108 protein-coding genes, 1 tRNA gene, 1 other RNA gene and 2 pseudogenes (1 of these 112 running past the window's edge) are annotated in these 115,343 nt (G+C 43.3%); 60 read left to right on the top strand and 52 right to left on the bottom strand.

Annotated elements, in window-relative coordinates:
- Nucleotides 1-212, top strand: partial view of an adenosylcobinamide-GDP ribazoletransferase gene (gene cobS, locus AC6RV6_RS11175; RefSeq protein ID WP_500240915.1) — the end only. The gene continues 586 nt to the left of window position 1, outside the view; 212 of the gene's 798 nt are visible here — the last part of the coding sequence; its start codon lies off the left edge, out of view; the stop codon is at nt 210-212.
- 284 nt (nt 213-496) lie between these two features.
- Here cobS and AC6RV6_RS11170 read toward each other — a convergent pair whose 3' ends face one another.
- Both AC6RV6_RS11170 and AC6RV6_RS11165 read right to left on the bottom strand, forming a co-directional pair.
- Nucleotides 497-2,860, bottom strand: coding sequence for an adenylate/guanylate cyclase domain-containing protein (locus AC6RV6_RS11170; RefSeq protein WP_500240914.1), 2,364 nt, complete (start codon nt 2,858-2,860; stop codon nt 497-499).
- Nucleotides 2,861-2,904: 44 nt separating this feature from the next.
- Nucleotides 2,905-3,990, bottom strand: a complete 1,086-nt coding sequence (locus AC6RV6_RS11165) for a sugar ABC transporter substrate-binding protein (RefSeq protein ID WP_500240913.1) — start codon at nt 3,988-3,990, stop codon at nt 2,905-2,907.
- Between the two features lie 142 nt (nt 3,991-4,132).
- Here AC6RV6_RS11165 and AC6RV6_RS11160 point away from each other — a divergent pair, with 142 nt between their 5' ends.
- Entirely contained in the window at nt 4,133-4,816 is a 684-nt protein-coding gene (locus AC6RV6_RS11160) for a lecithin retinol acyltransferase family protein (protein WP_500240912.1), read from the top strand.
- A 32-nt stretch (nt 4,817-4,848) separates the two neighbouring features.
- Nucleotides 4,849-6,354, top strand: coding sequence for an ArnT family glycosyltransferase (locus AC6RV6_RS11155; RefSeq protein ID WP_500240911.1), 1,506 nt, complete (start codon nt 4,849-4,851; stop codon nt 6,352-6,354).
- A 32-nt stretch (nt 6,355-6,386) separates the two neighbouring features.
- On the opposite strand, the gene AC6RV6_RS11150 is transcribed toward AC6RV6_RS11155, so the two are convergent.
- Complete coding sequence (locus tag AC6RV6_RS11150; RefSeq protein WP_500240910.1) at nt 6,387-8,525, bottom strand: response regulator; 2,139 nt, start codon at nt 8,523-8,525, stop codon at nt 6,387-6,389.
- An 82-nt stretch (nt 8,526-8,607) separates the two neighbouring features.
- Complete coding sequence (locus tag AC6RV6_RS11145; protein ID WP_500240909.1) at nt 8,608-13,086, bottom strand: response regulator; 4,479 nt, start codon at nt 13,084-13,086, stop codon at nt 8,608-8,610.
- A 250-nt stretch (nt 13,087-13,336) separates the two neighbouring features.
- Between AC6RV6_RS11145 and AC6RV6_RS11140 the strand changes: the two genes are divergently transcribed.
- Nucleotides 13,337-13,870 carry a GNAT family N-acetyltransferase gene (locus AC6RV6_RS11140; RefSeq protein WP_500240908.1) on the top strand — a complete coding sequence of 178 codons (534 nt, stop codon included), beginning with the start codon at nt 13,337-13,339 and terminating at the stop codon, nt 13,868-13,870.
- A gap of 8 nt (nt 13,871-13,878) precedes the next feature.
- Here the strand turns inward: AC6RV6_RS11140 and hpxO are convergent, their stop codons facing one another.
- Together hpxO and AC6RV6_RS11130 are read right to left on the bottom strand one after the other, a co-directional pair.
- Nucleotides 13,879-15,042 (bottom strand): FAD-dependent urate hydroxylase HpxO, encoded by a 1,164-nt coding sequence (hpxO, locus tag AC6RV6_RS11135; protein WP_500240907.1) that lies wholly within the window; start codon nt 15,040-15,042, stop codon nt 13,879-13,881.
- A 122-nt stretch (nt 15,043-15,164) separates the two neighbouring features.
- The gene (locus AC6RV6_RS11130) at nt 15,165-15,950 is read right to left on the bottom strand and encodes a peptidoglycan-binding protein (RefSeq protein ID WP_500240906.1); all 786 of its coding nucleotides are present in this window, start codon (nt 15,948-15,950) and stop codon (nt 15,165-15,167) included.
- 115 nt (nt 15,951-16,065) lie between these two features.
- On the opposite strand from AC6RV6_RS11130, the gene AC6RV6_RS11125 reads away from it, so the two are divergent.
- Complete coding sequence (locus AC6RV6_RS11125) at nt 16,066-17,124, top strand: cation diffusion facilitator family transporter (RefSeq protein ID WP_500240905.1); 1,059 nt, start codon at nt 16,066-16,068, stop codon at nt 17,122-17,124.
- Nucleotides 17,125-17,161: 37 nt separating this feature from the next.
- On the opposite strand, the gene AC6RV6_RS11120 is transcribed toward AC6RV6_RS11125, so the two are convergent.
- On the bottom strand, nt 17,162-17,668 hold the full coding sequence (locus AC6RV6_RS11120; protein WP_500240904.1) for a dihydrofolate reductase family protein: 507 nt from the start codon (nt 17,666-17,668) through the stop codon (nt 17,162-17,164).
- A 221-nt stretch (nt 17,669-17,889) separates the two neighbouring features.
- Between AC6RV6_RS11120 and crtD the strand changes: the two genes are divergently transcribed.
- Nucleotides 17,890-19,461 (top strand): C-3',4' desaturase CrtD, encoded by a 1,572-nt coding sequence (gene crtD / locus AC6RV6_RS11115; protein WP_500240903.1) that lies wholly within the window; start codon nt 17,890-17,892, stop codon nt 19,459-19,461.
- Between the two features lie 33 nt (nt 19,462-19,494).
- Here the strand turns inward: crtD and hpf are convergent, their stop codons facing one another.
- Nucleotides 19,495-20,172 (bottom strand): ribosome hibernation-promoting factor, HPF/YfiA family, encoded by a 678-nt coding sequence (gene hpf / locus AC6RV6_RS11110; RefSeq protein ID WP_500240902.1) that lies wholly within the window; start codon nt 20,170-20,172, stop codon nt 19,495-19,497.
- Between the two features lie 506 nt (nt 20,173-20,678).
- Between hpf and lipB the strand changes: the two genes are divergently transcribed.
- A complete protein-coding gene (lipB, locus tag AC6RV6_RS11105; RefSeq protein ID WP_500240930.1) occupies nt 20,679-21,338 on the top strand; it encodes a lipoyl(octanoyl) transferase LipB in 660 nt (219 codons plus the stop codon).
- A 31-nt stretch (nt 21,339-21,369) separates the two neighbouring features.
- Here the strand turns inward: lipB and AC6RV6_RS11100 are convergent, their stop codons facing one another.
- Entirely contained in the window at nt 21,370-22,134 is a 765-nt protein-coding gene (locus AC6RV6_RS11100) for a DUF1350 family protein (RefSeq protein WP_500240901.1), read from the bottom strand.
- 81 nt (nt 22,135-22,215) lie between these two features.
- On the opposite strand from AC6RV6_RS11100, the gene AC6RV6_RS11095 reads away from it, so the two are divergent.
- The 3 genes from AC6RV6_RS11095 (at nt 22,216) to AC6RV6_RS11085 (ending at nt 24,556) form a co-directional block, all read left to right on the top strand.
- Nucleotides 22,216-23,151, top strand: a complete 936-nt coding sequence (locus AC6RV6_RS11095; RefSeq protein ID WP_500240900.1) for a hypothetical protein — start codon at nt 22,216-22,218, stop codon at nt 23,149-23,151.
- Between the two features lie 35 nt (nt 23,152-23,186).
- Nucleotides 23,187-24,443 carry an efflux RND transporter periplasmic adaptor subunit gene (locus AC6RV6_RS11090; RefSeq protein ID WP_500240899.1) on the top strand — a complete coding sequence of 419 codons (1,257 nt, stop codon included), beginning with the start codon at nt 23,187-23,189 and terminating at the stop codon, nt 24,441-24,443.
- Between the two features lie 28 nt (nt 24,444-24,471).
- A tRNA-Ser gene (locus AC6RV6_RS11085) sits at nt 24,472-24,556 on the top strand.
- Between the two features lie 33 nt (nt 24,557-24,589).
- On the opposite strand, the gene AC6RV6_RS11080 is transcribed toward AC6RV6_RS11085, so the two are convergent.
- Nucleotides 24,590-24,778, bottom strand: a complete 189-nt coding sequence (locus tag AC6RV6_RS11080) for a hypothetical protein (RefSeq protein WP_500240898.1) — start codon at nt 24,776-24,778, stop codon at nt 24,590-24,592.
- A 53-nt stretch (nt 24,779-24,831) separates the two neighbouring features.
- Between AC6RV6_RS11080 and cbiE the strand changes: the two genes are divergently transcribed.
- The 3 genes from cbiE to AC6RV6_RS11065 are packed head-to-tail and all read left to right on the top strand — an operon-like array spanning nt 24,832 to nt 26,751.
- Complete coding sequence (gene cbiE, locus AC6RV6_RS11075) at nt 24,832-26,091, top strand: precorrin-6y C5,15-methyltransferase (decarboxylating) subunit CbiE (RefSeq protein WP_500240897.1); 1,260 nt, start codon at nt 24,832-24,834, stop codon at nt 26,089-26,091.
- A gap of 60 nt (nt 26,092-26,151) precedes the next feature.
- Nucleotides 26,152-26,511, top strand: a complete 360-nt coding sequence (locus AC6RV6_RS11070) for a hypothetical protein (protein WP_500240896.1) — start codon at nt 26,152-26,154, stop codon at nt 26,509-26,511.
- Nucleotides 26,512-26,538: 27 nt separating this feature from the next.
- Nucleotides 26,539-26,751, top strand: coding sequence for a hypothetical protein (locus tag AC6RV6_RS11065; RefSeq protein WP_500240895.1), 213 nt, complete (start codon nt 26,539-26,541; stop codon nt 26,749-26,751).
- A gap of 21 nt (nt 26,752-26,772) precedes the next feature.
- Here the strand turns inward: AC6RV6_RS11065 and AC6RV6_RS11060 are convergent, their stop codons facing one another.
- Both AC6RV6_RS11060 and AC6RV6_RS11055 read right to left on the bottom strand, forming a co-directional pair.
- Complete coding sequence (locus tag AC6RV6_RS11060; RefSeq protein WP_500240894.1) at nt 26,773-27,084, bottom strand: DUF4926 domain-containing protein; 312 nt, start codon at nt 27,082-27,084, stop codon at nt 26,773-26,775.
- Nucleotides 27,081-27,212: pseudogene (locus tag AC6RV6_RS11055) on the bottom strand (DUF6883 domain-containing protein); the annotation flags it as partial. The gene AC6RV6_RS11060 and the pseudogene AC6RV6_RS11055, both read right to left, overlap by 4 nt.
- A 186-nt stretch (nt 27,213-27,398) precedes the next feature.
- Here AC6RV6_RS11055 and AC6RV6_RS11050 point away from each other — a divergent pair.
- Nucleotides 27,399-29,267: a BamA/TamA family outer membrane protein gene (locus tag AC6RV6_RS11050; RefSeq protein WP_500240893.1), complete on the top strand. Its 1,869-nt coding sequence runs from the start codon at nt 27,399-27,401 to the stop codon at nt 29,265-29,267.
- A gap of 46 nt (nt 29,268-29,313) precedes the next feature.
- On the opposite strand, the gene AC6RV6_RS11045 is transcribed toward AC6RV6_RS11050, so the two are convergent.
- The gene (locus AC6RV6_RS11045; protein ID WP_500240892.1) at nt 29,314-29,898 is read right to left on the bottom strand and encodes a phycobiliprotein lyase; all 585 of its coding nucleotides are present in this window, start codon (nt 29,896-29,898) and stop codon (nt 29,314-29,316) included.
- A gap of 124 nt (nt 29,899-30,022) precedes the next feature.
- On the opposite strand from AC6RV6_RS11045, the gene AC6RV6_RS11040 reads away from it, so the two are divergent.
- Entirely contained in the window at nt 30,023-30,817 is a 795-nt protein-coding gene (locus AC6RV6_RS11040; RefSeq protein WP_500240891.1) for a pentapeptide repeat-containing protein, read from the top strand.
- Nucleotides 30,818-30,959: 142 nt separating this feature from the next.
- Here AC6RV6_RS11040 and AC6RV6_RS11035 read toward each other — a convergent pair whose 3' ends face one another.
- Nucleotides 30,960-31,754, bottom strand: a complete 795-nt coding sequence (locus AC6RV6_RS11035; RefSeq protein WP_500240890.1) for a phycobilisome rod-core linker polypeptide — start codon at nt 31,752-31,754, stop codon at nt 30,960-30,962.
- 345 nt (nt 31,755-32,099) lie between these two features.
- Between AC6RV6_RS11035 and AC6RV6_RS11030 the strand changes: the two genes are divergently transcribed.
- Nucleotides 32,100-32,831 (top strand): 15,16-dihydrobiliverdin:ferredoxin oxidoreductase, encoded by a 732-nt coding sequence (locus tag AC6RV6_RS11030; RefSeq protein WP_500240889.1) that lies wholly within the window; start codon nt 32,100-32,102, stop codon nt 32,829-32,831.
- Nucleotides 32,832-32,869: 38 nt separating this feature from the next.
- A complete protein-coding gene (locus tag AC6RV6_RS11025; protein WP_500240888.1) occupies nt 32,870-33,616 on the top strand; it encodes a phycoerythrobilin:ferredoxin oxidoreductase in 747 nt (248 codons plus the stop codon).
- 98 nt (nt 33,617-33,714) lie between these two features.
- Here the strand turns inward: AC6RV6_RS11025 and AC6RV6_RS11020 are convergent, their stop codons facing one another.
- Nucleotides 33,715-34,308, bottom strand: a complete 594-nt coding sequence (locus AC6RV6_RS11020) for a bilin-binding protein (RefSeq protein ID WP_500240887.1) — start codon at nt 34,306-34,308, stop codon at nt 33,715-33,717.
- Nucleotides 34,309-34,332: 24 nt separating this feature from the next.
- Entirely contained in the window at nt 34,333-34,548 is a 216-nt protein-coding gene (locus AC6RV6_RS11015; protein ID WP_500240886.1) for a DUF8630 family protein, read from the bottom strand.
- Nucleotides 34,549-34,919: 371 nt separating this feature from the next.
- Between AC6RV6_RS11015 and cpeB the strand changes: the two genes are divergently transcribed.
- The 3 genes from cpeB (at nt 34,920) to AC6RV6_RS11000 (ending at nt 36,873) form a co-directional block, all read left to right on the top strand.
- The gene (cpeB, locus tag AC6RV6_RS11010; protein WP_500240929.1) at nt 34,920-35,474 is read left to right on the top strand and encodes a phycoerythrin subunit beta; all 555 of its coding nucleotides are present in this window, start codon (nt 34,920-34,922) and stop codon (nt 35,472-35,474) included.
- 72 nt (nt 35,475-35,546) lie between these two features.
- On the top strand, nt 35,547-36,041 hold the full coding sequence (cpeA, locus tag AC6RV6_RS11005; RefSeq protein ID WP_500240885.1) for a C-phycoerythrin subunit alpha: 495 nt from the start codon (nt 35,547-35,549) through the stop codon (nt 36,039-36,041).
- Between the two features lie 223 nt (nt 36,042-36,264).
- Nucleotides 36,265-36,873, top strand: a complete 609-nt coding sequence (locus AC6RV6_RS11000) for a HEAT repeat domain-containing protein (RefSeq protein WP_500240884.1) — start codon at nt 36,265-36,267, stop codon at nt 36,871-36,873.
- Nucleotides 36,874-36,911: 38 nt separating this feature from the next.
- Here the strand turns inward: AC6RV6_RS11000 and AC6RV6_RS10995 are convergent, their stop codons facing one another.
- Nucleotides 36,912-37,382 (bottom strand): hypothetical protein, encoded by a 471-nt coding sequence (locus AC6RV6_RS10995; RefSeq protein WP_500240883.1) that lies wholly within the window; start codon nt 37,380-37,382, stop codon nt 36,912-36,914.
- 257 nt (nt 37,383-37,639) lie between these two features.
- Here AC6RV6_RS10995 and AC6RV6_RS10990 point away from each other — a divergent pair, with 257 nt between their 5' ends.
- Nucleotides 37,640-38,233 (top strand): hypothetical protein, encoded by a 594-nt coding sequence (locus tag AC6RV6_RS10990; RefSeq protein ID WP_500240882.1) that lies wholly within the window; start codon nt 37,640-37,642, stop codon nt 38,231-38,233.
- Between the two features lie 53 nt (nt 38,234-38,286).
- On the opposite strand, the gene AC6RV6_RS10985 is transcribed toward AC6RV6_RS10990, so the two are convergent.
- On the bottom strand, nt 38,287-38,811 hold the full coding sequence (locus AC6RV6_RS10985) for an SH3 domain-containing protein (RefSeq protein WP_500240881.1): 525 nt from the start codon (nt 38,809-38,811) through the stop codon (nt 38,287-38,289).
- 200 nt (nt 38,812-39,011) lie between these two features.
- On the opposite strand from AC6RV6_RS10985, the gene AC6RV6_RS10980 reads away from it, so the two are divergent.
- Nucleotides 39,012-39,614 carry a glutathione S-transferase family protein gene (locus tag AC6RV6_RS10980; protein ID WP_500240880.1) on the top strand — a complete coding sequence of 201 codons (603 nt, stop codon included), beginning with the start codon at nt 39,012-39,014 and terminating at the stop codon, nt 39,612-39,614.
- Nucleotides 39,615-39,633: 19 nt separating this feature from the next.
- Nucleotides 39,634-40,509, top strand: coding sequence for an alpha/beta fold hydrolase (locus AC6RV6_RS10975; RefSeq protein WP_500240879.1), 876 nt, complete (start codon nt 39,634-39,636; stop codon nt 40,507-40,509).
- A gap of 299 nt (nt 40,510-40,808) precedes the next feature.
- Here AC6RV6_RS10975 and AC6RV6_RS10970 read toward each other — a convergent pair whose 3' ends face one another.
- Nucleotides 40,809-42,194, bottom strand: a complete 1,386-nt coding sequence (locus AC6RV6_RS10970; protein ID WP_500240878.1) for a serine/threonine protein kinase — start codon at nt 42,192-42,194, stop codon at nt 40,809-40,811.
- Between the two features lie 396 nt (nt 42,195-42,590).
- Here AC6RV6_RS10970 and AC6RV6_RS10965 point away from each other — a divergent pair, with 396 nt between their 5' ends.
- Nucleotides 42,591-44,234: a high affinity choline transporter 1 gene (locus AC6RV6_RS10965; RefSeq protein ID WP_500240877.1), complete on the top strand. Its 1,644-nt coding sequence runs from the start codon at nt 42,591-42,593 to the stop codon at nt 44,232-44,234.
- 365 nt (nt 44,235-44,599) lie between these two features.
- On the opposite strand, the gene secG is transcribed toward AC6RV6_RS10965, so the two are convergent.
- Nucleotides 44,600-44,836 carry a preprotein translocase subunit SecG gene (gene secG, locus AC6RV6_RS10960; protein ID WP_500240876.1) on the bottom strand — a complete coding sequence of 79 codons (237 nt, stop codon included), beginning with the start codon at nt 44,834-44,836 and terminating at the stop codon, nt 44,600-44,602.
- Nucleotides 44,837-44,868: 32 nt separating this feature from the next.
- Here secG and lipA point away from each other — a divergent pair, with 32 nt between their 5' ends.
- A complete protein-coding gene (gene lipA, locus AC6RV6_RS10955; protein ID WP_500240928.1) occupies nt 44,869-45,771 on the top strand; it encodes a lipoyl synthase in 903 nt (300 codons plus the stop codon).
- Between the two features lie 78 nt (nt 45,772-45,849).
- Here the strand turns inward: lipA and AC6RV6_RS10950 are convergent, their stop codons facing one another.
- Complete coding sequence (locus AC6RV6_RS10950; RefSeq protein ID WP_500240875.1) at nt 45,850-46,422, bottom strand: Uma2 family endonuclease; 573 nt, start codon at nt 46,420-46,422, stop codon at nt 45,850-45,852.
- 217 nt (nt 46,423-46,639) lie between these two features.
- Here AC6RV6_RS10950 and AC6RV6_RS10945 point away from each other — a divergent pair, with 217 nt between their 5' ends.
- Nucleotides 46,640-48,031, top strand: coding sequence for an ABC transporter substrate-binding protein (locus AC6RV6_RS10945; RefSeq protein ID WP_500240874.1), 1,392 nt, complete (start codon nt 46,640-46,642; stop codon nt 48,029-48,031).
- A 98-nt stretch (nt 48,032-48,129) separates the two neighbouring features.
- On the top strand, nt 48,130-49,518 hold the full coding sequence (locus tag AC6RV6_RS10940) for an ABC transporter substrate-binding protein (RefSeq protein WP_500240927.1): 1,389 nt from the start codon (nt 48,130-48,132) through the stop codon (nt 49,516-49,518).
- 95 nt (nt 49,519-49,613) lie between these two features.
- Here AC6RV6_RS10940 and AC6RV6_RS10935 read toward each other — a convergent pair whose 3' ends face one another.
- Nucleotides 49,614-51,551: a CHASE2 domain-containing protein gene (locus AC6RV6_RS10935; RefSeq protein WP_500240873.1), complete on the bottom strand. Its 1,938-nt coding sequence runs from the start codon at nt 51,549-51,551 to the stop codon at nt 49,614-49,616.
- A gap of 292 nt (nt 51,552-51,843) precedes the next feature.
- Here AC6RV6_RS10935 and AC6RV6_RS10930 point away from each other — a divergent pair, with 292 nt between their 5' ends.
- From AC6RV6_RS10930 to AC6RV6_RS10905, 6 genes are all read left to right on the top strand, one after another.
- The gene (locus AC6RV6_RS10930; protein WP_500240872.1) at nt 51,844-52,794 is read left to right on the top strand and encodes a glycosyltransferase family 2 protein; all 951 of its coding nucleotides are present in this window, start codon (nt 51,844-51,846) and stop codon (nt 52,792-52,794) included.
- 106 nt (nt 52,795-52,900) lie between these two features.
- Nucleotides 52,901-53,647 (top strand): WecB/TagA/CpsF family glycosyltransferase, encoded by a 747-nt coding sequence (locus tag AC6RV6_RS10925; protein ID WP_500240871.1) that lies wholly within the window; start codon nt 52,901-52,903, stop codon nt 53,645-53,647.
- An 81-nt stretch (nt 53,648-53,728) separates the two neighbouring features.
- Entirely contained in the window at nt 53,729-54,481 is a 753-nt protein-coding gene (ftsE, locus tag AC6RV6_RS10920; protein ID WP_500240870.1) for a cell division ATP-binding protein FtsE, read from the top strand.
- A 182-nt stretch (nt 54,482-54,663) separates the two neighbouring features.
- On the top strand, nt 54,664-55,488 hold the full coding sequence (locus tag AC6RV6_RS10915) for an alpha/beta fold hydrolase (RefSeq protein ID WP_500240869.1): 825 nt from the start codon (nt 54,664-54,666) through the stop codon (nt 55,486-55,488).
- 328 nt (nt 55,489-55,816) lie between these two features.
- The gene (mrdA, locus tag AC6RV6_RS10910) at nt 55,817-57,625 is read left to right on the top strand and encodes a penicillin-binding protein 2 (protein ID WP_500240868.1); all 1,809 of its coding nucleotides are present in this window, start codon (nt 55,817-55,819) and stop codon (nt 57,623-57,625) included.
- 109 nt (nt 57,626-57,734) lie between these two features.
- The gene (locus tag AC6RV6_RS10905; protein WP_500240867.1) at nt 57,735-58,997 is read left to right on the top strand and encodes an SPFH domain-containing protein; all 1,263 of its coding nucleotides are present in this window, start codon (nt 57,735-57,737) and stop codon (nt 58,995-58,997) included.
- Here the strand turns inward: AC6RV6_RS10905 and AC6RV6_RS10900 are convergent.
- From AC6RV6_RS10900 to AC6RV6_RS10885, 4 genes are all read right to left on the bottom strand, one after another.
- A complete protein-coding gene (locus AC6RV6_RS10900) occupies nt 58,994-60,505 on the bottom strand; it encodes a cyclic nucleotide-binding domain-containing protein (RefSeq protein ID WP_500240866.1) in 1,512 nt (503 codons plus the stop codon). The two genes, AC6RV6_RS10905 and AC6RV6_RS10900, sit on opposite strands and share 4 nt — an antisense overlap.
- 5 nt (nt 60,506-60,510) lie before the next feature.
- Nucleotides 60,511-62,037, bottom strand: coding sequence for a cyclic nucleotide-binding domain-containing protein (locus AC6RV6_RS10895; protein ID WP_500240865.1), 1,527 nt, complete (start codon nt 62,035-62,037; stop codon nt 60,511-60,513).
- 159 nt (nt 62,038-62,196) lie between these two features.
- Entirely contained in the window at nt 62,197-63,195 is a 999-nt protein-coding gene (locus tag AC6RV6_RS10890; protein WP_500240864.1) for a DnaJ C-terminal domain-containing protein, read from the bottom strand.
- Between the two features lie 206 nt (nt 63,196-63,401).
- Nucleotides 63,402-64,265 (bottom strand): fructosamine kinase family protein, encoded by an 864-nt coding sequence (locus tag AC6RV6_RS10885; protein WP_500240863.1) that lies wholly within the window; start codon nt 64,263-64,265, stop codon nt 63,402-63,404.
- A 94-nt stretch (nt 64,266-64,359) separates the two neighbouring features.
- Between AC6RV6_RS10885 and AC6RV6_RS10880 the strand changes: the two genes are divergently transcribed.
- Nucleotides 64,360-66,222: a sodium:solute symporter family protein gene (locus AC6RV6_RS10880; protein WP_500240862.1), complete on the top strand. Its 1,863-nt coding sequence runs from the start codon at nt 64,360-64,362 to the stop codon at nt 66,220-66,222.
- A 58-nt stretch (nt 66,223-66,280) separates the two neighbouring features.
- On the opposite strand, the gene AC6RV6_RS10875 is transcribed toward AC6RV6_RS10880, so the two are convergent.
- A complete protein-coding gene (locus tag AC6RV6_RS10875; RefSeq protein WP_500240861.1) occupies nt 66,281-66,880 on the bottom strand; it encodes a hypothetical protein in 600 nt (199 codons plus the stop codon).
- Here AC6RV6_RS10875 and AC6RV6_RS10870 point away from each other — a divergent pair.
- Complete coding sequence (locus AC6RV6_RS10870; protein WP_500240860.1) at nt 66,879-67,124, top strand: hypothetical protein; 246 nt, start codon at nt 66,879-66,881, stop codon at nt 67,122-67,124. The two genes, AC6RV6_RS10875 and AC6RV6_RS10870, sit on opposite strands and share 2 nt — an antisense overlap.
- A 101-nt stretch (nt 67,125-67,225) precedes the next feature.
- Nucleotides 67,226-67,816 carry a peptidoglycan-binding domain-containing protein gene (locus tag AC6RV6_RS10865; RefSeq protein ID WP_500240859.1) on the top strand — a complete coding sequence of 197 codons (591 nt, stop codon included), beginning with the start codon at nt 67,226-67,228 and terminating at the stop codon, nt 67,814-67,816.
- A 285-nt stretch (nt 67,817-68,101) separates the two neighbouring features.
- On the opposite strand, the gene AC6RV6_RS10860 is transcribed toward AC6RV6_RS10865, so the two are convergent.
- The 3 genes from AC6RV6_RS10860 to AC6RV6_RS10850 all read right to left on the bottom strand — a co-directional run bounded on the left by AC6RV6_RS10860 (nt 68,102) and on the right by AC6RV6_RS10850 (nt 70,543).
- Nucleotides 68,102-69,292 carry a nucleotidyltransferase family protein gene (locus tag AC6RV6_RS10860; protein ID WP_500240858.1) on the bottom strand — a complete coding sequence of 397 codons (1,191 nt, stop codon included), beginning with the start codon at nt 69,290-69,292 and terminating at the stop codon, nt 68,102-68,104.
- Nucleotides 69,293-69,339: 47 nt separating this feature from the next.
- Nucleotides 69,340-70,128, bottom strand: coding sequence for a segregation/condensation protein A (locus AC6RV6_RS10855; RefSeq protein ID WP_500240857.1), 789 nt, complete (start codon nt 70,126-70,128; stop codon nt 69,340-69,342).
- 82 nt (nt 70,129-70,210) lie between these two features.
- Nucleotides 70,211-70,543, bottom strand: a complete 333-nt coding sequence (locus AC6RV6_RS10850) for a lipopolysaccharide assembly protein LapA domain-containing protein (RefSeq protein WP_500240856.1) — start codon at nt 70,541-70,543, stop codon at nt 70,211-70,213.
- 153 nt (nt 70,544-70,696) lie between these two features.
- On the opposite strand from AC6RV6_RS10850, the gene pdxH reads away from it, so the two are divergent.
- The 3 genes from pdxH to AC6RV6_RS10835 all read left to right on the top strand — a co-directional run bounded on the left by pdxH (nt 70,697) and on the right by AC6RV6_RS10835 (nt 72,843).
- Entirely contained in the window at nt 70,697-71,341 is a 645-nt protein-coding gene (gene pdxH, locus AC6RV6_RS10845) for a pyridoxamine 5'-phosphate oxidase (protein ID WP_500240855.1), read from the top strand.
- A gap of 126 nt (nt 71,342-71,467) precedes the next feature.
- The gene (locus tag AC6RV6_RS10840) at nt 71,468-72,079 is read left to right on the top strand and encodes a VWA domain-containing protein (RefSeq protein ID WP_500240926.1); all 612 of its coding nucleotides are present in this window, start codon (nt 71,468-71,470) and stop codon (nt 72,077-72,079) included.
- Between the two features lie 131 nt (nt 72,080-72,210).
- Nucleotides 72,211-72,843: a hypothetical protein gene (locus tag AC6RV6_RS10835; RefSeq protein ID WP_500240854.1), complete on the top strand. Its 633-nt coding sequence runs from the start codon at nt 72,211-72,213 to the stop codon at nt 72,841-72,843.
- A gap of 209 nt (nt 72,844-73,052) precedes the next feature.
- Here AC6RV6_RS10835 and AC6RV6_RS10830 read toward each other — a convergent pair whose 3' ends face one another.
- Nucleotides 73,053-74,681, bottom strand: coding sequence for a mechanosensitive ion channel family protein (locus AC6RV6_RS10830; protein ID WP_500240853.1), 1,629 nt, complete (start codon nt 74,679-74,681; stop codon nt 73,053-73,055).
- Between the two features lie 224 nt (nt 74,682-74,905).
- Complete coding sequence (locus tag AC6RV6_RS10825; RefSeq protein ID WP_500240852.1) at nt 74,906-76,522, bottom strand: mechanosensitive ion channel family protein; 1,617 nt, start codon at nt 76,520-76,522, stop codon at nt 74,906-74,908.
- A 158-nt stretch (nt 76,523-76,680) separates the two neighbouring features.
- Here AC6RV6_RS10825 and clpS point away from each other — a divergent pair, with 158 nt between their 5' ends.
- From clpS to AC6RV6_RS10800, 5 genes are all read left to right on the top strand, one after another.
- On the top strand, nt 76,681-76,980 hold the full coding sequence (clpS, locus tag AC6RV6_RS10820; RefSeq protein WP_500240851.1) for an ATP-dependent Clp protease adapter ClpS: 300 nt from the start codon (nt 76,681-76,683) through the stop codon (nt 76,978-76,980).
- A 65-nt stretch (nt 76,981-77,045) separates the two neighbouring features.
- Entirely contained in the window at nt 77,046-77,888 is an 843-nt protein-coding gene (locus AC6RV6_RS10815) for a CPBP family intramembrane glutamic endopeptidase (RefSeq protein ID WP_500240850.1), read from the top strand.
- A 20-nt stretch (nt 77,889-77,908) separates the two neighbouring features.
- Nucleotides 77,909-78,628 (top strand): metallophosphoesterase, encoded by a 720-nt coding sequence (locus AC6RV6_RS10810; protein WP_500240849.1) that lies wholly within the window; start codon nt 77,909-77,911, stop codon nt 78,626-78,628.
- A 29-nt stretch (nt 78,629-78,657) separates the two neighbouring features.
- Entirely contained in the window at nt 78,658-79,350 is a 693-nt protein-coding gene (locus tag AC6RV6_RS10805) for a metallophosphoesterase family protein (RefSeq protein ID WP_500240848.1), read from the top strand.
- Nucleotides 79,351-79,374: 24 nt separating this feature from the next.
- The gene (locus AC6RV6_RS10800; protein WP_500240847.1) at nt 79,375-80,787 is read left to right on the top strand and encodes a DNA methyltransferase family protein; all 1,413 of its coding nucleotides are present in this window, start codon (nt 79,375-79,377) and stop codon (nt 80,785-80,787) included.
- A gap of 90 nt (nt 80,788-80,877) precedes the next feature.
- On the opposite strand, the gene AC6RV6_RS10795 is transcribed toward AC6RV6_RS10800, so the two are convergent.
- Nucleotides 80,878-82,116, bottom strand: coding sequence for a bifunctional folylpolyglutamate synthase/dihydrofolate synthase (locus AC6RV6_RS10795; RefSeq protein WP_500240846.1), 1,239 nt, complete (start codon nt 82,114-82,116; stop codon nt 80,878-80,880).
- Between the two features lie 94 nt (nt 82,117-82,210).
- On the opposite strand from AC6RV6_RS10795, the gene AC6RV6_RS10790 reads away from it, so the two are divergent.
- The 3 genes from AC6RV6_RS10790 to trxA all read left to right on the top strand — a co-directional run bounded on the left by AC6RV6_RS10790 (nt 82,211) and on the right by trxA (nt 84,157).
- A complete protein-coding gene (locus tag AC6RV6_RS10790; protein WP_500240845.1) occupies nt 82,211-82,774 on the top strand; it encodes a Uma2 family endonuclease in 564 nt (187 codons plus the stop codon).
- A gap of 265 nt (nt 82,775-83,039) precedes the next feature.
- Nucleotides 83,040-83,696, top strand: coding sequence for a peroxiredoxin-like family protein (locus AC6RV6_RS10785; protein ID WP_500240844.1), 657 nt, complete (start codon nt 83,040-83,042; stop codon nt 83,694-83,696).
- Between the two features lie 41 nt (nt 83,697-83,737).
- On the top strand, nt 83,738-84,157 hold the full coding sequence (gene trxA, locus AC6RV6_RS10780; RefSeq protein WP_500240843.1) for a thioredoxin: 420 nt from the start codon (nt 83,738-83,740) through the stop codon (nt 84,155-84,157).
- A 36-nt stretch (nt 84,158-84,193) separates the two neighbouring features.
- Here the strand turns inward: trxA and AC6RV6_RS10775 are convergent, their stop codons facing one another.
- Entirely contained in the window at nt 84,194-84,334 is a 141-nt protein-coding gene (locus AC6RV6_RS10775; protein ID WP_500240842.1) for a hypothetical protein, read from the bottom strand.
- Between the two features lie 14 nt (nt 84,335-84,348).
- Here AC6RV6_RS10775 and clpP point away from each other — a divergent pair, with 14 nt between their 5' ends.
- Together clpP and AC6RV6_RS10765 are read left to right on the top strand one after the other, a co-directional pair.
- The gene (gene clpP / locus AC6RV6_RS10770) at nt 84,349-84,948 is read left to right on the top strand and encodes an ATP-dependent Clp endopeptidase proteolytic subunit ClpP (protein WP_500240841.1); all 600 of its coding nucleotides are present in this window, start codon (nt 84,349-84,351) and stop codon (nt 84,946-84,948) included.
- Between the two features lie 101 nt (nt 84,949-85,049).
- Nucleotides 85,050-86,333 carry a M16 family metallopeptidase gene (locus AC6RV6_RS10765; RefSeq protein WP_500240840.1) on the top strand — a complete coding sequence of 428 codons (1,284 nt, stop codon included), beginning with the start codon at nt 85,050-85,052 and terminating at the stop codon, nt 86,331-86,333.
- A 47-nt stretch (nt 86,334-86,380) separates the two neighbouring features.
- Here AC6RV6_RS10765 and AC6RV6_RS10760 read toward each other — a convergent pair whose 3' ends face one another.
- Nucleotides 86,381-86,974, bottom strand: coding sequence for a cytochrome b (locus tag AC6RV6_RS10760; RefSeq protein WP_500240839.1), 594 nt, complete (start codon nt 86,972-86,974; stop codon nt 86,381-86,383).
- Between the two features lie 250 nt (nt 86,975-87,224).
- On the opposite strand from AC6RV6_RS10760, the gene AC6RV6_RS10755 reads away from it, so the two are divergent.
- From AC6RV6_RS10755 to AC6RV6_RS10740, 4 genes are all read left to right on the top strand, one after another.
- Nucleotides 87,225-87,932, top strand: coding sequence for a Tic22 family protein (locus AC6RV6_RS10755; protein WP_500240838.1), 708 nt, complete (start codon nt 87,225-87,227; stop codon nt 87,930-87,932).
- Between the two features lie 85 nt (nt 87,933-88,017).
- Nucleotides 88,018-88,212 carry a hypothetical protein gene (locus tag AC6RV6_RS10750; RefSeq protein ID WP_500240837.1) on the top strand — a complete coding sequence of 65 codons (195 nt, stop codon included), beginning with the start codon at nt 88,018-88,020 and terminating at the stop codon, nt 88,210-88,212.
- Between the two features lie 22 nt (nt 88,213-88,234).
- Nucleotides 88,235-89,041 carry a cobalt-precorrin-6A reductase gene (locus AC6RV6_RS10745; protein ID WP_500240836.1) on the top strand — a complete coding sequence of 269 codons (807 nt, stop codon included), beginning with the start codon at nt 88,235-88,237 and terminating at the stop codon, nt 89,039-89,041.
- Nucleotides 89,013-89,303, top strand: a complete 291-nt coding sequence (locus AC6RV6_RS10740; RefSeq protein ID WP_500240835.1) for a DUF2470 domain-containing protein — start codon at nt 89,013-89,015, stop codon at nt 89,301-89,303. Before AC6RV6_RS10745 ends, AC6RV6_RS10740 begins: the two co-directional genes overlap by 29 nt.
- A gap of 43 nt (nt 89,304-89,346) precedes the next feature.
- Here AC6RV6_RS10740 and AC6RV6_RS10735 read toward each other — a convergent pair whose 3' ends face one another.
- Nucleotides 89,347-91,101: a mechanosensitive ion channel family protein gene (locus AC6RV6_RS10735; RefSeq protein ID WP_500240834.1), complete on the bottom strand. Its 1,755-nt coding sequence runs from the start codon at nt 91,099-91,101 to the stop codon at nt 89,347-89,349.
- A 662-nt stretch (nt 91,102-91,763) separates the two neighbouring features.
- On the opposite strand from AC6RV6_RS10735, the gene AC6RV6_RS10730 reads away from it, so the two are divergent.
- Nucleotides 91,764-93,773: a CHASE domain-containing protein gene (locus AC6RV6_RS10730; RefSeq protein WP_500240833.1), complete on the top strand. Its 2,010-nt coding sequence runs from the start codon at nt 91,764-91,766 to the stop codon at nt 93,771-93,773.
- 80 nt (nt 93,774-93,853) lie between these two features.
- The gene (hemJ, locus tag AC6RV6_RS10725) at nt 93,854-94,444 is read left to right on the top strand and encodes a protoporphyrinogen oxidase HemJ (RefSeq protein WP_500240832.1); all 591 of its coding nucleotides are present in this window, start codon (nt 93,854-93,856) and stop codon (nt 94,442-94,444) included.
- A gap of 167 nt (nt 94,445-94,611) precedes the next feature.
- On the opposite strand, the gene AC6RV6_RS10720 is transcribed toward hemJ, so the two are convergent.
- The 4 genes from AC6RV6_RS10720 to AC6RV6_RS10705 all read right to left on the bottom strand — a co-directional run bounded on the left by AC6RV6_RS10720 (nt 94,612) and on the right by AC6RV6_RS10705 (nt 98,059).
- Complete coding sequence (locus AC6RV6_RS10720) at nt 94,612-94,896, bottom strand: Nif11-like leader peptide family natural product precursor (RefSeq protein ID WP_500240831.1); 285 nt, start codon at nt 94,894-94,896, stop codon at nt 94,612-94,614.
- A 135-nt stretch (nt 94,897-95,031) separates the two neighbouring features.
- A complete protein-coding gene (gene dxr, locus AC6RV6_RS10715; RefSeq protein ID WP_500240830.1) occupies nt 95,032-96,231 on the bottom strand; it encodes a 1-deoxy-D-xylulose-5-phosphate reductoisomerase in 1,200 nt (399 codons plus the stop codon).
- 139 nt (nt 96,232-96,370) lie between these two features.
- Nucleotides 96,371-96,767: a transfer-messenger RNA gene (gene ssrA, locus AC6RV6_RS10710) on the bottom strand.
- 98 nt (nt 96,768-96,865) lie between these two features.
- On the bottom strand, nt 96,866-98,059 hold the full coding sequence (locus AC6RV6_RS10705) for a class I SAM-dependent methyltransferase (protein ID WP_500240829.1): 1,194 nt from the start codon (nt 98,057-98,059) through the stop codon (nt 96,866-96,868).
- A gap of 188 nt (nt 98,060-98,247) precedes the next feature.
- Here AC6RV6_RS10705 and AC6RV6_RS10700 point away from each other — a divergent pair, with 188 nt between their 5' ends.
- Together AC6RV6_RS10700 and AC6RV6_RS10695 are read left to right on the top strand one after the other, a co-directional pair.
- Nucleotides 98,248-98,634 carry a hypothetical protein gene (locus AC6RV6_RS10700; RefSeq protein WP_500240828.1) on the top strand — a complete coding sequence of 129 codons (387 nt, stop codon included), beginning with the start codon at nt 98,248-98,250 and terminating at the stop codon, nt 98,632-98,634.
- 105 nt (nt 98,635-98,739) lie between these two features.
- Nucleotides 98,740-99,063 carry a UPF0175 family protein gene (locus AC6RV6_RS10695; RefSeq protein WP_500240827.1) on the top strand — a complete coding sequence of 108 codons (324 nt, stop codon included), beginning with the start codon at nt 98,740-98,742 and terminating at the stop codon, nt 99,061-99,063.
- 159 nt (nt 99,064-99,222) lie between these two features.
- Here the strand turns inward: AC6RV6_RS10695 and AC6RV6_RS10690 are convergent, their stop codons facing one another.
- The 12 genes and pseudogenes from AC6RV6_RS10690 to AC6RV6_RS10635 all read right to left on the bottom strand — a co-directional run bounded on the left by AC6RV6_RS10690 (nt 99,223) and on the right by AC6RV6_RS10635 (nt 113,423).
- Nucleotides 99,223-100,080 (bottom strand): formylglycine-generating enzyme family protein, encoded by an 858-nt coding sequence (locus AC6RV6_RS10690; protein ID WP_500240826.1) that lies wholly within the window; start codon nt 100,078-100,080, stop codon nt 99,223-99,225.
- Between the two features lie 123 nt (nt 100,081-100,203).
- Nucleotides 100,204-100,407: pseudogene (locus tag AC6RV6_RS10685) on the bottom strand (hypothetical protein); the annotation flags it as partial.
- A gap of 45 nt (nt 100,408-100,452) precedes the next feature.
- A complete protein-coding gene (locus AC6RV6_RS10680; protein ID WP_500240825.1) occupies nt 100,453-101,511 on the bottom strand; it encodes an RNA-directed DNA polymerase in 1,059 nt (352 codons plus the stop codon).
- Nucleotides 101,512-101,936: 425 nt separating this feature from the next.
- Complete coding sequence (locus tag AC6RV6_RS10675) at nt 101,937-104,516, bottom strand: SAV_2336 N-terminal domain-related protein (protein WP_500240824.1); 2,580 nt, start codon at nt 104,514-104,516, stop codon at nt 101,937-101,939.
- Nucleotides 104,513-105,574 (bottom strand): AAA family ATPase, encoded by a 1,062-nt coding sequence (locus AC6RV6_RS10670; RefSeq protein ID WP_500240823.1) that lies wholly within the window; start codon nt 105,572-105,574, stop codon nt 104,513-104,515. Before AC6RV6_RS10670 ends, AC6RV6_RS10675 begins: the two co-directional genes overlap by 4 nt.
- A gap of 23 nt (nt 105,575-105,597) precedes the next feature.
- Nucleotides 105,598-107,142, bottom strand: a complete 1,545-nt coding sequence (locus AC6RV6_RS10665; protein WP_500240822.1) for an effector-associated domain EAD1-containing protein — start codon at nt 107,140-107,142, stop codon at nt 105,598-105,600.
- Between the two features lie 88 nt (nt 107,143-107,230).
- Nucleotides 107,231-107,653: a hypothetical protein gene (locus AC6RV6_RS10660; protein ID WP_500240821.1), complete on the bottom strand. Its 423-nt coding sequence runs from the start codon at nt 107,651-107,653 to the stop codon at nt 107,231-107,233.
- 30 nt (nt 107,654-107,683) lie between these two features.
- Nucleotides 107,684-108,733: an effector-associated domain EAD1-containing protein gene (locus AC6RV6_RS10655; protein ID WP_500240820.1), complete on the bottom strand. Its 1,050-nt coding sequence runs from the start codon at nt 108,731-108,733 to the stop codon at nt 107,684-107,686.
- A gap of 116 nt (nt 108,734-108,849) precedes the next feature.
- On the bottom strand, nt 108,850-109,761 hold the full coding sequence (locus tag AC6RV6_RS10650) for an ABC transporter permease (RefSeq protein WP_500240819.1): 912 nt from the start codon (nt 109,759-109,761) through the stop codon (nt 108,850-108,852).
- A gap of 10 nt (nt 109,762-109,771) precedes the next feature.
- On the bottom strand, nt 109,772-111,757 hold the full coding sequence (locus AC6RV6_RS10645; protein WP_500240818.1) for a sensor histidine kinase: 1,986 nt from the start codon (nt 111,755-111,757) through the stop codon (nt 109,772-109,774).
- A gap of 350 nt (nt 111,758-112,107) precedes the next feature.
- Nucleotides 112,108-112,749 (bottom strand): DUF2301 domain-containing membrane protein, encoded by a 642-nt coding sequence (locus AC6RV6_RS10640; protein WP_500240817.1) that lies wholly within the window; start codon nt 112,747-112,749, stop codon nt 112,108-112,110.
- A gap of 74 nt (nt 112,750-112,823) precedes the next feature.
- On the bottom strand, nt 112,824-113,423 hold the full coding sequence (locus AC6RV6_RS10635) for a J domain-containing protein (RefSeq protein ID WP_500240925.1): 600 nt from the start codon (nt 113,421-113,423) through the stop codon (nt 112,824-112,826).
- A gap of 101 nt (nt 113,424-113,524) precedes the next feature.
- Between AC6RV6_RS10635 and AC6RV6_RS10630 the strand changes: the two genes are divergently transcribed.
- The 3 genes from AC6RV6_RS10630 (at nt 113,525) to AC6RV6_RS10620 (ending at nt 115,166) form a co-directional block, all read left to right on the top strand.
- A complete protein-coding gene (locus tag AC6RV6_RS10630) occupies nt 113,525-114,205 on the top strand; it encodes an SDR family oxidoreductase (protein ID WP_500240816.1) in 681 nt (226 codons plus the stop codon).
- 302 nt (nt 114,206-114,507) lie between these two features.
- Nucleotides 114,508-114,651, top strand: coding sequence for a helix-turn-helix domain-containing protein (locus tag AC6RV6_RS10625; RefSeq protein ID WP_500240815.1), 144 nt, complete (start codon nt 114,508-114,510; stop codon nt 114,649-114,651).
- Nucleotides 114,588-115,166, top strand: coding sequence for an RNA-guided endonuclease InsQ/TnpB family protein (locus AC6RV6_RS10620; RefSeq protein ID WP_500240814.1), 579 nt, complete (start codon nt 114,588-114,590; stop codon nt 115,164-115,166). The genes AC6RV6_RS10625 and AC6RV6_RS10620 overlap by 64 nt, the downstream gene beginning before the upstream one ends.
- Nucleotides 115,167-115,343: the final 177 nt, after the last annotated feature.

The following is a 115,343-nucleotide window of genomic DNA, read 5'->3' as shown; positions in this document are numbered from 1 at the left end:
TAGTTGGCGTGAGTGTATTGCATATATCTTTATCTGGAGAAAAATGGTTAATTGCTTTGGGAGTCACGATCGCTGGATTAGTTCTCGCGATCGCAATGGGATATTGGTTCGCTCGTCAACTGGGGGGGCATACTGGCGATACCTACGGTGCAACAGTAGAATGGACAGAAACCTTTTATCTTTGTCTTTTTCTGCTCTTCTCTCAATGGTAAAGGGGAATATCTGAGAATTTTTTTCACCCTCTCCTCAGAGGTAAAGTTTAGTAAAAAGGGTGGTATTCGCCAAAGCTGAAAGCCTTGTCCTACAAGGAATACAGAAATATTCCTTGGTATTCCGTCCACTGAAGCGATCGCAGGGCTAAAAAATATCTGTTTTTACCCGATGAATTAGCCCTAATTGGCGATCGCACTTTAATTCATCCTTATTACTGGAGTGGGTTTACTTTAATTGGCAGCCCGTGGTGAACAGTAAACAGTAAACAGCAAACAGCGAGCAATTATTCATCAGTCATCTTATCCTGACACTGCTTTAAATAAAACTGTGCTGTTCCATCATTGGCGTGAGCTTGCAAGCAGCTTTGAAAGACTTTGGCAGCCTCAAAAAATAACCCCATATGATATAATAAAACGGCTTGTTCAAACTTTGTTTTCATCGCTTTTTTGGCGATACGCAAATCGTCAGGATCGGCATCAAAAACTTCAAATACAGAAATTTGTTCCGATTTTCCCTTGACTAAGACGCGATCGATTAAACGAATTTGATATTGATGAGAAGTAGCAAGACCAAGAAACGTTTGATGGGTAATTAATAAAGAGACATTGTACTGCTTGGTTAACGTTTCTAAACGAGAGGCCAAATTAACAGTATCGCTAATCACCGTACTATCCATACGCTGACTGCCTCCAACGGTTCCCAACATTAACGATCCTGTATTAATCCCAATGCCGATAGAAATCGGAGGGCGATCGGGTCGGGTGCGGGTTTTATTATATTCTCTCAGTCTTCTTAACATGGAAATTCCCGCCCGCACTGCATCGTCGGCGTTACCGCTAAAGAGTGCCATAATGCCATCTCCGACATATTTATCAATAAACCCACCATTCTCAACAATTGAGGGTTCCATGCGGGAAAGATAGGCATTAATAAATTTAAAATTATCCTCGGGGGTCATGCGTTCGCTGAGGGTGGTGAAATTGCGAATGTCGGCAAATAAAACCGACATTTCTTTTTGTACGGCTTCCCCAAGACGAACATCAATAATACTGGTTTTATCAAGAAGTTGGAGAAATTGTTCGGGAACAAAACGTTCGTAAGCAACATTGAGTTGGCTGAGTTGTTCGGTAAAACGCTGGCGTTCAGTTTCGGCTTTTTTGCGTTCTGTGATATCTTGAAAAACCGCGATCGCATAATTCACTTCTCCTTCCACGTTATAAATCGGGGTTCCCCAAATTTCAATGGGGATGCGGCGATCGCTCTGATGAATTTCCATATCCTCGGTATTGGAGGCTTCCCCTCGCAGGGCGCGTAAAATAGGTTGGTTGGCATTGGGATAGAGGCGATTTGTCCCAGCAATATAGGCCTGATAAATCTCGACTAAATTTTCCGCCGAAGCTTCAATATCTACACCTTTTCCCAGTAATTCTTTTGCTTTTTGGTTGGCATAATAGGGCTTGCCTCGGGCATCGACGACAAAAATGCCTACGGGGACGGCTTCGAGAAATTGCGTTAATTTGCGTTCGCTCTGGCTCAAAGCATCGTTTAAAGTTTGCATCTTGGCGTTGTTGCGTTCCAAGGTGGCAAAAGTATCCTGCAATTGTCCGGCCATGTTCTGAAATGAATCGGCTAATTCCCCCAATTCATCAGTATTGGGGATTTCAAAGCGATATTCCCAGTCACCACTACTGAGGCGGCTGACAGCTTCTCGGAGCAGGCCGAGGGGAAGGACGATGCGTTTGCGGGTAAAGCCGATAATGCCATAGATTAGGGCGATCGCGGCCAGCAAGATTGCCAACCAGATCGCTGCGACGAAGAGTAAAGGGGTGAGAAATTCCCGGGCGGGTTGTTCGACAATGGCAAACCATGAAGGCATAATTTCTAAGCGTTGGGCGATCGCGACGACCCATTCCCCTCCCAAACCGCGATAGAAATTAAATCCCGATCGCGCAATATCCAACCCGGAGCGACCGATAATATCTGGGAGGAAAATATCGGGATCTTGTAGTTGTCGGTTGCGAAAAGCGATAATTTGACCTTTCTTCGTCGCTAAAAAGACATAGCCATCTTGACCGACTTGAATGCCAATAATTTTATTCCAGAGGCGATTGAGATCGATAGTCGCCGATAAAGTTGCGATCGGCAGGCCGATCTCATTCGTAACCTCGATCGCCATATCGAGTTGAGGCGTGCGATCGTCAAAGTAAATTCCCCCGACTCCTACCTCCCCAAAACTAATTTTTTGAGCAATGGGCAAAGTTTGAGCGTAGCGTTTGTATTTGGGACGACCGACGCGGCTTTGTTGAACCACAACCTCTCCATTGGGTTGAACTAAGAAAATATCTAACAAAGAAGCATTGCGAGCCAGCATATTTTGCAAGACGGCATTGGGATCTTGGGTTGCAGAGAGAGAGGCACTCGTGGCAATCAGATCGCTTTGTAGATTTAAAATAAAGAGGTCTGTCGTTCTGACGGCTTGAATATTAACTCGCTCTAATTTTCGTTTCACCCGTTCGATACTGGTTGCCAGTCCCAAGGTCATCGCCGTAGCCAAGCTGAGGATGCAGATCGAACTCAAAAAAAATACCCGTCTGACGATCTGCTGGCTAAGGGAGTTAGGAGGACGAGGCGAGGAAACTTTTATCAATGAACAATTATCAATGAAAGAAATAATAGGCAACGGGGGAAAATTTATTTTTCAGCTTTTCCTTGTTCAATAGTATCGCGATCGATGAGAGGGATATCGGGAATTAAGACGCGAGGGGGGAAAGTTTCGCCGTTTTCGAGATGTCGGAGGAGAAGTTGAATGGATAAACGTGCCTGTCGAGCGGGAGTTTGGTCAATGGTGGCAGCGATCGCGCCTTCTGCGATTGATTTTAAGGCAGAGGGCATGGCATCAAATCCAGTGACAATAATTTTATCTTGTCGATTGGCTGCTTTGACCGCTTCGCTGGCACCGACGGACATGGAATAATTAGCGGCAACGATCGCGTCAATGTCGGGATGTTGTTGCAACCACTGTTGGGTAATTTCTTTCGCTTTCTCTCGAGACCATTGAGCCGATTTAGTCTCGATAATATCAATATCACCCGTTCTCAAGCCTGCGAGAAATCCGGCTCGGCGATCGACGGCGTTTTGTTGTTCTAAGGCTCCATCTAAGATTAAAACTCGCCCTTGCCCGCCTAATTTCTTGACCAGCCATTCTCCCATAACTTTTCCGCCAGCCACATTGTCGAAAACTACAAAAGTCAGGAGATTTTCGCTGTTTAAGGGCGTATCCATCGCGACGACGGGAATATTGCGAGCGATCGCCTTCTCGATGACGGGAGCAACGCGAATTGAGTCTGTCGCCATGATAACTATGCCATTAATGTTCCCCGTCTCGAGGCGATCGGCAATGGCGCGGATTTGGTCTTCAACGCAAGTGTGACAAGTATTGGACAAAAGCTCTACATTCACCCCAAAATCTTCACCGGCTTTGACGGCACCAGCCCACACCTGTTCCTGATAGAGGTCGCCATGTTCCTCCGTTTCTGGGTTAAACGTATCTTTCACCACGACGAGAATATTCCAAGGCTTTGTCGCTTTAATTTCGGTTGGGGGAATTTGATATTCGGAGTCTGAAGGAGTCAGAGACGGCGCGATCGCTTCATTACTGGGAGAATGGTTCTGGGTTTGATTTTCCTCTCGCGATTGACTCGTAGAGGTGGAAGGTTGACAACCCATCAAGGCAACTAATACAGTTAAGCAGAGAAAATTCAGGGATAATTTAACCATCTATATCTAACCCCAAAAACGGCATGACATCTCGATTTTTCTCTTCTATCTTAGTCTTTTCGATCGGCGATCGTGAGGAATAACTAAACACAAGCATTCCTTTTTTGAAAAGATAATTGTTTATTGTTCATTGTTCATTGAAATGGCACGAGGCGATCAGATTTATGTTCCGCGAGAGCTTTTCGATCGTGAGGGTCTCTACCAACATCACGGAATCGATCTCGGTGATGGGACGGTGATTCACTATCGTAAACCCAGCGAAACGATCGAACGAACTTCCCTCGCAACTTTTGCTCGAGGTAATCCTGTTTATCGAAAAAATTATCCCACTGCTTTTATTCCCGATACGGTGGTTCGTCGGGCAGAAAGTCGCTTAGGAGAAAAACGTTATAACTTATTATTTAATAATTGCGAGCATTTTGCCACGTGGTGCAAAACGGGAATGAGTTATTCCCAACAAATTAAGGATTTTGTTCCCGCGATCGATCATTTCAATATCGATCGCTTATCCGAACCGATCGAGCAAGCATTACGAGGGACAGACGAGCAAAATGCTCGCACGCTTTTAGATCGCGCTCTCGGGGATATTAAGGTCATTTGGGATGACTTGCAACCCCGATACAAGCAGGCTTTAGCAGAAATGAAGGCATGGGATCGAGTCGCGCGAGAGGCTTTGCAACGCGATCGGGAAGATTTGGCACGGGCAGCCATTCAACGTAAACTCAAATACAAAGAACAAGCTAAAAATTTGGAATCTAAGTTAGCACAATTAGCCAAAATGACCGAAAACCTAATTTACAATAGCCAACATATCAGTAAAGAGTAAAGAGTGAATAGTAAAAAGTTTGATTTTTTAGTATGAAAAAATTGCTTCGTCAGTATCGGGAACTTATTTTTAATTTGGGTCTTCCTGCTTTTTTCTTTGGTTTGGTTTGGTTTGTGATGCCGATCGCAGAAACTTTTCAATTTGATTCTGATGAAGGGCAAGAAATGGTTAAGGCTTTACTCTATTCACAAGGGTTTGCCTTGTACGGGGAAATTTGGAGCGATCAGCCTCCTCTATTTACATTTTTACTTTCTCATTGGTTGAATTTCTTCGGCTTCTTAGGAGATTCTGTTTTTGCTGCTCGTTTGTTGGTTCTCTGTTTTGCAACTCTTTTGATTTGGAGTTTCAGTCACATTCTTCGCCTCAGTCTTGATATTATTCCCGCAGTAATCGGAACAATTTTATTGATTTTTTCCATTAATTTTATGCGGTTGAGCGTATCAATTATGATAGGTTTGCCTTCATTAACTTTAGCAGTCGTTGCTATTTATTTTCTGTTTTTGTATGCTAAAAATAATCCATCTTTTTATTATATAATCCTCTCAGGAATCGCTTTGGGATTGTCTTTACAATTAAAAATGTATACGATTTTCTTATTTCCTTTGCTTTTATTTTATTGGCTGGAACAAGGAAAATCTCAAGAATTAAAATCGAGATTGAGGGGATTTTATCCGGCGACTTTATGGTGTTTGAGTTTTTTGGGAACTTTTGCGATCGCAGGATTTTTTCTCAATTCTCTCGATCTGCAACACTTTTTTCAATTTCATTTAACCAATAATGTTAAAGATGCCTTTCCCAATCAAAATAGTTTTCACGACATCTCGATCATGTATCTGCAAGGTTTAGACTATGGACTATTAGCCATCTTAGGCGTTCGGAAAATCTGGAAATCTCAAGACTCTCTCGCAAAATTTCCCCTCATTTGGTTGATTTTAGCAACGGTTATTTTACTCAACCACAAGCCAATTTGGTATCACCATTATTTGCTGTTGTCAATCCCTCTGGTTTGGCTGGCGACTTATGGAATGATGGCTGCAATTCAGGATTTGCAAGAAACCGGCTGGTTTGCGGCTTTAAAACATCGGAAAATTAGAGATATTTTTAAATTAAGATATGCTGCGATCGCATTAATGTTCTCTTGCTTAGTTTTACCGATTAAATTAAGTTTCATCGGCTTACAAAATCAGAAGTTTATCCAAGAAAGCCGCGATCGCCAAGAAGTATTGCAACATTTGTTGCAATATCAAGATTCAGCCCAGTGGATTTTTACCGATATTCCCATGTATGCTGCTCATGCTGGCTTAAATGTTCCGCCTGAAATTGCCACCTTATCCAGAAAACGAATTGCTTCTGGAGAAATTAGCGATGATTTTTTAAAATCCTTATTTGCTAAATATTCTCCCACACAATGTTTAATTGAAAAGTTACCCGAATTAGAACCGCCATTAGATGCTTATTTCGGTCAAAATTACAACAAAATGCGCTACAAATACGAACATTATTGGACTATTCATTACATTAGAAAAGATTTAATATAATTTTAGTAAAAATACTAGATAACAAATTCAATTTATTCTGGCACTCCCCATAATTTCATTTCTTCATCACTAGCACTGACAATATACCAACCATCCGGAGTGACGGCAACAGCATTCACTGCGAGTTGATGCGCTTTAATACTGCGAATCAGTTCCCCGGTTTGCAAGCTGGTAATTGTTATCATTCCCTTTTCATCCCCACTAATCACTGCTTGACTGTCTGGTGTTATCACTAAAGAAGTCACACCAAAAGATTGAATATTTAATGGTCCTAATAATTCTCCCGTGGCGAAATCCCAATACTTAATATTCGTCTCGTGGGAACTACTGAGAACGGTAGAGCCATCAGGGGTGATGGTAACAGCCGTCGCCCCTAAAGATTCATCGTTGAGAGGTCCTAACAATTCTCCTGAAGCATAATCCCAGAGTTTGAGATTGCTTTTCGCCGAACTGCTGACAACGGTAGAGCCATCAGGAGTTACAGTCAATCCAGTAATACCGAGAGATCCTTCGCTAAAAGTACCGATAAGTTCTCCCGTATTCATATCCCAACATTTAATATTGCTTTTTTCTGCCCCAGTTAGGACGATCGCGCCATCGGGAGTAATCGTCAGGCAATGCGCCCCTTTAGAATAGAGACTAAATTGCGCTTCTTTGCTGAGATCGTACAAGTTCCAACGGTTGAGATAAACCTCTGTACCGCAAGTGACGAAGGTGACACCATCCGGGGCGATCGCGAGTCCTTTTACACCCCGATATTGCACCTCGCTATTAATATGCAAGCATTCAACTTCTGCGTAAGGAATGCCTGTATCGCCGTAGTTTTCCGTTTCTTGAACTTCTAGATTATTATCGATTTCTTGAACTTCTAAAGTGTTATTGATAGGATCTGGAGTATCGAGAATTAAGTCGGGAGTTTCAGGAATTGAGTCTGAAAAATCAGGGACGCTTAATAAATTTTCACTGTCTCCGAGTTCTTCAATACTAAGTTCTTCAAGGCTAAGTTCTTCAATATCTCCGAGTGCTGGGATGTCTGTTTCTTTTTTTTTAGATGCAGGAGATTTTAAGGTTTCTGGCGGTGAAGCAGTGGAGGCAAACGGATCGAGAGGATCGGGGGAACTATCCCGTGTTGGGGCGATCGGCGCATCGGGAGAGGTGAAAAAGGGGTTATTGGGGTCGATCGCGGGAGCTTCTACGGAGACACTATCAGCAGGCGAGAAAAAGGGATCGAAGGCATTGGCATTACGGGTTTCTGCATGGTAACTTGCTGCTAATTCATCCCAATTCTCGCGCATGACAAAGGGATTGGGCAACTCGGCATCATCGTCAAGATCGGGGCTAGGTAGAATTGGTTTCGGTGTATTATCTTCAATATCTGCATCGGCTAAGGATGGCAACTCTGGTTCTGGAGGTGCAGAGATCGCAATATCTGCATCACCTAATGACGGTAATTCCGGTTCTGGCGCAACCGAAGGGGGTGGAGGAGCAATAATATCGGGAATTTCCTTCACTTTTGAGGAAATTGGCGTTTGATTAACAGAAGGTGATGGTGCTGGTTTCGGTGCAGGTGGCGGAGGTGCGGGAATTTTAGCCGCAGGGGGCGGGACGGGTATGGGTTTTGCCGCAGGGGGTGGAGGAGGGACGGGTATGGGTTTCGATGCAGGGGGTGGAGGTGCGGGAATCTTAGCCGCAGGGGGTGGAGGAGGAGCGGGTATGGGTTTCGATGCAGGGGGTGGAGGTGCGGGAATCTTAGCTGCAGGGGGTGAGGGAGAAGATATGGGGAGAGAAGGATTTTTGGCCTTTGCGATCGCTGCCTTCATTGCTGCTTGGAATTGCTTGCGATCGAAGGGATGAACAATCACTTCAAAGCGATCGGCGGGGGGGAGTTTTGCGGCGATCGGGTCGCTGGCTTCGGCCATCAAAACCATCGGAATAGTTTGTAGTTTGGGATGATCTTGTGCTTTTTTGAGAATTTTCCAGCCACTGATTTGAGGCAAATTAAACTTAATCACCAGCAAGCGCAGATTAGCCACTTCTTTTTTAATCACATCAAGGGCAGTTTTTCCGTCTCTTGCTTCCACAACAACAAATTTCCCGCCGGGCAGCATTCCCCGTAAGGATAAGAGCATTTCTTCGCTATCTTCAAGAATTAAAACTTTATTTTTTGCCATTGGTTGTTGATTATTGGTTATTGGTTATTAGTTGTTGATTGTTGCTTAATTCTCTAACTCTTTACTCTTTACTCTTTACTCTTCACTGATAAACGTTTCCCCAGACTTTAATTGTATTATCGCGACTGCCGCTAACAATTGTTTTTCCGTCGGACGAGATCGCGACCGATCGCACTAAATCTGTATGGCCGAGAAGAGTATTAATAAATTCTCCGGTATTAAAATCCCAAATTTTAATACTACTATCCCGACTACCACTAACAATAATCGCACCATCGGGACTGACGGCAACAGAGGTAACAGACTGACCGTGACCGCGCAAGGTTCGCAAGACATGACCCGACTGCATATCCCAAATTTTAATGGTGCGATCGCGACTGCCGCTAACAATCGTTTTTCCGTCGGGACTGATGACCACCGAGCGAATTTCGTCGTTATGACCCCATAGGGTATCGAGGTTTTTCCCGGTTTTAAAGTCCCAGATTTTAATGGTGCGATCGCGGCTGCCACTGACGACTTTATCGCCTTTCGGACTGATGGCTAAATCTGTGACCCCACGAGAGTAACCTTGGAAATTACCTTTGGGTTTTCCTCGATCTAAATCCCAAATTTTAATCGCGGGCGATCGTTTCAACAGCCCGATCAGGCTCAAAAGAGCGCTGACGCGACGAGAGGGAATGCGATTTAAAAAGGCTTCCAAACCGCCATCGTATTTGGGTTTAATGGTGTTATCTGCACTGGCACTCACAAGAGTCTTGCCATTTGGACTCGCAGCCAGCACGTAAATATTGTGAGATTTACTGAGAATGCTATTTAACTCCATTCCCGTGTCCAAACTCCAAATTTTAATCGCGTTATCGGTACCGCAACTGATTAAGCGTTCCTCATCTGCACTAATGGCAACGGAAAGGACGGCGGCTTCGTGACCGTGGAGGGTTCTCATTTCTCGTCCGGTCAATATATCCCAGAGTTTAATCGTTCCGTCTTTAGAGGCGCTTGCAATCGTGCGTCCGTCTGGTGCGATCGCGACATCTTGCACCCAGTAGGAATGCCCTCGCAAGGTATGCAAACATTGCATTGCCGTCCAATTTTCATGGGGGGGTAATACTTGAATTCTGGGTTTTTTCAAGTATTCGATGAGCAGTTTTTCGGCAGTTTGGCGAATTTCTGATGATTCTTCCCGCAAAGCATTAATAATTAAACGATAGCCCGGCTCGTCATAATCAAAGGCTTCTTTGAGAGCGGAAATTTTAACTTCTTCAACAGTGCTTTGATAACGCATCAAGACATCATCAAATCCCGATAAGTTCACTAAATGTGAAATTTCTGTTTCACGATCGCTTTCGGTAAAAACTTTGTTCAGTTGTAAAGGATTCTCTGCTTCTCGATTAATCAGATCGGGATCGGGTGCTTCTCTGAGAGTAAAAGGTTGAGAAGCGAGATCGATGCTTTGTTTATCTTCGAGAACGGTAAACTCATGTTCTGATTCCAAACTATCTGTTTCTTCTGTTGATTTGATTGCAGGTTGGACAATTTCGCGACTGCGCTTATCTTCAAAGATTGTATGTTCTCCTTCCGATTCCTCTAAATTAGTCACAGTTTCAGGAAGGGCAATGGGAGTACTGCGTTTATCTTCAAGAATTGTATATTCTTCTTCTTCGGGTTGGCGATCGCTATCAGTTAATTCGCGATCGAAGTCTTCAATACTGAAAGAATCGGGACTCGATGAATCGCTAACTAAAGACTCATTGGGAGGTGCTTCGGGTTCAAATAAATCTGTTTCTCCTAAAGGAGGAAAGATATTATCGATATCGGCAGAATAAGCGATCGTTTCTTCTGCCAATTGTAAGGAAGGATCGAAGATAGAATCAGATTCATTGCGATCGGATTCATTATTGTTTTGTTCCTCCCAAGGAGGAGGAGGAGTAAAGAGACTTTCAGAAGATTCTACAGATTCATCCGCTTGCAACTCTAAAGGAGTTTGGATTGAGAAAATATCCTCCGCAGGATACTGAATTTCTTCTGTGGGATTGAGTCTTAAAGAAGGATCGAAGAAGTTCTCATTTTGAGATTCATCGCGGTAATAATCCTTGCGAATGTCTTCATCTGATGTATTATAGGATTCGATTTCTTTTTCTAATTCTGCGGGAAAATCATCTGGAAAAGTGCTGAGTTCATCAGATTCATCAAAACTCTCTGTATCTTTTTTCTCTTCTGAAACAGGATCTATCGAGGCAAGAAGATCGCGAGAAACCAAGCGGGTTTCGAGTTCATTTTCATCGATTAACGCATCAGATTCTTCCGAAGAATATTCGGCTGTAAAATTCTCCTCATTGGTTTCATTCGCTTCAAGTAATGACTCTTCTGTCTCTATATCTGCAAAACTCTCATCGATTAACGCATCGGATTCTTCTGAAGAATATTCGGCTGCAAAATCCTCCTCATTGGTTTCATTCGCTTCAAGTAATGACTCTTCTGTCTCTATATCTGCAAAACTCTCATCGATTAACGCATCGGATTCTTCTGAAGAATATTCGGCTGCAAAATCCTCCTTATTGGTTTCATTCGCTTCAAGTAATGACTCTTCTGTCCCTAAATCTGCAAAACTCTCATCGATTAACGCATCGGATTCTTCTGAAGAATATTCGGCTGCAAAATCCTCCTTATTGGTTTCATTCGCTTCAAGTAATGACTCTTCTGTCCCTAAATCTGCAAAACTCTCATCGATTAACGCATCAGATTCTTCTGAAGAATATTCGGCCGCGAAATCTTGCTCGCTCCATTCATGGATTGCTGGTTCTTCTATCGCTAACTCTGGAAAAATTTCATCGTTGAATACATCAGTTTCGTGAGAAAATTCTGCGATCTCAAAAGGAGAAATCTCCTTATCTGGTTGTTGGCGAGCTTGTTCTTTTTCCGGTATTGCTGCAAAAATAGCTGAATCGAGAGAGGAGAGTTCATTAGTTTCTTTATCTAGTTCTTCGGTGTTAAAATCTTCTCTTTCTTCATTAACATGACGATCGAGAGGTCTATCCTCTTCTATCTGTGAATTTTCTGTTGGCTCGATTAACTCTAAATCTTGTACATTTAACTCCTGTTCATCTGGTAATATATATAGATTCTCTTGCGCTTCTTCTGGTTGGTTTTCTAAAGCGATCGCACCTTCATCATTAGCTTGCGATTCTAATTCATTTCCTGAAGTAAATTCTAACTTCAATTCATTGATGTCCGAGTTAAAATTTTCGGTGGATAAGTTAATATCCAAAGAAGGAAACTCATCGATTTCTGGGTTAAGGTCTTCGGTTGATAAATCAATATCCAAAGAGGGAAACTCATCGATTTCTGGATTAAGGTCTTCGGTTGATAAGTTAATATCTAAAGAAGGAAACTCATCGATTTCTGGGTTAAGGTCTTCGGTTGATAAATCAATATCCAAAGAGGGAAACTCATCGATTTCTGGATTAAGGTCTTCGGTTGATAAGTTAATATCTAAAGAAGGAAACTCATCGATTTCTGGGTTAAGGTCTTCGGTTGATAAATCAATATCCAAAGAGGGAAACTCATCGATTTCTGGTGTCTCATCATCAATCGCGGCTGTAATTGCTTCAGAATCAAATTCTGGGTTAGAGAATTCGTTGTATAATTCTGAGGACGGCAGATCGACAGCAGGAAAGTTAACGTTTTCTTCTGCTAATTCTTTGACTCGATCGCCTTCTTCTTGTAAGGTATTAATTTCACTTGTATCAATTGTTTCCTCCGATCCTATCGTATCAAAAGAAAAATCGGCTTCGCAGTCCTCTTTATCGCGATCGAAAGATGTAATTCGATCGATTGCTATTATTTCTTCTTGTTCTCTTGTTTCGCTTTCAACCTCTAATTTTTCTTCGCTATTTTCTTGTTTTTCTGCGGCAGTCGTTGCAACATCTAAAGCAGGAAAATTCAAGCCTAAGGCGGTCATCTCTTCTTTATCGATCGCGTCCTCTGTCCCTGTTGTATCGAAAGAAAAATCGAGTTCTCGTTCCTCTTCAAACTCAGAGCGATCGCGTTCGGATTCAACAAACGATTCAAACATATTATCCAAATCAAGCGCAGCTCCTGCCTCGGAATTTTGCGATGTTACGATAGACGCTTCTAAAATAGGTTCTTCTAACGAGGATGTTTCGCGATCGCTTAACATATTTTGATAAACCGAGATCGCTTTACCAATGGCATTTTTAACAACGGTCTTCAGTTCTTTTTTCTCAAAGGGTTTATGTAAAAATTCCACCATCGGATGAGACGAGGAGGGTGCATCGGTTAACCCTGTCATCATCACCAGAGGAATTTTTTGCAGTTCGGTATCTGCTTGGAGTTGTTGCAAAACGTCCCAGCCATTTACTTTCGGAAGTGCTGAGTCTAAAATAATAAAACGGATATTCGCGCGTTCTTGCTGGATGAGAGATAAGCCGAGTTCTCCATCGCTAGCCTCTTGAATTTCATATTGCCCTTTGGGTAACAATTCTCGAAGTTGCATCCTTGTCGCATGATTTTCATCGAGAATCAGAACTTTGCCACTCACCATAATCCTCTTTTGAGTTACGATTGATTTAACCAAGGCATTAAGCAGGATTGCAAGCCTTGAAGGGAACGTGGAACAGGAAATAGGGAATGGTAGATTTTCCCTACCTTCATCATAGCGCCTCGAATGAGCTAAAATTAATACTACACCTTGGATTGCGGCAACGAATGGATAAGCCTCCCAGTTGGCCTGAAAAAGCGATCGCTGTAAGAAATTGCCTACACCCAGCGTTAACTTTAAAATAAAGGCACAAATGGATATAAGAGAAGCTTTGGATTCAGATCTCGACGATGTAATATTGGTAGAGCGTTTGGCATTTGGTGAGGAAGTTGAAGCGGAACTCGTGAGAAATCTGATGGGCGATCCCACCGCCAAACCGCTTTTATCTCTCCTTGCTTGGCAAAACGAGCAACCCGTCGGACATATTTTATTGACTGCGGCGCGTTTAACGCCAACGGCAAAGATCGCGATCGCCATTTTAGCCCCTCTCGCCGTTATCCCAGAGGCTCAAAAACAAGGCATTGGCGGTAAACTGATTCAAGAAGGAGTAGAACGTTTAGCGCGATCGGGGGTCGCTCTGGTGTTCCTCGCTGGATATCCCGAATATTATTCCCGTCATGGCTTCAAACCCGCCAGCAATCTTGGTTTTGAACCCACTTATCCTATGCCTGAAGCGTATCCCGATGCTTGGATGGTGCGAGAACTTCACCCCGACGCGATCGCTTCTGTTTCAGGTCAAGTGATTTGCTGTGATGCGTTAAACAAGCCGGAATATTGGCGAGAATAATTGAGAATTTAATTGAGAGGTCCGCTTAAAATGATTTTAGCGAGAGCATTGATAACATCCGTGGGATTTTCTTGTTTGAGTTGCTCGTACCATTGTTGAGTGCGATCGCTTTCCTTGCCATAAATGGTATCCGTGCGCTTGCGAGCTTTTAAGACTAAATTAGCCGTGCGTTCTTTGCGGGCGATTTCGTAGCGTTTGAGGGCATCTTCAACGCTTAAATTAGTCGTGAGAAGGTAACGGGAGAGGATATCTGCGTCTTCCATCGCTTGACAGCCGCCCTGTCCTAATGTAGGGGTTGTCGCATGAGCAGAATCTCCCAATAAAACGACTTGACCTCGGACGAGGCGAGGGAGAGGATCGATATCGTGAATCTCTAAACGATTGGTTTGCAACGGATCGAGACTTTGGAGCAATTTTTGTACGGGAGTTGCCCAGCCTTGAAATAATTGTGCCAATTCTTCTCGGCGATTTTCCGGTTTCACCGTACTTCCTTTCGCCATCGGACAGCCAAAAAAGAAATAAAAGCGATCGCCGCCAACGGGCATCATAGAAGCGCGTTTTCCTTCCCCGACATAAATAACCCAATTGTTTTTAGAAGTGAAATCCGGATCGGCTTTCACTAAACCATTCCAGTTTACATAGTTAGCATAACGCAGAGCAATTTCTGTTTCTGTCACATAACGCCGCACTACAGAATGAATACCATCCGCCCCAATGACGAGATCGCCTGTAATCCTGCGATCGCCCTCAAAAATAGCCGTCGCACCGCGATCGCTCTCTTCCACGCCAATGCAACGAGAATTCAAATGAACATTTTCTCGTCCAAACGCATCTAGCAGCAAATTTTGTAAATCGGTACGGGCGACGGGATAAGGGCGCTGTCCCACCTTTGTCACTAAAGGCATGAGATCGATATCATTAAGCAATTCATCGGTATAACTGCGATATTCCATGCGATCCATTTGTCCGCCGATCCGTGCAATTTGTTCTCCCAACCCCAAACGGTTGAGAACTTTTACCCCATTCGACCACAAAGAAATCCCTGCACCCGCCGGACGCAATTTTTTGGCTTTATCATGAATTTCGACTTCATATCCCGCTTGCTGCAACGCAATTCCCGTCGTCAAACCGCCAATTCCCGCACCAACAATAATAACTTTGAGGTTATACATTCTTGACCTTATAAAAAGAATGGGGAATAAAATATAATTCCCCTTTTTCCAATCCATATGCTAATAGAAAATAGCGAACAATGAACAGTAAAAGTCTCTGAATAACTGTTTACTGTTTACTATCAAAGTTTCATTGCTCTGCGAGTTTGAGGACCGACAATCCCATCAACCGTTAATGTATTCTTGGTTTGGAAGGCTTTAACGGCGGCAGCAGTTTTTGAACCAAATACCCCATCAACTGTAATCCCTAATTTTTGTTGAATCTGGCGCACGGCGGCTCCTGTCGAACCTTGCTTGAGAGATACACCCCCAATGCCGCCTGCTGCTTTGGTGTAAGGTCCGTATACCCAGCGACCGCTTGATAGTTGCAACCAATCTCCGCGACTGCTGACAACAGTTTTCAGGGTTGCACCATTGTTAACGCACATATCAATTTTGTAGTTCGTCCCGGGTCCGGTGCGAGCGTTGAGGCAATCACCTTTTGGGGTACTAGCTTGGCGCAGGGTTCCACCCGCACTCAAGCTGCTGGATGCGATCGCAGTATAGGACTTGTAGACCCAACGCCCTGTAGATAGTTTATACCAATCACCTTGCTCGCCCACAATGGGAGCGAGAACGGCTTTATTGGTAACGCAGCTATAAACGCTACTCTTCATGCTTGGGCCGGTGCGAGCATTGAGACAACTTCCATTGGGAGTGCTGACGTAGCGAGTTCCGGGCATGGTTTGCGCTAAACTGGGGGCGACGGTCATCAAGGTAGTTGTAATAATGCCAACCGAGAGCAAACCCAGCCATTTAGCATTGGGAATTGCAGACCAGTTGAAAAATTCAACACTGCTAAAATCGTATTCAATACCTTCAATTTCTTCTTGGAGCGTGCAAGCCAGAGTATAAGTTAAAGCGTCCATAATTGCCTCCTCAACGATAATGATCCAAAATAGTATTCCACTATGCCGCTTATTGTAGCCAGTGGGTGCAATTTATGTCAGGAGGACCGATTAAACTTAACGATCGCGTTAGGTTTTGAGCGATCGCAGCGAAGGCATTCAGAGTCAATCTCATTCCTTATTCTCGATCGCAGCCCTCGATCGCAACAATAAACTCCTATGCGAATATAATGTTAAATTACTCAATTCTTTCTTTTTATTTATTATGTCTACAACACATCACCATCATCACCATCACGAGCATCATTCTAGCAGTGGAAAACGCTTAGGATTTGTTATTTTTCTCAATATTACGATTACAGTTGCTCAAATTATTGGTGGTTTATTTGCTGGGAGTTTAGCACTGCTCTCCGATGCCCTTCATAATGCTAGCGATGTTTTGGCAATGTTTGTCAGTTATATTGCGAATCGTTTAGTTTCCAAACAAGCAACTCACGAGAAAACTTTTGGTTATAAACGAGCGGAGATATTAGCTGCTTCGATTAATGCGACCATGTTAATCGCGATCGGATTCAATCTCGTTTATCAAGCGATTTTACGGTTATCGGGACAAGGTGAATTAGAAGCAATTGATTCGGGGATCGTAATGGGGTTGGCATTCTTGGGCATTTTGGTGAATGGAGGTAGTATTCTCGCACTGTATCGCGATTCTCGTCGTAACTTGAATCTGCGCTCGGCTTATTTACATTTAGCCAGTGATGTTTTAACCTCGGTGGCGGTATTTGCGGGAGGACTCATGATGTATTTTTATCAAATTTATTGGCTGGATAGTCTCCTCACAATTTTTATTGCGATTTATCTGGTTTATGCCTCATGGCAGATTCTCAAGTCTTCTTTAGCAATTGTCATGCAGTTTGCACCTTCCCATCTCAATCTAGAGGAAATTGAAGGGGAGATTTTACAAAACCCAGAAATTGCCAATGTTCATCACGTTCATCTTTGGCAAATTAGCGATCGCGAAATTCATTTTGAAGGACACCTTGCATTTAAAACGAATCTCGCCTTAAGTCAAATGACTTTGATTCTGGGACGGATTCAACAGCAATTAAGAGAAAAATTTGCGATTCATCATATTACTTTACAACCAGAATACGAACCGGATTGCGATGCCAATCTGATTAGAAATCCAGATTAAGTATATCAACTCATTGTTTCATTTTAATGCTACAAATTCAAAAATCATAATAAACTTGCATTAATCCAGAAGGGTAAGTTTTAACATCGCGCAATTTCAATTGAGTTTCCAAACGAGCGTCCTTATTAATTAAAGGAATTCCTTCACCAAGAATGATAGGATGAATAGAGAGAATTAATTCATCAATCCAATGATGTTTGAGAAAATACGCGATCGTTTCTCCTCCTCCGACCAACCAAATTTTGCACGATTTTCGGAATATTTCTCTAAAATCCTCTGAATTTCTATCAACAAACTCTACATTTTTATCTTTCGTTCCTTTGAGAGTTTTGGAGAGAACAAAACTTTGTTTGCCGATATAAGGATAGTCGCCAAATCCGAGAATTTGTTGATAAGTTTTTCGTCCCATGATTACGGTATCAATACTAGCAAAAAATTCTGTGTAACCGTAATCTGCATCGGTAAATAACCAATCGACTGCACCGGATTTTCTGGCGATATATCCGTCTAGACTGGAGGCAATAAATAAGCTAACTTTTTTCATGTTGCGTTCTGTTGTTCAGGTAATGGAAAATATTGCGAGTGACTTGGGTTAGAGATTGTTGAGGGTTGAGGATATCAATCATCCCATCAATCGTGCGATTTCCCAGTCTCGGCAAAAACGAGAGGAAAACAATCTTTGACAACGACGGTTTAGGGAACATTTACTTCAGAAAAATGCTAAAATATCAATTAAATTTTACAAAAATTTATATCAAAAGAATTGTGACTAAACTTCAGAACAACACGACTTTTTCTCGTTGCACTATTGTCATCGGTGCGGGAATTGGGGGACTCACGGCGGCTGCATTGCTTGCCTGTCGAGGCTATAATGTACGGGTTTTCGACCAAGCAATTGTACCGGGGGGATGCGCTTCTACTTTTAAACGAAAAGGCTTTATTTTTGATGTGGGGGCAACTCAAGTGGCTGGCTTAGAACCGGGAGGAATTCATCATCGTATTTTTACAGAATTAGAGGTAGAATTGCCCAGAGCCACATATTGCGATCCGGCTTGTTCAGTATTTTTACCGGAAGAAAAAGAACCAATTAATGTTTGGCGAGATCGGGAAAAATGGCAAATAGAAAGAGAAAAACAGTTTCCTGGTAGCGAACCTTTTTGGCAGTTAATGAATATATTATTTCAGGTTAGTTGGAAGTTTCAATCTCGCGATCCGGTTTTGCCACCTCGCAATTTTTGGGATATGAAACAATTACTCGCAGCAATTCGTTTAGAGACTTTAATCACAGTTCCTTTTACTTTAATGACAGTAGGAGATGCGCTGCGGTTATTTGGGTTATATCAAAATCAACGCTTGCGAACATTTTTGGATATGCAGCTTAAGTTATATTCTCAAGTTAATGCTGATGAAACTGCCCTTTTATATGCCGCAACGGCTTTAGGGGTTTCTCAAACTCCTCAAGGATTGTATCATCTCGAAGGCAGTATGCAGATATTGAGCGATCGCCTTGTAGAGGCCTTAGAAAAATATGGTGGAGAATTGCAAATGCGTCACAATGTCGAACATATTTGCGTTGAAAAAGGAAAAGCAACGGGAGTCACGATCCGCAATCTCAAAACTGGAGAAGTTTGGACAGAAGAAGCAGACGAAATTATCGCCAATGTTACGGTACAAAATTTGCAAAAATTAGTCGCAGATCGGGCGCGATCGCAGCCTTTATATTTTCCCTTCTTACCTCCTACTTCTTTCTTGAATTGGCAACAATATCAATTCCGAATTGATAAACTTCCTTCTCCTTCTGGAGCATTTGTCGTCTATTTAGGAGTCGATCGCGCGGCTATTCCTGAAAATTGTCCGCCGCATTTACAATTTCTCTATGACTATGATGGAGAAATTGGCGAGAATAATTCTCTTTTCGTGTCCGTTAGTAAACCCGGAGACGGACGCGCTCCCAAAGGTCAAGGTACGATCATCGCTTCTTCCTTCGTCGATACGCGACAATGGTGGCAAGGAACAAAAGTAGATTACGAACAATTAAAGGCAAGATATACTCGCGATGCGATCGCTCGTCTGGGAGAATATTTTCACCTTACCCCTGCAACCATCCTCCATCAAGAAACAGCCACTCCTCGCACCTTTACCTATTTTACCGGACGCAAAGAAGGGTATGTGGGAGGAGTGGGGCAGCGCCTTTCCACCTTTGGTCCCTTTGGTTTCGGGACGCGAACCCCCATCCAAAATCTCTGGTTGGTGGGAGATTCTACCCATCCGGGGGAAGGCACTGCGGGAGTCAGTTACTCAGCCCTGACAACAGTGAAACAGATTTGCACTCAATAACTGGTGACTGGTGACTGGTGACTGATAACTGATTTACACCTGTGCTGGGGGAATTTCTGAAGTTTGTTCTTCCTCAGAAACTACTTGAGAAACCTTGCCATTGTTCTCATGGGCATTGTGTCCATTGCCATTGCTTTCGCGAGGTAAAATGACACCATATCCCCCGTGATTCCGCATATAAATCACATTGATTTCATTGGATTCACTATTGCGGAAAACGTAAAAATCATGGTCTACCAATTGCAGTTGTAATAGTGCATCATCAATCGTCATGGGAGGCATGGCAAAATATTTCATGCGAACCACTTCTGGGGGGAGTTCTGGTTGGCGATCGCCAATTAAATCTTTAATATCCGATGCGATCGGAGGTTGTGTGGAGAGTGCTTCCTCTTTCGGGGTTTTATGATTTTTGAGAAAATGTTTTTCTTTGTATTTGCGGAGTTGGCGAGTAATTTTATCGGCTACCATGTCGATACTCGCATATAAATCTTCGCTGCTTTCCTGCGCCCGAATCACCGTTCCATTCGCGTGTACGGTAACTTCTGCTTTGTGGCTGTCGCTGATCCGAGGATTTCGCGCTACAGACAAATGAACGTCAATTTTGGTGGTAATACTTTGAAAGTGCCGAACTGCATTTTCAAGTTTTTCTTGTACGTAAAGATGAATTGCTTCAGTGACGGTAATGTTATTGCCCTGAACTAACAGCTTCATATTGATTACTCCATTAAATAAACTTTAAGTCGCTCCCGAGAAACCAGCACGCAATTAAGAGCTTGGTTTTTTGGGGAAAGGGAGATTTGTTCGTTTGGTTCTGCGAACAACAGGCAAAAACGGAGTTCAAACAGGCTTCTCGATCTACTGTTTCTCTCTTCAGGACACCAACAGAATCTTCTTTAAACAACGAAATGATTTGCATACAATATCTTGACAAATTCACAATCAAGTGATTAGCAAAGATATAGGTCGCAGATAGATTTCTGTTGGTTCGCTGGCTTGCTTCTCCTTGACTAAGGTGGACAGAAAGAGATGCCGTCCTTTTGGCTAGAACCATTTCGTTCGGCGGTTTAACAATCTATTGTGTTGAACGAACTTGTTTCTATATCTATCACCCTAACACTTTGTATTGTAGAGAACTCAACCCTGTGATTTCTCTTTACGATCCTTTGCATCCGTTGACATTTCTTGACAAAAACGCAGATGTGGTATCTAGTAGAATGATGTCTAAGGGAATAAAATGCCGTAAATGTTGTCTAAGTTGGCAAGAATTAGTTCCTTATCGAATTGCATGGGAACAGCAGCGATCGCTTGTTGCAGAAAGACTTGCCGATCCAAAACTTCATGACATTCTGTTATTATTAGAACATCCTCCCGTCTATACTTTAGGAACGGGAAGTCATGAAGAGTTTATCAAGTTTAATCCCCAAGAGAGTGAATGGGAACTCTATCGCACAGAACGAGGCGGAGAAGTTACCTATCATTGTCCGGGGCAACTTGTGGGTTATCCTATTCTAAATTTACGTTATTATCAGCAAGATTTACATTGGTATTTACGTCAATTAGAAGAAGTTATTATTCGCGTTGTTGCTAAATATGGGTTGGTGGGAGAACGAATTTCTGGATTAACAGGAGTTTGGGTGCAAGGATATAAAGTAGCGGCGATCGCAATTAAAGTTAAGCGCTGGATAACGATGCACGGTTTTGCCTTAAATGTATGTCCCGATCTCGCAGGATTTTCTCGTATTGTTCCCTGTGGAATTCAAGATAGACCTGTTGGTAGTTTGGCGCAATTTCTGCCCGATATTCAAGTTGAAACAGTGCGACAAGACATTATCAGCGCATTTGCTGAAGTGTTTGCGATCGAGTACATTATTCACTGATAACTGATAACTGATAACTGATAACTGTTCACTAAAAAGGATTTAACCAGAGGAGAATTTCTTGCTTGAGACGTTGTAAGTCCTTAGTTGTTTCTTGTTTAAACCATTGCGCGATCGCATCGATGGGAGTAAAGTTATCTCCTGCTTGCCAACTGACTTCTTGGTTAATGGGAGTAACATGATTTCCCGGTAAAACTTGTAGGGAAATCATATCGGGAAAGCGTGCTTGTAAAACAGGATGAAGATCGTAGGTTTGATCGATTGCATCTCTTCTAAATTTAATGAGAAAATTGCGGCGTGTTTTATATTCTTGGATAATTAACTCGTTTGTTTCGGCGGGAGAGGGGGTAAATTCTAAATTGAATGTGGGCGTTAATTGTAACTGTTCTGCAAACGGAATAGAGCGATCGACGGGAAAATTATTGTACGAAATGAAAATATTACCTGCCCGTTCGACTTCGTATAAACTGCCAATGAGTAAATGTAACTTACAGCCCAGACTATGCCCTAAACCGTAAATCGGTAAAGCGGTATCGTTGAGGATTTTTTGGGCGTATAAGCGATCGCGAATGGTTTCAAAGCGATTGAGAACATCCCTTGCGATCGCAGCATGATCGAAAGTATTTAAGCAAGGTGTAGTAATAACCACAAAGCCGGCACTGGCGATCTGTTCCAATAAACAACGATAGGTTAAATGCGGCGCAGTGCCGATAAATGCTCCGCCTAAAAAATGAACAATACCAATCGTATCATCGGGAACGATAACCCAATTTCCTGCAATTTCTTGCCAATCCATTTCTTTTCAATGAACAATGAAGCACAATCGATTTTCTTTTTTCGATTGTATTACAATTAAAGAAAACTTGCTGTTCATCTCATGAGCGATATTCGTCAACTTATTAATCAATTGGCTGCTGAAGAGGAGCAGATGAGCGATCGCGAATTTCTTGCGCCTTGTGTGGGAGGTGGGAAGGTTCGTACTTCTATCGGTAATCTAATTTATACTTTTGTAACCCGTCCGACAGATTTTGAAGGCTGGGGGATTTTTCTCCCGGTCGATCGCCAAGTTGCGGAAGCGATCGATGAGGCAAATTTACCCCAACTTACAACTTATTTACAATTATTAAAACCCTTGCGTTTGCGCTTGCTTTATGCACTGCGCAGTCAAACTTGGCTGGCTTACCCGGTCAATGAATCAGATATGAAACAGCGTTTTGGGATAGTTAAACCCGTTGCCGTCCATTTGGTGAACGATGGCGGACAATTGGAGAGTATCATTGCGCGGGTTGATGGCACAATTTGCTGGTTTGATGAAGGCGATCGCCGTGCGGATCCTCAAGCAGGGGAACAAATGCGAGAGGCATTGCGCCAAGAAACATCCCCAGAGAACCTCCGTTTTGCGGGGATGACCCCGGAGATGCAAACCGCTTACGATCTCGCTTGGCAGCGTAGCGAAGCGGGACGGAGACAAATTCAACATCGCCAACAGGTACGGGAAGCGAGACAAAATAGAAGACCATCGCGTCAAAGACCTCGCGATCGCCGACGCGATCGCAACTCAACTCGCCCAATTGAAGGCAATGACGAAAATCGCCTGCAAGAAGCGTTGCAACAAGGCGGAGGACGATTACAAAATTATCGCGATCGCGGTGACTACTGGCAAGTAGAATGGCGAACCGCCGACGGACAATTACACAGTTCTGCTATTGATAAAAGCGATTTAACCGTTGTCAGTTCTGGCGTTTGTCTGAGCGGGCGCGATCGCGATTTTGACCTACAATCTCTCGTGGGTGTCATGCGCTATGAAGGCTAATCGAATATAGTCCGAGAGGATTGTAGGTGACAAAAATGCCAAAACTTAACATAAAAAGTGCGATCGCCTTCTTGTTTCTTCCTTTCCTCATTGTGACAACAGGATGCAGTCCGAAGGAAAATAACGTAGCGCGATCGCAACCCCAACAACAAGACGATCGACCCATCGCCGTCAACGTCGAAATTGCGCGATCGGGACGCTTAGAGAGTCCTATTGAATATATTGGCAGCACCCAACCCTTAAAAATTATCTCCCTTCGTTCTCGCGTGGAAGGGAGATTGTTAGTTTTAGGAGTCGATGTCGGCGATCGCGTTCGTCGCGGGCAAATTGTGGCACGTTTAGACGATAATATTTTAGCCGCCAGTGTCAGCGAAGCCGAGGCGCAACTCGCTGCCTTCAACGCAGAGATAGAACGAGGACGTACCCAAGTGAATAATGCTCGCACGGAACTCGAACGCGCCAAGATAGAATTAGAACAAGCGAAAAATGATGCGGAACGCTACACCAATTTAGCCAAAGATGGTGCCGTTTCTCAGCGAGAAGCCGAACTCTTCCAAACCGCAGTAGAAGTCGCCGCACAAACCGTCAATTCAGCACGAGAGAACATTCGCACCGAAGAAAGAGCCATTGAAGCCAGTTTGGGACAGTTAGCCGCACAACGGGCAATTTTAGCGCGAGAAGTGCAGAGACAAGCCTTTTCCCGTTTAACCTCTCCCATTGATGGCAAGGTGTTAGAGAGGGTCAGCGAACCGGGAAATTTAGTCACGACCGGAGAAGCAGTTCTCACATTGGGGGATTTTAGTCAAATCAAAGCGATCGTTCCTTTATCTGAGTTAGATTTAGCGGGAGTAACAGTGGGTCAAACCGTACAAGTGCAACTTGATGCTTTTGGCGATCGCGTTTTTCCCGGGAGAGTCACCCGCATTTCTCCTGTTGCCGATCCCACGTCTCGGCAAATTCCTGTAGAGGTGACATTTCCTAATTTTAGCGATCGCATTGGTAGTGGTTTACTCGCGCGGGTCACTTTTGCGCCGAGAGGACAGCCGCGAATTATCATTCCTGAAAGCGCCATACAAAAATTAGAAGAGCAACAAGACCCGAAAAAAGGGACTTTATTTATCGTACAAGGAGAAGATCGAGTCGTAGCGCGAGAGATATTTCTGGGCGATCGCACAGAGGGAAAAGTAGAAATTCTCTCGGGGATTTCTGACGGCGATCGCTTTGTTCTCAATAGTGCTAAACCCCTCAAAGATGGCGATCGCATTCGTCCGAGTATTCTTTCCCCTCGTTAGCCATAAATCTGTTATAATAAAACAACTCGGAGAGGTGGCAGAGTGGTCGAACGCGCTCGACTTGAAATCGAGTGAACCGCAAGGTTCCGTGGGTTCGAATCCCACCCTCTCCGCTTTTTTAATGAACAATTATCAATAAAAAATTATCAACGTGACTGTTCTAAAGAGATAACATTATCAATGAGATTGCAAGCATCTTTCAGGGGAATTAGACCGCGTTCAACCGCTTGAATTAAATCTTGACTATCTTTTGCACTTAATAATCCTAACTCGGATTCCAAGTGCTTGATATACTGAAAAAGTTCTTTGCGAGTGTAAGTTTTGAGTACGACCACGACGAATTCTCCCTGATGCTTATCAATTGCTGGTATTACTTTCTACAGAGGGAATGAAGACAGATCGGGAAAATCAGGGAAAAAATCCTCTTAAAGTTATTGGGATCGGGTTAGAAGGGTTGTCCGTACTCGATCGCGTCGCTTTACAACAGATTGAAACAGCAACGGTATTGGTCGGAAGTCGCCGTCATTTGGATTATGTAGCCGAATATCCCGCAAAACGCCTGATTTTGGGGAAAATTGGCGAAGCGATCGCACAAATTGAGGAATTTTGGCAACAAGGCGATCGCATTGTCATTCTGGTTTCAGGGGATCCTCTCTTTTTCGGTTTGGGACGCTTATTATTAGCTTCTTTTCCTCCCGAATGCTTGCAATTTTATCCTCATGTCAGTTCCCTGCAATTGGCGTTTGCGCGAGTAAAAGTTCCTTGGCAGGATGCTAAAATTATTAGCGCTCACGGACGTTCCTTGGATGAATTAGGGCGATCGCTACAGCAAGGACTTGAAAAAATAGCGGTTCTCACCGACGAGATTAATTCTCCCGGTGCGATCGCATCTTTGTATCTCTCTCTCGATATCCCCACTCGCTATCAATTTTGGGTCTGCGAAAATTTAGGAGGAGATGCAGAGAAAGTAAATTGTTATTCTGCGAAATTGCTCCAAAAACAAACATTTTCCCCTCTCAATGTTTTAATTTTATTGCGCCAGGAAGAAAAAGAATTAAATTTAGAACAATTGCCACTTTTTGGACTCCCCGATGAGGTCTTTTTAAGTTTTCGCGATCGCCCGGGTTTAATGACCAAACGCGAGATCCGTATTGCCATTTTAGGGGAATTGGCATTACAACCAGAACAAATTATTTGGGATATTGGTGCGGGGACGGGTTCTGTTGCTATTGAAATCGCCCGTTTGCGTCCTGATTCTCGCATCTATGCAGTTGAAAAAACGGCAATGGGAGCCAATTTAATTCGCAAGAATTGCCAGCGCTTACAGGTGAAAAATGTGACGGTTATTGAAGGGACTGCACCAGAAAGTTTAAGAGATTTACCCGAGTGCGATCGCATTTTCATCGGCGGGAGTGGTGGCAACTTAAGCAAAATCTTAGCTGTTTGTCAAGCAAAATTACGAGATAAAGGATTAATTATTCTTGCCTTTGCCACTCTCGAACATTTGAATTTAAGTATCAGTTGGTTACAAGAACAAAAATGGGATTATCGCCTCTTACAACTGCAAATTTCTCGTTCTGTTCCTATTGGACACCTTACTCGCTTTTCACCGCTCAATCCTGTGACCATTATTACTGCACAACGATAAAATATTGAGAATTTTAAGTTAATTAAATACTGACGAGAGAAATTATGTTAGGAGGTTAATGTGCCAAGAGAAATAACAATTCTTTACAGACCCGTGGGAGCAAAAGAGTTAGAATTAATAGAAAAATCTGGATACTCCGCTTTTCCTCCTAGATTACCCGAACAACCTATTTTTTATCCTGTTTTGCATGAAGAATATGCTAGAAAAATTGCCAGAGATTGGAATGTAAAAGCAAGCAGATCTGGTTTTGTGACGCGATTTTCCATCAATTCTGAATATATCAGAAAATATCCCGTTCAAACAGTCGGTGGCTCAATTCATCAAGAACTATGGATTCCCGCAGAAGAATTAGAACAATTCAATCGGAATATTGTTGGACGAATTGAGGTTATTGCTCGATTTTATCCTGAAACAAACTAATCGACGACGCAAGAGTAGGAAGGAACCATGAACAAAAACCAATTTCCTCGAGGATGGGATGAAATAAGAGTGCAAAGCGTTCTTAATTATTATGAAAAACAAACTGAAGATGAAGCTGTTACAGAAGATGAAGCTATATTTAAAAATGATGGCAAGACATTGATGCAAATTCCTATCGAGTTAGTTCCAATGGTACAAGAACTCATTGCTAAATATGAAATGGCTAAATCTGAAGGCTAACGCGATCGCATTTTTCTAAAACTATCGCGATCGCAAAAAACAAGCAAAATCAAAGACTTCTTTCTGTCTTTCAGAAGATAAATTTTCAAGAATCGCTGCGAGCTTTTCAGATATTGATAAACATCGTTTTGTCTTCGCTTGCCAGACAATGATAAATTGTGGAGAAGAAAGCGATCGCATTGCTAAAGTTTCCCCCTCATCATTAGTGAACTCAACTTCATATTGACCATCTTCATGGTTTTCTACAATTGTTCCTCGATTTCCCGATCGCAGATTATCTTCTGGAATATCTACTAATAATTCAACAACATCAAATAATTCTGGTTTTATCATGATCTTTTTTTGACATATAATGTAACTAATTTAGCAATATTGCTTTCTGGAGCAACTATCCAACCCGTTCGCACAATCTCTTTCTGGCTTTCTTCGATGCCTTGAATTTCAAGATCGACTTGATAACGTGGATCGATCTCAATCTGTTTAGCGACATCTCCTAATTTCATTTTTGTGTTTGCATTCTTAAGAGAAATTATAACTTAAAGCTGTGTCCCTTCTCCTGTGACACCGAAACGATCGCCACACCCAGAGAAACTCTCTCCCTTTCTCTCAGTCAAAGAGAATAACCTACCGGAAAAAGGGAGCAAATCATGCGTTTTTCACACCTCCTTCTCTATACTCTTGTTAGCGTCACGATCGCCACTCCTCGAGCGATCGCACAACCTGCCAATGTGAGTGTAGAAGCCTTACCAGACTTCAGCGAAACCGCTTCGGCGAACCCTTCAACCCAGCAAAACCCCCTACCCGATCTGGCTGTCACCGCTACGGATATTCAAGTAAGAGGGGTAGATGCAGAATTACAAGAGATTGTTCTCAATACGATCGCGACACAATTGGGAAATGTAACCAGCGAAAGCCTCTTGGAAAATGATACGAAAGCAATTCTCAGTACCGGACTCTTTACCGATGCGAAAGCCAGTCATCATGAGAATAAAAACGGCTGGGATATCGTCTATGACGTACAACCCGAAATCGTGCGATCGCTAGACTTAAAGAATGCCAAAGTGTTAGATAGAGAAACCGCCGATCGCATTTTTTCCCCCCAACTCAACCAACCCATTAGCCCCAGTAAAATTAACGCAAGTATCGCCCAATTGAATCAATGGTATGAAGAAAATGGTTATGCGATCGCCCAAGTGAGAGATGTTCGCACCACCGGAGGAGGCGTTTTAAACGTCGATGTCGCCGAAGGAATCGTGCGATCGGTGAATGTGACTTTTCTCGACAAAGAAGGCCAAATTACCGACGGACGCACCAACGAAGACTTTATTAAAGAACATCTGCAAGTCCAACCCGGAGAAGCCTTTCAAGTCGCCACAGCCCAAGAAGATTTACGCAAACTCTACCAACTGGGACTCTTTAAGAATGCAAACATTGCCCTCAATGGCGATGCCAATGAAGTCGATGTGATTTATCAACTCAGCGAAGATTCGACACGAGGAGTGAGTGCGGGCGGGGGGTATAGCGAATCGAGCGGGCTTTTTGGTACCGTGAGTTACAACGATCGCAATATTGGCGGTATCGGTCAAACCCTCGGCTTACAAATTACCGCCGGGACGCGGGATCTGCAATTTCAAGGCAATTTTGGCAGCCCCTATCGCGCTACTAACCCCGATACGCCTGGATATAATGTTAATGCGTTTCGCAATCGCGGCATTTCAACCAACTTTAATGAAGAAGTCCTCTTGGAAAATGGCGATCGCCCTCGTGAGGGACGTTTTGGCGGTGGGGTGAACTTTAACGCCCCCGTCGGCGAATGGCAAGCCAACGCCGGCTTGAATTATACACAAGTGAGTATTCGAGATAGCGATGGGAATCTCAACCCGAGCGATCGCTTTGGCAATCAACTCTCAGTGACAGAAAAGGGCATTGACGACCTCGTGACCCTTCAAGCCGGAATCGCCCGGGATCTGCGCGATAATTCCATTAATCCGACCTCTGGATCCGTCCTGAGCTTCTCCACCGAACAATCTCTTCCCGTGGGTCAAGGCACCATTTTATCCAATCGTCTTGAAGCCAATTTTGCTCACTTTACCCCCACTCAGTTATTTGATGAGAAGAATCCCGAAGTCGTTGCACTCAATGTACAAGGCGGAACAACGATCGGCGATCTCCCTCCTTACCGAGGCTTTAACTTAGGTGGGACGAACTCCATTCGCGGTTATGATTTCGCCGAGCTGGGAGGGGGTCGCAGTTATTTTCTCGCCTCTGCTGAATATCGCATTCCCTTATTTGCTTCTCCCGTTACAGGGGTGCTGTTTGCCGATTTTGGCACAGATTTGGGGTCATCCAGCCCGACAATAGGCGAAGGGGGGGTAGAAGAAACAACCCGAGGAACGGGTTTCGGGTATGGTGCGGGAATTCGGGTAAATTCTCCAGTGGGAGTCATTCGGGCTGATTTTGGCTTAAGCGATCGCGGTGATAGTCGCCTTCATTTTGGCATTGGTCATCGGTTTTAGTGTTGTTCGTTGTTTGTTGCGAAACAAACAACGAATGCTCAATTGACTAAACGGCTTGCATTTCTTGGCGATCGCTCGCAACCATCTCCTCTAACAGTTCTGGGGTCACACAACGACGTTCGGAACAATAAGTCATTAAATTGACCCCATTTAACATTTTTACAGTACTGACCCGAACGCGAAAATTGTCGGTAATAAACCAACATCGTTCCATTCCTTGATTGCGTTCGTACTCAGTTTGAATACTTAATACGCCATCCGGTGCAAATTTATACCGACAGATGACCGGAATGCCTTCAACATAACCTCGATTGCGTAAAAATTTACCCGCTTTCGGGTTGTCAGAGTTGGGAATATCCACAAGGATCGCGGCATAATTGGGATTGACTTCCTCTAAGGTGGCCAACCAATTAAAACTAGCGCCTCCCGATGCCCGAGCGGGATCGACATTTTGCGCTTTGCACACTTCTAAGACTCGCGGATCGTCTTGTTCCAAAACCTCGATCACGATATTAGAGTCGCCCGACTCATCCTTAACTGCATCAAAATGATGAACTGTTCGCTGTGAAAACCATTGTCCTTCACTTTTGCGAAAAAAGTCCATCATGGTCATTGGGGGAGTAAATAGCATTGTTGTTGAGCCTCCTCAAAATTTTGTTAAGAAAAATCGCGTTCGTTCCGGATGTAGCTGGCGAAATCTTATGATAGATCGGGTCACAACCGATTCACTCCGCTACAAATCTTCAGACTCATCTATGAACAACTCATCCACCTACGACCTTGAGAATATTTTGCAGGCGATCGCCAAGGAAGAAAGTTTCACAGGGGTCGATCTCCAAGGAATTAATCTTGAAGGGGTAAACTTAGCAGGAGCAAATCTGAGTGGGGCGAATTTGAATCGTGCCAATTTGCAGGGGGCAAATTGTCAAGGAACAGATTTTCGCGGCACTTTTTTGGTTGAAGCGAATTTGCAAGGGGCGAATTTGCAAAATAGTTTAATGCACCGTACTCAACTGCAAAAAGCCAATCTGGAAGAGGCAAACTTAGAAGGGACAAAATTAGAGCTTTCTTGCTACGACATGGCTACGATTTGGCCGTCAGATTACGATTATAAAAGTTGTGGCGCGATCGGTCCTTATGCCCGTCTGAGCGGTGTTTTTCTCAATACTGCCAATCTTCGCGATGCCGATCTTCGCCATGCGAATCTTCGCGGTGCATATTTGAGCGGCGCAGATCTCACTCGCGCAAATCTTGAAGGAGCAGCCTTGAGTGGGGCAAATTTACAACGTGCGTTCCTCACTGGAGCTTGTTTGCGAGATACTCGTCTCAATGGTGCCGAATTACAAGGAGCGGACTTTCGTGCTACGGACTTAACTGGAGCAAGTTTTGATAATGTCACTGACATTGCTGGGGCTGATTTTAGTCGCGCTCGAGGGTTAACCGAATCAACTCGTAAAATGCTCTGTGGTTGCTTATTCAAAAATATAGAAACTTGGAATGCTTATACTCGCACCCACACTACAGACAGCCTAGGCTGTCAGGAATTTTGATAAGGAATAGACATCTCCATTCGAGTAGAGAGTCTCAGAAAAATACCCCTTTCGCCAGACAAGACGCAAGAGGTATTCTCTCTCAATTTAGGAAACTGTTCTCAGCAAACAGATATAAGTTCGAGAATGTGAAATTTGTCAATTAGGTGGCTTCGGAAATGCTGACAATCTTGCCACCTTGTCGGTGAATCCCTTGAACGATTTGTGACATTTCACTGTAGTTAACGGTGACAGATTGGTTAGTGTACTTCTTGAGTCGAGCTGCAGTACTCGAAGTAGAATAACTAATCTGAAAACGCTTGCCAGTATTAGCATAAGCTGCACCATTGCCCATTGCCAGTTTTTTGATGGGTGTGGGGAGATTCGCACCCAGAGAAGTCACCAAACGAGAACGACCATCGCTATCGTTGGTTGCCGAGCCGCGCAACAAGGAGAAAGTCCGGTTAAAGGTCTCGTTTTTGAATCCAGTTTGACTTTTGATGCTGCGGGGATAAGGAACAACATTTTCTCCAAAGCTAGCGATATATTCTGGGCTATCGATATACGAAATAATCTCAGCTTCGTATCCTTGTTCGTTGTAGATGACAACGTGTTTGGCAATTTCTGCTTGGTCTTGGGGAGGACGACCCAATAAGTGTTTGAAATTTAGTTCAATAAAGCGATATTGGGAAGATTGGTTAAAAAATAACGACTGGTATAAGCTCGATTGAGCTACAAGATTAACGAATCCGCGAACGGAAACATCGCCATTTCGCAAAAAGGCTTCAGCACTCGTCAAGCGATCGCAATCCATGACATGTCCGTTACCCAATACCTGCTTATAAACTGCCCGGATTACGATTTGCAATTCATCTTCGGCAGCATTAGGACGCAATTCCAAAGGTTCCCCTTCAAAGGCATCCAGTCCGAGGGTTGCAGAATTTGTCAGATTACCCATTTTTTTCTCTCAAATCCTTATGTTTTACAAATGTATTAGAAAGCCAACTGACTCGGTCAGCCAAGCCCAATCTTAGGAAATGATGGAAACCTCAGTCCTATTTATGAGGAATAACGTAACAAAACTTTAAGTTGCAATCATTTTTACGGAATTTGGTGCATTCTCTCTGCGTCCTTGTTTTTTCTAGGACGAGGTTTGCCTCGCGATCGCCCGTTTGGCTTGTTTCTCGATCCCTCCAAACCTTCGCTATGTTACAGATTATTGCATTTTTATCGGGGATTCAGATATAAGCGGAGTTTATCTCGTATGCTACTTTTCAGTGAATGGCGGAGAATCTCCCTGATTATGTACAAGCCTTTTCAAAAATATTTAGAACAAGAACTTTTTAAAAAATTCGATCTACAAAATTCCCCTATCCCAACGGGTCTAGAGCGTCAACTGTCCGAACGCGGTAGAAATCCCGCGATGATTCAAAGCTGGTGCTATCAATCTTCTGAGTTTCGCAAAATCCGCTATACCTATATTGATGCGGGAGAATCTGCCCAAGTTTTTAATAGTGTTATTTATCCAGCACACCACTACGATATTCCCATCTTAGGCGTTGATTTTCTCTCTTTTGGCAATCAAAAGAAAAATTTAGTGGTGATGGATTTTCAGCCTCTTTTCAGAGAGGAAGAATATCAAAATAAATACATTGAACCCATGCGATCGCTGCGAGATAAATATGACGATCTCGCACAAAATTTAGGCATGAAATTCTATGATGCCAATCAATATTTTTCTAAGTATTTACTCTTTGCCAAAACCGAACCCGATACGGTAGAGGAACGAGTTTTTCCCGCTTATATCGATTACATTAATCTTTATTGGCAAATCTTAGAAAACGCAACCCCTTTAACCGATCCTGAAGATATCCAGCGTGTTGTCAAAGCACAAAAAGATTACGACCAATACAGTGCCGAACGCGATCCTGCTCATGGTTTATTTAGCAGCTATTTTGGTGCAGAATGGGCTGAGCGTTTCTTATATGAGTTCTTGTTTGCAGACGCGAAACCGTTAGCAGTGAGCAGCAAATAATATTATTGCTCATTGTTCATTCTTCATTGCTCATTGAAATGACCCTTTACCAACCTTTTTTAGATTACGCGATCGCAACCCTGAAAGAACATCTAGACCTCGAACCCTATCCTATTCCAGAAGGGTTCGAGTATAAAAGTGCCATAACGGGAAGCAAGAAAAGACAACAGGAAGTTGTCACGACCAGTTATGCGTATTCTGCACCCAAATTGAGGCAAATTCGCGCTGCTCACGTTCAAGGAGGAGCCGCGTTACAAGTTTTGAATTTTGTTATCTTTCCGCAGTTGAATTACGATCTTCCTTTTTTTGGTGCAGATTTAGTCACATTACCGGGAGGTCATTTAATTGCCTTAGATATGCAGCCTTTGTTTCGGGACGATCCAAGCTATCAAGAAAAATACACGCAACCGATCTGGGAGACATTTCAAGCCCATCAAAAAGATTTACCTTGGGGAGGGGACTTTCCCGAAGAAGCGCAACCCTTCTTTTCTCCAGCATTTCTCTGGACGCGACCGACAGAAACGGAAGTGGTAGAAACAAAAGTTTTTGCCGCATTTAAAGACTACTTACAGGCCTATTTAAAATTTGTTGCGACAGTAGAAGCCGCACCTGACGAACAACTATCTGATATTAAAACTGCACAATTGAGTTATCTGCGCTATCGAGCCGAAAAAGATCCCGCTCGGGGAATGTTTCAGCGTTTCTACGGCTCGGAATGGACTGAAGAATATATTCATGGCTTTTTGTTCGACTTAGAACGAAAATTGGGAATAAGTAATGGTTAGGTTAGGTTAGGTTAGGTTGGGTTGAAACACGAAACCCAACGCTAATCAGAATCGTCAGTCGGTTGGGTTAGGCAAAGCAACACCCAACCAACTTATTCTCATGCGAATTCTTTTAGCTTTTCAATGAGATGGTCAAAACAGGAGATTATTTTTTCTATTGTGTTATTGCTTAAATCTTGCAAACTGGACGCTTTTAAAGATTCCAAGCTGGCCGCTTTTAAAGATTCCAAACCTAATACCATTGCAGGGAGAGGAACTTTTAATTCTTGGTAGAGCAAGTTCATATTTTTAAGTCCTTCGTCACTGGTAAACGAAGAATATTCGCCAGCAATACCATAGGTAACACAGCGCAAAAAATGCCAGAAATCTCGCCAGCAGGCTTCCGCTCGGAAAGGAGGATACAGTTCCCCTCCGGGCTGGGTAATATTAGGAAATTGGGCGAGAACTTGCTCCCGCGCTTCCGTGACAATATCGGTAGCACGATCGCGTAATACTCGAGCAACCTCTAAACCAATCGGCGATCGCAAAAGTTCTTGCAAGGTAACAATATCTGCATCTGTTAAATAGCGCCCTTCGTCATCTGCTTTTTGGAAAAGCGCGATCGCTTCAGAGGCATGCGTGTCTTGCCATGTTGCAAAACTCACAATGCGTGCTTTGGGAATGAGTTGTTTGGCTCTCTCGCTGAGTTGCATTTTCGCTCCTCCAGAATTTTCCAGTTAAGAGGCTTCTTTGGTTGCCGTCTGGCGATCGCGAAACTCCGCGATCATTTTGTCAATTTTTACGATCTCTGGATGTTGCTCCAATCGATCGAGGGCTGATTTTTTACTGGCTTTAACCTTTTTTGCGATCGCGAGGGTATCGTCAACCAAACGTTGCCGATATTCCTCTAGTTCAGCAATTGCTTGAGAAATGGGGATTTGTTCGTCAGACATTGCCTTAACTCCTTAATCGATTCCTGCAAAATTAATGATTTGGGGTAACAGATCCTGGGCCTTGAAACAATACTTTGTCTCAAAGTCGAATATTTGGATTTCATCCAATCCTGTTTTTTATCATCCCACAGATTGAGTCTATAATCTCGACTACAAGGCTGAAGCCTTGATATAGTAGGTATTTTAGCCGAAGTTCTCCCTTGCATCTCAGCCAAAATTCGTATTAAATGTAACAAAATATTACTTTGTTTTTCAAAAACGAGACGAAAGAGGAGGCTTTCCTTTAGGTTAATTACAGACGGATGAGGCAAGCCCAAATTTGCATTCATCCCAATATAAAAAAACTTGTTGCAATTAACGAGGAGAATCGAATGTTAGATGCATTCTCGAGAGCGGTAGTAACCGCAGACACTAAATCCGCTTGTATTGGTGGCGAAGAATTAGCCGCTCTCCGTGGCTTCATCGCTGCGGGAAATAAGCGTCTTGACGCTGTTAACGCTGTTGCTAGCAATGCAAGCTGCTGCGTTTCCGATGCGATCGCTGGCATGATTTGCGAAAACACCGGTTTGATTCAAGCAGGCGGAAACTGCTACCCCAACCGTCGCATGGCTGCTTGCTTGCGTGATGGCGAAATCATCCTGCGCTATGTTAGCTACGCTTTGTTGGCTGGTGATGCTTCTGTTCTCGAAGATCGCTGCTTAAATGGTTTAAAAGAAACCTATAGTGCATTAGGCGTCCCCGCTACCTCTAATGCTCGCGCAGTTGGCATCATGAAAGCTGTTTGTGTTGCTCACATCAACGGAACCAACACCGAAGCACAAGCTGGTGCTAAGTATCGCAAAATGGACACTCCTCAAGGCGACTGCTCTGAGATCGCTTCCGAGTGTGCTGGCTACTTCGACCGCGTTGTTGCTGCTCTCAGCTAACAGCAAAACGCCATTAGCTAAGACAACTTCAATTAAAACCCGATCGAATACAGTCTGGAGATAAACAAAACAATGAAATCTGTTATTACCACCGTTGTTACGGCTGCAGATGCAGCAGGCCGCTTCCCTAGCTCTTCGGATTTAGAATCCGTTCAAGGTAGCATCCAACGCGCTGGCGCTCGTTTAGAAGCTGCTGAAAAGCTCGCTGGTAACCTTGATGCTGTTGCTCAAGAAGGCTATGACGCTTGTATCCGCAAGTATCCTTACTTGAACAATGCTGGTGAAGCTAACTCTACCGATACCTTCAAAACTAAGTGCCTCCGCGACATTAAGCACTACATGCGCTTTGTCAACTACTCTTTGGTTGTTGGTGGTACTGGTCCTCTCGACGAATGGGGAATTGCCGGTCAGCGTGAAGTTTATCGTGCTTTGGGTCTGCCTACCGCTCCTTATGTTGCAGCACTGAGCTTCATCCGCGATCGCGGTTGCGTTCCTCGCGATATGTCTGCTCAAGCTCTGCTCGAGTACAATGCTCTCGTTGACTATGTTATTAACTCCTTATCATAGGATTCAGTTTTCCTGTCCTGATTTTAGATGCTAATTTTAGGGTGGAACTGTAACGAGTGATTTGAAGGGATTCTCTATCGATTGCTTTGCCTGTATTGGGTTGAGTCAACGATCGAGAATCCCTTTGGTTTTTTGGTGCAAATTCGAGATTTGCGCCCAACTTTGCGATCGCATCTCGAGTCGCGATATATTTATCATCTCAGTCGAAAGGAAAGACTAAGTTATGACCAATAATGCTTTATTTGCACAACTCAAGCACCCTAATCCTAATTTAAGAACTCGAGCCATGCGGGAAATTGCTGAAACCCGCGACGAGAAAACTATTCCGCACCTGATGGGGTTATTAGAAGAAGAAGATATGACCTACCGGCGATCGGCAGTGAAAACCCTCGGAGTGATTGGCATGGATGCAGTCCCTTTTCTAGTCGATTCTTTACAAAATAATGATAATGCAACCATTCGCGCCAGTTGTACGAAAGCTCTCGCACAGGTTGCCGTGAACTATCCCGATGAAGCTTTCCCAGAATTGGGTTTGCAGGCTTTAAAAACAGCGTTGAGGGATGTTAATCCCGTAGTTCATATTGCGGCGGCCATGGCTTTAGGTGCAGTGGGTTCTCTGGCGTTAGATATATTAGTGGAAGCGGTAAAAACAACGGAAAATGTGGCAGTTGCTGTTGCTGTTGCTAATGCGATCGGCTCTATTCCCGAGGACAAAGCCAAGGAAACCTTAACAGAATTGGCCAATGATGAATCGCTGGACACTTACGTGCGGGAAATCGCGACCAGTGCTTTATCTCGGTTTGATATGGTCAAAAATGCGGCGAGAGGGTGACGGAATTGCAAAGCGATCGCAATCCGGTAATGAATTCTCTAGATTTTCTTTTCCATGATTATCCCATTCACATCAAGGGTATAAGTTCCACTTGCAAAGTCACCTTCTAAGGGAACGGTTTCTTGAAAGGGAACGATAACTTGTGGACAGAGAGTATCGACAGGAAGTTCTCGATAAAGAGCGATCGTAATGCGATCGCCCTCTTGTTTTTGTTCCATTTTTAAAGGAGCTTCGCAACCATCTTGAAATTGTCCCGTTACTGCAAGGCTCAGTTGCAGAGGAAGGGACTCGATAATATTGACTTCAACCGTTTCGACTATTGCGGGAATTCGCGTTGCTTCAGTCGTACCAATCTCTTGCGGAGAGGATTGGGATAGAGACAGGTCGGAATCTGGAGAGGTTGTATTCTCGACATTAGACGCACAACCTCCTTGTAAGGAAAAAGTGATTAAAACCAAGAACAAACAGAGTTGAGCGAGAAGAGAGTCAGGGCGATTGCGTTTTTTCATGGGTTCTCAGAAATGAAAATCTAAGAAAATTCTAGCGAATTTCTCCAGATGGTCGTCCCACAACCGCAAAAACACCAGAAACGAGATTGACAACAGCGATCGCCAAAATTTCTTGCCGATAGAATAAAGCAAAAATAAAGGAAAAATGATTGTTTTGCCCTCAATAGGGTGCGTTGCAAAAAAATTGCCCTATACTGTGTCTGTGACAGGATCGAGAATCCTGTATTTCTTTGACTAAAAACTCACCGAAGGATAAGATGCGCGTACAGTTTCACAATTCCTTGAAAAAAGCGATCGGCTTGGCCGGCGTTGCCGCAATGGGGCTGGCGTTTTCCGCACCCGCAGCGATCGCAGAAACCAACTTAACAGAAGCCGCAGCAACAACACAAGATTCTTTTCTCATCGCTGACGGTCATCTTCCAGATTTTGATTATTCTTTGACAGGCGAAGAATACGATCCTTTAACCAGCATGAATCAATTCTACAGCTTGGGCGCATGGGATCTCGTTCGCAAAGGTTTTATCTGCATTAATAACCCCAACGAAGAATGCACCGGAGAAGTTCTCGAAGACTTCGATCTCGGTTCTCACAAAGTTCCCACACCTCTCTATGAAGTGACTGAAGAAACTCGCAAAGGGTTTGTTTGCGTTAATAATGTTAATCCTGCTTGTTACAGGCCCATTCACTATGGCGTGATTTACGCAGACCCCGAACCCGAAATTCCTTTGAACGAGCGTATTGCTGCCCTCTGGAGGGAACTCGACGAACTCGCAACCCGTCCCGCCACTCTTCCTGCCCTTGCCCCAGCACCCGAGCCTCCCATTCTCGCTCCGGTTCCTGGTTTATGGTAAGTTTCTCTTTTGAGAGATTAAGTTTAAGGGATGCGATCGCATCCCTTTTTTATTTAAGCAAGGTCTTGTTTTTGCTGGGAAGTGCTTAAGCGATCGCCTCGTCGCGTCCAATCTTCCTGCACCGTAACAGAAGACCCGCCAAATAAAAGGCTGGGTAGTTTTAAAAGCGCTGTTGGTTTATAGCAATAGCGTCCCAAGGGTCTGAGAAACCGAGTAGACACCCAACCCTCGCGAAAATTGGGAGCATTACCAAATCCAAAAGAGCCGATATTGCCAAAGTGACTGGTGACGTGGGTCCAGCTTCCGGTTGAGTCTTTTCCTTTGGTCACAACAGCCCATCCTTTGGGAATTGAACCGATAGAGTCCCCGTTAGGAGTCGATCGCACGCTCAAGGGATCGCTTTCGGTAATCACTCTCGCATAAAATTGCGGATCGGGGCAGTTTTGCTGGCTCAAGTGCAGATCGCGAGAGAGGGATTCTGAAGGAGCGATCGCGCTGGCTGTTTTTAATCCCAACAGCGATAAAACCATCAAGGCGATCGCGGCGATCGCTTGTTTTCCCGTTTTTCTGAGTTTCATAATTTCTCTTGGTTTCGCCTTCCTCATTGTATTAGGTCTCAATCAGTGCGATCGCAATCTTTCGCTCAGTTGTCTGTCTCTCCGCCTTTAGTCTCATCGAGAATGGGTTGCCATTGAGGACTTTTTAACCGATATTAATAAGACAATAGTATTTTGCTTCCCTTGTTCTCTTTAAGCGTAAAATAGCTCTTTAATTCATCATGCTGAAACTTTATCAATCTCAACCTTCTGGAAATTGTTATAAAATTCGTTTGCTCTTAACGCAACTGGATATTCCTTTTGAAAAAATTGAAATTGATATTTTCAAAAAAGAAAGCCGAACCTCAGAATTTTTAGACAAGAATCTTAACGGCAGAGTTCCTGTAATCGAAATAGAAAGCGGGCAATTTTTACCCGAATCAAACGCTGTTTTATTTTATCTGAGCGAAGACACACAATTTTTTCCAGAAGACCGCTTTCAACGGGCGCAAGTGATGCAATGGTTGTTTTTTGAACAGTATAGTCACGAACCTTATATCGCTACCTCTCGTTATTGGATATCCCTACTCGGAAAACCCGAAGAATATCGCGAACAACTCGAGCAAAAACGCGAACCGGGTTATGCAGCATTGCAAGTAATGGATAAGCATTTAAGCGATCGCGAATTCTTTGTGGGAAATTGCTATACGATTGCCGATATTGCTTTATTTGCCTACACTCATGTTGCCGATGAAGGTGGCTTCGATCTGTCTGGGTTTCCTAATATTTTAACATGGATCGAACGCATTAAAGCACAACCCAAATATATTAGTATTAAAGAATAGTTGCAATTTGCATTAATTTATGTCTGTTTTAAATGGATCTTGGCAGCATCAATTTCTCACAGCGAATGGAGTTAAACTTCATTATGTCACACAAGGAAAAGGGGATTTAGTCTTACTCTTACATGGATTTCCTGAATTTTGGTATTCTTGGCGCTATCAACTTCCCGAATTAGCGAAATATTATCAAGTTGTTGCTGTCGATATGCGAGGCTATAACGATAGCGATAAACCCGATCGCAAAGAAGCCTATCGCTTGAAAGAACTCCTTGGGGATGTACGCGGTATGATGAGAGCATTGGGACATCGCCAATGTATTTTAGCCGGACATGATTGGGGAGGATTCATCGCTTGGGAATTTGCTTACGAATACCCGGAGATGGTCAAGAAATTAATGGTATTAAATATGCCCCATCCGGCAAAATTTGGCGAAAGTTTACGCAGTAATCCTCAACAAATGTTGCGAAGTTGGTATATTTTGGCGTTTCAACTGCCTTTTTTACCCGAGTTCGCGTTTCAGTGGAATGATTATGAAGTCATTGCTCAGACATTTCAGGATATGGCGATCGATAAAACAACGTTTAGCCAAGAAGATATTGCGGTTTATAAAGATGCAATGGCAAAACCGGGAGCATTAACAGCCATGTTGAATTATTATCGAAATATTTTACCGGATTTACTGCGCGAACGCAAACGAGGAATATTAAAAATGCCAACTTTGATGATTTGGGGAGAGGAAGATAAGACATTAGGCAAAGAGTTAACCTATGGAACAGAAGCCTACGTTCGCGATTTTACCATTCATTACATCCCGAAGTGCAGTCATTGGGTACAACAAGAACAGCCGAAGTTGGTGAATCAGCATATCTTAGAATTTCTTGGTTATTCTGAAGGTTGAGTTAATATTTCTTTTGATGTATAAATCCATACTATTTCAAACTCACATCCATTTCAAATCATTTTGCTAAATCTCTGACTAATATTTCTAAGGCATCTCACGCAGATTGAAATCGATTTGATAGCGATCGCCGATAATTTCTCCTTTTTCGTGTAAGCTATCCATTAGCGCTTCAATTGTGGGGAAAATTGATATTTCGTAGAAATCGCGAAGACTCCTACGAAATAGGATAGTTAAATTTCCTCAAGTTAACAAGATTGAATGATTGTTGCAATGAAGATGTATTATTACTCCTCAGATTAGACAACTTGTTTTTGCAATCCTTCGAGAAAATCGGAAATTTCTTCAACAATCCAAACTAATTCCGGTCTGCTTAACATTTCACCCATTTTTCGTTCTTTATTTCCTTCCCAAATGGCACAATAAAAACTCGTTCCATTTTTCGATCTGACATCTCCGATCTCAACAAAGGTAATATCTCGAGTTTGTCCTGTTGTCTGAGATTGATGATGAGGAGTTGATTCAGTAATTGAAAAGGATTCTGGATTAATGCTTAGCTCGATTTTCCGACATAAACAATAAAGCAGTGCTAAACCGATCGGAATGGCAATAAAGAAAATCAAAGTGAAACTGAAAATTATTAGTAGACCTGATAAAAATATCCCGATCCCACCGATAATAATTTTTGTAGTTAATGCAACATCGTCAGATTTAAAAAAATTGAATTGAGGGAATTCAATGACTGGGGGAATGGTAACAGAAAAATTGCGATCGCTACGGGCGAGAATCACTCTCGTATTTAGCGGTTTGCGAATTCTGCGAAAGCGATAATCTGTTTTTAAGGGTGCTTTTTTGGCAACGCTAAGGGCATATTTTTGGTGTAATGCTTGCAGTGCTGTGTCTGCGGATAAAAAGCGATCTTCTTTAGCTGGTTCGACCATTTTCTCCAACCAATCAGCGAATGCTGATGAGAGAGACAGGCGATCGCGGAAATCAAAGCGCATCCGTTTTTGGGGTAAATCTGTTGGCGATCGCCGAGTTAAAACGAATAGCAATGTACAACCCAAGCTATACAAATCCGAAGCGGGAATCACTTTTCCACGAAATTGTTCCGGGGAAATATATCCCATTGTTCCCACAAATGTCCCCCCAAAACTCAAAGTATTGCGATAAACTTCTTGCACCGCACCAAAGTCTACTAAGTACACTTTGCCATCAGGACGAACGATAATATTTTGCGGTTTAATATCCCGATGAATGACGGGAGGATGCAAAGAATGTAAATATCTGAGGATTTCGAGAATTTGCGTGGCGATATACTTGACGTGTTTTTCGCTTAACTTCCAACCTCGATTAATTAAAGCTGCAAGAGATTCCCCTTCTACTAACTCTTGAATAAGATAGAAATAGCGATCGCTTTCCGTATCGCAATGAAAGTAATTCAGGTATTTGGGAATTGCGGGATGTTTGAGAGTGGCGAGAACTTTGGCTTCTCTCTCGAATAATTCGACAATTTTCCAATCTTGGACTTGACGTAGAGAGACAGCTTTGACAGCAACACGCTGATGGTTTTCGAGATCGACAGCAGCGTAAGTCGTTCCCATTCCTCCTTGTCCTAGAGGAGTGACAATTTGATAGCGATCGCTAATAATTTCGCCTTGATGATGGAGTTGTAACGCATCCATATTCTTCTCCTTACTGAATGCGAAAAATAAGCAGGTCTTGCAAAAATGCAAGTGAACTGAATCGATACTTGTATTATCGCAGATATTCGCGATCGGGTTCAATACAAGCTAAGGCAGATTAAGGCAGGTTCAACTGATAGTGAATAGTCGGAGAATTTAGCTCTATTCCCAAAATATTAAGCCATTGGGATCATTTGCTGCTGCCATCTCAAATTTCAATAATTCTGTCTCAACAACCTCAATCGCCACAGACCACAATAGACCGAAATTTTAGAGCTCTAACCCAAATTGCGATCGTAAATCATCATTAAAAGTTACTATAAGCGCGTAGTGGTATTGAGGAGATTTATCTCAACTCATCCATGTTGATTAGGATACACAAGTTAAAAATTAAGTATGAGCGAACGAACTTATCCTTCTTTTATCCCAACAATTGCATTAGTGAGCATATTATTTCTCACCGGTATTATCCTGCGATTTACTTCCGGACAGGTTTACTGGTCGGGATTTTTTGCCATGATGCTTTTTTATGGCCTGATGTTCTATATCGGCTCTGCTGCCAGCCGTTTGGGAAGTACCAAAAAGTCCGAAGATTTAATGCTAGCGGGCAGGAATATGCCCTTGTGGATTGCTATATTCACCATGAGCGCCACATGGATTGGAGGGGGCTATATTAATGGTACCGCCGAATCTACCAGTGCTTTCGGTTTAACTTGGGTACAACCGCCTTGGTGTTATGCTTTGAGCTTATTTGTGGGTGGAGTATTTTTTGCGCGTAAAATGCGGCGTTACGAGTTTACAACCCTGCTCGATCCCTTAGAAATGCGCTACGGTAAAAAGATGGCTGCGCTGCTTTTTCTTCCAGCTTTAAGTGCAGAGATTTTTTGGAGTGCGGCTATTCTAACGGCATTAGGCACTACATTTGGAACAGTATTAGGACTTAATTCTTCTACTGCTATCATCATTTCTGGTTTGGTCTCTATTGCTTATACAACATTAGGGGGACTGTGGGCAGTTGCTCTAACCGATATCCTGCAACTCATTTTATTATTTGTAGGCTTACTCATCGTAATTCCTTTTGCACTTCCAAATGTGGGAGGATGGGATGTAGCATGGACGACATATCAGGAAAATAAAGGCATTTTAAGTAATCTTCTCCCGCCCATTGATGCTTGGAAATATCCAGAATGGGGAAACTATTATTGGCAATGGTGGGACACGGCTTTATTGATTGTTTTTGGTGGCATTCCTTGGCAAGTTTATTTCCAACGGGTATTAGCGGCAAAAAATGAAAATACTGCCATGTGGTTATCTATTGTGGCAGGATTTGTGAGTCTTGCGGCTGCCATTCCTGCGATCGCGATCGGGGTAATTGGAGATGTCGCATCTTGGACGGATTTTGGGGTTAACCCACCCGCAGAAGCAGCTTTAATTTTGCCTTATGTAGTTCGCTATCTCACTAATCCCATTGTGGCTACAATTGCTTTAGGTGCGATCGCAGCGGCGGTAATGTCTTCTGTAGATTCTGCTTTACTCTCTTCTTCTTCTTTGTTTGCGTGGAATGTTTATCGTCCTCTAATTAAACCCCAAGCCGAATCGCGGGAGATCGCAACAGTGATTAAATGGGGTCTTTGGGGTATTGGCATCGCTGCAATCATGATGGCATTGACGGTGAACAGTATTTATGTCCTTTGGTATTTATGCTCGGATTTTGTCTATACGATTTTGTTTCCTCAATTTGTAACGGCTTTGTTTGACAAAAAAGCCAATACTTATGGCGCGATCGCCGGATTTGTCGTCTCATTCATCCTTCGTTTTGGGGGAGGAGAACCTGCTTTACATATTCCTCGCTTATTGCCTTATCCGATGATTGATGATGCAGGAGTGGTATTATTTCCTTTTAAAACATTGGCAATGCTCTGTGGATTAATCACCATTATTATTGTTTCGAGGGCAACCCAAAAGCAGTGTCCCAGCATGCCTTTACACCCTGCCAATACAACAATTTCTGACCTTGAAACCGAAGAAATCCAATCTTAGCAATTGAACTTAACTCGATCTATAACGCAACGGTAAAATAGGGAGGAGAAAAATCTCCTCCCCTCTCGTTTTTTTAGTGCATTTTAGATATGAATTTATATTTAATTGGGAGTGAATTATTTTTAGTAGGATGTATCTTTTTTATGATAGATTCTTTGATTGCTGTTCGCAAAAAGATATCTTTTCGTTCTTTACTCTATTTATCAGGTTGTGTTTGCTTTACTGCTGGATGTGTATTATTTGTCATTGATGGACTTCGGCAGACAATCTAAATTGAAGGCAAAACTCAACGAAGAAGCGATCGCACCTTAACTATCAGGAATGCGATCGCCAAAACTTACCAATTTTCCGGCAATTTTGCCAAATTATCCAGCAACTAACCAACCCCCTGCCAAAACCACCGTCAAACTCATAAAAATAATACTTAGCATCCATGTCACTCGGTTGAGAGTGGTTTCAGCGCTTTTCGTACTGGTGAAGAGTTGCGCCTGTCCGCCAATTCCGCCAATTCCGTCCCCCTTGGGAGAATGCAGCAAGACGAGGATAATTAAAAATAGGGCAGATAGCGCCCAAACGAGTTGAACGATTTGAACAATATTCATGCAAAATCTCTATATTTGGTTACAATAGGAACATTTTAGTCGAGAAAGAGCGAATTGTGGTTGTTAAGCCGGAATGGTTACGAGTCAAAGCTCCCCAATGGCAACGCGTGGGCAGCGTCAAAGAGATTTTACGGGATTTAGCGCTGAATACGGTGTGCGAGGAAGCATCTTGTCCCAATATTGGCGAATGTTTCAATGTAGGGACGGCGACCTTTTTGATTATGGGTCCGGCTTGTACCCGTGCTTGTCCCTATTGCGATATTGATTTCGAGAAGAAACCGCAAGCACTCGATCCCACGGAACCCTTACGATTAGCCGAGGCAGTGCATCGCTTGAACTTAAATCACGTTGTTATTACTTCCGTTAATCGAGACGATCTCTCGGATGGTGGTGCAAGTCAATTTCAGCGCTGTATCGAGGAAATTCGTAAAATTAGCCCTAAAACTACAATTGAGGTGCTTATTCCCGATTTATGCGGCAATTGGGAGGCTTTAGAAATGATATTGGCTGCCCGACCGGAAGTTTTGAATCACAATACAGAGACTATTCCTCGCTTGTATCGTCGAGTACGCCCGCAGGGAGATTATCCGCGATCGCTCGAACTCCTGCAACGCACGCGCCAAATTGCCCCTTGGGTTTATACCAAGTCGGGAATTATGGTGGGGTTGGGGGAAACCGATGCAGAAGTACGAGAAACGATGAAAGATTTGCGAGGAGTTGATTGCGATATTCTCACCATCGGACAATATTTACAGCCGTCTCAGAAACATCTCGGCGTAAAAGAATTTGTTACGCCTCAACAGTTTGATGGATGGGGAGAATATGGGGAAGCGATCGGGTTTCTACAGGTGGTTTCTTCGCCTTTAACTCGTAGTTCTTATCATGCCGAGGAAGTTCGTAAATTGATGGAAAAATATCCAAGAAACATTGATTGAAACTATTTATCCTAAAATAGAGGAGTTTGTAGGATTGATAAAGCCAATAACTTTTTAGTATTTTCACCCATGATACATTTATAAAATTCCCGGAACGTCTTCGTATAAGGCAGCGATCGCACAACTAAAGTTTACGCTGGCTAACTCAATTTCTTGTCCTTCGGTATAAGCATAGAGTTCCCAACGACCTTGAGAATTGCGTCGATAACATTCAACACTGATGCGATCTTGGCGAATTAAAACATATTCTTGTAAGCTATCTAACGTTCGATAATCGGCAAATTTTTCACCGCGATCGAAGGCTTCCGTACTCGGAGACAATACTTCAATAATCAAAACAGGAAAGTGAATAAAATCTTCGAGAGAAGTTGTATCTCGTTCGTTGCAGGAGACAGAAACATCGGGATAATAATACGAATTGGTTGTTTCGATTCGTACTTTGGTATCTGAAATAAAAGTGATACATCCAGAACCGCGCATATGACTTCTTAAAAGTGCAAAGATATTGCCTGCAATAATAACATGGGAATTTTTGGCTCCAACCATTGCATAAATTTCTCCATCGCGATATTCGTGTTTAATCGGGCTAACTCTTTCTCCTGTTAAATAATCTTCCGGAGAAACATAGAGGCAATCTTTGCTTGCAATCATGGATTTTTCCGAGTTCAACTTTTATTTAAGTGTAACAAAAACTTTCACAATCGATAAATTCCCCATATCGATCTAAGATTTTGGCAGGAAGAGACTCACGATCGCACTCATCAGCAACTCAGACGATCGCAGCCTTTTCTGAGTTTTTATGGCCACAAAAGACGAATACAATATCACTATTACCCATAACAATTAATTTTTATAGTTTGCGATCGCCATGTCTCAAGGTAAAGAAACAAAAATCCTCATTTTCTCTCTCGCCGTTACGGGTGCGATCCTCGGGATCGGGGGATGGTGGGCGTATAATTCGGGTTTAATCGGTGGCAGTGAGAAAACGCCGATCGCTACCAATGTCGGAAAAGGAATGCAAACGCGCTTGAGTTTCGGCGATCGCCTTTTGGTTAGCGATACGACATCCCCTCAAAAACAAGCGGGAATACAAGCATTAGCCGCCGGAAATTATACTGAAGCGATAACCCAGTTCGAGGCTTCTCTACAAATAGCCCCAAACGATCCCGAAGCCTTAATTTATCTCAATAACGCCAAAATCGCCACCACTCAAGCCTATACTCTTGCTGTTTCCGTCCCCATCGGCAACGGTATCAATGCAGCCAAAGAAATATTGCGAGGGGTCGCACAGGCTCAAAATGAAATTAATAAAATAGGTGGGATTAACGGTACGCCGTTAAAGATTGCGATCGCGAATGATGATAATAACCCGGAAATCGCCCGAGAAGTGGCGGAAGAATGGGTTAAAAATCAGGATATTTTCGGAGTCGTGGGGCATTTTGGCAGCGATACGACCCTAGCGGCGGCGCAAGTGTATCAAGAAAATGGCTTGGCGATGATTTCGCCCACGAGTACATCTGTTAAGTTATCGGGAGTTGGCGATTATATTTTTCGTAGCGTCCCGAGCGATCGCTTTACAGGAAGCGCTCTCGTTCGCTATCAATTAAATACCCTCGGCAAGCAAAAAGCCGCCATTTTTTACAATTCTCAAAGCAATTACAGCCAGTCTCTCAAAGAAGTGGTCAGCACGGATTTATTAACGCAGGGTGGAGAAGTTGTGGCAGAATTTGACCTCTCGGGTAACTTTAATGCTGCCAACTCGGTCACTGAAGCGAAGAATAAAGGTGCAGAAGTTTTAGTGTTATTGTCCAATACCGAAACCTTAGATACGACCTTGCAAATCGTGAGTGCGAATGGGCGATCGCTGCCTCTATTGGCAGGAGATAGTGCTTATCACGCCAAAACCTTACAAATTGGTGGTGCAAATGCTGTGGGTATGGTTTTAGCCGTCCCGTGGCATATTTTGGGCAATCCCGATGCCGATTTTCCCAAAACTGCCAGCCAGCTTTGGGGCGGGGAAGTCAGTTGGCGCACAGCAATGGCTTACGATGCCACCCAAGCCTTTATCGCTGCCTTAAAACAAAATCCCAGCCGTCAGGGAGTGCAACAAGCATTAAGCGATCGCAATTTTCTCGCAACCGGAGCATCCCAAGCAATCCGCTTTTTACCCTCGGGCGATCGCTCTCAAGCCGTCCAACTCGTCGCGATCGAACCCGGAAATCGAACCAGTTTTGACTATGAATTTGTCCCGCTTCAGTAAACAGCGAACAAGAGAAAACCATGAAACTTTTTCAACTCCTTACTCATAGCAAACAAAATATCACCCATAATTTACAACTCAATAACAACAAACCACCCATGAAAAAAAATGATACTTCTGCTTTAATTGCTGCTCTTTTGTTAACGGGAGCCGTTGTGATTGGGGGAGGACTGTGGTTTGCCAAGACAATTCAACAGAGCGATCGCTCCGATCCGGCTTCAACGCCAACAGCCTCGACACAACCCTCAACCCGTTTCAGTCGCGGCGAAGCGATGCTCATTCCCGAGTTAATCACCCCTGCAAAAGAACAGGGTATCCAAGCGATCGCCCGAGGCGATTATCAACAGGCCATTCAAGCACTCGAAGCCGCTTTAACCGCGAAAAAAAACGATCCTGAAGCCCTCATTTATCTCAATAATGCTCGCATTGGTACCCGAAAATCTTATACGATTGTTGCCTCAATGCCCATTGGCAGCAGCGTTAATGCGGCCAAAGAAATGCTGCGAGGAGTCGCACAAGCGCAAGATGAAATTAATCGAGAAGGTGGGATTAATGGCGTGGGTTTAAAAGTTGCGATCGCCAATGATGATAATGATGCGGAAATCGCCCGATCGGTAGCAGCAGAATTTGTGAAAAATCCCGAAATTTTGGGGGTTGTCGGGCATTTTGGCAGTGGAACAACCCTCGCCGCCGCCGAGGTTTATCAACAAGGAAAATTAGCGATGATTTCTCCCACAAGTACCTCCGTTGCCCTCTCGAGTGCGGGCAATTATATCTTCCGAACCGTCCCGAGCGATCGCTTTGCCGGCAGTGCTTTGGCAAAATATCAACTCTCGGAATTAAATCAACAAAAAGCGGCGGTTTTCTTTAATTCCGAGAGCAATTACAGTCAGTCTCTTAAAGATGTTTTTACCACGGATTTATTCGCACAAGGCGGAGAAGTTATCGGCGAATATGACTTTTCTGCACCGGATTTTGATGCGCGAAGAATGGTGCGAGAAGCAAGCGATCGCGGGGCGGAAGTTCTCATGCTGGCTCCGAATTCTGCGGTTTTACAAAAAATGCTGGCAGTTGTCACGGCGAATGCAGGCAATTTACCTATATTGGCAGGAGATAGCGCTTATAAGCCCGATATCCTAGAGCGCGGGGGCGACTCCCGAGGCATGGTTTTAGCCGTCCCTTGGCATATTTTAGGCAATCCCGAGGCTAACTTTCCCCAAACATTGCGACAGTTGTGGGGGGGAGATGTGAATTGGCGCACGGCAATGGCTTACGATGCCACTCGCGCTTTTATCGAGGCCTTAAAACAAGAACCGACTCGAGACGGTATTCGACAGGCTTTCTCGAATCCCCGGTTTCAAGCCACGGGAGCGACGGGAGACGTTCGCTTTCTCCCTTCCGGCGATCGCAATCAAGCCGTACAATTAGTAGAGGTAGAACGGGGGAAGCGATCGGGATTCGGTTATGATTTCGTACCGATCCAATGAATGTTATGGCATGCAGAAAATGAACCACAGAGTCACAGAGAAACACGAGAGAGAGAATTGACTTTTTCGGGAGGTTGAGAGCAGTGCGATCGGGACTACTGGTGCAAGCCAACGATGCGATAAACGTCAATGAGTTGTTGTTTTCCCTTCAGGGCAACCGGCCCCCAAGATTCCACCTCATAAACATCTTGCAGGTGTACGAGGGTTTCTTTAGCAATGAGAATACGACAATCGGTCGGTTGGCGTTCCTTTTTACAGGCTTCGAGACGGGCGGCCGTGTTGACAGTATCCCCTAAAACGCCATATTCTAAACGATCCTTGCCCCCCAAAGATCCCACCACGACAGGTCCCGTAAAAATACCAATTCGCATTTGAATCGTCGGTAAATAGCGATCGCGACACATCTGATTAATCTCCTCGAGGCGATCGGCGATCGCTAAGGCACATTCCACCGAATGTTGGGCATCAAGTTCGACTTCTGCCTTTAACAACCGGGACATGGGAACGCCAAAAACCGCCATGACTCCATCCCCCGTAAATTTATTCACAATCCCTTCTCGCGAGAGAACCTCTTGGGTAATCGCACCCAAAATCTCATTTAACCAATCTAGCAAATCCTCGGGGGGCATTTTCTCAGAAACCGTACTAAACCCTTTAATATCCAAGAATAGCAGCGTCGCCGTTAATTTTACCCCCGGTAACTTCCCCGCCTTGAGAAGATTATCCCGCCCCCGCCAAAGCGCCTCGGCAATTTCAGGAGAAGTATTTTGCCCTAACAACTTCATGACAATTTGCTGGCGCAGATGGTCTTCATAGGATTGATAAGTAACCACCACAGCAACCGCGATCGCAAATCCCAAAGCCGGCGCAGCAAGAGGAATCCAACCCGAGGCGGTAAAGAGAACAAAACAACTGCCTCCCAATGCCCCCAACCCCAAACCTACCGCAATACTCAAAGAGAGAGGATGGCGAAATTGCCAACCAATTAACCCCCCGCAGAGACTCCACCCCAACAGCCAGAGAATTTCCGCCCATTCCGGCCAAAACCAAACTAAAGGTCGCTCACCTGTTGCCGCATCGAGAATTTGACTGACCATCTGACCGTGAACGATCACCCCGGGCATTTTGCCATCTCCCGATAAAATCGAACTGTAGGGGGTGAGCAGCCGATCTTGTAAACTGGGAGCGCTACTGCCAATTAACACGATTTTGTCTTTAATCCAATCCGCCTCGAGTTCTCCCGAGAGAACCTCGGTAAAGGTAATCTCTCGGGCGAGTTCTCGAGCGGTGCGATATTTTAAGAAAACTTGATATCCGGCGGCATCAACCTTGCGATAAGCTCCTGAAGTCGAACCGAGGCGATAAAAAACTTCATCCCCCAACTGCATATAGTCGGGATTGGCTTCACTGGCTTGCGGTGAGATCCCCCGATCCGCCAGATATAATAAGGCTAAACGCAGGGAAAAAGAAAATAAAGTGCCGCTATCCTTCGATTGAGCAAACATGAGATTGCGACGGGCAACACTATCGGGGTCGATCGCGATATCGTTAAAACTGTGTTGATCCGGTGGCGAAGCCGGAGGGGGCGGCGTTCCCGCGAGGGCATCGATACTGCGAATAGTAATCAGATTGGGCTTTTGGAATTGCTCCACCAGTTCCGCGTGACCGGGTTCGATGGGAAAATCGCGATAGAGATCCAAGCCGATCGCGCTGGGTTGAAACGATTGCAAGCGAGCGAGGACCGTTGCGAGAATGCGATCGGGAATCGGCCATTGTTGCAGCGATCGCAAGTCTTCTTCGGTAATGGTCACGAACACCAAACGCGGATCGCTGTTGCGGCGATCGCTCCATCGCACCATGCGATCGTGCAAAGAAAGATCCATGCCTTCAAATCCCCCCAACTGTCGTATACCCAACATACTGAGGGTGACAATCGCAACTGAAATAGTAATAACTTTAACACCCGTTAGATCGGGAAAAGAGGTTTGAACCTGTTTTGCCAACCGAGACAGCATTGATAATTTTGTTTCCATATTCGCGCGGAAAAATGATGAAATCCCTACAGGACTTCGCTGTAATCTTCAATACACCCATCATGAATTCCTAGTAAAATGAGTTCGGAGCATCCCTCATCGCTTCCGGATTTCTAACATAAATATTAACAAATTGGCACCGATCGCGATTTGTCGGATTAACTGAATTGTCAGACAGTGAAAAACTTTTTGAATCTGCCCCATTGCGATCGATTGTCAAATAAATTTCTACGATAATATAACTTTACTATTTTTTTCATCTTACTCCCTCTCTCTCACTGCCAGTCAAAGAATGAAATTCAGTATTATCATTACGACTTATAACCGCATCGCCTTACTCCAACGCGCTGTTCAAACTGCCCTCTCGCAAACCATTCCCTGCGAGATTGTTGTTGTTGACGATTGTTCTGACGATGGGACACAAGATTATCTCGAAACTTGTTGTCAAACTCTGCCCGAGGGGAAATTTATCTATCATCGTAACGAAATCAATCGCGGTCATTCCCAAAGCATGAATATTGGAGTCGCCCGAGCGACAGGAGATTGGGTAAAAACTTTAGACGATGATGATTATCTCGATGCCCAATGCCTTGAGGTCATGCAAGAGGCCATCGCTTTACGCCCCCAAGCTGCAATTTGTTCCTGTCAGGTCGTGCAAGTGAATGCGAAGGAAGAAGAAATAACGCGAACTCTCCCCGTTGGCATCGGCACGATTTGTTATTTGCCTCAAGAAGATATCCATCGCGGGATGCTCATCGAAGAAGTTCCCTTCGGTACCCCCGTACAAGTTGCTTTTCGTCGAGATGCCTTTGTACAATCGGGCGGTTGGGATACCAGTTTTGATGCCAATTTTGATGATATCGACTCGTGGATTAAACTGGCTCGCTTCGGGGATGCCGTTTTTATTAATCGTTGTTTAGCCTATCGAACCCTTTGGAAAGGCGGTTACAATCAAAAAATCTCCCTGCTCAAACGCTTAAAAACACATATTTTAATCAAGCAAAAAATTTATGCTCTCATTCATCCCAAATATCTCGACAAGACCCCCAATATCAAGCAGATTGAATCTTATTTGCAACTGCATTGGAGCTTAGTTGCTCTCAAACAATTAGATTTTTTCAGTGCTTCTCGGCTTTTTTGGCAAGGGGCTTTTTCCTCAGTGGCTTGGCAACTTCTCTACAACAAATATTTCTTCAAAAAGCACCCTGTCTACTCATTTTCTCAATATTTAAAACTTAAATAAATCAAGGATTAGAGATTAGGGAAAACGCCAAATCCCCAAATCCCTTGCTTTTCTGATCGGGATGGGATAGTTTTTGGGAATGAGTTTAAATTTACATTGACAAACAATGTCAGTTCAACGAATTGAGGACGGGATGGACATTCCCAAACAATTCTCCGTGTTTCAGTTACCCGTCCATTTGTGCGAGGATTATACCCGTTGGCTGCGATCGCGCTTATTGCAAAATTGCGGTACTCACGTGGTGACACTTAATGCAGAAATGGCCATGCAAGCCGAGAGCAACCCTCAACTGGCCGAAGCGATCGCCCGAGCCGATCTGGTGATTCCCGATGGAGCCGGCGTGGTTTTTTACCTGCGCTTGCGCCGAAAATTTCAACAACGCTGTCCCGGAATCGAATTGGCTGCCTCTCTACTGGAAATCGCCGGACAAAAGCAGGAAAACTATCCCATCGCTTTCTATGGCGGCGCTCCAGGTGTCGCCGAACAAGCCGCCCGCAGTTGGCGCGATCGCTTTCCCCATCTCTCGACTATGACCGCTCACGGTTATCTCACAGACTCGGAGCGAGAAAGATTTTTAGTCCGATTGCAAGAAAAACAACCCAAATTAATTTTTGTCGGCTTGGGCGTTCCGCGCCAAGAGTATTGGATTGCTGAAAATCGCCATCTTTGTCCCCAAGGGATTTGGATGGGGGTGGGTGGCAGTTTGGATATTTGGGCGGGAGTCAAATCAAGAGCGCCCCTGTGGTTGCGCGAAAATAACTTGGAATGGTCTTACCGTCTTTACAAAGAACCTTGGCGCTGGCGGCGAATGTTGGTTTTACCTCATTTTGCTTGGCGAGCCCTCGTCGGTTGAATGATAGAGAAGCGAGGAAAATAAACCGACTCAAAGCGATCGCGAAAAATCCCTCACACCAAATCCCTCACATTCCCCAAAATGCTCGAGCAAAAAGAAAAAGTATCTACCCGAGAAACAAGGGAACGCCAAACGGCCTTTCACCGCAAAACGCTTCCTACAGAAGTAATGGTTCGCTTGCAGGATGTTTCCAAAGTGTATGCCGATGGAACGGCTTGCTTGCAAGATGTGAACTTGAATTTGAAGCGAGGAGATTTTATTTTTATCACGGGGGCATCGGGAGCAGGAAAATCAACCCTTTTAAAATTGCTGTATGGAGAAGAACTGCCCAGTACCGGGCGCGTTTACGTCAATGGTTGTGATGTCGATCGCCTCAAGGGCGATCGCCTCGCCAAATTCCGGCGGCACATCGGGATCGTTTTCCAAGATTACAAGCTCATTCTCAATCGCACGGTTGCCGAAAATGTCGCCTTCGTTCTTCAAGCTCAAGGGAAGCGACAACGCGAAATCGAACGGCGATTATTCCCGACGCTGAAAATGGTGGGACTCTCCCATAAAGCCGACTGTTTCCCCGATCGCCTATCGGGAGGAGAACAACAACGAGTTAGCATCGCCCGGGCGATCGTAGGTACGCCCCCTCTCTTATTGGCTGACGAGCCGACGGGGAATTTAGATGTAGAAAACGCCGGGCAAATCTTGCGAACCTTACAAAATCTCAATACTTACGGTGCAACAATTATTGTTACGACTCACGATCGTCAATTGGCATCCCTCTCAGAATGCCCGATTTTACAGTTGCATCAGGGGCATTTGTACTGGGTTAAAAAACCGTGAAGGGTTGGAAGAATTGGGTTTTGGCGTTTTCCTTAACTCTCGAACCCCGAACCTCTGACCTCTAGCTGCAAATTTTCCCGAAATTTTGACGTTTATCTGGAAGAAAAATTGTGTCATCATGGGGCAAAATCAATTTTTCATCCCCAAACCCAGTCAAACTCAGCCGTAATTTTAGATTTTAGATGCAGTCGCCTTTACGAATCTCTCGCATTCAACTTTCCCAAGGACAAGTATTTTGGCGCGAAGTCGGTCGGGGAACGCCGATTATCTTCTTACATGGTGCTTATGCTGATAGCAGTCAATGGTTGCCGACGATCGATCGCCTAGAAGAACGCTATCACTGTTTTGCTCCCGACTTATTGGGATGTGGTGAATCCAAATCTCCCGACGTTCATCAATCCATTGCCCTCCAAGTTGAATGCTTAGCCGAGTACATCGAAGCCTTGCGCTTGGAACGTCCCTATCTCGTCGGTCATTCCTTGGGGGGTTGGGTCGCCGCCAGTTACGCGGCAAAATATGGGGAACGCTTGCAAGGTTTGGTCTTGATTGCCCCTGAAGGAATGGAAGTGGAAGGACAAGAAGGACGGTGGGATTGGGAAAAGTTATTAATCGATCGCCTTCCTTTCTTTTTTAGCTTTCTCAAAGCGATCGCCCCCTTGGCTGGATTGTTGAGATTGCGGACAAAAATTGACGAACTCTCCCACCATCGCACGCTTTTAGAAGCACATCCCGCCACTTGTCAACTGCTTTTCGCTCGCCCTTACGCCGAAATTCAACAAGAATTTTTGAACCAGAAACTCGCTGAGTTCCGACGACCGACCCTGATTTTACAAGGGGGACGCGATCTCGCCATCAACCTTACCCAAAGCAAAGTTTATGCGAAAGCGATCGCCAAAGCTAAATTGCGCGTCATGAAAAATGGCGATGCCAACTTAATCGCAAGCTGGCCGGACAATACTGCCCGAGAAATTCAAGGATTTGCGGGCATTCCCGTTTCCATATCATAACAATTCGCAATTGCAAAAACTGATATTAATGGGAAATCTTGCGGAAAAGTCACTTCTCTCTCAGAAAAGAGAAAATATTGCCCGAACAGAGCAAGAGTCAGCCCTTCTCCCCTCGCGTAAAATTCTCTGCGGTTACATCTTGAGACAAAACATTTGTCCTTACCCAAAGAATTTCTTTGCGTTTGGGTAGCTCCCAAGGAAATTGCAAAGTACAATTGTCAGTAAACTTTCCTCAGGGAAATCCCAAAGCCCAAAAAATTAAGAGCGTAGTAGTAAAACCACCTCTTGCGGGGCATTCTTTAGCGAATCGATTCAACAGCGATAACCCATGATGCGAGTCGGCCATCCCACAACGACCCTAAAGACATCTTCCACAGTCGGGCGAAAACAAACTCCGAGAACGGTTGGAGGACAATACCAATCCGTTGTCGTCATGTTAATTATCAGCCTATTTCTCTTGGGAGGCATTGGCTCTCGCCTTGCCTTTTTGCAACTGGTGGAAGGTCAGCGCAACCAAGAATTAGCAGAAAACAATCGCATTCGCATTGTCCCCAGACAACCGGTGCGCGGAACAATTTTCGACCGAAAAGGTCGAATTTTGGCCAGCAGTCGCCTCTCTCATACTGCGTATGTCTGGCCGCTCGCGCAAAAGTACGAAACGTGGGAAACCAGCGTCCAGCGATTGTCACAAATTCTTGACATCCCCCCGGAAGAAATTCGCCAACCGGTAAAAGCGGCAGGTTATAACTCTCCCACCCGAGTGCGGATCGCTCGAGATCTCACTCCCAAACAAATTACCGCCATTCAGGAATACAGCTTTGAACTCAAAGGCGTGGATGTGGATATCGAACACGTCCGCAATTATCCCAATAAAGCCAGCGCTTCTCACATTTTGGGATATACCGGAGAACTCAATGCTGAAGAACTTGAAAAACGGCGTAAAGATGGCTATCGCCTCGGGGATATCGTCGGTAAGATGGGGGTTGAAGAAGGTTTTGAGGAGATGCTGCGAGGAGAATGGGGCGGGCAGCAAGTCGAGGTCGATGGTGAAGGCAAAGTGGTGCAGATTTTAGGAGAAAAGCAAGCCAAAGCCGGGAAAGATGTCACCCTCACCCTCGATCTGAATTTACAGAAATCAGCAGAAAGTGCTTTGGGACGACGTAAGGGGGCGGTTGTCGCGATCGATCCCAACAATGGCGCAGTATTAGCGATGGTAAGCTATCCTACCTTCGATCCCAATATTTTCTCCAAACGGATTACCCCCGCACAATGGAAGCAATTACAAGGACAGGGCAATCCTTTTGTCAACCGTGCTTTGCGAGGTTTTCCTCCCGCTTCGACGTTTAAAGTTGTCACGGCAGCGGCTGGGATGGAGTCAGAAAAATATCCTCCCAATACCGTTTTGCCAACGTTTGCCTATTTACGGGTCGGTGGGACGGCTTTTGGTGAATGGAATCGCGCCGGGTTCGGTCCAATGGGCTATGTACGGGCAATGGCATGGAGTAGCAATACTTTCCACGGGCAGATTGGGCGCGGTGTAGGTGGTGAAGTATTGATTGATTGGGCGCGTCGTTTTGGCTTCGGGTCGAAGACGGGGATTGAAATTGAATCGGAGGCTCCCGGATTGATTGCGGATGATAAATGGAAGCGAGAGCGGTTTAATTGGGAATGGACTGCAGGGGATACGGTGAATATGTCCATCGGTCAGGGATTTACCCTCGCAACTCCCTTACAGGTGGCGGTCATGTTTGCCGTGCCTGCTAATGGCGGCGATCGCGTCAAACCCCATTTATTAAAAAATAAGGAAGAACAACAAAATTGGCGCGAACCCCTCAATTTAAAACAATCTACAATCCTCACGCTTCGCAAGGGTTTGCGGGCAGTAGCAACGGGAGGAACGGGGACTGCGGTCAATCGTGCGGGTATACCCACACCGGCGGGAAAAAGCGGTACAGCAGAAGCGCCTCCGGGTCAAGCTCACGCTTGGTTTGGGGGTTATGCACCTTTTGACAATCCCGAAATCGTTGTTGTGGCTTTTGCCGAGCACTCGGGGGGAGGCGGCGGTAAGGTGGCGGCTCCGATGGTCGCGCAAGTTTTAGATACTTACTTCTCTTTGAAAAGACAAGGAAAGTGGTAATCAACCTGAGGTTGAGATAAGGAAAGGAGGGTAGGATATGCTGAAATTGACCAAGATTTAACGAGTCCTCCCGAAAAACGAGATGTAGCGAAGTAGGAGCAGTAAATCAATGGGCTGGTTACAGGGTCAACTCATCGACATTGTCGAGTGGTTGGACAACAGCAACGATACGATCGCCTATCGCTTCGAGCGACATAATAATGAAATCAAACAAGGAGCGCAATTAATCGTGCGACCGGGACAAAAAGCCGTTTTTGTCAATGAAGGATTTGTCGCCGATGAATTTACCGAAGGGACTTACGAACTCTATACTCGTAATTTACCCGTTCTCAGCACCCTCAAAGGTTGGAAATATGGTTTTAAATCGCCCTATAAAGCGGAAGTTTATTTCTTCAATACTCGCAATTTTTCTAACCTGAAATGGGGAACCTCTAACCCAATTATGATACGCGATCCTGAATTTGGACCGGTTCGCATTCGCGCCTATGGTAACTATAGTATTAAAGTTGCCGATCCTCGCCGACTTCTCGAAGAGATAATCGGCACTGACGGGCTTTTCCAAGTGAATGAAATTAGCAGCCATCTTCGCAATATTATTCTCCCTTCTATTACCAGTTGGATCGCCGGATCTGGTTTGGCCTTATTAGATTTTGCCGCACATTATCGCACGATGGGCGATCGCGCTAAAGAATTCGTGCAGAATGATTTCGATCGCATTGGTGTTGAATTAACTCAGCTTTTAATTGAAAATATTTCCCTCCCTAAAGAAGTGGAAGAAGCCCTCGATAAACGCTCTTCTATGGGGATTTTGGGCAATATGCAGCAATATACTCAATATCAAACCGCCGAAGCGATCGAAAATATGTCCCAACGTCCCGGTAGCAATAGTCCGGCGATGGAAGCGGGAATGGGTTTGGCCATGGGACAACAAATGATGAACGCCATGCAGCAGCCGCAAACTCCCCAAGCTGCATCACCACTTCCGACTCCGGCTCAAACTCAATGGTATCTGGCTCGCAACGGCCAGCAATTGGGACCTTTTCCGAGCGATCGCCTCATCCAGCAAGGAGTCACTCCCGATACCTTAGTATGGCGTGCGGGAATGAACAATTGGCTGCCAGCTTCTCAAGTCTCCGAACTGATAGCAATTTTTTCTCCTCCTGCTCCTCCTGCTCCTCCTTCACCACCTCCTCCAACTCCCCCAATAGAAACCCCAGAATGGTATATTTTCCGCAGTGGACAGAGATCGGGACCTTTTACAAAAGAACAGTTACGTCAGCAGGGAATCACTGCACGTACAAATGTTTGCAAAGAAGGAGAAACCGATTGGACTCGGGCGCGGGAGATTCCCGAGCTTGGCGATATTCTTTAAGTCTGGGGTAAATCCGAATCCGGTTCTGAAGGTGCGATCGCGTCTGGCGATCGCTCTGAAATAGGAGATTCTGGGAAACTGCCAAAAAGATTGGCCAAGCGTTTGCGAACCCAGACGACAGGATTTCGATCGTCTTCTTGATCGTCAACTAAACCCATTTCTCGCAGTTGTCTTTGACGTTCTTTCAATTCTTCTTTCCGTTCGCTCAATTGTTGGGCAATTTCTTCCTGCAATGCGGGTTGTTCTGCTAAAAGTCTTTTAAATCCTTGATTATTAATAAAAAATACCGTTGTCTTCTCTAAAGCTCTGACTGAAGCCGTTCGCGGAATGCCGAGAAGTAAAGATAATTCTCCGAAGAAACTGCCGGTATTTAATGTTGCTAAGGTTTTCCCCATTTTTTCGGTAAAAATTTCTACAGTTCCAGACAAAATTACATAAAACGCATCGCCATAATCTCCTTCTCGAAAAAGGACCTCTGAAGGCTCTAAATGTTTTCGATATCCATACTCGATCAACCTTCTTAATTCGAGTTCGTTAAAATTCTGGAAATACTCAACTTTTTTAAGATGATCTTTGATATAAAGAGAACTACTTTTTCGCACCGAACTCAGAAAAAGTTTTGACCCTTGTACGTTTTCGCGATGTTTTTTAGGATCGTCTCCTAACATATAAACTTTGCGCTCATTATCATCGGGAAAGTAAATTCCGGCTTGTCTTAAATTGTATTCTACGGTATAATGAATAGAGCTTTGTGCTTCCTTGAAAAAAGTAAAATCTTCGAGCCAGAAAATTAACTCGAAGTGGAAAAAACCATCTTTATAACCATTAAAAAACACTTTCGGCGATCGCTGATTTGAAATCAAGGGGTCTCGAGACGCTGAATCGATGAGAATTTCAGTGACAAGGAGAGGATTGTATTCCGGTTCGATTGTCAGATGAATTAAACTATAACCGCCATTTTTAGACTCATGGGTCCAATTAATGAGTTTCTTTTCGATTAAATTTCCATTAGGAATAACCACGTTTTGACCGATAGGAGTTCTAATAGTTGTCGTCCTTAAAGAAATTTCGTGAATATTCCCTTGAACTTCTTCAAATTCAATAAAGTCACCAACTTTTAATTTTCGCTCCAAGAGAATTGTTACACCACTGATAAAATTATTCGTGATTTGTTGCAAACCAAAGCCAATCCCTACCCCTAAACCGCCAATAATGACAAAGATAGAGGAGAAATCAAACCCCATTGCTTGAATAATTAAAATAAACCCGAAGGCACCAATAAAATAACTAATTAAGATGGAAATTGAAGAGCGAATTCCGGCATCAATTTTAAATTTTATGAGAATTCGTCGCTCTAATAGATATCGAGTTGTTCGCGAAAGAAATAAAACCAAAAATGTAGCCAGAGAAATTTGAAAAATCGTAATTAAAGAAATTTCAGTATTGCCTAACTTGAATAGGCGAATTGATAAAATAGATTCAAAATATTGAATAAATGTTTCAAACATACTATCTATTGCGATCGCTTCGTGGCAATCTGTGAATAGAGGTTTTCTCGTTCATTTTCTTCTTGAGTGCCAAAAAGATTAGTCAAACGCTTGCGAACCCAAGAGACAGGATTGCGATCGTCTTCATTGTCATCCACTAAACCCATTTTTCGCAGTTCTTCTCGTCGTTGTTGGAGTTCTTCTTGATGCGTACTGAGTTGCTGAATAATTTCTTCTTGCAATTTCGGTTGTTCTTGAATAATTTGTTTAAATCCTTGACTATTTAAAATAAATAATGTAGTTTTTTCTAAAGTTTTTACAGATGCGGTTCTGGGAATACCTAATAATAAAGAAAGCTCTCCAAAAAAATCTCCTGCTGTTAATGTCACCAAAGTTTTATTCAGTTTTTCGACAAAAACTTCAACGGAACCCGAGAGGACAATATAAAAAGAATTGCCGGGATCTCCTTCTCGAAATAAAGTTTCTGAAGGTTCAAAAGTCTCTCTATACCCATATTCTATCAATTTTCTCAATTCTAGTTCATTGAAATTTTGAAAGTATTCAACTTTTTTTAAGTAATCTTTGATGTACAGTTGGGATTCTTTGCGATCGCTCTCCACAATGGCTGATGAATCTTCAAGAGTAGCATTGGCAGGCTCATAAACTAGAGTAATTTTCCGCTCGCTATCATCGGGAAAGTGAATCCCTGCTTTGCGTAGATTATATTCAATTGTATAATTTAAGGAACTTTTTGCTTTTCTAAAATACTGAAAGTTATTAATCCAAACCGATAATTGAAATTTCAAAAATCCATCGTCATAACCATTAAAGAAAATCTGTGGGGGGCGTTTGTGTGAAATCAATGAATCCATATAAGCAGATTCGAATAAAATTTCAGTCACTAATAAGGGATTATTTTCTGCATCAACGCTAACATCTAAGGAAACATAAGCTCCTTCTTTATCAGTAGTACGATTAGTTAATTTATTTTGCAGTAAAGCACCATTGGGAATAATAACATTTTCGCCAATGGGTGTTTTAATTGTAGTTGTTCGCAGCGAAATTTCTTGAATGCTTCCCTGAATATCTTCAAATTCAACAAAATCACCAACGTTTAATTTTCTTTCAATCAGAATTGTAATACCACTGATAAAGTTACTGGTAATATCTTGCAAACCAAAACCAATGCCAACTCCTAAGCCGCCAATAATAACAGAAATAGATGAAAAATCTAATCCTATTGTTTGTAGAACAATGAGAAAACCCAAACCACCGATCGCATAACTCAACAATATTGATAATGAAGCTCTCGCTCCCGTATCGAGATTGAATTTTGTCAAAATTAGTTGTTCTAATAAAGACTTTGCCGTTCGCGTAACAAAAATGACTAAAATGATAGAAACGGAAAATTGCAGCAGTGTCAGCAAAGAAACTGAAGCGTCTCCGATTTTAAAGAGAGTAATTGAAAAGACAGAGTTAAGCGTTGAAAAGATAGACTTAATATATTGAATAACTGTCTCAATTATTCCGTACTGAATCACTATCTCAATCATTACATCCCCGATCGCCTAAAGCTATGATGCTAGTATGATAGCATTTTTTAATAGTTGAAAAAATCCGTTTGAGTCGAGAGAATAGCGCCTTTTGCTCCTTTAGGTTACTGTTTTTCTGATTCTTTTTAGTACCTTGGTAAAAATAAATTACCATAATCTCTATAGTTTCATGTTTTTCAGGTGAGAGCGAGGATTTTGGTTTCTGACATTACGAATTTTTTCATAGTATTCTCGCTCGAGGGAAGTTGGGTTTTGAGGGGTAGCAATGATAATTTTAACCATCTGATCCGTCCGTCCACCTTTGGCTGAGATCCAGCCTTTTCCCCGTAAACGTAAGGTTTGTCCAGAACGAATGCCCGCCGGAACTTTCATGGTTACAGCACCATCAGGGGTGGGAACTTCAATAGAAGCGCCTAAAACAGCTTCGTCGGGAGCGATAGGTAGCTCGCAAGTTAAGTTATCACGATCGAATTGAAAAAAAGAATGAGATTCGAGTTCCACATTTAAGTACAGATCTCCTCGTCTTTGTAGGAAACTATCAAATTGTCCTTTTCCTTTGACTCGTACTCGGCTACCGGGCTTTGCACCGGGAGGAATGCGAACATCAATAGTTTCTCCTGCTACGTTTAAGCGTTTCTGTACACCGCGAAAGGCTTCTGAAAAAGTGAGACGTATACTGGCTTCTTTATCACTCGAGGTAGGTTGTTCGCTAAATCCTGTTTTAAATCCGCTCGAAGTTCTGTAATTATTTTGCTGTCGTGCTGTGGTGGTGCGATAGGTTCGAGTGCGGGGACTACCTCCGCCACCTAAACCGCCTAAAAGATCGTTGATAAATTCTTCAAAACTACCGTACTGGCCGAAGTCAAAGCCGCTAAAATCTGTCGAGGTTCGTCCAAAACCACCTCCTGAAGGTGTCGAACCGACTTGTCGCCAATATTGTCCGAATTGGTCGTATTTCTTGCGTTTATCGGGGTCGGAGAGAACTTCATAGGCTTCGCTAATTTCTTTAAAGCGAGCTTCTGCCTTTTTATCGCCGGGGTTGCGATCGGGATGGTATTTAAGCGCGAGTTTCCGAAAGGATTTTTTGATCTCCTCTGCGCTCGATGTTTTGCTCACCCCGAGGATGGCGTAGTAGTCTTTGAAGTCAGTCGAGGCCATCAACAGCAGTCTCCTCTTAGCAATAACCGGTTCTAGAAGTTCTCCTCCATCTGGCGGAATATCGCGATCGCCGATCGAGTTTTAGCAAACCTTAACAAAATTAAGAATAACAAAATTAGGGAAGCGGTGATGTTCGGTTTTTTGGGTAGTTCGCCAAATGGCCGATCTTTTAATGTTTCTCTTCGAGGGAGTTTTGTTCTTAACTTTTAATGTAGCAATCTCTCGATCGCACTGCTGGCTTGATATTCGTAGCCACCGCCGAACAAGTTAAAGTGGTTGAGAACGTGATAGAGATTGTAGAGGGGTTTGCGCTCTTCGTAGCCGCGATCGAGGTGCCATGTTTGGTTGTAACCTCGGTAAAAAGCGGCGGGAAACCCCCCAAAAAGTTCGGTCATGGCTAAATCGACTTCGCGATCGCCCCAATAGGTCGCTGGGTCCAAAATAACCGGTTCGCCGTCCACCGTACAAGCGGCATTCCCAGACCAGAGATCTCCATGAACGAGGGAGGGGGGTGGGGTGCGATCGCTTAAAATTTCTTTGACTCTCGTAACGACTTGTTCAGTATCGGGAAAATTTCCGCCTCGTCGTTTGGCGAGACGGAGTTGGAAACCGATGCGCTGTTCGGCAAAAAACTCGTGCCAATTTTTGTTCCAAGGATTGGTTTGCGGGGTCGAACCAATGGTATTGTTGCGATCCCAACCAAAGCGATCGCTGCCTTCAGTTTGATGTAATTGAGCTAAATTTCGACCCATCAATTCCCAAGCACGACTATCTCCGCGTCCAAATTCCAGCCATTCCATGACAATAAAGCTATTATCTCCTGCGATTCCATAGTCTAGGGGCTGAGGAATGCGAATGGTTCGGGTATCGTACATTTGTTGCAACCCCAAATATTCGGCGGCAAACATTTCGAGTTGGTTCGCTTGGTTAATTTTAACGAAATAAGTGCGATCGCCATTACTCACAGAATAACTTTGATTGATACATCCTCCCCCGACAGAACGATGGGTGATAATTTCAAAGGTTTTTCCCGTCGTTTCTGAGATTTTTGCTGCGATTTCTGGCCACATTTTTATCAATGAATTAACGAACAACCATTCATTATCAATGCAATTCCCCTAAATATGGCAAGATAACTCCAGTTCATCTCTAGATTGGGAGTCTATGCAATTACTCGATTGGCTAATTGTCTTGCTTTATCTGGCCTTCGCGATGGGATTGGGTTTATTTCTCACGGGGAAAGGGTCAAAAAGTTTAGTTGATTTTTTCGTGTCCGGGCGATCGCTACCTTGGTGGTTGGCGGGGACGAGTATGGCGGCGACGACTTTTTCAATTGATACCCCCCTGTATATTGCAGGCGTAGTGGGCAGTCGAGGGATTGCAGGCAATTGGGAGTGGTGGGGGTTTGGTATTTCCCACGTGATTTTAATCTATGTCTTTGCGAGACTGTGGCGGCGATCGGAAATTGTCACCGATGCCCAACTCACAGAAATGCGCTACGGGGGAGATATGGCGGCAATTCTGAGGGCAACGAAAGCGTTTCTCTTCGCCCTACCGATTAATTGTATTGGTATCGGTTACGCCATGCTCGCAATGGTAAAAGTAGTAGACGCATTACAACTCTGGCAAAGTGTCGGGATTGAACCGGGAGAGAATATTAAACTTTTTAGCGTTATTGGGGTGAGCATTTTTGTTTTAATTTATTCGAGTTTTTCGGGACTGTGGGGAGTTGTTGCGACAGACTTTTTCCAATTTTTCTTGGCTTTATTCGGTGCGGTTGTTGTTGCTATTTTTGCTCTCAATTCTGTGGGAGGAATTCACGAACTCATTCCCGCCGTGCAAAATGCAACAGATATTGATGTTTTAGCATTTATTCCCATTACTAATAATTTTCAATGGAGTGATGTTGCCGGCATTACCAGTACGACTTTTGCGGCTTATGTCTTCTTGCAATGGTGGTCATTTCGTCGTAGCGATGGGGGAGGGGAGTTCATCCAACGTCTCGCCGCCGCAAAAGATGAACCCGAGGCGGAAAAATCGGCTTGGTTTTTTAATATTCTGCATTACATTGTCCGGACTTGGCCTTGGGTGATTGTTGCTTTGGCTGCGATCGCCATTTACCCCAACTTAGAAGACCGAGAGTTGGGCTATCCCAAACTGATGTTAGAGTTTTTGCCGACGGGACTTTTAGGCATCACGGTTGCCTCTCTCGTTGCTGCTTTTATGAGTACCGTTTCTACTTCAATCAATTGGGGGGCATCTTATTTAACTAATGACCTCTATTTGCGCTTTTTTCGTTCTGAGGCAACGCAACAGGAGTTAGTTTGGGCGGGACGCATTGCCTCAATTGTCGTCACGATTTTAGGAGGATTTGCGGCATTTTATGCAACGGATATTCGCACGGTATTTCGCTTGGTGATTGCGGTAGGAACCGGGCCGGGATTGGTGTTAATTTTGCGGTGGTTTTGGTGGCGCATCAATGCCGCCGCAGAATTAGCGGCGATGCTGTGCGGGTTTATCGTGGGACTCTTCACCAGTGCAACGCCGATTTTATTAGATGCGTTATTGCGTTTGGGTTTATCTGGGGGTTTCGTTTCGAATCTCGAGAAGGTGTTGCGGAATTTTGCCCAGCTTGATTTCGGTTTGCGTTTGACGGTTATTTCGGGAGTCACGGCGGTCGTTTGGATTAGCGTTATGTACCTGACTTCCCCGGAATCTGATGAAACTTTGGACGCATTTTATACTAAGATTCGACCCAGTGCGATCGGCTGGCAGCGACAGTACCAACGGACGGGATTGCAACCTTTACAGGATTTGCGCTTGGATTTACTGAAGGTGTTGGCGGCGTTATTACTACTCTTTGGGGCGATGTTTGCGATCGGAGGCTTTTTATTGTTACAGCCCCTAACCGGATGGATTTCTCTCGCGATGGGGGTATTAGGGGGCGTTTGGTTGCGGTGGTTGAGTCGTCGGCGTATTTTACCCATGCCGCGTCCGGGTTTGGATGACGATGATATGTTGATGTGATTTTTTATGGTTTTTTGGATAGGGCGATCGCCTTCTTTGTACCGAAAGGCGATCGCTTTTATTCACTAAAAGGGAAAGACAGAATCCCTAAAATTTTGGGCAGTTCTTTGATGTAATATTCATTATTATCAATGGCAAGGGTACGATCCTCAAGCCGAAGAAATCGCCAGACATTTCCTGTTGTTACGCAGCCATAGATTTGAGGAAAGTGTTGCTTTCTCTTCTCATTAAAAATTTGCGCCGCGATCGTAGCTGCCGCACATTGCCCCAATCCCCCGATAATGTTCTCATTCTTCGCTTCAATAATAGTCAATACTGGTGCCTCGATAAATAATTGTTCTTTAGATTTACTCAAGATAAAATCACAAAATCCCGTTAAACCTCGTGTAGAATCAACATCGAATTCTTTGCCGGAGAAAAGCGAAATAGGTTGAGATATCTGATAGCGGATATCTCCTAAAATAGGAGCAAGAATAAATTCCGATCGCGCTTTTTCGCTATTAATTGCGAGGGCTAAAGGTAAATATTCTTGCAATATCTGTTGTAGCAAAGATGAGGGTTGTAACTCGGGAGGATTGGGAAAAAGCGGTCGATCTTCTTGGATAGTTAGTTCGAAATCAGTTTTGACTCGATCGAGAGTAAATTGACTGTAAGACATGGCGATCGCTCCTTGGGATGTTGAATTAACGCTAACAGGTTTGCCAAAGAATGCGATCGCAATCCTGAAATCTTCTTGGATGATTTGGCAAAAAATCTCCGGTCATCAATCTCATTTATATATTAAAATCTCTTCTCTTTTGGTGCGATCGCGACCCAAAATCAACAATCCTCAAAAGCGAACAAAGATTCTAAAACTAAAATCTCTTAGCGATCGCAACTTCGTACAGAAGTATTATTGTTGACCAAAATGCTATTAATATGATAAAAGAGATATTATAAGACCTTACAGATTTCTCGCTTCTCATTTTGTTTCAATTTTGTATTATCTAGAAGGAGAACAAAAATGGAAGCACTTGCTTACAGTTACTCTTACAAAGCTCGTGAAGAGCAGGAGGGAATTGAATATAAATTCCTCAGCGAAACTTTGTACTGGAAAAAGTTACCGAGTTCAGCTTGGCTGGGTTTTCTGAGTGCGATCGTTTTGTGCGGAATGCTGAACAGTGCAAAACCCTCGACAGCAGCACTTTACGTTAATACGCCGAAGGGAAGTTGTCTGCGTGTTCGCAGTGAGAAAAATATGAATCCCCAGAATGTTGTCGCCTGCGTTCGCAATGGAGCGCAACTCAAAAATCCGGTCGCATATCAAGGAAGCTGGACTAAACTTTCCAGTGGGAATTTTGTGTACAGTCTTTATACTCGCAATACGGGTTCTACTGTTAGCGCCAAACAATACGTGCTGAAATTTGCCTCCAAGAGCGATCGCGTGCGACAAGTTCAAACTAAGTTGAAGAGCCTTGGATATGTTTCCATTGGTACTATTGATGGGATATATGGTGCAAGAACTCAAACAGCCGTGAGGAACTTTCAAAAGAATCGTGGTTTAAAGGTTGATGGTATTGCCGGCCGGGCAACTTTGACAGCATTAGGCTTATAGGAGTTTAAATTTTCCGAGTCAAAATACTTATGCTGAAGCGCCCCGGATCGATCCGGGGCGCTTACTTTTTCTATCTTCTTCTGATTTGGAAAAATTTTGATGTTGTTGCGCGATCGCTTTTTTTTCAGTAGAGAGATAAAAACGCAATCTATCCGTTGCTTGCACCCGATGAAATAACTATATTAATGAAGAGCAGACGAGCAAACCGATCGCAAACGGATTGTAGAAACGATCGATCGCCTGCAACAACAAGACGGCGTGAAATTTATAATTCAACTGCGTTGTTTATTTGTCCTCTCCATTAGAACCCGTCTCGGTATCGGTGCGAAATTCAGCCATGAGATTTTTTTCTGGAGGTTCTATAACTGGAGGACTCTGACGAGCATCGGTAATCAACCAATCTAAAGCAGCCGCTTTCACATCGATCGCCGTCCCGTTTTTATCCACGCAATAGCGTCCAAAAACCAACTTATCCACCAAACGCACATCAGAACCCAAGCGAGAATATTCAAAAATCACGCTATTCTCCACCGTTGCCCCACTACAAATATGACAACTCGAACCGATCGCCGTCGGACCGACAATTTTCACCCCATCTTCAATGCGAGTCATGCCGCCAATATAAACCGGCCCCGTGATGTCTACCTTATCTCGGTTCATGACCACATTGAGTCCGGTATAAATTCCCGGTTCGATTTCTTTGCCCGGAATGTCAACAGTTTTAATTTCTCCGCTCAAAACGCCGCGAATAGCGTGCCAGTAGTCGGGAACTTTACCGATATCCACCCATTGAAAATCCATCGGCACGGCGTAAAAAGGAGCGCCCATTTCCACTAACTTCGGAAAAAGATCGCCACCAATATCGTAAACCGTTTTAGAAGGAATATAGTTAATGATTTCTGGCTCAAAGATGTAGATCCCTGTATTAATCGTAGTGCTGAGAGCTTCTTCCACTTTCGGCTTTTCTTGAAATGCCTGAATTCGCCCTTCCTCGTCCGTAACGACGACCCCATAACTGGAAACCTGCTCTTGCGGAACATTTTTGGTAATAATTGTGGCGATCGCCCCTTTCTCCTTGTGCATTTTGACCGCTTTCGTTAAATCTAGATCGATCAGCGCATCACCGCAAAGCACAATAAAAGTATCATCAAAAAAGGGATTGAAATCTTGAATGCGGCGCAGTCCCCCCGCCGATCCCAACGCTTCCCCGATCAAATGACCGTTATCATCGATGAAACCTTCAAAAGAATAGGCAATTTCTACGCCAAAGCGCTGCCCATCGCGAAAATAGCTTTCGATTTCCTCAGCAAGGTGGCTCACATTGACCATAATTTGCTCGAACCCATGTTTTCGCAGCAATTCAAGCAAGAACTCCATGACAGGCTTCTGCAAGATGGGAATCAAAGGTTTAGGTATCGTATAGGTAATGGGACGCACGCGCGTTCCCCGACCTGCTGCCAAAATCATGGCTTTCATGTTAATTTTCCTCGAATCTACTCTCTAAGATTGAATTCAATCCGATTTTATCCCAATCTCTGGGTCGGACTGTCGATTAGCGGTTTTATTGTTAAGTCCTGGTAAAATTCACTTTGGGATAATTCCACTTTAGATTGTGCCGAGAGCAATAATAGCGCCCAAAAAACGCCGACGCGATGATGGGCGGGGGGATGATGCTTCTCCTCGGGTTGCGTTTCGCTCCACCAGTGTACCAATTGATTTAAGTCGATTAAGTCGCGATCGCCGGCCAGTTGAGGAAAAACGTTCTGAAAAAACGCTTCTAATAGCCCCGCCATTTCCGTTAAATTTTCATTATGAGCGAGTTGGGAGATATGGCGTGCCGTTTCCTTGCGAGATTGCGATCGCTTTTTCCGGGGTTGCAAGGATTTTGTTTCCAAAACCGTCGCCATTTCTTGGATCTGTTCGATTAACTCTTGCAGGGTAACGCGGCGGCGACGTAGGGGAGGTGCCGAAGGACGGCGACGAATGTGGCGCTCTAAACGTAGGGGTAGAGCTCGTTCGCGGGGATCGAGTTCTTCGTTGAAAAATTCTTCCTCTTCTTCCTCTTCCTCCTCTCCCATGCGTTCTAAGGTATTGGCTTTCAATAACACCAGCATAGATGCCCATAGGAAGGCTTGGCCGGATTGGGATAAATTGGCCGTTTCTCGGTCGGGTTGGGGGGTTGCGGTTAAAGAAAGCTTGCTCAAGTAGCGATCGATCGCTTCGACGACATTCACATCCCAAGGATTGATTTCTCCTTGTTGGGCGAGGTCGAGGAGGACGGCGATCGCGTCTCGGGCGAAGTTGCTGGACATTTTGGGAATGGAGAAATGAGGAGAGGGAAAAATCAAAAGTTTTGGAGGTTTGGCAAATTCGTCCAAACCCCCAAAACCCAATTTATTTTTTGGCTGGAGGGAGAGTGAGTTGGGTTTCGAGTTCTTGTTTGTAGCGTTTGATATCTTTCTCTAACTCTTTGATGCGTCTGTCTTTTGACCGCGATTGATTCATATCTTGTAAGGACAGGATCTGACGTTGCAGTTTCACCCAAACACTGAATAACCACGCCAAAGTTGCTCCGACTCCCATTGTTAACACTAATTCTACCGAGAGCGGTGCTTGGACTTTAAAACCCGGAATCAGTTGAATGGTAACTAATTCGATATTTTCGAGGCAAAATAGCCCGATCGCCAGACTAAAGAGAAAAATAAGTAAAAAGTTGATTTGTCGCATGGGGAACATGAGTTATTTCAGATAGATAGAGCCAAATCGGTAACGGGGAAGCGATCGTCATAACTTTGTCGATAAATCGTTAAAAAACTTTACAATAGAGTGAGTAAAGTTTTTCGCTCCCCATACCTTACAAAATACAAGATAGCCCATTCGATGAACATTTCTGTTGCCAATCTGCGTCAAAATTATACTCGTTTCGGACTGAAGGAAACCGATGCCGATCGCGATCCCATCCAGCAATTTAAAATGTGGTTTGAGGAAGCGATCGCGGCAGATGTTCCCGATGCCAACGCCATGACCCTCGCGACGGCAACCCCAGAAGGCAAACCGACAGCGAGAATCGTTTTGCTGAAAGGATTTGACGATCGCGGTTTTGTCTTCTATACCAATTACAACAGCAAAAAGGGTCGGCAATTACAAGGGAATCCCTATGCTTCTCTCGTGTTTTGGTGGCAGCCTATCGAGCGCCAAGTTCGCATCGATGGGTCTGTGGAAAAGGTTTCTCCAGCAGAATCCGATCGCTATTTTGCCAGTCGTCCCCTTGACTCGCAATTGGGGGCTTGGGCTTCGGAGCAAAGTCAAGCGATCGGCGATCGAGAAGTTCTCGCACGACGCTTTCGCGATCTCGAGGCACAATATGCAGGAAGAGAGATTCCTCGTCCTTCACACTGGGGAGGATTTCGAGTCATTCCCGAGGCGATCGAATTTTGGCAGGGTCGCCCCAGTCGCCTTCACGATCGCCTCTATTATTGCCGGCAACAGGATGGTACGTGGATGCGAGAACGTCTCTCTCCCTAAGAGTTGAAATTGGGAAGTTGGGGATGCAAATCTAAATTTTCTCTTTTACCTCGGGGATTCCCGAAATCGATACGCTAGATTAAAAACAAACCGATATTTCAGGAGAGCGATCGAACAGTGAACTCAATTGTCGAACAGCGCGACTATACCGTAATTATCGATAAGAGTGGCAGTATGTCCACTCCAGATCAGCCCGGTGGCAAGAGTCGTTGGATTGCCATCCAAGAAGCTACCCTTGCCCTAGCCAAGGAATGCGACAAGTTCGATCCCGACGGAATTACGGTTTATCTGTTTTCGGGAAGATTCAAACGCTACGATAATGTCACCCCCGATAAGGTATCTCAGGTCTTCATCGAACACCAGCCGATGGGTAAAACCGACCTTGCTTCTGTTCTTTATGATGCCCTCGATAATTATTTCCAACGCAAGGAGGCAGGAGAAGCCAAACCCAATGGAGAAACGATTATTATTGTCACCGATGGGGAACCCGACGATCGCAAATCGGTCATGCGCCTAATTATTGAAGCCTCCCGCAAAATCGATCGCGATGAAGAATTAGGAATTTCTCTCATTCAAATTGGTCGCGATAAGTTAGCCCGAGAATTTCTCGTTGCTCTTGACGATCGCCTTGCTGCAGCCGGGGCTAAGTTTGATATTGTTAATACCGTGACAATTGATGATATCGATAAGGCAGAAATTAGCTTAACTGATGTTCTTCTCAAGGCAGTTTTAGAATAAATTTTATTCAATGAAAATTGAATTTACCTCTGGCTTTGACCAGAGGTTTTTTTACGTCTTGTTTTTCGATTTGACGGATTAAAATGGCGATGATATTTTGAACTAGACCTCGAGAGATAAGAGAAAAAAGTATGGTAACTCGCATCCTTTTTGAAGAGTCCGGCTTGAGCCTTCCCCCTGTTTGTCCCAATTGTGACGACCCGACGGCATCGCAAGTCAGACTTCACGGAGAGTATCGGCAATCGCGTCGAGTCCGTACTAACACCTTCTCCGCCATGTGCCAGCCTTGTAAATCTCACCGCAAGACAGCGATGACTCTCAGTCTCCTTGGTCATTGGTTGGGCGCGATCGGTGGGGCATACGGAGGATTAATAGCAACTGCTGGCTTAATTCCTGATGGTGTCGAGCTAAATGGGGGCTTGCTTTTGGCTATATTGACGGTAGTGCTAGCGATAACCGCTCGTTTGGGTTGGGTCTATGGAAAAGTCTTAATATTATTACTGTTTTGCAAATTGATTCCCCGGGGAATTGGTGCGATGCACGCCATATCTCTCGATGTTCTTTCATTCGAGATGACTTGGTTGGTCATTCGCGACGATCCTTGGGCGCAGAAGGTGCAGGGAGGAGGAAAACGCCTCACGGATAAACGTCCACGTTTTTGGGAACAAATTTTTTGGATCTTGTTTGGGTATCCTTATTTCTTCATTTTCAACCAGTACGAGCGCAGTAAAGAAGTTAAAAAGACGATAGATAGTTTAGACTAATATTCTCTCTGTGAGATGGCTGAGCGATCGCTGTTGATTTGAGCCAGAGTTTTTTGTGGATGCGATCGTTTTTACTGAGACTTATTTTTTATCAATCTATTAAATAATTAAGGAGAAGAGCGATTTTAACGCTTCTTCTCCTTAATTATTTAATCGCTAACTGGTTTTACGCCGCATGACTCAAGAAACAGAAATCCCTTCAGTTCTTTTTAAGTGTAGAGATAAGCCTGTCTCAATTGCCAGTTCACATCGCGATTGACTTCACTTTGAACGCGATTGCCACGCAAACAATGTTCTAATTTGATATCGTCAACGAAAAATTTGATTTCCAGAGAGCGTCCTCCCAAAGCCACTTCATTAACCCAAACCCTCGGATCTTGCCATTCATTGCGAGAACTCTTGAAATCTTCTCGCAACCAACTCCGCAAGGTTTCAATGGCATCGTCAAGACGGGTTTCTTCTCCTGAAGGATCGTTGAGTTTGCGGAACAATTTATTGAGTTTGAGCTTGAGCAAACCGATTTTTTGTTCCCACTCTTCCGGTAATGTCTGTTTATCGTCTCGCATCAAATCCGGATCTTTCAACCATGCCTCATACCAAGCGCGAATAAGGCCGATTAATTTTTCCGAACCCATATCCTCTGGCATCTCTTCTAAGCGAGCCTGTCGATTTCGTCGCTTGCCTCGCTCTGCCTGCACCTCCAAGCCAACATTCGTGCAAATATCCACAAAATCACCCTGAATCGAACGAATTTCATCTAAATCTAATCCTCCGCGTTCGAGAAGATTGATTTTTTGAGAGAGAAGATTGAAAGATTCTTCAATTTTGCCCAGCTGTACATTAACGGCCTTTTCAGTTAGTAAGCGCTTGCGTCCAGCTTGGCGCTTGCTTTCGACACTATCTGTCGCTCCTGAAAATCCGTAGAATTTATCAATGAATTCGAGTTTGCGATCGATGTCTCCCAAGGTATCGGGATGAGCGAGAACAACAGATTCAATGACACCAATTGCTCTGGCGGGATCGACATCAGCTTTGAGAGGAATGGTTAAAGAATAATAGTAGTGAGAAGTGGGACGGCTGAGGTTGATGATTTGTTGACTCTCAAATTTACCGTTGGGCAGATAGGTTTGACAGTGGGTATCGATGATATACATCTCTGTTACCCGCAAACCGATCTTTTTAATAATGGCGCGAGAACCGTCAGGTAAGCCGATGACATCGCCAAACCGAAAGGGCGTATCGATCAAGAGAACCAAACCACTTGTAAAGTTGGCGAGAATATCTTTGAGGGCAAAACCCAAGATAAAAGAAATACCACCGATCGCAACCCACAATCCCGTTAAATCGATACCCAAACTTTGGATGACGAACAAACCTCCCACCAAATAGATGATGACGGGAAGCATGGTTTCAAGGATGGGAACGAGAACGTCATCCCACATAGCCTCGCTTTGTTCGGCAAACTTTTTCAGGGCGTAGACGACAACTTCTGTAAATAGCTTTGATACCCAAAATGTCACCGCGATCGCGATCGCCGCACTCAAAATATTCTGTACCCAAGGATAGGCTTTGAGTACTTCCAATTTGGAGAGGGCAATTTTCAGGCTGATGGAGAGAGCAACGATGACCGAAGGCAGGCGCGAAACATTCAAGGAAACGAGGGGTAAATCGTTTCGCAGACGGCGAAACCACAAGCGTAGGATGAAGAAGAAGAAAATATAGAGAACGAATATCACCCCAGCCGAGATCGCTAAGTCTTGGAAGAGTGTATTCAGTTCTTCCGAGGAGACAGAGACTATATCTTGTATAGCTTGGGGGAGAGTTAGGCGAAATACCATCTTAGGTGATTGTTGTTCAGGATTACTTCCGATATTTTACCGACATTTCTCCTTTTTGAATATCGCTGGAATTGTTGAGTCAAGTATTTCAAGGTCTTGCAACAATTCTCAATATGTCCTTCAACAAATCTTTATGTTTTTAAAGAGAAGCGATCGCGGCATAAGATTGGAGAAACTTGCTATTTTTTTTATTCTTAAATGTCAAGTTTCTCGGGGATTTTTTCTTAAGTGTAGAGATAAGCCTGTCGCAATTGCCAATTCAAATCGCGATTAATCTCACTCTGAACGCGATTTCCTCGCAAGCAATGTTCTAACTTGATATCGTCAACGAAAAACTTCACGTCTAGATATCTGCCTTTCAAATCGACCTCATTTACCCAGACTCTTGGATCTTGCCATTCATTGCGAGAACTCTTGAAGTCTTCTCGCAACCACTGTTGTAGGGTTTCAATCACATCGTCAAGACGGGTTTCTTCCCCAGACGGATCGTTGAGTTTGTAGAATAATTTGTTGAGTTTGCTCTGGAGTAAACTGAGTTTTTGTTCCCATTCTTGAGGCAAAAGCTCTTTGTCTTCCCGCATCAAATCTGGATCCTCTAACCATGCCCGATACCAAGTCCGGACGAGACCAATGAGTTTCTTCTCGCCCATTTCCTCTTGCATCTCGGCAAGGCGTACCTGTCGATTGCGTCGCCCGACTCGTTCGGACTGCACTTCTAGGCCAACATTATCGCAAATTTCGAGAAAATCGCCTTGAATGGAGCGAATTTCGTCTGCATCTAATCCTCCTTGTTCGAGCAGTCCAATTTTTTGGTAGAGAAGCTCGAAAGATGCCTCAATTTTATCAAGTTGAGTATTGACAGCTTTTTCAGTAATCAAGCGTTTTTTGCCAATTTCCCGCTTGCGATCTACATTCAGAGACGTTCCCGAACACCCGTAATATTTATCAATAAACTCGAGTTTGCGATCGATGTCCCCCAAGGTATCGGGATGAGAAAGAACGACGGATTCCATCAAACGAATCGCGCGAGCGGGATCGACATCGGCTTTAATGGGAATATTCAAGGTGTAGTAATAATGGAAAGTGGGACGGCTGACATTAGTAATTTGCTGACCTTGTAATTGACCGTTGGGAATATAGATATCACAGTGAGTGTCGATGATATACATGTGCGTCACTCGCAAACCGATTTTTTTAATAATGGCGCGAGAACCATTGGGTAAAGCAATGACATCCCCGAAGCGGAAGGGTGTATCAATCAACAGCACTAAACCACTGGTAAAGTTGGCGAGGATATCTTGCAGAGCAAAACCCAAGATAAAGGAAATTCCGCCGATCGCCACCCATAAACCCGTTAAATCGATGCCCAAACTCTGGATAAATACCAAACCTCCCACTAAATAAATAATGACGGGAAGCATGGTTTCGAGAATGGGAATGAGGACATCGTCCCACATGGCCTCGGTTTGTTCGGCAAACTTTTTCAAAGCGTAGGCGATGACTTCCGTAAATAGCTGCGAGATCCAGAATGTCACCGCAAGGACGATCGCCGCACTGAGAATATTCTGCACCCAAGGATAGGTTTTCAGTACTTCTAGTTGGGAGAGGGCGATTTTTAGACTGATAGCGATGGCAACGACAACCGAAGGCAAGCGCGAAACATTCAAGGAAACGAGGGGTAAGTCGTTTCGCAGACGACGAAACCACAAGCGCAGGATGACAAAGAAGAAAATATAGAGAACGAATATCACTCCAGCAGCGATCGCCAAGTCTTGGAAGAGTGCAGTCCACTCTGTCGATGTGACTTGTACGGCTTTAGGGAGAGTTAGGCGAAAGACCATCTGGGGTTATTGTTGTTTGAGGATTACCTCCGATATTCTACAAATTTTTGTCATCTCGCAAATCTTTTGTAACAATATTGAGTAAAATAATGCAAGGTCTTGCAATTATTCTCAATATTTTCTTTACAAGAGAATTTCCATTAGGAGGTATAGCGCTCGTGTCTACAGACGTACTGGAAAAACCTGCAATTGGTCAAAAAACAGCAACGGTTCGTAAGATTGCACCACGTTATCGCGTTTTACTGCATAATGACGACTTTAATTCCATGGAACACGTCGTCCAAACGCTCATGAAAACTGTCGGGGGACTGACGCAGCCTCAAGCAGTCAGTATTATGATGGAAGCTCATAATAATGGTATTGCTTTGGTCATTACCTGTGCGTTAGAACCGGCGGAATTCTATTGCGAAACGTTGAAAAATCATGGCTTAACGAGCACAATCGAACCGGATGAGTAGAGATTACTGAATATATGTGTTGATGTGTCTGTTTTTTGCCTAAGATTTAATTCGAGGAAATCATTTTGAAAACAGTTTGTTTGTTCATTTCTCAACGCCCAGCACCTCAACGGCTGGGCATTTTTGTTATTATCCTTGCGATCGCATGGCTTCCTTTCTTTATTCCGTTACATTTTTTGTTGAGTTACGATACAAATTTGCGTGCGATCGCAACGATGAGTATTCTTTATCTTGAATTTCTCCTCTTGTTGCGTTGGTGGGGTCGAGACATTTGGAAACTCCCTTCAGTTTTTAAGCATTATGGCTTAATTTGGAGTCGAAAAAATGGGACGGAATTCATTAATAGTTTAGCCGTTGGTTTGTGGATGATTCTTACGTTATTTGCACTAATGGGAATTTGTGGCTGGGCAATTTTTCAACCCTCTGCAAATCTTATCAACGTAATTTTTGAAGGTTTATTAATGTCTGTTGCGATTGGCTTTGCTGAAGAGTTGTTATTTCGCGGCTGGTTTTTAGATGAATTAGAACGAGATTATTCAGTCTCAGTTTCTCTTTGGGCAAATGCACTTATTTTTGCTGCCGTACATTTTATCAAACCTTTGGCAGAAATGATGCGGACTTTTCCCCAATTTCCGGGATTGATGTTATTAGGGTTAATTTTAGTGGGGAGCAAACGCAGATTTAATAATCGCTTAGGGAGTGCAATCGGCTTGCATGCAGGTTTGGTTTGGGGTTATTATATTATTAATGTTGGGAATTTAGTCGAGTATAGCGATCGCGTTTCCTCGTGGATTACTGGAGTCGATCGCAATCCTTTAGCAGGATTAATGGGATTGTGTTTTTTAGGAATTCTTGCTTTTATCGTACAGGTTATTCCCAGTAAAACGGCTGAAGAAAATGAGATTTAAAGACTTTTGAGGGAAAATCAATGACAAAATCCGGTATGAAATTAGGGCGCACGATCGCGATCGGCGATATTCACGGTTGTGCGATCGCATTTGATTTACTTTTGGCTGCGATCGCACTGCAACCTGAAGATACAATTATTACTTTAGGGGACTATATCGATCGCGGTAATGATTCTCAAGGGATTCTCAATCGCGTTATTTCTTTGCATCAAAAAGGGCAATTGATTCCTTTAACTGGAAATCACGAAATCATGCTACTTGAAGCTCGTCAATCTCAAAATAAAGAATGGTTTTGGCGACAATATGGCGGGAAAGAAACATTAGAATCTTATAGCATCACCGGACAATTAGCAACGTTAGACAGTATTCCCGTAGAACATTGGCAATTTATTGAAAAAACTTGCGGTAAATTCTGGGAAACAGAAACACATTTTTTTGTCCATGCCACTGTCGATCCAAATATTGCATTAGATGCTCAACCCAATCATAAACTCTTTTGGGAAAAATTAAGAGTGCGAGGATCGGTACCGCATCAATCTGGGAAAACAATGGTATGCGGTCATACTTCTCAAAGAACTGGTAAACCGATTCATTTTGGCCATGGAATTTGTATTGATACATGGGTTTATGGTGAGGGATGGCTGACGGGTTTTGATGTCAATAGTGGGGAAATCTGGCAAACCAATCAAAAAGGAGAAACTCGAATTGGTTGGATCGATGATTTTAAGGTTGGGAATTAGCTTGCATCGATCGTAAAAGGAGATTCGGAATGAAATTAGGAAGAACGATCGCGATCGGTGATATTCATGGTTGTTCCCGTGCTTTCGATTTACTTTTGGCTGCGATCGCGCTGCAACCTGAAGATACAATCATTACTTTGGGGGACTATATCGATCGCGGCAATGATTCCCAAGGTGTTATCGATCGTCTCATTTCTCTGCATCAAAAAGGACAATTAATTCCTTTAAAAGGCAATCATGAAATTATGCTACTTGAATCTCGTCAATCTCAATATGAAGAACGGCATTGGCGACAGTTTGGAGGTGAAAAAACCTTACAGTCTTATGTCACTCCCGGACAAACAGCAACACTAGAACATATTCCTATAGCGCATTGGTGGTTTATTGAGAAAACTTGTTGTAATTTTTGGGAAACAGAAACTCATTTTTTTGTTCATGCCAATGTCGATCCGAATATTCCTTTAAATGCCCAATCCAAATATACGATCTTTTGGGAAAAATTACGAGAATCGGTATCGCATTATTCTGGTAAAATTATGGTATGCGGTCACACTTCTCAAAAAAGTGGTAAACCTCTTAATTTCGGTTCTACAGTTTGTATTGATACATGGGTTTATGGTCAAGGTTGGTTGACGGGTTTTGATGTCAATAGCGGCAAAATCTGGCAGGCGAATCAAAGAGGACAAATGCGATCGGCTTGGATTGATGAATTTACGGTCTAGATGTTTCTTGAATTGACGTATAACATGAAAAAGAAAGAATTTGGGGATTTTCAAACACCTTATATTTTAACCCGAGAGATTGTACAATTGCTCGGAGAATATCAAATACAACCTGATATCGTTATAGAACCAACCTGCGGCCTCGGAGTTTTTTTGCAATCGGCTTATGAATATTGGCAAAACCAAGTAGAATATTTTGGTTTTGAACTCAATTGGGAATACTTTCAATATTCTACTCAGCAATTTTCGGACTTCGAGCGCATCACCATAAAACAACAAGATTTCTTTACTTTTGATTGGAATTTATTTTTAAACAAATTTGTCAATAAACAGATTCTTCTATTAGGTAATCCTCCGTGGGCGACGAATTCTGCTCTAGGAACAATGGAGAGTAAAAATTTACCTCAGAAATCAAATTTTCAAGGCTACAAAGGCTTTGCAGCTAAAACAGGTAAAGCAAATTTTGATATTGCAGAATGGATTATTATTCGTTTATTAGAGTCAGCAATTCATTCTCAAGGGTATTTAGTCTTTCTTTGTAAAACTGCTACAGCAAGAAAGTCTCTTTTTCACTTCTGGAAGCAAAAAATAAATATCGGTCGCGCTCAATTATATTTGATTGATGCAAAAAAACATTTTCAAGTAGCAGTTGATGCCTGTTTATTAGTTGTAGAGTTATCTAAGCAATCGATGAATCAATCTGCTATAGTTTATTCTTCATTAAGCGATAATAAAACAATTCTCTACGAATTTGGGTTACATCAAGGTGCAGCGATCGCAAATTTACGCAACTATGAAAAATACAAATATCTTGATGGTCATTCTAGTTATCAATGGCGCTCTGGAGTCAAACACGATGCAGCAAAAGTAATGGAACTTTCTTGCAAGAATAATAAATTAATAAATGGTTTTGGTGAAACTGTCAATCTCGAAGAAACCTATCTTTACCCTCTCTTAAAATCATCAGATATTGGCAATGGGCGATCGCTTGCTAAAAAATATGTTATTGTCACTCAGAACTCTTTAAAGGATGATACGCAAGAAATTGCAATTCATGCTCCTAAAACATGGGCGTATTTATCTCAGTATTCTCAAATTCTTGATAATCGTAAAAGTTCAATTTATAAGAATAAGCCGAGATTTTCGATTTTTGGAATTGGTCAATATAGTTTTTCTCAATGGAAAGTGGCAATTTCGAGTTTATACAAGAATCTGCATTTTTCTCTCGTTCCTCCTCTAGATTGCAAGCCTACAATGGTCGATGATACTTGTTATTTTATCCCGTTTGAATCTCAAGCAGAATCAGAATATTGGGTGAATTGTCTCAACTCAAAAAAATGTCAAGATTTCCTCAAATCGTTAATATTTTTTGATGCTAAGCGTGTTGTCAATGTTGATATATTAATGAGAATTAATCTAGCAAAACTGAGGGATTGAGATTAATTATAGGATCGAATATTTTTTGAATAGTGAAAATTTGTCTATTCAACTAGACAATATTTCTTTAAATGATTTATAGATACATTACTAAGAGAGATGCGATCGCATTTGTCCCAGAAAATAGCCGACTAAATATAAAGAGCCACCTAAAACCACTAAATCATCTGTAGTGAGTGCTTTATTCATTGCAGGAAAAAGATCTGAGTCAGTTTGACAAAATGATAAATCTGGACAAACTTGTTTTGCTAGTACTGCTAATTTCTTGGGTTCAGTATAATCTTTATTGGGAATGGGAACGAAATATATGCGATCGCAAGGTCTTAATAATGCTGCTAAAATTCCTTTTTGGTCTTTGGTTGCTAAAATACCGAGAACCCATGCGATCGGCACATTCAAAGTATCGACATATTGCCGCAATATTTGAGCGGCTGCGGGGTTGTGCGCCCCATCAATAAGGATTCTCTGCTGTTGCCATTGCATCCATTGTAAGCGCCCTAACCAGAGTGTTTGAGTAATGCCTGTTTGGATAGATTCTGAGGAAATATGCCAGCCTTTTTGCTGTAAGATTTGTAGTGCTGCGATCGCGATCGCGGAATTCATTAATTGAGCGTCTCCCGGTAAAGGTAACTCGTATTCAATATTGTTATATTTTGCTTTATTTTCTGCTATTTTTGTTGCAGGTTCTACCCAGACAGTCGGACAACTTAAGGTTTTGATTTTCTCGTGTATTACTTGTTTTGCTTCTAAGGGTAATTTACCTATAATTGCAGGACAATTTGATTTCAAAATCCCTGCTTTTTCTCCAGCAATTTCAGCAACAGTATCCCCTAAAATTTGCCAATGTTCTCGACTGAGAGAGGTAATAATCGTCACAAGAGGAGATTCGCAAACATTTGTTGCATCTAAGCGTCCCCCTAAACCGACTTCCATAACAGCAATATCGACATTCTCGCGAGCAAAATAAAGCCATACGGCGGTGGTAAAGACTTCAAATTGAGTGGGAGGATATTCTGGAGCGATCGCGTGAATAACTTCCTTCATTATCTCTTCTAATTGTTCTGCTTTAATTTCCTCTTCATTAATACAAATTCGTTCCGTCCAATTCACTAAATGTGGAGACGTATAACGACCGACCTTATAGCCTGCTACTGTTAACACTGAAGACAAATAAGCACAAACTGAGCCTTTTCCATTTGTTCCTGCAACATGGGCGATCGGGACGCGATGATGAGGATTTCCGAGATTATCAAGAAGGTGCTGAATTCGTTCTAATCCTAAGTTAATACCAAATTTTTGAAAAGGTTTGAGAAGCTCGTTAATATCCATTCTATTTGCATCGAGAATTTGTTTTATTTGCTGGGCGATCGCATTTATAATTAAGGGAGTTGATTAAAAGCGATCGCATTGGAGATTTATTGTCATGGTACAAGCGATTCCTAAACCCCTGACCTTAGAAGCGTTTCTCAAACTTCCAGAAACCAAACCCGCAAGCGAATATGTCAATGGAGAGATTAGACAAAAGCCCATGCCACAAGGACACCACAGTGCAATTCAACTCGAACTTTCTGCTGCAATTAGTAGCATTCTCAGACCGGCTAAAATTGCGAGAGCATTTACCGAATTACGTTGCACCTTTGGAGGGCGATCGATAGTTCCAGATAGTTGCGTGTTTATTTGGGAGAGAATTCCTCGCGATGAAAGAGGTAAACTGACCAATGTTTTTCGAGCGTCTCCAGACTGGACGATAGAAATTCTCTCTCCAGACCAAAGTTCTACGAAAGTGATTAAAAACATTCTCCACTGTTTGCAATATCAAACGCAAATGGGTTGGCTTATCGATCCTGAAGAGGAAACAATTCTAGTTTATCGTCCCCAGCAGCAAGTTGAATTCTTTGACGAACCCCAGCAAGTTCTTCCCGTCCCCGACTTTGCTAAGGACTTTAAACTCACAGTAGAAGCGCTATTCGGCTGGTTATCAGAGTAGAAGGAGGAAGAAAACCGTACCTAGCGATCGCTTCTCCTCCTTTCCTTCATTCCACAAAATTCCCGAAACCCTTTTATATGAAGATTTTTCCGTTAATTCCTCAATCTTCAAAAAATACTTGACCGAACGTTCCAAAACTGTTAGAGTAAGTTCAAGAAGGTTAAAGAAACAGCGTCTCACGAATTCATGTTTTGCGATCGCTCTCTTTTTTTGGCCAATTCTGGAACGAACATTCAAAAAAAGTTACTATTTCAGGAGAAATACCATGAGTCTGACTCAAGATCTCGCCGATTTACTCACACAGAATCGCGCCAAACAGCCAGAAGAAGCAAAAGCAATTATGGCAAAAACAGATCGCGATCTGGCGGAATCCGGAATTATCGATCGCACCTTAAAAGTAGGTGAAAAAGCGCCTAATTTCATCTTACCGAATGTTAACAATCAATCTGTAGAACTGCAAAAGTTTTTAAAACAAGGAGCAGTTGTTTTGTCCTTCTATCGCGGCGGTTGGTGTCCTTATTGCAATATGGAATTGCGCGGCTTACAAAAAGCATTACCCGAAATTCAAGCACTTGGTGCAACCTTAGTGGCAGTTTCGCCAGAAACCCCCGATAACTCTCTCTCTACAGCCGAGAAAAATGAATTAACCTTTGAAGTTCTTAGCGATCGAGGCAATCAAATTGCTCGTGAATTTGGTTTAGTCTTCACTGTTCCTGAAGAATTACGCCCGGTTTACGATAAATTTGGTCTCGATATTCCCGCGCACAATGGCGATACAACCTTTGAATTACCCATTCCTGCAACCTATGTTATTGCACCAGATGGCAAAATCATTCATGCTTTTGCGAATACAGATTATACTAAGCGCCTCGATCCCGAAGATATTATTGCAGCACTGAAAAAAATCGAGGTTGCAGTTTAAGAAAGAAGAGAAAATAAGGAATAGATAATCGAAAAATATCCTTGCTCTATTCCTTATTCCCAAAATCTAAAAACCAACGATCGACAAAACAGGAAAATAAGACAATGGCTAACAATACCAAATACATTACCCTCAATGAAGAAAACTTTTCTCAAGAAGTTCTCAAAAGCGATCGCCTTGTTATCGTCGATTTCTTTGCCCTTTGGTGCGGTCCCTGTCGCGTCATGAATCCTATTATCAACGAATTGGCAAAAGAATTAAACAGGATCGTCAAAGTTGGTAAATTAGATGTAGATATTGCACCCAAAATTGCCAGTGAGTATGCCATTCAAGCCGTCCCTACTCTCATTTTCTTCCATCATGGTAGAGTGGTTCGGCAAATTCCGGGACTGATTTCCAAACAAGCCATTCTCGATGAAATTCGGGAATTAATCGGAGAAGAAAACGCGATCGCTGCTTAATTCTCAAGGCTCGTAATTCTACTTTCAGAATTCTTCTCAAAATAATAACTCTAGCCTGTAGAGTCCTCTCTCGAATGTTCGAGAGAGGATTGACAGCGTAATAACCCAACCCGTGCCAATGGCAAGAAAGCCGCGATCGCAAGCGAGAAATTGGTACACTAAGAAAAATGCAAGCACGAGATTAACGACACATGATCCCTACCGTCATTGAATCATCAGGTCGCGGCGAACGCGCCTTTGATATTTATTCTCGGCTTCTCCGAGAGCGTATCGTTTTTCTCGGACAGCCCGTCACCGATGAACTCGCCAACTTAATCGTTGCTCAACTTCTCTACCTCGAAGCTGAAGACTCCGAAAAAGATATTTATCTTTACATTAACTCTCCCGGTGGCTCTGTTTCTGCCGGTCTGGGTATTTTTGATACCATGAATCAAATTCGTCCAGATGTTTCCACGATTTGCGTGGGTTTGGCTGCCAGTATGGGAGCATTCCTTCTCAGCGCCGGACAAAAAGGCAAGCGCATGAGTCTACCTCACTCCCGTATCATGATTCACCAACCCCTCGGGGGCGCTCGGGGTCAAGCAACAGATATTGAAATCCAAGCCAAGGAGATTCTGTATCTTAAAGCCTTATTAAACCGCCACCTCGCCGATCGCACGGGACAACCCCTCGAACGCATTGAAACTGACACCGATCGCGACTTTTTCATGTCGGCTGAGGAAGCCAAAGAGTACGGCTTGATCGATCAGGTAATCGATCGCCGTCCTTCCGATAGCAACCCCCCTAATTAAGATTTAACAGGATGAGAGATGAGGGATAAAGGATACATTTCTCATCTCCTTCAAGTTCTTCGAGCCACTCAAGTCCCGCAACTCTCCCCTTACTTTCTCTAATGCCCGCAACTCTCACTAAAGCTAATCTCAACCGCCCCGAAGTTCGCCGACTTGATAACGGTTTAACCATTGTCGCCGAACAAATGCCTGTGGATGCCGTAAATTTGAATGTCTGGCTCAATGTTGGCTCTGTTTGCGAAACCGACGAAATCAACGGCATGGCGCATTTCCTCGAACATATGGTCTTTAAAGGCACCTCCAAACTCGATAGCGGCGAATTCGAGCGGGCGATCGAAGAACGGGGAGCCGCTACCAATGCGGCAACCAGCCAAGAGTACACCCATTATTACATCACAACAGCCCCCAAAGATTTTGCCGATCTCGCTCCTCTACAATTAGAAGTAATTCTCAACCCCAGTATTGCCGATCGCCCCTTTGAACGCGAGCGCATGGTCGTTTTAGAGGAAATTCGGCGATCGCAGGATAATCCCAGTCGCCGCACTTATGCCCGAGCCATGGAAACTTGTTTCGAGCGCTTGCCTTATCGCCGTCCGGTTCTCGGACTGACTGAAATTATCGAGAAGTTGTCTGCTCAACAAATGCGGGACTTTCATCGCTATTGGTATGCCCCGGAAAACATCACCGCCTCTGTCGTCGGAAACTTGCCTGTAGAAGAATTATTCAAGATCGTGACCGAAGCCTGCGATCGCGCTTACTCCCATCGTGGCGATCGTTCTGCGCCAAATTCTCTTACTTTTCACCCCGAACCCATTTTTGAAGAGATCGTGCGGTGTGAGGAGGAAGACGAACAATTGCATCAATCGCGTCTAGTGATGTTATGGCGGGTACCTGGAAAAGAGGAATTAGAAACCAGCTACGCCCTTGATGTGCTAGCGGCTATTTTAGGACAAGGAAGGATGTCTCGGCTCTTCCGCGACTTGCGAGAAGACCGCCAACTGGTTTCTTCCATCGGTACGAGTAACATTACTCAAGGTATTCAAGGGGTCTTTTATATTGCCGCACAACTGGATGCTAAAAATATTCCTGAAGTTGAGAGCAGTATTCTCGAACATTTACGCTCCTTTCGAGAAGAACCCGTCGATCCCGCAGAGATCGATCGCATTCGCGCTCAAGTTGCGAACCGCTTTGTTTTTGCTAACGAACGTCCGAGCGATCGCGCTAATCTTTACGGCTATTATCAATCGCAAATGGGAACTTTAACTCCCGCTTTAACCTATCCCGATCGCTTGCGGGCGATCGAAGCCGAGGACATTCAAAAAGTCGCCCGAGAGTACCTCAACCCAGAAGCTTATGGGGTTGTCGTGATGAAAGGAAAAACTTAGTAACTTGAGTTCGATGAACGGCGATCGCTCCGGGTTGAGTTCTAACTTTAACTGTCTTGTCTTTTGTTTAAAGTTTGAATTGTTCGTCGCCAAAGCGATCGCAAATATTTCAATTGATCGATCGCATGGAGAATAACAAATCCGAGAAAAGTATAGGCAAGCCAAAAATGTAAATTACGTGCCAACTCAACAACCTCTTTATTCATCGGAAAAATATCCGGTAAATTGGCAATCCAGAAAAAAGAAACCCCATTACTTTGATAGGAATTAGAGAGGAAAAACCCGCTCAAAGGAACCCCCAGCATAAACAGATAAATTGCTGCGTGCAACAGAAACCGACGTATCCATTTACTGGTAAATTTAGGAAAGCGATGGGTATATTTGCGCCACCAAACCTGTTGTAAAATGAAGATACGCCAAGTCAACAAGGCTAAAGTTAAGCCCCCAAGAGATTTGTGAAAAATGTAAGCGTGTTCCCGGATCGCGGCTTGATCTGGCATTTTGACCATGACCAACCCGACGACAAGCAGTAGTAAATAACAAGTTGCCATCCACCAGTGCATCGACCACAATTGCTTGAAGGCTGAAGTTAATCGAGATTGGGTTTTCCTGCTTCGGGAAGTTGTTTCGCGAGAAGTCATCGAATTCCTCCTAAACCTGAGAGTAGGGACTAGCGATTTACTCTTTGATACCTACAATATTATAAAAATCTAAAAACTTTATTAAATTTATTACATCTTTTTCTAGTGTTCTCTTCGCCAGAAATGCCCGAGTCGTTGTTCTTAAGATTCTTTCCTTGTCTCTTTTAAGCAAGAAAAATAAGGTCGGCAAAAATTGCGATCGCGAGGTAAGCTAAACCTTAGTAGGCATTCAAGACAGATCGAATTGCGAATGAAATCATTATTAATCCGTTGGACGGCAACCTTCAGTATTTCTCTAGGCATCCTCTTCAGTCTCGGAGGGCCAAACTCCATTGCTCGGGCGCTACCCGATGCAGATGTCGAGCGCATTCTTTCTCCCGTTCCCGTTTTTATGATTACGGATGGTGAAGGCAAACCTTTAACAGCTTCGAGGGAAGAAGGGCAAGCCTTTACCGGCGTATTCCTCAGCCGTCGAGAAGCCCAATCATTCATCAGCGATCTGGGACAAAATCAACCAGAATTGGCTCGCCAACTACAGGTTTTAACCCTGTCCCTCCTCCAAATCGTCCGTCAGGCTCGATCGCAAGATGATATTTGGTTTGAGTTTGTCGCGATCCCGGGGCAAGTCGAAGCCGCACAACAAATTCAGCAAGATTTTCAAGGTACCCCCATTTTTGCTGCCAAGGCTGGAGCCGAGGGAGGATATCTCAGTCTTACAGTCAACGATCGCCAAGCTATCCCTTTTTTCTTTGAGAAAGAAAAACTCGACGATCTCGTCAACCGCTTTACTCAACAAAATCCCGCTCAAGCCAACACGGTTAATATTCAAGTCATCCCTTTGGAATTAGTCATCTCGACGTTAGAAAGTTCTCAAGAAGAAACCTTGAAACAAGTCGTTCTTGTTTTGTCTGATGAATCTTTACAATACGTGCGATCGCTCCAGCAACAAACGCCTTGATAGCAATTTACAATTCGATCGATTGGATTCCTTGTTAAACTTGGGATGTAGGCAAATGCTTGGCGAATTTAAGGATTAAACGATTATGTGGCAAATTCTTGGTGTTATCGCTATTGTGGTTTATGGCCTTGGGATTTGGAAATTTTGGAAAGGATATAAGCACACTAATTTCCAACCCGGTATAACCAATCGCATTATGTTCGCACTACTCTGGCCGGTTTTGCTCATTGCGAACAAATCTTATCGGCAAAATTTTCAGAAAGCCCTAAAAGGACGATAGGCGCGATCGCTCATTAAATCTCTTGAAAACGCTGAAAAAGGTCTGGACGATCGGCGGCACGAGTGAAAGTCGCGAGATTGTGGAATTGCTAATTTCTCGCGAGATTGCTTGTATCGTCACCGCGACCACGGAAAGCGCCCGATCGCTCTATCCCGTCAGTCCTTTCCTTGAAATTCGCACGGGACGCTTAACCCCAGACAAACTTGCAGAATTTTTAGAGCAAGAACCCATTGCGGCGGTGGTGGATGCGTCTCACCCTTATGCCAGCAGTATTTCCCGTAATGCGATCGCTCTCACTGCTCAATTTAATATCCCCTATTTGCGCTACGAACGCCAGACTTTAGAATCAGAGGGGGATATTTTAGTGCAGAGTTTTGCGGAATTGGTTGCGGGGAATTATTTGCACGATCGCCGAGTCTTGCTGACGGTGGGATGTAAAGCCCTGCCCTATTTTCGCCCGTGGCAGGAACGAGCGACACTTTTTGCTCGCGTCCTTCCTGCTGTAAACTCATTAGAGGCAGCGATCGCGGCGGGATTTTCTCCCTCTCGACTTATTGCTCTGCGTCCTCCCATTAGTGCCGAATTTGAGGAGGCACTCTGGCAACAGTGGCAGATCGATCTCGTGGTGACTAAAGCCTCGGGACGGGCAGGAGGGGAAGATATCAAGCGATCGGTTGCTGCTAAGTTGGGCATTCCTTTGCTGGTGGTAGCGCGACCGCCTGCGAGCTATCCCCGACAAACGGCAAACTTAGAAGCTGTTTTCACATTTTGTTATCGTATTTTAACTGAGGAGTATCACAATGGCAGACCCTATCACCCCGGAAATTAGCGATCGTATTTGTAAGCACATGAATGAAGATCATGCCGAAGCGATCGCCTTATACGCTCGCGTTTTTGGCAATACTCCAGAAGCCACTCAAGCTCAAATGCTGGCGATCGATCCCCAAGGCATGAATTTAAACGTACAAGTTAACGGTCAAGAAACGACCGTGAGAATTGCCTTCGATCGCACTCTCGCTGACTCAGAAGATGCTCACCATACCCTCATTGATATGGTCAAAAAAGCACGGACGGCAAAGGGCAAACCGTAAAAAATTATGCAGAGATGGTGAGGGGGCGAGATAGCGATTGAAATTACCAAAACCTCCTCTTTTTCTTAACTTTTGCTGGAGGAATTTGTTCTGGAGTTGGAGTTTTGGCAATTTGGGGTTGTTCTGGGGTTTTGGGTTTAATCGCTTTAGGACGTTCTTGTTTTGCCGCTTTTTCGATTTGGTTTCGTTCTTCTTTATCGAGTTTAACCGCCCAGTCTGGCTTATCTGCCATTTCACCAATGGGAATGTAAATGCCGGCGAGATCGAATTCTTCTTTGTAACGTTTTCTCAAAATTCGTTGGATTTGTAAATGTTTTCCCGGTTTAACCTTGGTTTTGGTATGAATGATAATGCGAATCTCGCCAAACTCTTCAATCCCTTCAAACTGCGTTACTTCGAGAACATTTTCGTTTTCTTCTTGCAATTGATAACCAATTTCTTCGACAATGGTGTAAACGCGATCGAGATTGGTATTATAATCGACACCAATATCAACGGCAGCATAAACAAACTCTTTAGAATAGTTCGTAATTGAAGTAATATCCCCATTCCGTAAAATATGAACTTGTCCGTGATGGTGGCGAATTCGCGTCGTTCTCAATTCGATCGCTTCCACATATCCCGATGCTTCGTCGGTTTCGATATAATCCCCTACTAAATAATAGTTTTCAAAGAGAATAAAGAAGCCGGAAACAATATCATTGACTAAGTTTTGCGCCCCAAAACCAACCGCTAAACCTAAAATCCCCGCACCCGCTAAAATGGGACCCGGATCGACTCCAATGGTATCGAGCATAAAAACACCTGCTCCAAAATAAACAAGATATTTAGAAATACTCTGAACCAGAGGAGTAATGGTTTGACGGCGTTGTTTTTGAGTAGAACTTAATTCTTGAGATTTGAGTAATAATTCTTCAACAACCAAATAAATGACTGAAATTAAGATGCGACTTAAGAGAACGATCGCGATCAATTTAATGCCCACGGGACCCCAATCGGCTAAATTGGCAACAAAGTCAACTTGTTGCACCACGAGGGTTGCCATGACAACATAAATGATATATTCCAAGCAACGCTTGAGGAAGGAGATTAAATGCCGCAGTTGCTCGTAAAATCGTAAGAGATTATCAGGGCTGGAGTATTTAACACTGAGACCGTCAAGGCTATCAATAACCACGGCAACTATTTTGAAAATCAGTAAGCCAATGGCGATAATGACATAAATTCGTAGCAGGACATATAAATATTTAGTGACAACAGTAGGAAGAATGAGAAATTGAGCGCAGAGAATGACAATTGCGATCCAGGACGCACTATTAATATTATTTTTAAAGGCATTGAAAAATTCAGCGACACTCTCATCATTATCCGCAATTCCATCAATATTTTGGGCGTATTTGGAAATAATATCTAGCAAGCGGTTAAAAATTCGCAGGACAATACTTGCTGCAATAATGGCTCCAATACTTTTAACAATTCCCAACCCCAGGGCTATCCAAAACTCTGTCGGAATTTTACTGATGAGGTCTAAGCTATAATCGCGAACATTTTTACCGCGATAGATGAGAAATCCATTTGCGCCAATAATTCCCAAAGATAAGAGAAAACTAACGACAAAAAGAAAACCTCGAACATTACGACGAATTGTTGCCGCGCTATTTTTATTTTTAGCCAGTAAAGGAAGTTTAAAAATTTGTCGGTATAGTCTGCCAAAGAACCAATCAACCAAAAAGAAAAAGATCAGAACTAAACTAACTTCCGCAACAATTGTAATAATATTAATTGTCATGGCTGTCATGGTCGATTGCTCCTTGTTAGATAAAGCATTACTTTAGGTCACTCAATTTTTTCATTATCTACTCATTTAGCGATCTGAGTCAAATTACATTATGGGTTGATTTAAAAGGCTCGTTGTTACGCGCAGGGTGCTTCCTTCGGACGGAAGGCTAAACCCTGAATAGTAGCGATCGCTAAAATACTGAATATAACAACTGGGTATAAACTCCTTAAATTTGCCATAATTCCCTGTGAGAGTTTCGCTATCCTCTACTTAAATTTTAGGATTCTTCGATCCGAGTTTTCGGGTAGGACTAAAATTACATCATGGATAAGGGTCTTTTAGCAAGCCTGAAGGATTTGCGATCGCAGCAGAATGGTATCCCGGAAGGTTGAATTATCTTTTTCTCTTCACAAATCAAATTGGTTTATTGAAAAAGATTCTCAATTAGGATATATTAGAGCCAGCGATCGCTTTAACCCAGAGCATAGAAGCAACTGCTAAGATAGCAATGCGATCGATTAATACCTATTATTATTTGCTTCTCTCCAGCGAATATGACTTCAAGGAAGATGAAAGAGGAAAATTTGAGCAATACTACTCTAAAATTAACTCGTTTTTTCACTGTATTTCGCCACCCAGATTTACGTTATCTCCCTGTTTGGTTTGTATTGATAACTGGGATGGGTATCTCTATCATTATGGCGATTTTTGTCGAACGTTGGGAGCGATCGCGAATTCAAGAGCAATTCGATCGCCGTGCGGATAATCTCGCTTTTGCATTACAGCGAAATCTCGATGATGTCTCGCAAGTCGCGCGATCGCTTTCCGGATTGTATAATGCTAGCGATCGCGTTAATTCTGAAGAATTTCACGAATTTTCCTTACAAGTTCTGAGAAATACACCGGGAATCTTAGGGATGGGTTATGCTCCCAAAATTAACCAAGAAGAAAGAATAACCTATGAAAAAAGCCAGAACTTAAAAATCTGGCAAAGTCGCGCTGGAGAAGGACGAGCAATTGCTCCCGAAATGCCCGAATATTTTCCTTCTACTTATCTCGAACCCCGTAAATATTTACAATCCTTTCGCGGTTATAATCATCTCGGAGAATGGCAGCAAAAAGCTGCGATTGAGAAAGCCAGAGATACGAGTGTTTTAGCGATCGCCCGCAGTTTTTCTTCTGAATCTTCACCTCACAAAGAATTTATTATCTACTCTCCAGTTTACGATCGTACTGGTTCTTTAGTAAGTCGAGAAGATCGTAAAAATTTATTTTCAGGTGTTGCTTATACTATCTTTCAAGTCGAGCATATCATCCGCACAGCCTTCAAAGGACTTGATACAAATCACTTGGATTTTTATTTTTATGAAATGCCAGTCGACCGACTCGAATCGGCTCTCAATAAAAGTCTCAATTCTCCAAAAGACCGTTTTCTCATTGCTTACAAATCTCAACAAGAGAGATTTATTCAAGATGCAGAAAGAGCAAAAATAGACCAATTACTGGCAAATTCACCTCGCCCTCGTCACTGTCCTTATAGTCAAGATTGGGCAACTTGCATTCGTACCGTTAATTTAGAAGATCGGGAATGGTCTTTATTGATTTTACCTGAAACATCATTGAACAGAACAGTTGGAAAACTAAGCGGAATATTTGCGATCGGATTGCTGGCTACGAGTATCCTTGTTTTATATCTTTTTATGTCTCTCAAACGGTCTGCTCAACAAGAAAAATTATTGCAAGATTTAAAAAATTCTGAAAGGAAATTGAAGATTCAAAAAGAGAATTTGGAAAATGCCCTACTCCAGCTAAAACAAGCACAGTCTCAACTCGTCCATACAGAAAAAATGTCGAGTTTAGGGCAAATGGTTGCAGGCATTGCTCACGAAATCAACAACCCTATCGGTTTTATTTATGGTAATATTGATTTTATTCTTCAATATAGCCAAGATATTATAAAAATCCTCAATTTATATCGTCAATATAATCCCAATCCTCATCCTGAAATCCAAGAGGAAATCGAAAATATCGAGTTAGAGTATATTCTCGATGACTTTCCTCAAATCTTAAAATCTATCCATTCTGGAGCCAAGCGAATTAAAGAAATTGTTCTGTCAATGCGAAATTTTTCCCGTTTAGATGAAGCAGAAATGAAGTTTGTCGATATTCATGAAGGAATCGATAATACCCTCACCATTTTGCAACATCGTCTCAAGGCAAAAGGAACATATCATAGTATTCAAATTATACGAGATTATGGGGATTTACCTAAAATAGAATGTAATGCAGGGCAGTTAAATCAAGTTTTCATGAACTTACTTGCAAATGCTATTGATGCGTTACGAGAAGCCAGCGATCGCGATCGACTGACTGAAATTCCTCAAATCGTCATTCGGAGTAAAATTGCCAGCGATCGCTCGATCCTTATTGAAATTGCTGATAATGGTTTAGGTGTACCATCCAACATTCAATCTAAATTATTCGATCCCTTTTTTACAACTAAACCTGTTGGCAAAGGAACGGGTTTGGGTTTATCCATTAGTCATCAAATTATTACAGAATTTCATCGCGGTCAATTGGAATGTATTTCCGAACAAGGACAAGGCACCTGTTTCCGCATTTTTCTTCCTCTTGTCCATCCTCCTGTTGATGGACAAGAGGAAGAACCTCCACTTGTTGTACATTATTAACTTTTGTTGCGCGATCGCGATCGTGACCCGAGGGAAATTTTAAACTCGCTTTGATGAGTTGCTCGATAAGAAGAGATTTTATGGCTTATTTTTGGTTTAAAGCATTTCACCTGATTGGGATCGTCGTCTGGTTTGCCGGATTATTTTATTTAGTTCGTCTCTTTGTCTATCATGCTGAAGCCTCAGAACGAGATGAACCCGCACAAACTATCCTGAAGGCACAATATGAAATTATGGAAAAGCGCCTTTATCATATTATTACCATGCCCGGAATGGTCGTCACAGTGGCGATGGCGATCGGTTTGATTTCAACAGAACCCGAAATTTTAAAATCGGGTTGGCTGCATATTAAACTTGCCCTTGTTGCTCTATTAATTGGCTATCATTTCTTTTGCGGGCGCATTATGAAAAAATTGGCAAATGGTGAATGTAACTGGACGGGTCAACAGTTTCGCGCTTTAAATGAAGCACCGACAATTTTATTAGTGACTATTGTTCTCTTGGCAGTATTCAAAGGAAATTTACCGTTAGACCTAACAACATGGCTCATTTTTGCCCTCATTATTGCTATGGTAGCCGCCATTCAACTTTACGCGAAAAAGCGCCGACAGGACAAAGAAAAAATGTTAGAGCGCATTCAGCAACAAACATCAGTATCGTCAGCAAGTTAAGAAGGAACTTAAAACATTTCTAAAAACTTTGTCGGGACGTTTTTGAAAATGTCCCGACAAAATAATATTACACCAATTCTCCTAATATTCGCTACATTTGAGTAGTTCGTTGTTGTGCAAAGAGAGTTTTTCAATGTAGTTTGAGATTAGGAAATTAGGTTAACTTTCTATTTACCCTTGCTACCACTAAAAGGTTGAACTCCAGTAGCTGGATAATCATCATGGGTAGGGCTGAAAAATGTTGCAGCAGCTTCTGCTAATTTTTTAAAAAAGCCGGGCTGCTTTTGCAAATGTGTTAATGCTTCCATTACGTCATCTGCGGAAAACTCAAACCCTTCTTCTTTCCCGAGGGCCGCTAGATCGTCCGGATGGAGTTTTGATGCCAACTTTTCTTGGAGTTGTTGGTTGTTAGCGGCTTCTGTCAAAAATTGCAATACGTTATCTTTAGACATGATAAGATTTTTATCAAAAAGAAAAAAATATCCTCCTACTTATTAGGATACAAGAAATGGTAAAAATTGGCGCAATGTAACGTTTGTTTAAGGTTTCTTGACAGCAATCGCACTTCCTCGATTTGCCCAGAAAAGTTAGCCGATCGCAGCAACAATACGATCGCCTTGTGCTAATTTTTTCAGTTCTGCTAATGCTTCCTGCCGCGCCCAGCGATCGGCGAAAATAATATCATCTAAAGTGGGAGTTTTTGTATTTTGAGATTGGAAGCGATCGCAGACTTTTTCGATCAGTTTGGGAATATCTAAAAAGCCGATTTTCTCTTCTAAAAATAGAGCGACAACTTGTTCGTTAGCGGCATTTAAAACCGCAGGCATTGCCCCGCCAGCACGTCCCGCAGCATAAGCTAAATCCATGCAGGGATACTTCTGGCGATCGGGGGCGCGGAAGGTCAAATTCCCTAATTTTACTAAATCTAACGGCTCCCAATTCGTAGGAATGCGTTCTGGATAAGATAAAGCGTATAATAAAGGTAAGCGCATATCTGCCCAGCCCAATTGTGCTAAAACTGATGTATCTTGCACTTCAATTAATGAGTGAATAATACTTTGAGGATGAATGACGATATCAATGCGATCGTAGTCCATGCCAAAGAGATAATGTGCCTCAATAACTTCTAAACCTTTATTCATTAAAGTTGCCGAATCAATGGTAATTTTTTGTCCCATCGTCCAGTTAGGATGTTTCAAGGCATCGGCAACTTTAACTCGAGCCAATTGTTCGGCGGGTAAATCTCGAAATGCTCCCCCCGAAGCTGTTAAAATAATCTTGCGAAGTCCGCCTTCGGGGACTCCTTGCAAACATTGAAAAATGGCCGAATGTTCCGAGTCTGCGGGCAATAATTTTACCCCATGTTTTTCCACCAAAGGCAATACAACGGGACCGCCAGCAATGAGGGTTTCTTTATTCGCTAAAGCAATCTCTTTCCCCGCTTCAATGGCTGCTAAAGTGGGTAACAGTCCCGCACAACCGACAATTCCTGTGACGACGCTTTCTGAGTCACCATAACGCGCGACTTCGACGACTCCTTCTTCTCCAGCTTGCAGAATGGGAGAATAATCAAGGGAAGAAAGCGCTTCTTTTAATTCAGGAAATTTCGTTTTATCGCGAATTGCAACAATTTCCGGTTTGAATTGACGAACCTGTTTTGCTAATAATTCTACATTGCGTCCGGCCGCTAAACCCACCACCCGAAATCGATCGGGATATTGCTGCACGATATCAAGAGTTTGCGTGCCAATAGAACCCGTCGAACCGAGAATTGCGATCGCTTTCACAAGCCTTCTCCCTTAACTAAACTTAACAATCTGGAAATTTTTGTTAAGTTCACTCTATCAAAGAGAGGGAAGCAAGAGAACATAATCGCATATAGGGGCGCTAAATTTAACGACCCTACAATCGCAAATTAAACTAAAAAAGTGGAGCCGAGCAGAGTTGAACTGCTGTCCAGACTGGGTATTGACTTACCGCTCATTCACAGGCTTAGCTTCAATTACCCTAGAAGCGGGGAGCGTTCCTTATCCCGAACGCTAGGATTCTCTAGTAAAGTCTTAACTCAGCAAATGACCAGAGGCATTTGAAGAGGGCATCCGTTGGGGTTATATCTGTAATCCTTAACGGAGTCACATTACAGATGCTCGAAACCGTTTTATGGGTTTAGATTAAGCAGCGACAGGCGCAGCTTTACGAGCGAAAGGAACGATGTTGTTCGCAGTTACTATTTTGTTTGAGCCTTTGATTTACGAGAGGAGACTCACTCTCGACCTGAATCACAGTTCAGCTTTCACCAACCTGTCGAAACCGTTGCGGCCCCGTGTAATTTTATTATAACTAAAATTTTTGTTTTTGGCAGGGATGCAAGAGGGACAGAATGCAATCGCGGTTTACTGTTTATCCGCAAATCGTCAAGAGTTAAACACCCAGAATAAATAACCGTTGAGCAAATAGTGTTCTCGCTTCTGTGACATTTAATTCACTCTCTGCGAGAATTTCTCCTAATGTTTTTTGGGATTGCGAATTTGCTTCACAAACTTGCAAAAAAGTCAAGTCTTTGGCAGCTAAATTGGTGAGTTCGTAATCGGCATTAAAGAGGGTTTTTCCAGGCCAGCCGTGAATGCAGGGATGAAGTTCTGGAATCCCTGCAAGAAAGGTTTCTTCCTTTGACCAATCGGTTTTCACGAGGGGAGAACGCCCTAAGAAAAACTCATAATGCGTAATATTTTTCGGGTTGAGAAGTTCGATGAGACGATAGCGATCGCGTTCTGACAATTTACTTGCTCTTGCCATTAAATCGGGAGAGTTTCCTAACAGGCGTTCTAATTGCCAGAATTTTGGATTGGAAAAGCCGATAAATTCTAAGTCCGAGGCATCAATTAAGTCGAATAAAGTGTTAATATTATAATCAATTTCTTGAGGATGAACGTACATATCTGCAAAACTTTCATCCTTATGATTTTCCATTGACCAGCGCGTTTTTTCTCGCTGAACAAGTGGGTTATCTTCGGGAAGAGAGGCAAAAATATCCCGTCCAACTTTTACGCCATCGGTATAATCTCCGCGTTTATTGCCTTGTAGTAAGGCGATCGCTTCTTGCATTAAGCGAATTTCCCAGCGTCCCAATTCTGCGTAGACAAAAATATGAAATAATCCACCGGGAGCTAATTTTTTAGAGAGGGCTTGAATGCCTTTCACGGGATCGGGTAAATGATGCAAGACCCCAACATTATTAATGAGGTCAAATTCTCCTGAAATTTGTTCGACATCGTAGAGGCTGAGATGATGAAATTCGACGCGATCGGCACCGGAACGATCGCATCTCTCTTTGGCCACTTTTAAGGCACCGGAACTGAGATCCACGGCGACGACTTGCGCTTGCTGATTCAAATGTACCAAGTATTCCGTTCCTACTCCCGTCCCGCATCCTGCATCGAGAATGCGAATATCTTGACGGCTGGGTTTTTGTCCCGTACAGAAACTATAAGCCGCCGTCCAATCCCAGCGCCAATTAAAGCCCGGGGGGGGTTCGTCGGACATGGCATCGGGGGGAAAGGGATAGGTATCGTAGAGCTTCTCGACGGCGTTGGAAATGGTGCGATCGTCAGACATACAATTCAGGCAAAATTCAGGTGTAATAGTTTTTATATCATCGATCGCGGTGTTTCTTGACGAAAATCCTGTGATTGGCTCTTAATTTCGCGATCGCTTTGTTGTTTGGGTGGCAATGCGATCGCTAGAGAAGGGAAGATCGATTATAGTACAAGGGTAAAGTAATTTCTGATTCGCGTCGGGTATTTATGATTGCTGCACCCCCTCCAGAAATTCACTCTCGCGTACTGTTGCAAAATATACGTTGGGAAACCTACGAAGCCTTGTTAAAAGACTTTGAAGAACAGCCCGGAATTCGCTTAACTTATGACCGAGGTTTACTGGAAATCATGGCTCCTCTCGATCGCATGGCGTTGTATTTGGCGTTAAGCGTTCCTGAAGTTTGGCGCTATGATGGCAATGCGATCGCTTTCTATTGTTTGCAAAATGAGCAATATCAAGAATGCAATTCTTCAGCAATTTTTCCGTTCCTACAATCTGAGGATCTGCTTCATTTTTTGGAGCAGCAAGGAAGCATCGGCGAAAATAGTTTAATGCGAGGGTTTCGGGCATGGGTGCGAGAGCGATCGCGCTAAAAATTATCCCCTAGTTTTTGTCTGGCGATTTCAGTGCGATCGCTTTTCTCTGCTTCTGTTTGATATCATAGAAATGTGCTTACCACGACTGAGAAACAAACAATTATGAATATTATCATTCCCGATGAGGTTCTGCACGATAATCAGATTGTCGAAAGCGAACTCAAGCAAGAAATCGCGATTTTTCTATTTCAAACTAAAAAGCTCAATCTGGTGCAAGCTAGTAATTTAGTACAAATGAATAAAGCTCAGTTTCAAGATTTAATAGCGAGTCATAAAGTTTCTATTCGCAAAGATACTGAAAAATCAGAAAATAATATCTTAAATTTACAACAAAATGAAAACTCATTTCCTCGTTCCTTTGGCATAGGGGCGAGTGGTTTAGGAAATTTATCAGAAAGAGTTGATGAATTATTATGGCAGGAATAATCAAAGTTTTAGTTTAATTCGACCTGCTAAAATTGATTATCTGGAACTGTTGCCTTAATTCGCTTTTTATTAGTACATAAAAACTGTTTATCTTGTTTTGTATTTTGGGTCGCGATCCGCCTTCGGCGGCACAAAGCAAGAGGGCAAAAGAGCAAAGGGCTAGAGAGTCCTCGGCTGCACGCGCACAATCCGAAAACCGATATCGTAGTAACGATACGCGCGATTGCTGCCGTCGCGATACGCGGAACGGCAATGCCTCGGATCATTGAACCAAGAACCGCCCCGTAGTATCTTTGTGGTATCTTCGTCACTTCTCAGCCATGCACTCCCATCCGTCGGCGCTTTTTTATAGTTATCGTGCCAATCATCCTCGCACCACTCCAAGACATTCCCGTGCATATCGTATAACCCAAATTCATTCGCTACCCCGAAATATCCCACGGGTGTCGTCTGCCGGCGATATTCTCCTTGTGAACCGCGTCCGTAGCTTCCTTTCCAACCATATTCCTCGCGATCTTCCCCGCAATAATTCGCTAGATTCGTAGTTATCGTTTCCCCAAAGTGAAACGGTGTTTCTGTTCCTCCCCGACAGGCATACTCCCACTCCGCCTCTGTTGGCAATCTATACTCTCTCCTCGTTTTATGTTGTAATCTCGCACAGAATTCCTTTGCATCCAGCCAAGAAACTTGCTCTACGGGTCTTTTCCCTCGACTTTGTTCTTCATAGGGTTCTTGAAAACGGGACGGATCTGGGGCTAATGCTTGCTCTACTTGCTCCCATCCCGCCACGATACGCCATTGTTCCTGTGTCACCGGATAACGCCCGATATGGAACGAGGAAACATTAACCTCATGTTGGGGACTTTCACTGTTCAATCGCTCTAATTCGTCCTCTGGCGACCCCATTCGGAACGTTCCTGCGGGGATAACAACCATTTCTAGCCCGATGCCTTCTCCCAAATCTTCCGTATAACATTCAGCCTGTCCTTGATGCCTGTGAATGGTCAAAATTGCCATGTTCTTCAGTTAGGAGAATTTTCTTCAAAGTCCCCCGCACTCAGAGGATTGAGGGGGAAAACACGATATATTTTAAGAGCCGAGTAACGTTTCGGTTTCCCTACTAGGCTACTCGACTCAGTTTTATTTTCGGATGCCTTTCGCATCGCCGGAACAGGTCTGGACTCTCCTTTGGCACGCCCGACAAATTCCCATTTGCCAGTTCTGGCACAGCAGAGTGCTCGGCTGCACGCGCACAATCCGAAAACCGATATTGTTGTTACGATTCGCGCGATTGTTGTTGTTGCGATACGCGGAACGGCAATGCCTCGGATTATTGTTCCAAGAACCGCCCCGTTTACCATGCCTGCCCCAATTTCAGTTTATCAGTTATTAGGGGCGCGAGAATGTATGAAAATCAAAAATAGAGCGTCTTAACCGATAAGTGTCGCCATGTTTTAAATGCCCTTCCCAACTTCGCAACCGTTGGATTACTTCTCCTAGGGACAATAAGCCTTTCGCGTAATCTCGCTGCATTTGTTTGAGGCGCGATCGCCCTCGCCTGACATTATCATTGCGGACGCGAATACGATCGCTTAAAACGCGAAAACCTAAAAAACTCGCCCCGCGATCGGTTTCAAATAACTGACTTTTAACCGGATGAAGTTGCAAGCGCAATGTTGTTAAATAATTTTCGATCGCTTCTCTGGCACGAACAAGAAATTCGCGATTGCTACTAAATAGTGCAAAATCATCGACATAACGCAAATATTTTTTAACTTGTAGCGTTTCTTTGATAAAATGGTCGAAGCGATCGAGATATACATTCGCAAAAAACTGACTGGTTAAGTTACCAATCGGCAGTCCTTTTGGACGTAATAACGGCGTTAACAGATCGTCACCGGGAAAATGATAAATGATTTCTTCTTGGGGATTGCTGCGATCGATAATGAGTTCGATAAGCCAGAGGGTATCCTGACATTTGATTTTACGACGAATCTCGGTTTTGAGAATTTTATGGTCAATGCTGGGAAAGTATTTACGAATATCGCATTGCAAAATATAGCGACTCGATCGCGCAAATTTGACGAAGCGTTTGAGGGCGAGATGAGTACCGTATCCTTGACGATTGGCATAAGTATCGGCAATAAAAGAGCGATCGATGACAGGGATAATAATACTGCACAGGGCGTGATGAACGATGCGATCGCGATAAGGAGCGGCAGAAATTAATCGCGGTTTGGGGTCATAAATCCGAAAAGATTTATAAGCACCCGGAACGTAAGTTTTGCTTGCAAGTTCTTCTTGGATTTGAAAGAGATTTCGTTCTCGCCGATGGTTAAATGCCAAAACATTTTCTCGAAAACGTTTCCCTTTTTGAGCGCGACGGGAAGCAAACAATAAATTTTCCCATTCTATAATTTTTGGAAACAGATTGCCATGACGTTTCATTGTAACAATGTCGGTTAATTCTCTCGGCTCTAATGAAGGTTAAATATTAAATTCGGTCATATAACAATTGCGGACTTCCTCAATCCATTTCAATGGATTTCTCATATGAGACAGGGATTTTCAATCCCTGGCGGATCCCGAATGAGACCGAGAATTTAATTACCGATTTATTTTTTTAACTTCTATCAATGGATTTCTCATATGAGACAGGAATTTTCATCATTTAATCTGTTTGTTGTTTGATCCATCCTCCCACCTCTAAAGAGCGCTTCGCTGGTGGGTTTTGTGCGAGAGATCTATAAGTTTTTTGGATAATTGGTAAATCTTGCAATTTTCTTTTCTAGTACAATAAAACTATACAGAATGTATTTTGGGTCGCGATCCGCCTTCGGCGGCACAAAGCAAGAGAGCAAGAGGGCAAAGGGCTAGAGAGTCCACGGCTGCACGCGCACAAACCGAAAACCGACAGAGTAGTTACGATTCGCGCGAGCGAAGTTGAAGCGATACGCGGAACGGCAATACCTCGGATCAATGTACCAAGAACCGCCCCGTAGTATCTTTGTAGTATCTTCGTCACTTGTCAGCCATGCGCTCCCATCCGTCGGCGCTTTTTCATAGTTATCATGCCAATCATCCTCGCACCACTCCCTAACATTCCCGTGCATATCGTATAACCCAAATTCATTCGCTACCTTAAAATATCCCACGGGTGTCGTCTGCTGGCGATATTCCCCCTTTGAGCCTTCCCCGTAAACATAGCGACCATCATAGTTAGCAAGTTTGGGGCTTATCGTTTCCCCAAAATGGAACGGTGTTTCTGTTCCTCCTCGACAGGCATACTCCCACTCCGCCTCTGTTGGCAATCTATACTCTCTCCTCGTTTTATGTTGTAATCTCGCACAGAATTCCTTTGCATCCAGCCAAGAAACTTGCTCTACGGGTCTTTTCCCTCGACTTTGTTTTTCATAGGGTTCTTGAAAACGGGACGGATCTGGGGCTAATTTTCGCTCTACTTGCTCCCATCCCGCCACGATACGCCATTGCTCCTGCGTTACCGGATAACGACTGATGAAAAAAGCAGAAATATCGACCTCATGTTGGGGACTTTCCCGGTTATATCGCTCTAATTCATCCTCTGGCGATCCCATCAGAAACGTACCTGCCGGAATTGCCATCAGTTCCAGTTGTATATCCTCCTCTAACACCTCAATAACGCCCATTCTCCGCCGCTTTTCCCTGCGAATGCCCCATTCCCCTCGCCTCCCTTTAACACCCCTAGATTGACGTTCTAACACCGCCACATCAAACTCAAACTCATAGGTTTCCTCAACCTCAACCCGAGCCACCGGAAAAGATTCCAGCCGACGAGAAGGTTCCGGGGGAAATTCTTTTTCCTTCACTTCCGTCCCAGAATGAGCAGCCGCACCGCCTTCCACCTCCGCCGCAAACGCCGCATAATCGTCCCCCAACTCCTTCAACACCGCCAATGACACCGCCGCAAAAGGCGGTAACTCTTCCCCTTGAGAACTTCCGGATTGTTTCAATAAGACAACAAAATCATAGAGAGACTTGCTCCATTCCTCCTCAATGTACAGAGAAACGGCATCAAACACCCTCTGAGAATCGCTCTTAGGAGCATCCCCGAGGAAAATATGGCGAATATCCTCACGGACAAAGCGATACTGCACCGTATCCGGAGCCGTATCCGCAGCGATCGCACCGATCGGCTGCAACAATCCCCCCAAAAACACCTCAGCAACATGAATGGGTTGAGATTGGGGCAGTAAAGCCGCCTGTAACAAACGTACCACCGGCAAACAAATTACTGGAGCCGCCGACAGTAACCCCGCCAACTTCCGCGCCACAGGAGAAGCCGTCTGGCGAAAACGTTTTACCCGGTCTCGGGCGTTAAGTTGAGCCACCCGTGCTTGAGGTGGAGATTTCCCCCCCCGAGGCAACTCGGGAGGTAAAACAAACCCCGCAACGCTAACCCCACTCTTCCCCGCAAGGGTTTGACTCCAAACCGCCGCAACTTCAGGATCCAACGTCAAAACCGGAACATTAATCCCCTTATCCAATTCTAGATCCTTCCACAGCAACAATTCCGCGATCGCCAGATCTCGATTTGCCTGTCCGGGGTACAAACTGCTCAAACGCACGGAAGCCCCCAACCGCAGCCCCGTTTTCAACCACAGCCAATCGGGGAGCATTTGCAGGATGGCTAAGGGTTGCATCCGCGCCCAGTCCCGCAAAACGGGTAAAATACTACCATCGTGCCAATATACCCCCACGCAATCGCTCGCGATTAAAATCAACCGCCGCCGGCTGGGATCGAGCAATTCCCGAGGATTGGCAAAACGCTGTCCCGTGCGCGATCGCAACTGTATTCCCGACTCTCCCTGCAACCCCCAAACCCGCACCTCTCGAAAAATACCGTAACCCTCAAACAATCGCTGTAATTCCTGTAGGGTATGCCCCCAAAGGGTCATAGAGGGGTTTTCATCCACCACTAATGCCAAATCCAACCAAGGCTCGAGTTCCGAGGTCAAAACGGGGTAGCAAATGCCCTGTCGTGCCGTTTCCCGTGCCGTCGCGACCTCATCTAAAATCGTCCGCCGGCCAGAATTAACCCGACTCATCAAAGGACGCAGCGATCGCACAAAATTGAGAGGTTCTCGCAAGGAAGGGGCATCGGGTACCCTTAAAGGCAGGGTTTCGCCGCCATACTCGGCTCGAGGGCGATCGCTTTGTAAGTCTGCATAGATCGGGGTCGTTTCTGGACTCGCAACGGGAGGCAAAACTTCTCCCTCTTCTCTCGCAAAGGGAAACACCGAACTTTCTGGAGGGGGAGTTTCCCTCGGAAGGGGTTCTTCCTGTGCAAATTCTCGTTGTTTGAGTACCAGCCAAAAAATATCGGCAATTTCCGTCCCCGTCAATTCAAGATCGATCCCCAAAGCAGCGATCGCGGACTCTAATTTTGTACGATTTGAGGGTTGCTGGGTCATCTATTTAAACGCTGCCATAATATTTCTTGGATGGCCTGCTTTTCCGCTTCGTTTTGCGGGCTATTTTTCCCGGTCATTAAGTAAATTGCATTCAGAAGCTGATCCGTTGCGCGATCGGCGGATTCTCCTTTTTTAGGGACAAAAGCCGCGATCGCCTTCTCAATTTCATCTTGCTTTTGTTGATACATTTTTGCACCAAAATGCGCCTTAACAATTCGCTGTAAGGCAGCTTCTCGCGGATCGGGCATATTCACTCGCAAACATCGCCGTTTAAATGCTGGGGGAAAATCTCTTTCGCCGTTACTGGTCATCACAATAATCGGAAAAGCACAGCAACGAACTTTCCCCCCTGCGAGGGTATATTTATCTTCATCTTGCGTCCAAATCGTAAAAGAATGTTCTGAGTTTTCGGGTTGCGATCGGCGCACTAATTCTGGAATGGGAAATTCTCCTTCTTCAAATAAATTTAATAAATCATTGGGTAAATTAATATCGCTTTTATCAATTTCATCAATTAAGAGAACTCGAGGCAATAAAGAAGGTAAAAACGCCGTTCCCAACGCGCCTAACGTGATATATTCGCCGATCGCTTGTTTTTCTTGCAGTTCGACATCTTGCAATCTCCCAATAGCATCATAGCGATACAATCCTTCTTGTAGGGTCGATCGCGCTGTAATCGGCCAAGATAAAACCGGTCCCGAATTTAATTCGTAAGCGATCGCATAAGCAAGGGAAGTTTTGCCGGATCCGGGTCGTCCCGTCACCAACAGAGGTCGCCGCAAATAAATCGCCGCATTGACCGCACGGATGACTTCTTTTCCTGTTTCTTCTGCGGAGGAAATCCGAAAATTTCGCCCTTTTTTCAATCCTTTTTCGCGATCGGGATGTCGTGCTAATTGTTGCAATGTTTGCCAGCGCAGATCGATACCGCGATCGTCGGTTTCGAGATCGTCTTTTTTGCCAAACTGTCGCCAAGGGGGAGGATCGATTTGCAGGAGTGCTTGTTCAACTCCTTTATGCCTTTTCCCATCACCGTTAAATAGATACCAATTGGCCATTATTTTAACTCCTGTTCAATGATTTAGATTCCAAAAACAAGGATATCCTCTTGTATGAGTTCTGGGTCAAATCGAGACGGCAATCGTTTAGGATTATCGCATAAAAAACCAAGATGATATCCCAGATAATGATTCGCCTTCTCTCTTTTTACATGGGCTTTTTGACGAATTCTCTGAATTGCCGAGAATAAATTCTCAAGATTGTTAAAATTATCCACTGCAAAGATAGCGGTAAATCCTTGTTCTGCATCAATTGGCTTGATGTGACACTTTCTGAGCCAAAAAGCGATCGGCAAACCTCCTTTAATAATTGTTTTGAAAAAATCATCTTTATGCGATCGTTTGGACAAAGGACAATCGCTATTTAAAATTAACGTTTTGTTTTCATCCAATCTAATTTCTAATTCATCCCAATTAAAATTATCTTTTAAGGTAGAGATACACTCTATTTTTTCTTTGAGGCATTGAGGTGTAGGATTAGCAGAGACAAATCGGTTTAAATCATCCCATTTATTGTTTAATCGAATCTGAAAATCATACTCTGTTTGGGTAAAACGTTCGAGAGGACGAACGCCCAATTTATATTCATACCCCATCCATTTTTTTTCACCTAATCCGTCTGGGATTGATGCAAGCTCTAAGGGTGATATTAAATATTTAATAGGTAGAAATACTTCTAAAATTATCCTTTCTCTTTGTGGATAATGAATGAGATAAGTTCTATTACTGACACAGATAAACTTATAAATAGTCTTAATAATTTTATTTCGAGAACATTGAATTACTGCTTGTTCATCAAGTTGAATCGGTATTTTTTTGACAATCTCTGCACAATCCTCTTTTTGAATGATTAACTCTGCTTCCAAATTAAAGCGATCGCTATCTTTAGATTCAACAATAATGAGTAAATAAGGTTGAACTTTGACCGTATTTTTTCTTTTTAACTCCTGCAAAGTCCCTAACTTAATATTGAGGCGATCGGCGAGTTGTTGAACCCAACATTCTAAGCGATCCTGAATTGAATTTATTTCTCGTCCTTGATGCAGAAGACAGTAAGCAAATTTGAGAATGATGGGAGGCTTATCGGCATCTTTATGAGATGCTTGAAAAAAATTAGCTTTTAAGATTTTTTCAACTTCTGAAAAATCAGATAAATTTTTAATATTAATGAGTTGTGGATCGATTTCACTGATATTTCTCGGACTAAAAACTCGAGACAAAATTGACTCAATAATATTGCGATCCTTTTTGTGAATTTCTGCTAATAAATTGCATAAACATTTCCATTCTTTTTGACGAATACAACACAAGCGATCGCTTACTTTCTTGAGTTTGGGATTATTTGAATTTCCTGCATATGCTCCCCAAATTAAATCGAGTAAACGCCCTTCTTTTTCAGCCCATTGAATTAACTTAAAAACAGCAGTATCTAAAGACTTTGTGCTAACAATCTCATTGAGATTTTTATTTAGCTTATACATAACCATTCTTTCTAACGGTTCAGGATCTCTATAAGCATCTATTAATGCTTCCGATAAAATGCCTTTTTTATCTCCCGATAATTTCATGCTTTTGTCTTAACTAGAAGAACATTTTTCAAGCGAGAATTCATAAAATCTTGGGCAGTAGGTGCGTTATACTGTCGCTAATCGCATCCTACTTAAGCTGACGTTTTTCCAGAGGAATGAGAGGAATAATCACCGTATAGAGAACCATTAAGATAGACCCATAGATAGGATGATAAAAATCTAAAGCCGTAAAAGGAAGACCCCCGATCGCGATCGCCCAAACCAGAAAAGCACCCACAGAAATTGATGCTTGTTTAATCGTCGGTCGCTGTTCTTCTTCAGACGGCAAAAAGCGCAAATAAGCAAAAGTTAGAAACAGACAAATCGCCAAAATCGCCCATAAAATTAGATTTTGGGGAATCTCATTACTCGCTTCTACCATCGTTTTAATCGTAATCCAAACTCCTACAATTTCAGCAGGAATATACTTCATCACCTTCTCAAAATAACCATCAATCTCTGATGAAGATTTAGACGCTTGTAACTCGGTTTCAATAATTCGGCGACTCATATAATTTAAGTTCTGCGATCGCAATATAATCTATTCTAACTCAGACTCAATTTCTTTGTAAATAGAGCTAAACAAAATACCCTCTCGAATCATCCCAAAAGCTCGAGAACGCTGTGCGTGATGTAATGCAACCAATTCCCCTTGGTCATTAAAACAAGGCGATCCGCTAGAACCCAAAGCACTCTTGTTAATATATTGAACGATCCCACTCTCCGGATATACTCCTGTAATTCCATCGCAAGCGATCGATAATTTCATCGCATCTCCTTGAGGATGATGTAATAAATTAAGCCCATCTTTTCGAGCTAAATTTGTGCTTGCATTCCAACTCGCCGACTTAATGAAATTACCCGCTTCTTGTTGTGTGGAGAGAATTTTGCGATCGACTTTCAGTAAAACATAATCTAACTGATTGGTTGGACTAAATTTTAAAACAGGTTGTTCGCGATCTAAACGAAACGATTTCCCTTTTTGTTCCGTTCCATTCTCCAATGTAATATAACCAAAATGTAAAATTATATCGATCGCATTAGCATCAAGATCGTCTGTCTCACGAGAACAGAGAACATGATAATTGGTCAACACATAGCGATCGGCGATTAACACACCACTGGCGGTAATTTCTTGCTTGGGGACTTGAACTAAACAAACCGACTTAGATTGTTCGATAATCCTTTGTAAAAAGCCGACATCATACCAATCTGGTTGCGACCTCAAAAAACTTTGTAATTGTATTTCTTCTCGATCGCCTTGCCAATCAATATCGGGTCCAAACTCATTAACTTGTAAGGGATCGAACTCAATCAGATACCGTTTCTCAAAATCCTTAAATATTGTTTGATAAAATTGTTTTAACTTAGGGTTATCTGGATTCTTTTCATATGCACCAAGAATTAATTGTTCCAATTTACCATGTGCTTCTGCCCATTCAATTAAATTGTAAACAACAGAATCCAAGTCACCTCGACCGCCAAAACGAGCCAAATTTTGACTCAGTTTAAAGTCAACCATTCTTTTCAATGGTTCGTAATCTCGATAAGCATCCAATAACGCTTCAAATAGGTTTTCTTTTTGTTCCATTGTCTGACAGTAAAGATTGTCAACAGTAAGATTTTTATTATATCTCTTTTATTTGCTTCCTTTTCAACTCATAAAAATATAACTCAAAAAACGCGATCGCAGGAAAATCCCCAGTATTAATCATTGTTTGCCGATCGCCGATCGCTATATTTAATTAACAAAGCGATCGCGAGACTGGTCATTAAAATTAAAACCGTACTCAATGCCGAACCAAAACCCCAATTTCTCGTTGTTCCTAAAAATTGATTGTAAATTAAGCGCGAAATCGTCATACTAGAAGCACCTCCTAGCAATTCTGGATCGATAAAATCTCCCAAACCAGTCACAAAAACCAATAAAATTCCAGCAATGATTCCCGATCGCGTTTGTGGGATAGTAATCTGCCAAAATGTTTCCCACGGCGTTGCCCCGAGATCCGCCGATGCTTCGAGTACGTGGCGATCTAATTTTTCCACCGACGCATAGAGAATTAAAACCATATAAGGTAAATAATTGTAAGTCATCCCGATCTCGACTGCGATCGGGTTATTTAAAACATCTAAAGTTGGCAACCTCAAAGCCATTAAAATTGTATTTAAAAGTCCAGTCGGTCGTAAAATAGAAATCCAAGCATAGGTTCGCAATAAAGAAGAAGTCCAGAGGGGTAAAATAAACATCAAAAGCAATAAATTTCGCCAGCGTTGCGGAGCAATTTGCCCCAAATAGTAAGCAACGGGAAAACCCAAAAGTAAGCAAAATACTGCTACTCCTCCAGACAAAAATAGCGATCGCGCTAAAACTCGTAAATGAACGGGATCGAAGATGCGAAAATAGTTATCTAATCCGCTTGGATTGACGATTTCACCGGGATGAATATTGGGAACTAAACTCAGTTCAAAAATAATCAGCGTCGGGAAAACAAGCAAAAATAATAACCACAATCCTCCCGGTGCAAGCAAGGAAAATATCTCCAACCAGCGTCTCCAAAAATAACCCGATTCTTGAATTAATTTTTCCGATTCTCTGGTTTCCCTATCTCCTTCAATCATTGTTCATTGTTCATTGTAGAGGGAGGTCGATCGTAAATTCCGTTCCTTTACCAATTTGAGATAAGCATTTGATTTTACCTTGATGTTGCTCAATAATTTGATAAGCAATCGCAAGCCCTAAACCCGTTCCTTTCCCTACAGGTTTAGTCGTGAAAAACGGATCGAAAATTTTCCTGCAAATGGCTTCAGGAATGCCAACACCATTATCCGAGATCGCAATTTTTATCCACTTTCCTTCGACAGAACTGCGAATTGTAATCTGAGGATTAAACGTAACACTTTCTAAAGCATCGATCGCATTGACTAAGAGATTTAAAAAGACTTGATTTAACTGTCCAGCATAACATTTTAACTGCAAAGGATAACAAGTATATTCCTTGACAATTTCAATATCTGGCTTTCCCGATCGCTCTTTAAAACGGTGTTGAATAATCAATAGCGTGCTTTCCAGTCCGGTATGAATTTCGACTTCTTTCAATTCCGATTCATCCAAACGCGAAAAATTCCGCAAACCGATAACAATCTCGCGAATTCGATTCGTCCCAATTTGCATAGAAGCCAGTAGTTTAGGTAAATCTTTGGCTAAAAACCCGAGTTCAATTTGTTCGAGATGCTCGTGAATTTCTGGAATGGGATGGGGATAAAATTGCTCGTATAGTTTGACCAGTGTGAGTAAATCTTGAGCGTATTGAGCGGTATAACCTAAGTTCCCATGAATGAAATTAACAGGATTATTAATTTCGTGGGCGATTCCAGCTACCATCTGACCCAAACCGGACATTTTTTCGCTTTGAACTAATTGTGCTTGAGTCATTCTCAATTGCTCTAATGCCGCTTCAAGCTGCTGCATGTGCCCATTCAGCCGATCTTCTCGAGAGACCAATTCATCTGCCATCACATTAAAATCAGTTGCTAACTGTCCGATTTCATCGGCAGATGCAATTGACAGTCTTGTTGTGAGGTTTCCTTCTGCAAGTTTTCGAGTAGCTCTAGTGAGATTGTTGATGCGTCGCACGATTTTTCCTGTTACCCAATATCCCATTGCGATCGCGATCCCGCCACCGACTAAGGACACCATGATAATTCCCAGCCATAGCTTTTGTTGAGCGTGTTTAAGGGAGTCGAGAGGACTCAAAACCATTAATTTAAAGTCTGCATCTTTTAACCCGGAAAGGCTGGCAGTATGAGCAAAATAACGGCGATCGCGAATCCTTACGGTGGATGCTCCCAGTTGAGGTGTCGGGATTTGTATCTTCTCTCCTTCTTTATCTTTTAAAGTCGAAGCAATTAAACGTTCTCGTTCAAATGCAGCAAGATGCTGTCCCGTACCCAAGACAATTTGCTCTAACAGTTCGTCACTGACCGCACTGCCAATAATAACACCGCCAATCGTTCCTTGATGGGCTGCGATCGGGGATGTTCCAATGAGTAAAGAAGGGGCAGAACTTTTAGAGGCGAGAACACTTGTAAAACTTAAACCACTTAAAATCTGAATTCTCATTTTATAAAGATTCAGATCTAGATCGCTTAGCTCCTTGGTTTTTAAGTCTGCCAAAACATCACTTTCACTATTAAAAATAGCAAGAAAGTTAATTGAGAGTGATGTTTTCAGAGGAATGAGTTCTTGTAACAGTTTTAATGAATCTTCTTGTTCTACTGCTTTGCGAATTTCTGCATTTTCGGCCAAGAGTTTGGCATCTAAGCGCAAATGTTGTTTTTGTTGTTGAAATTCTCGTAAAACCAGAGTTGCGATCGCGTTGGTTTCGTGGCGAGTTCGGCGTTCGAGACTGCGACTGACATGGATGCCGAGACTCATTGTTCCTAATAACCACACCCCCAAAAATATCGAAACAAAAGGAAGGCTGATTTTTCCTCGCAGAGATAATTGAGAATAGACTCTTTTGAGTTTGGCGATCGCTTGGAGATGAAGTTTTCTGGCAGCAATCTTTTTTGGTCTCGATCTTGATTGTGAATGAGAGTGTGCGTCAAATTGCATGGTTGACAAAGAATTCGGAATTCTCAATAGAAATAATTGGAAGGCATTGGTTATTATGCTGAATTTATATTGAATTTTTAACTGATTTTTTTGAAAAAGTATTCAAAAGAGACAAATATTTTTATCTAAGTATTATATCACGCAGGGTGTGTCTTTAACACCGATCGTAGAGTCTGACGCACCCGACATTTAATTGTTTTTTGCCCAAGCTTCAAAGCGATGCAATCCCAGCAAATCGCAGGAGACGCTACGCGTTCGCGACAGCGTTCCCGCTAAGCAACGCCAAGGGAACGCACACCAAGACATTCGGGATTTTTCAACTTTTCTTTGAATGAGAGAAATTTGAGACTTTACTTTTTATTATTTTTCAGATAGTCAAATACAGATTTATCGCCGATATCGTCAGGAATAGCTTGAAAGGATTTACGAAGGGCAAAAATCGCAAACAAAATGCTCCAACTCCCTAAAAGAACGCGTTGAATCTCCGAGGGAAAAATTCCAATCATGAATCCTAACAAAAGAATGGGAACAAGAGGAGTTAATAATTTTGTTTCCAAGCGATTAAAACAAAAGGCTTCTTTAAAATAAATTCCCGTTAAGGCGGCAAAAAGAAAACCCGTTCCCAATAAGGTCAGAGGATGGTTATAGATAAATAAAGCGAGAGGTTCGGAGGCAGAGAAAGCGATCGCGGCAGAGAACACCGTACCGATTAACCAAAACAGCTTTAACAATCGATGCAAAGGAATTAAATAAATATGAATAGTGAACAGACTGACTCCCAAGCCAAGGGAAAAAATAGTAAAAAGAACAGTTAAAGCGTTCAAAATCACAGGAGTTGCGCCTTGCCAGAAATAGAGACTTGTTCCGAGGAGAAAAGAAAAGGCCGCTGTTGCCAAACCGCTTCGATAGATAATGACTTCTTGACGATCGCGATCGTTAATGGTAAATTCACCAAATTGGCCTTGATAAATTACAGTTTCTGTAGATTGCATTTTTTTAATTAACAGTAAAGAACGAACGGTTATCAATGTTCGACAAGCAAAGATTGACCAACATAAATTGATGCTTAATTTGAGATTGTCCGCTCGAGTCGGCGAAATTCTTTTTCGACTTCCGCCCAAAGAGAACGATTGTGAGGATCTGTACGGAGCGCTTTTTTAAGATAGAGTCTGGCTTTATCAAATTGGCGCTGATTGATGAGGTGTCGTCCCCAACATTGATAGGCGATCGCTTGCCATTGACGCACCTCAATATCTTGAGGCAGGCGGATCGCCAACCCTTCAACCACTGCGATCGCTCTGGCAAAACGACGCTTTTTTAGTAAATCTTGCAAGAGTTGGTAAGATTCAAATTTGAGCGATCGCTCCCGTTCTGATAAAGGCGATCGCGGGGATTTCACCTTTCTCGGTTGTTGGTAAATTTTTGGTTTGGGGCGAACGGGAGGGGGAGGAGGGGGAGAAACGACACGAGGAAGAGATGCACCGGCTTTCAGAAGAGATTGATAGGCCTCGGTAATTTCAATAAATTTAGCTTGTGCGGCTGCTTGATCGTCAGGATTGACATCGGGGTGATATTGTCTGGCCAAACGCCGATAAGAGCCTTTAATTTGCTCGAGTTCTGCCCCAAATTCTAGCCCTAACACGCGATAGCACTGCACCAGATTCATTCCTACCCATTTCCGAGAAAAAGCCATTCAATCTCAAAAATAACTCAGAATTGTTAAATTGTAACTGTTTGAGCTATTCCATTCGCGAGAAAAAATTAAGTATGACCGGTAAAATTATTGCGATCGCTGGAGTGACAAAAGGACTGGGACGAGCAATGACCGAGGAATTCAGCGATCTCGGGCATAAAGTCTTGGGTTGCGGTCGTTCTCAAAGCGAAATTGCAACATTACAGCAAATTTATCCGGATAGTAACTTCCAAGTTGTTGATATTTCTGATGCCAACCAAGTCGAAAAATGGCGCGATCGCTTGTTAAAAAAATGGCAGGCTCCCGATTATCTGATTAATAATGCAGCCCTCATGAATCGTCCTGCGCCGCTTTGGGAAATTAGCGATCGCGAATTTTCTCAATTGATTGATGTCAATATCAAAGGAACTGCCAATACAATTCGTGCCTTTTTACCAGCCATTATCGCAAAAAAGTCTGGAATTATTGTTAATTTTAGTTCTGGTTGGGGGCGTTCCACTTCTCCGGAAGTCGTTCCCTATTGTACGTCGAAATGGGCGATCGAAGGACTATCCCGAGGGTTAGCACAAGAAGTCCCCAAAAATATCACAGTTGTGGCTTTAAATCCGGGAATTATTGATACAGAAATGCTGCGAACTTGTTGGGGAGAAGGTGCGGCGGGTTATCCCACGCCGCAACAATGGGCTAAAAAAGCAGTGCCGTTCATTTTAAATCTCAAAACTCGCGATAACGGTCAATCTTTAACTGTTTTTTAAAGGTGTGATGAATTAAGCAAAGCTCTACACGACGAATCTTCAAGAATGCTTTTCCGATCGCATGGAGGACTATACCTTAGTAAATTTTTTCCGTTATTTAGCATGATTTCCGAGAATCCCCCTCTTGTAATCTTTGATTCAAGAGGGGACGGTGCTTTTAAAGGGCGGAAATAGTTCCGCCTTCAGCACCTCATGAATCGGATAAAAATTTGGGTTCGATGCCCAAATTTTTATGATTACTTATTGCTTAAAAAGATATACTTTGCTAAACTCTATCTAGAGAATCAAACAGATAACTAATAATGCGACAAGCAATCAAAGTTCGACTATACCCAAATATGGTGCAGCAAGAGGCTTTATCTAAGTCTATGGGGTGTGCGCGTTGGTTTGGAACTTTGCCCTTAACGCCTGTATTCAGCATTATCAAGAAACAGGAAAAACATTAAAGCTATCCGCATACAAGGGAATACTCCCCCAGCTCAAAAAGGAATATCCGTCTTACTTGGTTGGATATGGCGAGGAAACCTCGCCATCCCCCAAGCGCTGGTTAAAAACAGATTGTTATTCTGCTGTTCTTCAGTGTGTCGCTATCAATCTGAACAAAGCTTACAAAAACTTTTTTGAAGGAAGAGCCAAATTTCCCCGATTCAAATCAAAGCGCCGTAAGCAATCCCTTCAATATCCTCAGCATGTTGTCATTACCAACAATTGCTTAAAAGTCCCAAAAATTGGTGAAATTAAAGCAGTCTTTCACAGAGAAATCATTGGCAAGATAAAAACGGTTACGATTAGCAAAACTGCGTCAGGTCAATATTTCGCATCCATACTCTGTGAAACTGAGGATATCCTACGAGAAGAATCATCTCTTCTCGGGAAAGAGACATTAGAAAATTTCGAGGATAAAATCCTAGGAATTGACCTTAGATTAAAAGATTTCGGGTCTACCGAACATGATATGTAGACCCATATTTTTCATAATTTAGTCTATGACAAAATATGTGAAGTCTTGAGTATTTCTAAACCCCATCAGGATTATGGATGCAATTTAGATGCAAATATTATTAATGATTTTCCAGTTACTAATCTCAGTACAGGACAAAACTTGCAAAAAGGCATGGGAAGAGGGTTTGATAGAAAT

This window comes from Spirulina sp. LEGE 11439, assembly GCF_059821285.1.
Note: the sequence above shows the minus strand (reverse complement) of the source record. Positions and strands in the feature narration are given on the sequence as shown.

Coding starts and splice junctions, on each gene's coding strand:
- AC6RV6_RS11045 (WP_500240892.1), bottom strand. CDS start 29,898: ATGCTATTTACTCCCCCAATGACCATGATGGACTTTTTTCGCAAAAGT.
- AC6RV6_RS10900 (WP_500240866.1), bottom strand. CDS start 60,505: ATGTTTGAAACATTTATTCAATATTTTGAATCTATTTTATCAATTCGC.
- AC6RV6_RS10625 (WP_500240815.1), top strand. CDS start 114,508: ATGCGACAAGCAATCAAAGTTCGACTATACCCAAATATGGTGCAGCAA.
- AC6RV6_RS10765 (WP_500240840.1), top strand. CDS start 85,050: ATGCCCGCAACTCTCACTAAAGCTAATCTCAACCGCCCCGAAGTTCGC.
- cpeB (WP_500240929.1), top strand. CDS start 34,920: ATGTTAGATGCATTCTCGAGAGCGGTAGTAACCGCAGACACTAAATCC.
- AC6RV6_RS10810 (WP_500240849.1), top strand. CDS start 77,909: ATGACAAAATCCGGTATGAAATTAGGGCGCACGATCGCGATCGGCGAT.
- AC6RV6_RS10835 (WP_500240854.1), top strand. CDS start 72,211: ATGGTAACTCGCATCCTTTTTGAAGAGTCCGGCTTGAGCCTTCCCCCT.
- secG (WP_500240876.1), bottom strand. CDS start 44,836: ATGAATATTGTTCAAATCGTTCAACTCGTTTGGGCGCTATCTGCCCTA.
- AC6RV6_RS10785 (WP_500240844.1), top strand. CDS start 83,040: ATGAGTCTGACTCAAGATCTCGCCGATTTACTCACACAGAATCGCGCC.
- AC6RV6_RS10975 (WP_500240879.1), top strand. CDS start 39,634: ATGTCTGTTTTAAATGGATCTTGGCAGCATCAATTTCTCACAGCGAAT.
- AC6RV6_RS10755 (WP_500240838.1), top strand. CDS start 87,225: ATGAAATCATTATTAATCCGTTGGACGGCAACCTTCAGTATTTCTCTA.
- AC6RV6_RS11120 (WP_500240904.1), bottom strand. CDS start 17,668: ATGAAAAAAGTTAGCTTATTTATTGCCTCCAGTCTAGACGGATATATC.
- AC6RV6_RS11025 (WP_500240888.1), top strand. CDS start 32,870: ATGACCCTTTACCAACCTTTTTTAGATTACGCGATCGCAACCCTGAAA.
- AC6RV6_RS11155 (WP_500240911.1), top strand. CDS start 4,849: ATGAAAAAATTGCTTCGTCAGTATCGGGAACTTATTTTTAATTTGGGT.
- AC6RV6_RS10925 (WP_500240871.1), top strand. CDS start 52,901: ATGTCAGTTCAACGAATTGAGGACGGGATGGACATTCCCAAACAATTC.
- AC6RV6_RS10695 (WP_500240827.1), top strand. CDS start 98,740: ATGAATATTATCATTCCCGATGAGGTTCTGCACGATAATCAGATTGTC.
- AC6RV6_RS10650 (WP_500240819.1), bottom strand. CDS start 109,761: ATGATTGAAGGAGATAGGGAAACCAGAGAATCGGAAAAATTAATTCAA.
- AC6RV6_RS10735 (WP_500240834.1), bottom strand. CDS start 91,101: ATGACAGCCATGACAATTAATATTATTACAATTGTTGCGGAAGTTAGT.
- AC6RV6_RS11060 (WP_500240894.1), bottom strand. CDS start 27,084: ATGATAAAACCAGAATTATTTGATGTTGTTGAATTATTAGTAGATATT.
- lipB (WP_500240930.1), top strand. CDS start 20,679: ATGTCTAAGGGAATAAAATGCCGTAAATGTTGTCTAAGTTGGCAAGAA.
- AC6RV6_RS10740 (WP_500240835.1), top strand. CDS start 89,013: ATGGCAGACCCTATCACCCCGGAAATTAGCGATCGTATTTGTAAGCAC.
- AC6RV6_RS10875 (WP_500240861.1), bottom strand. CDS start 66,880: ATGTCTTACAGTCAATTTACTCTCGATCGAGTCAAAACTGATTTCGAA.
- clpP (WP_500240841.1), top strand. CDS start 84,349: ATGATCCCTACCGTCATTGAATCATCAGGTCGCGGCGAACGCGCCTTT.
- AC6RV6_RS10985 (WP_500240881.1), bottom strand. CDS start 38,811: ATGAAACTCAGAAAAACGGGAAAACAAGCGATCGCCGCGATCGCCTTG.
- AC6RV6_RS10865 (WP_500240859.1), top strand. CDS start 67,226: ATGGAAGCACTTGCTTACAGTTACTCTTACAAAGCTCGTGAAGAGCAG.
- AC6RV6_RS11000 (WP_500240884.1), top strand. CDS start 36,265: ATGACCAATAATGCTTTATTTGCACAACTCAAGCACCCTAATCCTAAT.
- AC6RV6_RS11160 (WP_500240912.1), top strand. CDS start 4,133: ATGGCACGAGGCGATCAGATTTATGTTCCGCGAGAGCTTTTCGATCGT.
- AC6RV6_RS11130 (WP_500240906.1), bottom strand. CDS start 15,950: ATGGACGCTTTAACTTATACTCTGGCTTGCACGCTCCAAGAAGAAATT.
- AC6RV6_RS11090 (WP_500240899.1), top strand. CDS start 23,187: ATGCCAAAACTTAACATAAAAAGTGCGATCGCCTTCTTGTTTCTTCCT.
- AC6RV6_RS11095 (WP_500240900.1), top strand. CDS start 22,216: ATGAGCGATATTCGTCAACTTATTAATCAATTGGCTGCTGAAGAGGAG.
- AC6RV6_RS10945 (WP_500240874.1), top strand. CDS start 46,640: ATGTCTCAAGGTAAAGAAACAAAAATCCTCATTTTCTCTCTCGCCGTT.
- AC6RV6_RS11150 (WP_500240910.1), bottom strand. CDS start 8,525: ATGGCAAAAAATAAAGTTTTAATTCTTGAAGATAGCGAAGAAATGCTC.
- AC6RV6_RS10870 (WP_500240860.1), top strand. CDS start 66,879: ATGGCGATCGCTCCTTGGGATGTTGAATTAACGCTAACAGGTTTGCCA.
- AC6RV6_RS11100 (WP_500240901.1), bottom strand. CDS start 22,134: ATGGATTGGCAAGAAATTGCAGGAAATTGGGTTATCGTTCCCGATGAT.
- AC6RV6_RS10630 (WP_500240816.1), top strand. CDS start 113,525: ATGACCGGTAAAATTATTGCGATCGCTGGAGTGACAAAAGGACTGGGA.
- AC6RV6_RS10895 (WP_500240865.1), bottom strand. CDS start 62,037: ATGATTGAGATAGTGATTCAGTACGGAATAATTGAGACAGTTATTCAA.
- AC6RV6_RS10675 (WP_500240824.1), bottom strand. CDS start 104,516: ATGACCCAGCAACCCTCAAATCGTACAAAATTAGAGTCCGCGATCGCT.
- AC6RV6_RS10660 (WP_500240821.1), bottom strand. CDS start 107,653: ATGAGTCGCCGAATTATTGAAACCGAGTTACAAGCGTCTAAATCTTCA.
- AC6RV6_RS10800 (WP_500240847.1), top strand. CDS start 79,375: ATGAAAAAGAAAGAATTTGGGGATTTTCAAACACCTTATATTTTAACC.
- mrdA (WP_500240868.1), top strand. CDS start 55,817: ATGATGCGAGTCGGCCATCCCACAACGACCCTAAAGACATCTTCCACA.
- AC6RV6_RS10690 (WP_500240826.1), bottom strand. CDS start 100,080: ATGGCAATTTTGACCATTCACAGGCATCAAGGACAGGCTGAATGTTAT.
- hpf (WP_500240902.1), bottom strand. CDS start 20,172: ATGAAGCTGTTAGTTCAGGGCAATAACATTACCGTCACTGAAGCAATT.
- AC6RV6_RS10880 (WP_500240862.1), top strand. CDS start 64,360: ATGCAATTACTCGATTGGCTAATTGTCTTGCTTTATCTGGCCTTCGCG.
- AC6RV6_RS11165 (WP_500240913.1), bottom strand. CDS start 3,990: ATGGTTAAATTATCCCTGAATTTTCTCTGCTTAACTGTATTAGTTGCC.
- cbiE (WP_500240897.1), top strand. CDS start 24,832: ATGAAGACAGATCGGGAAAATCAGGGAAAAAATCCTCTTAAAGTTATT.
- AC6RV6_RS10680 (WP_500240825.1), bottom strand. CDS start 101,511: ATGAAACGTCATGGCAATCTGTTTCCAAAAATTATAGAATGGGAAAAT.
- AC6RV6_RS11145 (WP_500240909.1), bottom strand. CDS start 13,086: ATGGTGAGTGGCAAAGTTCTGATTCTCGATGAAAATCATGCGACAAGG.
- AC6RV6_RS10940 (WP_500240927.1), top strand. CDS start 48,130: ATGAAAAAAAATGATACTTCTGCTTTAATTGCTGCTCTTTTGTTAACG.
- AC6RV6_RS10635 (WP_500240925.1), bottom strand. CDS start 113,423: ATGAATCTGGTGCAGTGCTATCGCGTGTTAGGGCTAGAATTTGGGGCA.
- hpxO (WP_500240907.1), bottom strand. CDS start 15,042: ATGTATAACCTCAAAGTTATTATTGTTGGTGCGGGAATTGGCGGTTTG.
- AC6RV6_RS10850 (WP_500240856.1), bottom strand. CDS start 70,543: ATGCGACAAATCAACTTTTTACTTATTTTTCTCTTTAGTCTGGCGATC.
- AC6RV6_RS10645 (WP_500240818.1), bottom strand. CDS start 111,757: ATGCAATTTGACGCACACTCTCATTCACAATCAAGATCGAGACCAAAA.
- AC6RV6_RS10970 (WP_500240878.1), bottom strand. CDS start 42,194: ATGGATGCGTTACAACTCCATCATCAAGGCGAAATTATTAGCGATCGC.
- AC6RV6_RS10655 (WP_500240820.1), bottom strand. CDS start 108,733: ATGGAACAAAAAGAAAACCTATTTGAAGCGTTATTGGATGCTTATCGA.
- AC6RV6_RS11065 (WP_500240895.1), top strand. CDS start 26,539: ATGAACAAAAACCAATTTCCTCGAGGATGGGATGAAATAAGAGTGCAA.
- AC6RV6_RS10885 (WP_500240863.1), bottom strand. CDS start 64,265: ATGTGGCCAGAAATCGCAGCAAAAATCTCAGAAACGACGGGAAAAACC.
- AC6RV6_RS10720 (WP_500240831.1), bottom strand. CDS start 94,896: ATGTCTAAAGATAACGTATTGCAATTTTTGACAGAAGCCGCTAACAAC.
- AC6RV6_RS10670 (WP_500240823.1), bottom strand. CDS start 105,574: ATGGCCAATTGGTATCTATTTAACGGTGATGGGAAAAGGCATAAAGGA.
- AC6RV6_RS10950 (WP_500240875.1), bottom strand. CDS start 46,422: ATGATTGCAAGCAAAGATTGCCTCTATGTTTCTCCGGAAGATTATTTA.
- AC6RV6_RS10790 (WP_500240845.1), top strand. CDS start 82,211: ATGGTACAAGCGATTCCTAAACCCCTGACCTTAGAAGCGTTTCTCAAA.
- AC6RV6_RS10760 (WP_500240839.1), bottom strand. CDS start 86,974: ATGACTTCTCGCGAAACAACTTCCCGAAGCAGGAAAACCCAATCTCGA.
- AC6RV6_RS10890 (WP_500240864.1), bottom strand. CDS start 63,195: ATGGCCTCGACTGACTTCAAAGACTACTACGCCATCCTCGGGGTGAGC.
- AC6RV6_RS11015 (WP_500240886.1), bottom strand. CDS start 34,548: ATGTCTGACGAACAAATCCCCATTTCTCAAGCAATTGCTGAACTAGAG.
- AC6RV6_RS10995 (WP_500240883.1), bottom strand. CDS start 37,382: ATGAAAAAACGCAATCGCCCTGACTCTCTTCTCGCTCAACTCTGTTTG.
- AC6RV6_RS10795 (WP_500240846.1), bottom strand. CDS start 82,116: ATGGATATTAACGAGCTTCTCAAACCTTTTCAAAAATTTGGTATTAAC.
- AC6RV6_RS10640 (WP_500240817.1), bottom strand. CDS start 112,749: ATGCAATCTACAGAAACTGTAATTTATCAAGGCCAATTTGGTGAATTT.
- AC6RV6_RS10855 (WP_500240857.1), bottom strand. CDS start 70,128: ATGTCCAGCAACTTCGCCCGAGACGCGATCGCCGTCCTCCTCGACCTC.
- AC6RV6_RS10730 (WP_500240833.1), top strand. CDS start 91,764: ATGGGTATCTCTATCATTATGGCGATTTTTGTCGAACGTTGGGAGCGA.
- AC6RV6_RS11040 (WP_500240891.1), top strand. CDS start 30,023: ATGAACAACTCATCCACCTACGACCTTGAGAATATTTTGCAGGCGATC.
- pdxH (WP_500240855.1), top strand. CDS start 70,697: ATGAACATTTCTGTTGCCAATCTGCGTCAAAATTATACTCGTTTCGGA.
- AC6RV6_RS10935 (WP_500240873.1), bottom strand. CDS start 51,551: ATGGAAACAAAATTATCAATGCTGTCTCGGTTGGCAAAACAGGTTCAA.
- AC6RV6_RS10665 (WP_500240822.1), bottom strand. CDS start 107,142: ATGAAATTATCGGGAGATAAAAAAGGCATTTTATCGGAAGCATTAATA.
- AC6RV6_RS11020 (WP_500240887.1), bottom strand. CDS start 34,308: ATGCAACTCAGCGAGAGAGCCAAACAACTCATTCCCAAAGCACGCATT.
- AC6RV6_RS10980 (WP_500240880.1), top strand. CDS start 39,012: ATGCTGAAACTTTATCAATCTCAACCTTCTGGAAATTGTTATAAAATT.
- AC6RV6_RS11050 (WP_500240893.1), top strand. CDS start 27,399: ATGCGTTTTTCACACCTCCTTCTCTATACTCTTGTTAGCGTCACGATC.
- AC6RV6_RS10700 (WP_500240828.1), top strand. CDS start 98,248: ATGATTGCTGCACCCCCTCCAGAAATTCACTCTCGCGTACTGTTGCAA.
- AC6RV6_RS10705 (WP_500240829.1), bottom strand. CDS start 98,059: ATGTCTGACGATCGCACCATTTCCAACGCCGTCGAGAAGCTCTACGAT.
- AC6RV6_RS11140 (WP_500240908.1), top strand. CDS start 13,337: ATGGATATAAGAGAAGCTTTGGATTCAGATCTCGACGATGTAATATTG.
- AC6RV6_RS10915 (WP_500240869.1), top strand. CDS start 54,664: ATGCAGTCGCCTTTACGAATCTCTCGCATTCAACTTTCCCAAGGACAA.
- AC6RV6_RS10750 (WP_500240837.1), top strand. CDS start 88,018: ATGTGGCAAATTCTTGGTGTTATCGCTATTGTGGTTTATGGCCTTGGG.
- hemJ (WP_500240832.1), top strand. CDS start 93,854: ATGGCTTATTTTTGGTTTAAAGCATTTCACCTGATTGGGATCGTCGTC.
- AC6RV6_RS10930 (WP_500240872.1), top strand. CDS start 51,844: ATGAAATTCAGTATTATCATTACGACTTATAACCGCATCGCCTTACTC.
- AC6RV6_RS10905 (WP_500240867.1), top strand. CDS start 57,735: ATGGGCTGGTTACAGGGTCAACTCATCGACATTGTCGAGTGGTTGGAC.
- ftsE (WP_500240870.1), top strand. CDS start 53,729: ATGCTCGAGCAAAAAGAAAAAGTATCTACCCGAGAAACAAGGGAACGC.
- AC6RV6_RS11030 (WP_500240889.1), top strand. CDS start 32,100: ATGTACAAGCCTTTTCAAAAATATTTAGAACAAGAACTTTTTAAAAAA.
- AC6RV6_RS10990 (WP_500240882.1), top strand. CDS start 37,640: ATGCGCGTACAGTTTCACAATTCCTTGAAAAAAGCGATCGGCTTGGCC.
- AC6RV6_RS10965 (WP_500240877.1), top strand. CDS start 42,591: ATGAGCGAACGAACTTATCCTTCTTTTATCCCAACAATTGCATTAGTG.
- AC6RV6_RS11035 (WP_500240890.1), bottom strand. CDS start 31,754: ATGGGTAATCTGACAAATTCTGCAACCCTCGGACTGGATGCCTTTGAA.
- AC6RV6_RS10805 (WP_500240848.1), top strand. CDS start 78,658: ATGAAATTAGGAAGAACGATCGCGATCGGTGATATTCATGGTTGTTCC.
- AC6RV6_RS10830 (WP_500240853.1), bottom strand. CDS start 74,681: ATGGTATTTCGCCTAACTCTCCCCCAAGCTATACAAGATATAGTCTCT.
- cpeA (WP_500240885.1), top strand. CDS start 35,547: ATGAAATCTGTTATTACCACCGTTGTTACGGCTGCAGATGCAGCAGGC.
- AC6RV6_RS10860 (WP_500240858.1), bottom strand. CDS start 69,292: ATGAAAGCCATGATTTTGGCAGCAGGTCGGGGAACGCGCGTGCGTCCC.
- AC6RV6_RS10825 (WP_500240852.1), bottom strand. CDS start 76,522: ATGGTCTTTCGCCTAACTCTCCCTAAAGCCGTACAAGTCACATCGACA.